The sequence below is a fragment of the Caldalkalibacillus uzonensis genome (assembly GCF_030814135.1).
GTDB classification, from domain to species: domain Bacteria; phylum Bacillota; class Bacilli; order Caldalkalibacillales; family Caldalkalibacillaceae; genus Caldalkalibacillus; species Caldalkalibacillus uzonensis.
The window spans coordinates 1-109,642 of sequence record NZ_JAUSUQ010000013.1 but is presented as its reverse complement, the minus strand read 5'-3'; the positions used below and the strand labels follow the sequence as shown (position 1 = coordinate 109,642).

Genomic DNA, 109,642 nt, shown 5'->3' with positions numbered 1-109,642 from the left:
CCGAACACGGAAGTTAAGCCCTCCAGCGCCGATGGTACTTGGGGCGAGAGCCCCCGGGAGAGTAGGACGTTGCCAGGCTGGACAAACCTCGTGAGTGAATCTCACGAGGTTTTTTCATTGGAAAATAGGACAATGATCTATTATCCATGATGCATTAAAAACTTTTATAATTGAATCAATAAACTGACTATTATAGAATAGAGATGTACTGATATATAACAGAGATTGGGAGAGGAGTGCTCATATGGGGAAAGCAACTGAAATTCAAATGACGGATCCAAATACCAATCTTAAGGATTATGATCAAGTATACGCCAATTGGGGTTGGGATGAAGTCGAGCGGGTGTTTACCTGGGCGAAAACAGGTCATGTCAACATTGTCTACGAGGCAGTGGATCGCCATGTGGAAGAAGGGTTTGGAGATCTAATTGCGCTTTTATATACGAATGGTGAAGACAGGGAGGAACAATATACGTTTGCAGACTTGAGCAGGCTGTCATCACAATTTGCCAACGGGTTAAAGAAGCTAGGGATTCGAAAAAGTGACCGTGTTTTTATATTCATGCCGCGCTGTCCGGAAGTGTATGTAGCTTTGCTGGGAATTGTTCGTATTGGAGCGATTGCCGGGCCGTTATTTGAGGCATTTATGGAAGCAGCAGTAAAAGACCGGTTGGAAGACAGCGGGGCTGTTGCCATTGTCACCACGCCAGAACTGGTTCAGCGCATTCCCGCTGCAGAACTCCCTGATTTAAAGCATATTATTTTGGTTGGTGCACAAAAAACAACCGCTCCTAATCAGGTGTTATATCAGGAACTCATGCAGGTTAGTGATGCATACACCATTGAGTGGGTTGACAGAGAAAGTGGCATGCTCCTGCATTATACATCGGGCTCTACAGGAAAACCCAAAGGAGTCTTGCATGTTCATGATGCCATGCGGCATCAGTATGTCTCTGGCAAGTTTGCCTATGATTTAAGGGAAGGGGATATATACTGGTGTACAGCTGACCCGGGATGGGTCACAGGGACAGCGGCAGGGATATGGGCGCCTTGGCTTAACCGTGTGACGGTGGTACTGAGAGGCGGACGGTTTAAGCCGGAAGATTGGTATGCCACCTTGGAAAAATTTAAAGTCACCGTGTGGTTCAGTGCACCAACAGCGTTTCGTATGTTGATGGGAGCAGGGGACGAACTGCCCAAGCGTTATGATTTGTCCCACTTACGCCACATTCTCTCTGCTGGTGAACCTTTAAATCCGGAGGTAATCCGCTGGGGAGTAGACACGCTGGGCCTAAGGATTCATGACAACTGGTGGATGACAGAAACAGGCTCCACCATTTGCAGCAATTATCCTTCCATGCCCATTCGTCCAGGCTCCATGGGCAAACCTTTGCCAGGGATACAGCTGGAAATCGTTGATGACGAAGGAAATGTGCTGCCGCCCAACACAATGGGCAACTTAGCTATCAAACCTCCCTGGCCAGCCATGATGCGGGCCATATGGAACAACAAAGAGAAGTACGCTCAATACTTTAAAAACGGGTGGTATATCTCAGGTGATACAGCTTATAAAGATGAAGAAGGATACTTCTGGTTTAACGGCCGTGCCGATGATGTCATTAATACGTCCGGAGAGAGAGTGGGGCCGTTTGAGGTGGAGAGCAAGCTGGTCGAGCACCCGGCGGTGGCCGAGGCAGGTGTGATCGGCATTCCTGATCAAGTCCGTGGAGAGATTATTAAAGCGTTTATTACTTTAAGAGCCGGATATGAGCCCAGTCAAGATTTGAAGGAGGACATCTACCTGTTTGTTAAACAAAAACTGGCCGCCCATGCTGCACCACGGGAAATTGAATTTAAAGACAAACTCCCCAAAACCCGTTCTGGGAAAATTATGCGCCGTGTCCTGAAGGCGTGGGAGCTTGGCTTGCCGACGGGAGACTTATCAACCATGGAAGATTAGGGCAGGTGAGTGTGTAACGATTGAGTGTCTACTATATCAAACAAGGCAACAAGATTAAACCACAAGGCTTGCCTAAATGCCAAATGAAAATGAGGCGGACAATCCGCCTCTTGACGTTAAATTAAAAATCGATAAAATACATGTTGGACAAGAACAGCTTTCTCAGGCTGTTTTTATTTTGGCCTTTGTGGCGGACAGGTTATGCCTGCTTGTCTGGACCAAAGTAATGCATTAAACAATCAGGGAGATGTTTTTGCCAAAAACCCCAAATATGCTGTCCCTCTTTCTCTAAATAGGTGATGTCAGCCCCTTTTTCTTCTAGGACAGCTTTTGCCCTGCGGTTCCAGTCTAAGAAGTCAAAAGTGCCCATATGTGTCTCCACTTCTGTTTCCTGAGTCCCGATCAGCATCCACATGTTAAGCCATTCCAAATGGGGTTCTGTGGCCAATTGCTCCAAAGAAGGGTTTAGAAAAGCGCCGGAAAGGCTAATAACATAATGGAACCAGTCTGGGTGGTCAAGAGCAATATGTAAAGAAACTGTTGCACCGAGTGAATCTCCCAGCAGGACGCGGCTGATGCCATTCTGTCTTAATTCATAACGAGATTCAATAAACGGGCATAACTCCTCTACAAAAAAGCGTTTGTAGGCATCGTGGCGGGAACCAATAGGAGAATATTCGCTTGTACGCTTCTTTTTATCCACATCAACCCCAACGATAATGATGGGTTCCATTCCTTTTTCAAGTATGAGATAATTAGCAATGGTGGCGATGCGTCCATACATGAAGGCGTCTTGTCCATCTTGAGTGTACACAATGGGGTAGGAGACCAATTCATTGTAGCCGGGCGGAAGGTAAATGCGTACTGGGCGTTCCTCATTAAGGAATCTGCTATTGATAGATTCTTTGATGACAGTTCGTTTAAGGTAGTTTTTATCACTCATGAGGGATACTCCTTTGTTGATTTATGTATTATTATTTTATACAATTTGAATACATCATTTCCATGGTTTAGCCAAAAATATAGAAAGGCGTATTATGTTTAAGGGGTGAAAGTATGAGTAAACAATTGAAAGCTATTCGAGCCGAAAAAGTAGAGACCATTAAAGTGCTCGATGCAGACGGGAAGGTTGTTTCTTCCGACCTGGAACCCAAAATGAGTGATGATGAACTGCGAGAATTGATGAAACGCATGGTGTTTACGCGTGTCTTAGACCAGCGTGCCATCAGTCTCAATCGTCAGGGACGCTTGGGGTTCTATGCACCTGTAGCCGGTCAGGAAGCCACCATGATCGGGTCTCAATTTGCTTTGAACAAGGAAGACTTTATTTTGCCCAGCTACCGTGACATTCCCCAAATTGTGTGGCATGGTTTGCCACTGTATCAAGCATTTCTTTATTCAAGAGGACATCAACATGGTGGGCAGATTCCGGAAGATGTGAATGTTCTAATGCCTCAAATTATTATTGGAGCCCAAATTATCCAAACAGCCGGTGTGGCCCTTGGCTTTAAGAAAAAAGGAGAAAAGCGCGTAGCCGTTACATACATCGGAGACGGGGGAACGTCTCAAGGGGACTTCTATGAAGGGATAAACTTTGCCGGGGCTTACCAGGTGCCTGCCGTTTTTGTGATTCAAAACAACCAGTACGCTATTTCCGTTCCGGTCGAATTACAAACCAATGCCGAGACTTTAGCCCAAAAAGCCGTGGCAGCAGGTATTCCGGGCTATCAGGTTGACGGTATGGACGTTTTAGCTGTGTACACGGTGATGAAAGAAGTGGTGGACAAGGCACGTAACGGAGAAGGTCCTGCCTTGATTGAAAGCTTGACGTATCGCTATGGTCCTCATACCATGGCTGGTGACGATCCAACCCGTTACCGCACCAATGAGGAATTGGACGAATGGGAGAAAAACGATCCGCTAATCCGTTTCCGTAAATATCTGGAATCTAAAGGGCTCTGGTCTGAAGAAGACGAAAACAAAGTGATCGAAGAAGCTAAGGAAGAAATTAACAAAGCTATTAAACAAGCGGATGAAACAGAGAAAATGACTATTCCGCAGCTGATTGACTCCATGTTTGAAACACTGCCTGCTCACTTAGAAGAACAAAAAGCAGAGTACGAGAAAGCGGGGGAATAAAGCATGGCACAAATGACAATGATACAAGCCATTACTGATGCTTTGCGCGTGGAATTGGAACGTGATGAAACCGTTCTTGTCTTTGGCGAGGACGTTGGTAAAAACGGAGGCGTATTCCGTGCGACAGACGGACTGCAAAAACAGTTCGGTGAAGAACGTGTCTTCGATACACCGCTGGCTGAATCCGGTATCGGGGGATTAGCGATCGGACTTGGCCTCACTGGTTTTCGTCCTGTTATGGAAATTCAGTTTTTCGGTTTCGTGTTTGAAGTGATGGACAGCATTGCCTCCCAAATGGCACGGATGAGATACCGTTCCGGCGGACGTTATCACTCCCCAGTTACGATCCGTTCTCCGTTCGGTGGCGGAGTGAAAACACCTGAATTGCATGCTGACAGCTTGGAAGGGTTAATGCTGCAAACACCTGGTCTGAAAGTGGTCATTCCCTCCAACCCTTACGATGCCAAAGGCTTGCTTATTTCGGCCATCCGGGACAACGACCCCGTGGTGTTTTTGGAGCACATGAAATTATATCGTTCTTTCCGCGGTGAAGTGCCGGAAGGTGAATACACCATTCCGCTCGGAAAAGCAAACATTGTCAAAGAAGGTGATGATGTCACCATTATCACCTATGGTGCCATGGTGCATACCTCACTTAAAGCTGCTGAACAGATCGAAAAAGAACGGGGGGCCAAGGTTGAGGTGATTGACCTGCGCACCATCAGCCCGATCGACATTGACACCATTGTTAAATCTATCGAAAAGACAAACCGGGCCATTGTTGTACAAGAAGCGCAAAAACAATCCGGTGTTGCTGCTGAAGTCATCGCTCAAATTAATGAAAAAGCGATTCTGCACCTTGAAGCCCCGGTTCTGCGCGTCACAGCACCGGATACCGTCTATCCGTTCGGGATGATCGAAGACAAGTGGCTGCCTGATCCACAGCGCGTCGTCAAAGCCATTAATCAGGTCTTAGATTTCTAATCAAAGGAGGAACGACTTGTGGCCGTATTTGAATTTAAACTCCCCGAGCTGGGGGAAGGAATTCACGAGGGTGAAATTGTCAAGTGGCACGTCCAGCCGGGTGACACAGTAGAAGAAGACCAGATCATTTTAGAAGTGCAAAATGACAAAGCAGTAGTTGAAGTACCTTCTCCTGTCAATGGAACGGTCAGGGAGATTGTGGTGGAAGAAGGAACTGTAGCTGTGGTTGGTGACACACTGATCACCTTTGCTGTAGAAGGAGATGTGCCGGAGCAGGCCGAAGAAGCTGATCACGAAACGGAAGAAAAGGCGGAAGCCAAGCAAGGCAAAGAGGACAAGCAGGAACAAGAGAAAGAGGACAAAGAGGAAACCCGTGCTGCCAAGCCTGCCGCTTCCCGCGAAGAGCGCATGAAAGTGCTGGCCATGCCTTCCGTGCGTAAATATGCCCGGGAAAAAGGGGTTGATATCACCCACGTGGAAGGCAGCGGGCCAAACGGTCGCATCACCCGCGAAGATATTGATGCCTATTTGGCTGGTGCTCAACAGCCTGCAGCAGAACAGCAAGTGGCGGAGGAGGAGAAACCAAAAGCAGTAACCCCTGCTGCCAAACCAGCCGTTAGAGGCGAACGTTATGAAGAACGGGTACCTCTGCGCGGTGTGCGCAAAGTGATTGCCCAAGCAATGGTCAAATCTGTCTATACAGCACCCCATGTTACGGTGATGGATGAGGTTAACGTCAGCAAACTGGTCGAATTAAGACAAAAAGCAAAGCCGCTGGCCGAGAAAAAGGGCGTCAAGCTGACCTACCTGCCGTTTGTTGTCAAAGCTGCTGTGGCCGCCTTGCGCGAGTTTCCGCAGTTGAATGCTTCCATTGATGATGAACAAGAAGAGATCATCTACAAACATTACTACAACATTGGTATTGCCACCGATACGGATAACGGCCTGCTGGTGCCTGTAGTAGAGGATGCAGACCGTAAGAGCATGTGGCAGATTGCTGATGAAATTCGTGACCTGGCTACCCGCGGCCGGGAGGGCAAACTCTCCCGTGAGGAGCTGAGCGGCAGCACCTTTACCATTACCAACATTGGTTCTGCTGGTGGTATGTTCTTCACACCGGTCATCAACTATCCTGAAGTGGCTATTTTAGGTACAGGCCGCATTGCCGAAAAACCTGTCGTTGTTGACGGTGAAATTAAAGTTGCGCCCATGATGGCCTTGTCCTTAAGCTTTGACCACCGCCTGGTTGATGGTGTGGCTGCACAGCAATTTGTCAATTACGTCAAAGAACTGCTGGAAGATCCGCAGTTGTTGATCCTAGAGGTATAATTGGAGGGATTAAAACATGGTCGTTGGTGAATTTGGAAAAGAAGTAGATGTGCTTGTTATCGGTGCTGGCCCGGGTGGCTATGTGGCTGCCATCCGGGCAGCCCAACTGGGCAAAAAGGTCACCATTGTGGAAAAAGGTATGCTGGGAGGCGTCTGCCTCAATGTGGGATGTATTCCTTCCAAAGCCTTGATTTCTGCAGCCCATAAGTATGAACTGATGAGCGATGACCAAGGCATGGGCATTACTGCTGACAACGTGAAAGTGGACTTTGAAAAAGTCCAGGAGTGGAAACAAGGCGTTGTCAATAAATTGACAGGCGGGGTTGAAGCGCTGCTTAAAGGGAACAACGTTGAAATTATTGAAGGAGAAGCGATTTTTGTCAGTGAGGACGAGGTGCGGGTCAACCGCGGTTATGAATCAGAGCGGCTGAAATTTAACCATTGCATCATTGCCACGGGTTCTCGTCCTGTCGAGTTGAAGCCCTTCCCGTTTGGTGGCAGGATTATTTCCTCCACTGAAGCGCTGAATCTGAAAGAGATCCCCAAAAGCATGGTGGTGATCGGCGGCGGATATATTGGTATTGAGCTGGGGCAAACATTCGCTAAGTTTGGGACGGACGTGACCATCCTTGAAGGAGAAAATCAGATTTTACCGGCCTTCGAAAAACAAGTGGCCCAGCTGGTTCAGAAAAACCTGAAACGCCTCAACGTCAACGTGGTTAAAAATGCCATGGCCCAGTCTGCTGAACAAGATGAGACCAGTGTGACCGTCACCTACAAAGTAAAGGACAAGGAAGAAACCATCACAGCCGACTACCTGCTGGTCACTGTGGGGCGCAAGCCAAATACAGATGAACTTGGTTTGGATATGGCCGGGGTTAAAATGAATGACAGAGGCTTAATTGAAGTGGATGAGCAGTGCCGGACCAGCAATGAACGCATTTTTGCCATTGGCGATGTGGTAGATGGCCCTGCATTGGCTCATAAAGCCTCTTATGAAGGCAAGGTAGCGGCTGAAGTTATTGCCGGAGAGCCAAGCGTTGTAGATTACAAGGTCATTCCGGCTGTGGTGTTCTCCGATCCTGAAATCGCTACCGTAGGATTAACAGAAGCGGAAGCAAAAGAAGAGGGTTATGAGGTGTCGGTAGGCAAATTCCCGTTTGCCGCCAATGGCCGTGCCCTTTCCGTCAACGCAACAGATGGTTTTGTCAAAGTGGTGGCTAATAAAGAAAACGGCGTTATTTTGGGTGCCCAGGTTGTTGGCATGGAAGCCTCTAATCTCATTGCTGAGTTTGGACTGGCCATCGAGATGGGAGCAACACTGGAGGATGTTGCCCTGACCATTCATGCTCACCCCACACTGGGCGAGATGAGCATGGAAGCGGCAGAAGTCGCCCTTGGGCAACCAATCCATATGGTCAAATAACAGGTAACTAAATTAATCCAATGTCATGTCACCCTCATAATCGGGTTGGAATGTGATAAAACTAACAGCAACTTAGAACACAAAATAGTTGAAATGAGGGTGACAGACATGGATAAAAAAATCAGAAGTGAACAATTGGATGAACAATATGAAGCGGAGCATTATAACAGCCGGGCCTTAATGGAAGCCTATAATAACATTGTGGGAGATGCTGATACTGAGTTCGCAGGGGAATTCGGGGTAGTGGATGAGGATACTTTGGAAGACTCTTCCCAAAGCGCCTTGTTATACACCCACAAGCAAGCCATGGATTCCTACCGGGAGGGAACAGTTGAGACCCGGCGTAAGTATAAGCAGAAGTAAATGATGGGTGCATTTTATCAGCATTAAATAAAGAGGGCTTCATGCCCCTTAAACAGTCAAAGTGCAAAAAGGCACTATCTTCAAGATAGTGCCTTTCCCTATGTTTAGGGATATATTAACGATATCGTTTAGCACCCAAATAACGTTGGGACCAGTAAGAAGTGGTCATATTGCTGATCGTCACCCCTGTTGATGTACCGCTGTGAATAAACTGGTTGTTCCCCAAATAAATTCCGGCGTGAGATGGCCCGCTGGTATAGGTTTCAAAGAAGACAACATCACCGGGCTGGGGATTGGAGACCGTTGTGCCTACGCTCCAAATGGAGGCCACAGTACGGGGTAAATTGACGCCTTGGGAACGGAAAATATACTGCAGGAAACCACTGCAATCAAAACCGGTGGATGGTGAAGAACCTCCCCAGCGGTAAGGGGCGCCCATATATTTTTTGGCTTCCTCTATTAAAGCTGAAACATTAAAAGAAGCTGATGAGCTGGAATTGTTAGCAGAGTTATTGGTATTGGACACAGGGGCCCCCGCTACACGTAAGACTTGTCCCACGCGTATAAGGTCGGAGGTCAAATTATTGAGGGCTTTTAACTCATTGACTGTCATATTGTGCTCCCGTGCAATTTTCCACAGAGAATCCCCTGGTTTTACTGTGTAAGTAGCACTAGATGTTGGATTAGACTCCACCGTGACATGGGGCTTGGAGGAAGTTGTATTGTTAGATGTTGTATTATTAGAAGAAGAACCGGGAATGGTTAATACTTGTCCGACGCGAATAAGATCAGAACTTAGGTTGTTAACAGATTTAAGTTGAGCAACTGTAGTACCGTAGTTTCTAGCAATATTCCAGAGGGTATCACCAGCCTTCACTGTATACGTGGCAGGTTGATATGTATTTGATGATGATCCTCCCGAAGCGGAGGTATGTTTTTGGGGAGCAGCAATATATAAGCGTTGGCCTACATAAATGGTACTGGACGATAGATTGTTCCAGGCCATGAGTTGTTCAATGGTCACCTGATATTGGCGGGAAATTTTCCACAAGGAATCTCCCCTCTGAACGGTATACGTCTTTTCACTTGCATCTGCGTCTTGGGCATAAGCAGTAAGCATAATGACGGCCGAAGCAGAGGCGGTTAAAACTTTTCTCCTCAACCCAATCACTCCTTATGCAGTTCTATTATTTCTATTAATTAAAGTGTACTCATTGTATTAACCATACAATTTTTCGACACTATCGTTTTTTTTTTGGCGTATTACTAGATTTTATTTTAATATAGAATGGTATTTTTTTCACCTATTAAAATTTAACTTGCTAACAACATATGCTCTTTTTTTGCAAGATATGGTTTAGCGCCCGGTTAAGATATCAATAACATCCATGTACGTGGCAGCGCGGGGAATTGTATAAGTGCCTGAGCGGATTTGTTTATCAACATCCAGTTCGCGAAAGAGCTGGATTACTTCCCGTTCGTTGCGGGCTAACCCTTTGGCAACGAGTTGAGAGGCAATGTCCGGACTGGTCATCCCAGGCTGGATGGTGAGTTCAACCGTTTCTTTATCAGGGTCAGTTTCACTCTCTTCAGGGTTGGATGTTTCTTCCTGCTGATCCCCTTTTTCTTCACTTTCTGCTAAGCGGGTGACAATACTATCCTGGACCTGCTTGTCAACCAGTGTCTCAAGCTCTTCCTCTGTCAGGAGCAGATAACCATGCTGTTCAGCCGCTTGCTGGATGACGTCAATATGGTTGACAAATTGTTCGTCGTCCCACCATTGCGACGTGGATAAAGAGGTCTCTAGAGCAGGGGAAGTCTGCTTAGCTGAGGTTTGATGAGTTAATTTTTGAGAAAGGAGCCAACTGGCTATCAGCAAGGCAAAGACAAGCGTGATACTCACTCCCCATATCAGCCGGTTCTTCTGATCTTTGCCAGTATACTGCAAAGTGTCGATCCCCCAGGTCAGGTTTGCAAGTTTAAGAGCTGCCTGATAGAGCTCACCCTTATGGGCAAATTTAACATGGAACAGCAAATACTGATCCATATCCTCTATCTCCACAATCGTGCTTTTGAGCAGGCGCTTTGTCATTTGCTGTTTCAGCGCCTCGTCACTGGCGGGTAATCCGGATAAGATTGATCGCCACTCTTTGCAGACATCACTTGTAAAGATATCCTGGGTGAGGGGAGGGTATTGGAATGTGTTTAATACTTTTTTAAATTCTTTTCCCAATGCTTCTATCCAGACTTGATTCATTGTGCAAACCTCCGTAAACACGATCTCGGTCCTGTTCCAGACAATGATATTATCAGTTGGTGTTCCTTGTTTATAATAATTTTAATCTAAGGGTAGTATTTTTGGCTAAGAATAGTATAATATAAATACAGGCAAAACAATAGCCTGTTTGGACAAGCTGGGACTTGTCCATACATAAAATAGGTACAAAGGAGGATGTCTAATGCCAAAAGGTGCCACTGAGACCAAAACTTTAAAAGTTGGCGACAAAGCACCTGACTTCACGCTGAAGTCCCATACGGACGAGACCGTATCCTTGTCCGACTTCCAAGGTAAGAAAAATGTATTTATTGCTTTCTACCCCTTAGATTGGACCCCTGTCTGAGGTGCTCAAATGCCTTCATACGAGGATGATCTTCCTCGTTTTGAAGAGTATGATACCCAAGTTTTGGGTATAAGTGTTGACAGTGTCTTCTCTCATAAAGCATGGGCCAAATCTATTGGAGGCATCACCTATCCTTTGCTGGCTGATTTCTATCCACATGGCGAAGTTTCCAAGAAATATGGTGTCTTCCGTGACAATCCCGATCAACCTGCTTATGGAGCCAGTGAACGTGCCTTGTTGATCATCGATAAAGAAGGGGTTATCCGCTTTATCGATGTTCACCCCATTGATCAGCAACCTGACAACGAAGAGTTATTTGAGGTATTGCGTAAGCTTGAATCCCAATAAACTAGCGCCTAAACGGGAAAGTGGCATATACTGAGAGGTATATGCCACTTTTTATTATTGGTCTTTACCTACCAGAATCAGAATAATTTGACGGATAAAAGTCATTGTGATGATTTAAAGTCAAAGGTGAGGGGTTGTAGTACTCCCGGTATGGATCTTGCTGTTCATGGGTGAATCTCATATCACTGGAGTAGTGAGGAATTGGGGAATAAAATACATTATCTTCATGCTGGTAAAGGTATTGGGCAGAACTTGGATCATGATGTGGCGGGTAAGCAAGGTGATCCGTTCTGTATTCAGGTTGAATGTAAACGGGCTGGGCAGGAGGCCATGGCGGATGGTATGATTGATGGAAGTGCTGCTGATGATACAAAGGCGGCTGTCCTCCTGGTTGAGTTAATCCAGAGCGCGCTCTTGTGTATAAAAATCCCATTAAGCAAACCTCCATAAAAAGTGATTATGAAAATCTATACTTTATGAGCACTGAAATTATGTTTTCTGTTTCTAGGCTAACCTCTCTTTAATGAATTTTTCTGCTGGTAGGACATGTCGTAATGTTTCTTGATACCTAGTGAGAAGCTGGTGTTGGACTCTTCTTTTTCTTTTTGTTTTTTCCTGCGGCGTCGTTTTCTTTTTCCTTTTACTTTTGTTTTTGTTTTTTTAAGTTTTCTCTTGGATTTGGTTTTCTTGGGTACAGCCGTTTCTTCTTCGTCAGTTAATTCGGTCAAGGTATCATCATCGCTGAAAGAATCTGCACTGCCGCTAAGCCCCTGCACCAGCTGCAGCAATGGTCCGGCCTGTTTGAGAATAGAACCAAATTGATTAAATACCCCAATCCATTTTTGGGCATTGCTGATTAGGCCAGGTAAGTCCAATGATCCTCCTCCGCCCATCAGACCCTGCAACAGCCCCTGCAGCCCCCCGGGTGCTGGGGGGCTTCCAGGTACAGACGGATTGCCTGGGAAAGAAAACCCAGGGGATTGAGCGGGCGGGGATGGAGGTGAAAATGGTGAAAAAGGTCCTCCACCTTGGGGAGGCATATGAGGCGTGCCAAAGGGACTGAAAGTAGGCTGGGACTGTGCCGGATTAGGACGTTGCAGCAGAAATCCAATCGGCTGCCCTGCCGGATGGCGTGGGATTGACCGCAGCCGGCGGCCCCTCAGATGTGGCTGGGTCATATCGTTCCCTCCCTTCACGAGAGCTCTTCTACATACTTGTATGTTGGGTTACTGACAAGTGTGAGGGGGGCGCTCAAAGATAGGCAAAAGTGGAAAAACTACAAATGAAGATGAGTTTGGGCTATAATAGGAAATAATGAGCAATTGGGCGAAAAAATGAATGCTAGATGGAGTTGAGACTGTGAAAAAAGAACATGTTAAAATTTTTGCTCTAGGTGGATTGGACGAAATAGGGAAAAATATGTATGTCATCGAGTATAAGGATGAAATCGTGGTGATTGACTCCGGTCTTAAGTTTCCGGAGGATGATATGCCCGGCATTGACTACATTATCCCTGACGTCTCATACCTAGTAGCCAATAAAGACAAGGTAAAGGGTATATTTTTAACTCACGGCCACGAGGATCATATCGGCAGCTTGCCTTATGTATTAAAACAGATCAATGTCCCTTTGTATGGTGAGCGGCTGACGTTGGGACTGGTACGGGCCAAGCTGGAAGAAGCAGGACTGTTGCGCCAAACTAAGTTGATCCCTTTCAGCAATCGTGACCAGGTCAAATTTAAGCACCTGACTGTTTATTGCTTTAGAACCAATCACAGCATCCCAGATTCAATCGGAATCGTAGTGGATACTCCCGAAGGCCCCATCGTTCATACCGGTGACTTTAAATTTGATTTTACACCGGTGGGGCCCAAATCCGATTATGCTAAAATCGCCCGGCTGGGCAAAAAAGGGGTACTGGCTCTCCTTTCAGACAGCACCAATAGTGAAAGGGAGGGCTATACCGGTTCGGAACAAAAAGTGGGTCATGCCCTGTTTGATATTTTCCAGCAGGCGCAGGGCCGCATCCTGTTTGCCACGTTTGCTTCCAATGTATACCGTTTGCAGCAAGTGGTGGAAGCAGCTGTCCGCTATAACCGTAAAATTGCCGTTTTTGGCCGCAGTATGGAAAAAGTGTTTCAAATTGGCCAAGAGCTGGGTTACATCCGCGTACCCAAAGGCACCTTTATTGAACCTGATCAGGTGCAGCGCATCCCCCAGCACCAGGTTGTGATTATTTGCACGGGCAGCCAGGGTGAATCAATGGCCGCTTTGTCACGCATCGCCCGGGGGCAGCATCGTCAAATTCAATTGATTCCCGGAGATACGGTGGTCTTTTCTTCATCTCCCATTCCGGGCAACACCCTGAGCGTGAACCGGATTATTGACCAGTTGTTCAAGATGGGGGCTGAGGTCATTTACGGCAACGAGTTTGACATCCACGCTTCCGGTCATGGCAGCCAGGAAGATATGAAGCTGATGCTGCAGTTGTTAAAACCTAAATACTTCATTCCCATCCACGGCGAGTACCGCATGCTGGCCAAGCATACAGAGTTGGCGGTACAGGTGGGGGTGAAAGAGCAACATTGCTTTGTCATGGAAAATGGTGATGTCTTGCATGTGAACCGGGACGAAGCGTTTATCGGTGAAAAAATTCCGGCTGAAACCATTTTGGTTGACGGACATGGTATTGGTGATGTGGGTAACATCGTGCTCAGAGACCGGATGAAGTTGTCTGATGATGGTCTGATTATTATTGTCATGACCATTGATATGCAACAGTTTAAACTGCTGGCCGGCCCTGATGTGATTTCAAGGGGATTTATTTTCGTACGGGAATCAGCTGATTTAATTGGAGAAACGGAAGCACGGGTCAAAAAATTAGTGGAACAACTGCTCAATCAGAAAGTCAAAAGCTGGGCCAATATTAAGTCTCAAGTGATTGATGACATTGCGCCATTTATCTATAAGAAAATTCAGCGCCGGCCCATGATTATCCCCATTATCATGGAAGTGGATCCCTCTAAAGTGGAAAAAGCAGCCGCTTCCTCTATCAGTAACTATAAAAAAATAAAAGATCTTTAAGGGGTATTGGAGCCGGGGAAAGGCATATAAAGAAATACGGAACTGTTTGCATCCTGGGAGGGGATTGTAATGCTGGAGGGCTGGCAACAGATGATCTTCCAACCGCTGGGTGGTTTTATGATTGTCCTGTTGGGCACCTTGCTGCTGTTTGCCGAGGTATTGGTCAGGGGCCGGATGATTTTTGGCCTCTTGGGATTGGCCGCAATCAGTTTGTACTTCATGGCCCATATGCAAGAAGGTCAAATGTTATGGATGGGTATTTTGTATTTAGCCGGGATTATGCTAGTGATGATTGATGGAAAATTTATCGGAGATGGCACATTGGCTGCCATCGGGTTAATACTCATGCTCGTCGCCCTAGCATGGCCTTCGCCGTCCATTTTGTATGGAGTGGGCGTTGCTGTCGCTTTTGTGATTGGGGCCAGTTGCTCTTTACTGTTTCTTAAATTTTTCCCTCGCCGCCAAGTGTGGTCTAAATTAACGTTAAAAGATTCCCTTTCCAGTGAAAGAGGTTATAACTCTTTAAATGAAGGGTATAAACAGTTATTAGGTAAGGAAGGCGTGGCCCAGACCGATTTCAGGCCGACGGGGACGATTAAAATTGAGGGCCGACTGTACAGTGCCACAACAGAAGGGATGTGGGTCAAAAGAGGAACCCGTTTGAGAGTGACCAAAGTAAGCGGGACCCATATCCTGGTTCAAGAAATTGAAGGAGATGAGCAAGCAAAGTAAAATAAAAATTAAAAGATAATGCTTATAAAATAGTTTGCATTTTAAATGTAACAAAACTGAGTTATAATAATAAGCGAGGAAAATGTTGTTCGATTTGGAGATGATAAAGTGGGGAAGGTACGACCTTCCTTGCTTTATCTATAGATCAATATTACATATTAAGGAGGAGATCACATGCCTAAGCATGAATTGCCCGCATTACCCTATCCTACAAATGCACTGGAGCCTCATATTGATGCTCAAACCATGGAAATTCATCATGGGCGGCACCACAACACTTATGTCACTAAGCTGAATGAAGCCCTTGAAGGTCATGCTGAATTGCAGGAGAAAAGCGTGGAAGAGTTAATTAAAAACCTGGATGCTGTTCCGGAAAGCATCCTTACAGCTGTGCGTAACAACGGTGGTGGACATGCCAACCATACGCTGTTCTGGCAAATTATGAGCCCCAATGGCGGCGGAGAGCCCAGTGGAGAACTGGCCGAAGCCATCAACAAGAAGTTTGGCAGCTTCGAAAAGTTTAAAGAAGAATTTACCCAAGCTGCCCTTAACCGTTTTGGAAGCGGCTGGGCTTGGCTGGTTGTCAACAATGGTGAGTTGGAAGTGACCAGCACACCGAACCAAGACAATCCGCTGATGGAAGGTAAAACACCAATTTTAGGTGTAGACGTATGGGAGCATGCTTATTACCTCAAATATCAAAACAAGCGTCCGGACTATGTCAATGCCTTCTTCAATGTCATTAACTGGGAAGAAGTGGCTAAACGCTACCAAGCCGCCAAATAATGGGGGCTTGCAGCTGCTTCAGTTTCAGACAGCCTGAGGGAACCCCCTCAGGTTATTTTTTACAGCTTAAGAATTGACTCATTTTGCTTAAAGTAACAAGGCTGTGCTAGAGTTTAGCGGGGAGGGATATAAGTGCAAGCGATTGTCCACTACGGTGCACCGGGGTGGGACGGTTTACAGGTGATGGAGATGGAGGAACAACGGCCCCAAGCAGGACAGGTTAAAGTCCGGCTAAAAGCAGCTGGGTTAAACGGTTTGCCTGATCATGGCACCTTTGCATCAACTGTGGTGGTTCCTGCCGAAAATGTAGAGCCCAAGCCCGCTTACCTGACTTGGGAAGAAGCCGGAGTGTTGCCATTGGCCGCCTTGACCGCTTACCGTGCACTGGTTACTCGTGCCCAGGTGGCTAAAGGACAACCCTATTAATACCCGGCATTGGCAGCGGTGTGACCACGTTTTTGCTGCAGATGGCCAAAGCACTGGGAGCGACGGTGTATGTCACCTCACGCAGCCAAGCTAAACGGGAGCAGGCCCTGGCCTTGGGAGCAGACCGGGCCATTCACAGTGAAGAGGACTGGAGCAAGCAGCTTAAAGGGGAAAAGGTGGATGTGATGATGCTTATCATGCTTTCAAACGCATGGATGAAGGGGAACAATTCGGCAAGATTGCCTTCAGCATTGAAGGATAACTGAGCGTCATGATCCTCTCCCAGAATAAAAGGGCAGTCCCTAAGGAAGACTAATGGCAGACTTTCTCTTAGAAGGGGACTTTTTATGCATCGCGTCGAGAAATGGCACCGGTTAAACAAGGTTCATAAGGGTCATTACATTCACCGCGTCTTATTTGGGGAAACAGATGTCAATACAGATTTGAAACTGTTGTTAATCATTGGAGGCCTATACGCATTAAGCGTGGCCCTTTCCAATACTTTTGTTAATGTCTATTTATGGAAACAACAAAGTGAGTACATGACTATTGCACTGTACAACCTGTTTATTGTGATTGCTCAGCCGATTATATTTATTCTGGCCGGCCGCTGGGCGAAGCAGGTGGATCGCGTTATCGTCTTGCGGCTTGGTGTTTTTTTTCTGTCTCTTTTTTTCTTGGTGGTGTTATTGTTGGGTGAAGTGACCAGCCAATATGTGATTTTGTTAGGCATCTTGCTAGGTATCGGTTTTGGTTTTTACTGGCTGGCTTTTAATGTGCTCACATTTGAAATTACGGAACCAGAGACAAGAGATATTTTTAATGGCTTTTTGGGGCTTTTAAATTCATTTGCAGGTATGATCGGTCCTTTTTTTGCGGGGTGGCTAATTACCAAAATGACAGAAACAAAGGGCTACACCGTCATATTTGCCATTTCTTTGGGCTTGTTTGTACTGGCGGTTGTGCTTAGTTTTTTTCTAAAGCGCCGTTCGGCAGAAGGGCGCTTCCACTTGTTTTCTGTGTTGCGATGGCGGGAGATTTCACTTAATTGGCGGAGCATTTTGCTCGCTAATGTGGCCCAGGGTTTAAGGGAAGGTTCCTTTCCTTTTTTAATTACCATCTGGATTTTTGTAGCCACTGGTACAGAAATGGCTTTGGGGACCTTTGGTTTAGTCACCTCTGGTGTCTCTCTCATTTTTTATTATGTGGCTGGTCGTCTGATTTCTGCCAAATACCGGAAGCAGGCCATCCTCCTCTCAGCCATTGTTTTGTCGCTTGCCGTGTGGATCATCGCTTTTGAGCTGACTTTTTCCCGGTTAATGACCTATGGTGTGATCATTTCCATTGCCTTTCCTTTGTTAATGGTTCCTTTTTTGTCCATGTCTTATGACGTGATTGGCAAGGCCAAAAAGGCGGCTGAATGGCGAATTGAATATATTGTCGGGCGCGAATTGTTTTTAAACGGCGGACGCATTCTCAGTATTGTGCTGTTTATGGTCGCCGTTTGGATTTTCGATCCCGAAAAGGCGCTGCCGTATTACATTATTGCCCTTGGCAATGCCCAGTTATTAATGTACTTTTTTATCCGTCCCGTGGGGGAATAACTTGTTTGGGAGACATAGGGACCTTCACTTTCTTGGCAAAATCCCGGTTTATCGGTAAAATGAAGGTGAAGGAGAGAGGAGAGGAAAGGCCATGAAACAACAGTTTGCCGTCATTGGTTTGGGACGTTTTGGCGGAAGTATCTGTAAAACGTTGAGCGATTTGGGCCACGAAGTGTTGGCTATTGATAAAAATGAAAACAAAGTCAATGAATTTGCCGACATTGTTACTCAGGCGGTGCAAATGGACTCTACTGATGAACAAGCCTTACGGGATATTGGTATTCGCAATATGGATCACGTGATTGTGGCCATTGGAGACGATATCCAAGCCAGCATTCTCACCACTTTAATTTTAAAAGATTTGAATGTGCCCTATATTACCGTTAAGGCGCAAAATGACTATCACGAGAGAGTACTCGAAAAAATAGGTGCGACCAAAATTGTCCACCCGGAGCGAGATATGGGTGTGCGCATCGCTCACCATCTGCTCTCCAAAAATGTGATGGATTTCATTGAGCTGTCACCAGATTACAGTTTGGTGGAAATTAAAGCGGGAGACAAAATGGTGGGCAAATCACTTTTGGAATTGAACATTCGTGCTAAGTATGGTTGTAATATTATGGCCATCAAATCAAAAGACCGTTTAAATATCTCACCCAAAGCAGAGGATGTCATTCACAAGGATGATATTCTTGTAGTCATTGGTGCAAACAAAGATATTTCACGCTTTGAAGAAAATGAGGGAGCTTAAATGGGGAAGAAGAAGAAAAAAGAAAGGCAGCTTTTTGTGCGGCTGAATGTGCTGTTTTTGGTCACTTTTGTCCTTTTTTCTGCCTTGATCTTTCGCCTGGGGTTGATCCAAATTGTTCAGGGGGAAGAGTATGTCCAACAGACTGAACACAACACCCAGCGCACGATTGAGGGCACAGCGCCACGGGGATTTTTCCTGGACCGTCATTACAGGGAAATCGTCACCAATGAGCACATGTATACCTTGACATTTACCCGCCAGCGGGAGTTGGAAAATCAAAAAGAGGAGATTGCCACTAAACTGTCCAACCTGATCGAGATGGACGCTGAGGAGATTCTGGCCAAGATGGAGGAGGGCGTCTTTTTAACACCACAAAGGATCAAAAGTAACTTAACGCCTGAGGAAATGGCCAGGGTGGCTGAACATTTGGACCAACTGCCAGGGGTGGAGATTATTGTTGATTCCGAACGGAACTATGTTTACGAGGGTTTGTTGGACAAAATTTTGGGGAGTGACGGTTCAATTACACCTGAAAACAGGGACTATTATTTGTCACGAGGATATCGGTTAAATGAAAAAGTGGGCCGGTCCGGTTTAGAATTGCAATATGAGGAACAGCTGAGGGGTGTTCCCTCTGAAAGTATTATCACTGTGGACCGCACACAACGGATTATTGACCATCCTATTGAGATTCCTGGCCGTAGAGGTAATGACCTGGTTCTGACGATCGATGTGGAGTTCCAGCAAGCGATTGAGGAGGTAATTGCCAAGGAAATTGAAACCAATCCTGACATACCGAATGACAAACCTCATGAGCAGCCTTTATTTGTGGCACTCAATCCTAAAACAGGTGAAGTACTGGGCATGTCCAACAATATCTATACATATAAAGTAGGGGCCTATTATCCTGGTTCAACGGTGAAGATGGCCACCGTGTTGGCTGGTCTGCATGAGGGGATTGTCGGGCCTGGAACCTACATTAATGACCGGCCCATCACGATCAGCGGGCAGACCTTCCGTTCATGGCGGACCCTGGGTTCTGTTGATGCCGTTAAAGCATTACAATTATCCTCCAACATTTACATGATCAACATTGGCATGAATATGGCCGGCAGCTACTCGACAGGTGCGGTAAGCCGGGCCCAGGATCAGCTGCGCGACTACTATGCCCAGTTTGGCTTGGGGGTTCCCACTGGTATTGACCTGCCTGATGAATTTGCTGGAAGGATCTATAACAGTTCCAATTATCATTATCCGGGCTTCCTGGCCCAATTAACTTTTGGGCAGTTAGATGAATACACGCCGCTGCAGTTGGCCCAGTATGTGGCCACCATTGCCAACGGGGGCTACCGCATGCAGCCTTATCTGGTCAAAGAAATACGGCGCGGCTCACCGGAAGATGACGGGATTGGAGAAGTGATTTGGCGCAAGGAGCCGCAAGTTCTGAATCGGATTGAGATGAGCGATGAGCATTTGCGCATTGTGCAAAGGGGCATGGAGGCGGTGACTGGGCCGGGTGGAACGGCTTCAAGCACGTTTGGCAACTTTCCTGTGAAGGTGGCAGCCAAAACAGGAACGGCACAGGTTCGCAAAGGGAACACGCCATGGAACCACACTTTGCTGGTGGGTTATGCACCGGCTGATGACCCTCAAATCGCCTTTGCCACACTGGTGCCTTATTCCCAAAGGGCGCAGTCCCAAACCCAATCAGCTGCCCAGCGGATCACCAAAGAGATATTGAGTGTCTACTTTGATTTGCAGGAAAATGAGAACGATGGAGAAGATGATACAGATTAGGGAGGATCGATTCTGATCGTTTTCAGAAATTAATATTGGAATGATAAGTTTCTGAGAAGAGCGTTGTGCTCTTCTCTTTTTTTGTGCAATCTTTACATTAAATTTACATTCTATTAAAACTGGCTTAAAAGATCAGGTGTAATATGAAAGTGTCATTGAGTGACAGATTAAAAAAGAGGAGGAACCAACACACATGAGACAAGTGGGGAAATGGATAGGGGTTTTCATCATGTTAGCTGCTCTGTTAGCTGTGGTTGCTGCTTGCGGTTCCACTGAAACCAACACGGAAGTAGAAAGCAACACAGAGCAAAATTCAAGCAGTGAAGCAGGGCAAGATACTGCTGCAGAAGCGTTGTCAGGCAATGTGGAGATTGACGGTTCATCCACCGTGTTTCCCGTTCAGGAAGCCATTGCTGAAGAATACCGTACGGTACAGCCAGACGTTAACGTGACTGTAGGTGTATCTGGTACTGGTGGGGGCTTTAAACGGTTTACCGTCGGTGAAACTGACCTGAGCAATGCTTCTCGCCCAATTAAGGATGAGGAAGCAGCCATTGCCGAAGAAAATGGCATTGAATATGTGGAGCTTCCCATTGCCTATGACGGGATGGCTGTTGTTGTCAGCGCCAAGAATGACTTTGTCAAAGAGTTGACGGTTGAGGAATTGCAAGAAATTTGGACGGGAGAAGTGACCAAGTGGAACGAAGTGCGTCCTGAATTTCCAGATGCGGAAATTAAGTTGTTTGGTCCGGGAACAGACTCAGGCACCTTTGATTACTGGAATGAAGTCATCATCGGTGACGATCATGAGATTACCAGCAACTTTGTGGCCTCTGAAGATGACAATGTGCTGGTCAAAGGCATTGCCGATGATGAATATGCCTTAGGATATTTTGGCTATGCTTATTACGCAGAGAACCAAGACAAATTAAACATTGTGGCCATTAAAGCGGACGAGAATGCTGAAGCGGTTGTTCCCACTGAGGAAACGATTAACGATGGAACGTATACACCGCTGTCCCGGCCGATCTTTGTCTATGTTAATGTGCAATCCTTTAAAGAAAAGCCGCAAGTACAAGACTATGTCTACTTTATGAATGAGGTGGCAGGAGAACTGGCACTTGAAGTGGGGTATATCAACCTGCCTGAAGAAACTTATGCTGAGAATAAAGAAAAACTGGATGCATTATTAAAGTAAGCTTTGAACTTCATACGCGCCAAAAGTGTGATGCTTGCATCACACTTTTGGCACGTTTACATGAGGAGGAAGTGTTGTGAGCGTCAGAAGTGAGTTAAAGGCAATGACCCGTTCGCCTGAAAAAAAGATATTGTCCCATTCAGTGCGGGAACAAATTAAGTTTAACAGAAGCAGGTCTTTTAAGATGAGCCGTGCGGCTGAATGGCTGATTCCAAAATTGTTTTTAGCCTGTGCCTTCCTTTCTATTCTTGTTACATTTGGCATTATCTATACCCTTTTAAAAGAAACGATCGGCTTTTTTGGCCAAGTCTCCATTGTTGAGTTTGTCACAGGCACTCAGTGGACGCCCTTGTTTCAGCCGCAGCAGTTTGGCGTGTTGCCCTTGGTTGCCGGCTCGGTCTTAGTGGCCGCTATCGCCAGTATGGTGGCTATTCCAATCGGTTTGGCCAGCGCTGTATTCTTAAGTGAATATGCTCCGGACAGAGTCAGACGGGTGGTCAAACCTATACTGGAAGTGTTAGCCGGGGTGCCCACCATTGTGTATGGTTTTTTTGCCCTTTCTTTTGTCACCCCGCTGTTAAGAGTGTTTATTCCTGATTTGGGCTTGTTTAACGCCTTAAGTGCCGGCATTGTGGTCGGGATCATGATTATTCCCATGATCGCTTCCTTAAGTGAAGATGCCATGACAGCAGTGCCCCGCTCTATTCGGGAGGGCGCCTATGCCCTGGGGGCCACGCGTCTGGAAGTGGCCTTAAAAGTGGTCGTTCCCGCCGCTTTTTCAGGCATTGTCGCCTCCTTTGTGCTGGCCATTTCCCGGGCGATAGGTGAAACCATGATTGTCACCATCGCGGCCGGGGCCATGCCCAATTTTACCTTTAATCCTGTGGAACCTGTTCAAACGTTGACCGCTTATATCGTACAGGTGAGTCTGGGCGATACACCGTTTGGCAGCATTGAGTACTATACCATCTATGCTGTCGGCATGACCTTGTTTGTGCTGACTTTCGTTATGAACATGATTGCCGGATGGGTGTCCAGACGATTTAAGGAGGATTATTGATGAGTCTTTCCAGAGAACAGATGAAACGGACCCTGAGTGGAAGAAAACGGTTTGACCGTCTTTCTTATCTTGTCTTTCTGTCCTGCACATCAGTGGGGATTGTGGTGTTATGCGCCTTGCTGATCGACGTGCTGGTGAACGGCATAGGCTGGCTGAACTGGGATTTCCTCAATAACTATCCTTCTCGCCGGCCGGCTCAAGCAGGCATTAAATCCGCCTTTTTCGGAACCATCTGGATGATTGCCTTGACCGCGCCCATTGCCTTTGTTCTCGGCGTGGGAACAGCCATCTATCTTGAAGAATATGCCAAAAAGAATTGGTTTACCCGGTTCATCCAGGTGAATATATCTAACTTGGCTGGTGTGCCGTCCATTGTCTTTGGGATTTTAGGGTTAACATTGTTTGTCAGAGAAATGGGACTGGGCAGAAGTCTCCTGGCCGGTGCTTTTACGATGGCTTTGCTTATTCTACCTATTATCGTTGTTGCCTCCCAAGAGGCTTTAAAATCAATTCCGCAAGAGTTAAGACATGGCTCCTACGCCTTGGGAGGAACCAAATGGCAGACGATCCGGCGCATTGTGCTTCCCGCAGCACTGCCTGGAATTTTAACCGGCAATATTCTGGCCTTGTCCCGGGCCATCGGGGAAACAGCACCCTTGATTATGATCGGGGCCCTCACCTTTGTTGCTTTTACGCCTTCTGGTCCGCTGGATCAGTTTACGGTGATGCCCATTCAAATTTTTAACTGGATTTCCCGTCCGCAAGAGGATTTTCAATACGTGGCAGCTGCAGGCATTATCGTCCTGTTGGGCATGTTATTGACAATGAATGCGCTGGCGATTTACTTGCGCAACAAATTTCAGCATAAGTTTTAAAGCAAACGGGTAAGAAAGGAGCATTTAAGGATGCCTCAAACGGCAACACAAACAATTTTTGATATTCGCCATCTCAATTTATGGTATGGTGAGGATCAAGCTCTAAAAGATATCAACTTAGCCATTCCTGAAAATAAGGTGACTGCCATTATCGGACCTTCAGGTTGCGGAAAATCAACATTTATCAAATCATTGAACCGCATGGTGGAGTTAACCCCTCATGTAAAAGTAAAGGGAGAAATATGGTATCGGGGTCAGAACATTATTGATACGGGTTATGATGTGGTTCAGCTAAGAACAGATGTAGGCATGGTTTTTCAGAAACCAAATCCCTTTCCAAAATCGATTTATGACAACATAGCTTATGGCCCGCGCATCCATGGGATTAAGAGCAAAGCCCAACTGGATGAGATTGTGGAAAAAAGTTTACGTGGAGCAGCATTATGGGATGAAGTAAAAGATCGTCTACATGAAAATGCTTACGGTCTGTCTGGCGGGCAGCAACAACGCCTGTGCATTGCCCGTTGTCTGGCTATCGAGCCGGATGTGATTTTGATGGATGAACCAACCTCTGCTTTGGATCCCATTTCGACCCTGAAAATTGAGGAATTGGTTCAGGAGTTAAAAAAGGATTATACGATTGTGATTGTCACACACAATATGCAGCAGGCTGCCCGCATTTCAGATCGCACCGCATTTTTCCTAAATGGAGAAGTTGTAGAATATAATGAAACAAATACAATTTTCTCCAATCCATCTGACCAGCGGACCGAAGACTATATCACGGGAAGATTTGGTTAAAATTGTTGGCTGCCTGTCAATGACAGGTGCAAGGAGGCGTTGTGATGAAAACACGCAAGCAGTATGACCAAGAGTTGCATCGTTTGAAACAAAGCCTGTATCATATGGGGCAAAAGGTAAGTGAGGCCTTGAAAGGGGCCATTACCGCCTTGCAAAACCAGGATGAAGAATTAGCTGAACGGATTGTGGCCGGAGACCACCTGATTAACCAAATGGAGGAGGACATTGAAGAGGCTATTGTGCGTATCATAACCAGGGAGCAACCTGTTGCCAGCGACCTGCGTCAGTTGATTGCAGCCTTAAAAATCACCACCAGTGTAGAAAGAATTGGGGATTTTGCCGTTGATATTGCCAAAACGGCTAAACGGGTGAAGCAGACTGATCTGATTGATTCCATTTCCTCATTTCCTCTGATGATTGACACAGTGCATAAAATGATTCAAGCCGGACTGGAAGCTTATGTAGACAACGATGCTGAACTGGCGCATGAGATGGCCAAAATGGATGATCACGTGGACAAAATGTACAGCCAAATTGTTCAGTCCTTGATGCAAAGAATGATTGAAAATCCTGATGAGCTGGAGCACGTGTTGCAACTGGCTTATGTGGCACGATATTTTGAGCGAATGGCGGATCACTGTACCAATATAGGGGAAGCAGTTTTATATATTGTCAAGGGAAAACGCTTGGATCTGAATCAGTAAATCTGCTTGAAGATGAAACACAGCCTTTGTTTATGACCAATCATAAACAAAGGCTGTTCATTTTTGGGGTTGTATATTAGTATATAAGTATTTTATTATATGGTTGTGCAGTTATTTAGCGTTTCGATTTATCTAAAGAAAAAAGCAATGAAAAAACTGGGAGTGGAGGAGATAGCTTGGAGTTGTTAACCATCATCGCAGTGATTATCTTTCTTATTACACTTACGTTTGTCATTTGGCAACCCAAAGGTTTGTCCATCGGCTGGTCCGCCACAGGCGGCGCTCTTTTGGCGTTGTTGTTCGGTGTGGTGACGATTGGCGATGTGTGGACGGTGACGGGGATTGTCTGGAATGCGACGCTAGCTTTTGTGGCCATTATCATTATCTCCCTGATTTTGGACCGTATCGGCTTCTTTGAGTGGTCAGCCCTGCACATGTTGCGCATTGCCGGGGGCAGCGGACGGCGTATGTTTTTTTATGTGATTCTGCTTGGTGCCCTGGTGGCCGCTTTCTTTGCCAATGACGGAGCGGCCCTGATCCTGACCCCGATTATTCTGGCTCAGGTGAGAGCCTTAAACTTGACTGAGCGCATGATGCTGCCCTTCATTATGGCCTGCGGCTTTGTGGCAGATACGACATCGTTACCGCTGATTGTCAGCAACCTGGTCAATATCGTCTCGGCTGATTACTTTGGGATCGGTTTTGTAGAATATGCCTCCCGTATGATTGTGCCCAACTTTTTTGCTTTGGCTGCTAGTATGGTGGTTCTGTACCTCTTTTTCGGCAAGGATATTCCCAAGGACTACGACGTGAAGCAATTGGCAGAACCTAAATCTGCCATTAAGCATATGCCCCTGTTCAAGTGGTCCTGGGTGATTTTGGGTGTGCTGCTGGTGGGCTATATTGTAAGTGAGTTTGCCTATGTCCCTGTTGGGCTATTGCCCTTTGTGGAAGCGGGCACTATGATGCCGCTGTACGTGTCCATCGTGGCAGGAATGATCGCCATTGTTTTCCTGATTGCAGCTCATCTTACAGGTGTGCTGCAATCAAAGCAAGTGATTAAGGATGCCCCATGGGAAATTGTAGTCTTTTCCATTGGGATGTATGTCGTGGTTTATGGTTTGCAAAATGTAGGCTTGACACAGCTCTTGGGAACCTTAATAGAAGCAGCGGCCGAGAATGGGTTGTTTACAGGAACAATGGTGATGGGCTTTTTGGCAGCGGGTTTATCTTCCATTATGAACAACATGCCTACGGTGATGATAAACGCCCTGGCCATTGACTCCACCATGACCTCTGGTTTGGTGCGGGAAGCACTGATTTATGCCAATGTGATTGGAAGTGACCTGGGACCCAAAATTACCCCGATCGGTTCCCTGGCCACGCTGCTCTGGCTGTATGTGTTAAAATTAAAAGGTGTCCACATCACTTGGGGTTATTACTTCAGGGTGGGTATTGTTCTCACTATCCCTACCTTGTTCTTTACCTTGTTGGGTCTGTATATCTGGCTCTTGATCATCGGTTAAGGAGAGAAGATCGGTGTTAACATGGAGAGAGCAAGCGGAGATTCTTAAAGTGCTGGGTGATCCTACACGGCTGCAGATGGTCGCTTTGATGCGTGAGCATGAGATGTGTGTCTGTGAATTTGTAGCCCTGTTTGAGATGTCCCAGCCAGCTGTTTCGCAACATGTCCGCCGCTTGAAAAGTGTCAAGCTGGTCAAGGAGACACGGCGCGGACAATGGGTCTTCTATCAGTTGAATAAAGGGCATCAAGCCTATGCCTTTATTGAGCCGTTATTGGCTAAATTACCTGATCTCAATCACAAAATTGCAGAATTGGAACAAAAAGGGTTAAGGGTGTGTCTGCCGGAGGGGTGAACCCCCCTGTCAGCATGAGATATGATTGACGTTACCTCATATTTACTTTATGTGGAAAAACTTTAAAAAGGAGTTGGAGCACGTGTCTGATCAAAAGCCAATTATTTACTTTTTATGTACGGGAAACTCCTGCCGCAGCCAAATGGCAGAAGGGTGGGCCAAAAAATATCTCGGTGACCGCTTTGAGGTGTATTCGGCCGGGATTGAAGCCCACGGCGTCAATCCAAAAGCAGTTGAAGCGATGAAAGAGGTTGGGATTGATATTAGTGATCAAACCTCTGATGTGATTGATCCTGAACTTTTGAATAAAGCAGATTACATCATTACGCTATGTGGACATGCCAATGATGTCTGTCCCACAACGCCGCCAGGCAAAAACCGCTGGCACTGGGGCTTTGATGATCCGGCTAAAGCAGAAGGTACAGAAGAAGAAAAATGGGCGGTGTTCCGCCGTGTACGGGATGAAATTGGAGAGCGTATCAAACGTTTTGCCGAAACCGGTAAATAAGTAAATATGCAAATAGTCTTCTTTTCTTACTGCGTGTCGAGTTCAGGGCACGTCATTTTTTTAGCATAAAAAGTTGTTGACAGTGATTCTCACTCGCAATATAATTGGAGTTGTGATGAGAATGAATCTCATTATGAATACATAACAATAAGGGGGAAAAAGTATGAAACATCGCATTAAACCGTTTTTATTTGCACTAATGGCATTATCACTGATTTTTGCCTTAGCTGCTTGCGGTCAAACGGATGATGCTGAACCAGAGGCACCGCAGTCTGAAGAAGGTCAGCAAGAAGCTGCTGAAGAAAACAACGAGGAGGGGACAGCATTTTCAGGTGAGCTTGTTGTTTACTCTGCCCGTAACGAAAACTTTGTCCAGCCGCTCTTGGATAAATTTGCTGAAGAAACAGGCATTACGGTCAAGGCTTTGCATGGTGAAGAAGCATCGGTAAATAGAATTATTGAAGAGGCCAATAATGTACAAGCTGATGTGTTTATTTCTAATGATATTGGTGCTATGGAGCATCTTCGTTTGCAAGGCCTTTTGGAAGGCTGGAATCCTGAGGGAGCAGAAACCATTGATGAAAAGTTCCGTGCTGAAGATAACTCCTGGATTGGATTGTCTGCCCGTTCCCGCGGTTTTATTTATAACAAAGATTTAATCAGTGAGGAAGAGATGCCCAAAACAATCGAAGAGCTGGCCGATCCCAAATGGGAAGGGCAGTTTATGATCACTCGCGGTGGCAATGGATCTATGGTCGCTCATGTGTCTGCTCTGCGTAATGAGTGGGGCGATGAAAAAACAAAAGAATGGTTGTCTAAAGTGAAAGATAATGCTGGCGCCATTACCGAAGGGCACGGAGATATCCGCAAGGCAGTTGGTGCTGGAGAATTTAAGTTCGGTTTGGTTAACAATTACTATTACCATCAACAATTAAATGAACCAGCAGATAACAACGTCGGCTTTATTTATCCCGACCAAGGTGAAGGAGAAATGGGCGTATTTGTTAACGCTGCAGGGGTTGCCTTAATTAAAGGCGGTCCTAATCCGGACAATGCTAAAGCCTTTATTGAATGGTTACTTACTGATGAAGGTCAGAGAGAATTCTCCTATGAGTCTATGGAGGTGCCGCTTAATCCCAACATTGAAGCTCGTGAAGAAGCCGCCCGTATTTCCGACTACAAAGTGATGGATATGCCTTTGCGTGAACTTGGCAAAGTATGGGAGGATACCAAAGCCCTTATTGAAGAATCGGGACTGGACCTGGAGCTGCGTTAAGCAGGGCATAACAACTTGGCCTTGTAAGGAATTGTGCATAGACGATTGGTCTACAATCATTTACAATAAGAAGTGGAATATTAACTTGTCCACATTATGAAGTAGGAGCCTTGCTGATGAAACTAGACCGGCAACAGGGTTTTAGAGATAAACAGCTGAATAAACAAGAACACGAGGTTCGGGTACAATCGTCCCGAACCCTGTTCCATTTAGTCAGGTTTTATTGGCGCAGGGTGTGGAACGGCAATCCACCAGATTTTTATCTGCTTGGTTTGGGTCTGATCACAGCCTTTGTGATGGGGGTACCTATTTTTTATGTGATCTGGCGCTCCCTTTTTGCCGGTACGGACCGTTGGATGCGCCTCCTGGATTCCCGTATCCCGGAGCTGTTACAAAACACATTGCTTTTAACCGTTGCGGTCACAACGGCTACCTTGATCATAGGTGTGTCTTTAGCCTGGCTTGTTAACCGTTGCCAGTTGCCTGGCAGGCGGACGTGGCAGTGGCTGCTTGCCTTGCCCCTTGTCATTCCCCCTTATGTAGGAGCAATGACCTATGTGATCATTCTTGGTCCCAGAGGTTGGTTATACAGATGGTGGACGGAACAGCCCTGGCTGGCCCATATTGAATTTCCGCTCAATATATACAGCTTTTGGGGTGTTTTTTTCGCTCTGACCATGTTTACTTACCCTTATGTTTTCCTTATCGCCAGTGCAGCCCTGAGGAAAATGAACCGGAACTTTGAAGATATGGCCCGCTCCCAAGGGTTAACCACCCGCCAAATTTTCTGGAAAGTGAACTTGCCTTTTTTGCGTCCAGCCATCGGGGCTGGGGCAATTTTGGTATCGTTATATGTTTTATCTGACTTCGGGGCTATTGCCATGTTGCGTTACAACACCTTTACATCCGCTATTTATTATCAGATGGGCAGTTATGACCGTATTTCGGCCAGTGTGCTTAGTCTGGTCTTAATCGTCTTAACCTTGATTATTTTATGGGTTGAGTCCAAAACCAGATCAAAGCAGAAATATTATCAAACGAGCAACTCTTACCGGGAACCGGAGTTGCTCCCCTTGGGACGCTGGACAATTCCTGCTTTGCTGTATGTTGCACTCGTCTTTTTTCTTTCTGTGGCGTTGCCCTTGATCGTTCTCATTTATTGGTCCAACATTGGCATACGCATGGGTGCTTTGGATACCCGTTTCTGGGGTTATGTCTTTAACAGTGTCAAAGTGGCTGGCTTGGCGGCCTTGATCTCCATGCTGTTTGCCTTACCTGTTATCTACCTAAAGTCACGCTATCCCTCTGTCATAAGTAAAGTCATTGATAAGCTGGCTTATGCAGGGTATGCCCTTCCAGGGGTGATTGTCGCTTTGGGGATCGTCTTCATTTTTAACCAATATATCACCTGGCTGTACAATACTTTCTTCCTGGTGGTGATTGCCTATTTTATCCGCTTTCTGCCCCAGGCTCTGCAGTCGGGTGAAGCTTCGCTAAGTCTTGTATCACCCCGGGTGGATGAAGCGGCCCGCAGCTTAGGACAAACACCATGGAAAGTGTTATTTACAGTGATCCTGCCGTTAGTGATGCCCGGTATTTTAGCGGGCGGGGCTCTAGTTTTCGTCAGTTCTATTAAAGAACTTCCAGCCACCTTGCTCTTGCGTCCGCCTGGGTTTGATACATTGGCTGTGCGGGTGTGGGTAGAAGCAAGAGAAGCGATTTACCATTTGGCTGCACCAGCGGCATTGCTGATTATTCTTGTTTCAATCCTGCCGCTTAAATGGCTCCTTAAAAAATATTAATGTGCTCAGGCACCATCCAAAGTACAATTTAAAAGGCAGCCATTCTTGTTCTGGGAATATTGATGATGGGACCGGGACAAGGATGGTTTATTTATTTTACATACAATGTTTCACTTTCCTCCATACTAATTAAAAAAGGAGGAAGGAGAGTGAAATATGGCCCCGGCTCAGCAGGTTCCTGTTTCAGAAACATTTGAAGATAATATTACCTACTTGCAACAGGAGCTTCGCATTGAAAAAAGCTTCGATGTGATCCATCATAAACTTGAATATGCAGGCTTAAAGTTTGGCCTTTTTTTTGTGGACGGTTTTGCTAAGGATGATGTCATGGTTAATATCATGCGCCATATAAATGCCTTTGCACCACGGGATTTGCGTACTAATCCCATTGAAGCCTTGACACGCAGCCTAATCCCTTATATTGAAATTGAAACCACGGAAGATTTGGAAGAAGTGATTACCCAGGTCTTGTCGGGGCAGGCTGCTTTGATCGTTGAAGGTGCAAAAGAAGTCATTTTAATTGATATTAGGGAGTATCCCAGTCGTTCGCCGGAAGAGCCTGATATTGAACGGGTGGTTCGGGGGCCGCGGGACGGCTTTGTGGAAACCTTAGTGTTTAATACAGCGCTCATCCGGCGCCGGATACGTGACCGCTCGTTGGTGATGAGGTATAAGCAGGTAGGCAAACGGTCCAAAACTGATGTGGTACTGGCTTATATGGACAGTATTGCCGATCCTGACCTGGTCAAGCTGATTGATCAAAAATTGGATGAAATTGATATTGACGGATTAAGTATGGCTGAAAAAACAATTGAAGAGTTTATCTTCGGCCGCAACATGAATCCTTATCCTCTGGTCCGCTTTACGGAACGGGCGGATACCTCGGCCGTTCATTTGTTGGAAGGGCATGTTTTGATTATTGTGGATGGTTCACCTAGTGTTTTAATTTGTCCAAGTACATTTTGGCATCATCTTCAGCATGCTGAAGAATACCGTCAAAAGCCTGTGGTCGGTGCTTTTTTGCGCTGGATCCGTTTTAGTGCCATGTTTGCCTCCTTGTTTGTGCTGCCCCTGTGGTACATTCTGGCTGCCAATCCCCGCTTGCTGCCGGAGCGTTGGGAGTTTATCGGGGTTGATGATGTTGGTCCGATTTCCTTATTCTGGCAGTTCTTCTTAGCTGAAATTGGGACAGAAATATTACGGATGGCTGCCATTCACACCCCTAGTGCGTTAGCCACTGCTTTGGGGTTAGTGGCTGCCATTTTAATTGGAGAAGTGGCCGTCAAAGTAGGATTATTTACCAATGAGGTGATTTTATACTTGGCCATTGCTGTGATGGGCACTTATGCCACGCCCAGTTATGAATTAAGTTTGGCCAATCGAATCTTTCGCATTATCTTTTTAATGGCTGGAGCTATTTTTGGCTTGTATGGCTTTATTTTAGCTGTCGGTTTCTGGGTCATCTTGCTGGCCTCCACCAAAACTTTAAATGTTCCTTATTTATGGCCGCTGATTCCTTTTAATTTGCAGGGAATGTATGAAGTGTTAGTACGTACCCCTGTACCGTTAAAAAAGACAAGACCCCCCATTTTAGACGTTCAGGACAAAGACAAAAGACCTTAGCTACTTTGGGTAAGGGTTTGATTTGACCTTTATGCTTTTGTATGTTTAGACAAAATTTAGACATCCACTCAGGGGTTGATAAACACTAGGGAAGATGTTATATTAAGTAGTGCATCGGTCGAAGTTTGTTTATGCGGAGAAGTACCCAAGTGGCTGAAGGGGCTCCCCTGCTAAGGGAGTAGGTGCCGTCAGGCACGCGAGGGTTCAAATCCCTCCTTCTCCGCCACTTATTGTATACTTGTTTGCTATCTTGACATTTCGATTAATTCGTTGTATACTATTTAAATGCGAACAACATTATTTGACGCGGGGTGGAGCAGTCTGGTAGCTCGTCGGGCTCATAACCCGAAGGTCGCAGGTTCAAATCCTGCCCCCGCAACCACTAAATGAGCGCATCTGCGTCTACAATGAACAATTAAATATTTACATTTGTACCTAAAGAGAGGCACGCACTGTGTTGCTCTTTTTTAGCGTCTAAACGGAGAAGCTAAACTATGGAGGGGTAGCGAAGTGGCCAAACGCGGCAGACTGTAAATCTGCTCCCTCTGGGTTCGGCGGTTCGAATCCGTCCCCCTCCACCATCTTCAAAGCTGATAATGTGGCGGCTGTGGCGAAGTGGTTAACGCACCGGATTGTGGCTCCGGCATTCGTGGGTTCGAATCCCATCAGTCGCCCCATATTTTTCAATACTGGGCTGTAGCCAAGTGGTAAGGCAACGGGTTTTGGCCCCGTGATGCGCTGGTTCGAATCCAGCCAGCCCAGCCATTATGATCAAGGCGGCATAGCCAAGTGGTAAGGCAGAGGTCTGCAAAACCTTTATCCCCGGTTCGAATCCGGGTGCCGCCTCCATACATATGTGATGTTGTCGGACCGTATGTTAAACGTTGAACGGTGGGTTGTTATCATCATTTGACGTTTAATATGCGGTTTTTTTATATTAAACGGAATTAATTACCGGCGTTATGCCCGTATAAAATTGTTGCTCACGACACAAAGTAAAAATCCCATCACTATCTTACTATCTTAAAAGGAGGAATATCACATGGCTCAAAACAGAAGCAATAACAACAACCAGCTTCTCGTACCTGGTGTGCAGCAAGCCCTTGATCAAATGAAATACGAAATTGCTCAGGAGTTTGGCGTACAATTGGGTGCTGAGACCACTTCTCGTGCCAACGGTTCTGTCGGTGGTGAAATTACCAAACGCCTCGTTCGTATGGCTCAGCAACAGATGAGCGGTCAATACCAATAACGATTCATTTTTACCGCTAAACTTTATAAATATGGATAAAGAGCCTCAGTTGAAAACTGGGGCTCTTTAAATGATTAGGCACCAATCAACTTGGCATACAATTGTTTGGCCTGCTCTGGGTTATTGACGCCCTCCAGCAATAGACGCCCATCACGAAAAACGACAATACGGTACCCGTCATAATAAAGCTGTACATAATAAGCTGTTTGTTTAGCCTCCCCCAACTGTTTCCAGCGCTTCATCCACACATCAAAGGAGAGGTGGACAGGTTGTTGCGGTGTGATTTGGATGCTGTTGCGACCACATAGCTGGACGATAAGCGACTCTTGTATGTTTTCGTCAAGAAAGTGATACTTCCCTTTTTGGCAACACGGACAGGACGGATGAAACACACGGGGCAATTCATCTACATCATGGTGCCACAGATCAATATGTTTCAATGATGACAGACAAGCTTCTTCATTTCCGGTTAACAGGTGGTAAGCTAAAAGGACTTGATACGAACCAACGATATGTACAAGGGGACCCAATACCCCAATGGTATCACAGGTTTGACCATGCAGTTCATCAGGTTCATGAAACATGCAGCGCAAACAGGGAGTGCGCCCTGGGAGGAAGCAGGCGACCACTCCTCTGGAGGCCACAGCGCCTCCATATATCCAAGGAATGTTTAACTTCACACTGACATCGTTGATCAAAAAGCGGGTGCGCATATTATCGGTGCCGTCCAAGATCAGATCACAGCCTTTAACCAGCTCTTCAATGGTAGCAGGATTGGCATCCTGCACATGGGCAGAGATCCGGACGGAGGAATTGATGGCTTGCAGCCTTTTTTGAGCGGCAATCGCTTTGGGTAAGCGGCTGTGGGCATCGGCTTCAGTATACAACACTTGCCGCCCGAGATTAGTCAATTCCACAATGTCGCGGTCAATAAGGCGCAGCTCACCAATGCCCAGTCTGAGCAGATGCTGGGCTGTTACCGACCCCAGGGCACCGACCCCGATAATAGCTGCTTTTTTGTTCTTTAACGACGCTTGTTCCTTTAGGCGACTCTTGACTGTGTACACCTGAATCCACTCCGCAAGGTCTAATGACCGACTTAGTGACGTAAGCTGTAATATGAGCATATCATATCACCGAATGTCTTCCAATATCGAAGAAAAAATTTTGGCAATTGACAGGATTTAAGCGTTTGCATGTCGAATATCAATGATGAACAGGGGCTTGTGGCTCTGTTCAGCACACTTTAAAAAGGAGGTTGATTAAAAGTGACATTAGGAGGTTACCGCCATAAGGAAGCGTGGGTCGATTTGACTGCAGGTACTGTGGAGTACCGGAAGCCTAAGGAAGAAGATCTGCTGAAGTACGTGGGAGCCCGGGGGCTGGGGGTAAAATATCTTTTTGACCACCAGATTTACAAAGTAGACCCGCTCTCACCGGATAACATGTTATGTGTGATGACAGGGCCTTTGACCGGAACCAGAATCAATATGAGCGGACGTTTATGTGTTGTGACCCGCTCACCCTTGACAGGGACAGTGACAGACTCACATATGGGGGGATGGACGGCGGCCAGGTTAAAATGGGCTGGGTTTGATAACCTCATTTTCACAGGAAAGAGTGACAAGCCTGTTTATCTGTATGTGGAAAATGGCCAAGCGGAATTGAGAGATGCTTCCCATTTGTGGGGACAGGGCACACGGGCGACAGTCCAATATATGCGTGATCAATATGGCAAAGATGTCTCGGTGATGGCCATCGGTCAGGCTGGAGAAAACCAGGTGCTGTTTGCCAATTTTATTAATGAAGATGACCGGTCTGCCGGACGGGGAGGCACAGGAGCAGTCGCCGGCTCCAAAAACCTCAAAGCGATCGTCATCAAAGCAGCTCAAAAAGGTAATATGCCCGAACCAGCACGGCCTGATGAATATTCCCAAGCGGTCAAAGCAGGGCTGGCAGCCATTATGGAGGGCGCCTTAACAGCCCCCAAAAAGGGCGGATTGTCCGTTTATGGAACGAACGTATTAATGAATATTATTAATGAAGTAGGGGCACTTCCTGCTAAGAACTCAAAGGAAACCTATTTTGAAACAGCCGATGAGATCAGCGGGGAGACGGTTCGCAATGAGCTCTTAGTCAGTGATCCCACCTGTCATGCCTGTCCTGTGGCCTGTAAGATCGAAGTGGAAGTCAAAGAAGGGCCATATAAAACAAGAGTGGAAAGCTTTGAATACGAATCTGCTTGGGCTTTGGGACCTAATTGCGGCACGTCAAACAAAGAAGCGGTAGCTTATCTGATCGACCTCTGTAATGAATATGGCCTGGATACCATTGAACTGGGCAATACGTTGTCCACAGCCATGGAGGCTTATGAGAAAGGATTGCATCAGGAGCCTATCCTCTGGGGGGATGTGGACACCATGATTGCCTTGACTGAAAAGCTTGCCCGCCGGGAAGGTTTTGGGGATGTGTTGGCTAACGGTACAGCACGGGCAGCGAAGCACTTCGGGGATCCCGATATTGCCATGGTTGTCAAAAACCAGGCTATTCCAGCATATGATCCCCGGGGTATCCAAGGTATTGGTCTGGGTTATGCCACCAGCAACCGCGGAGCCTGTCATTTGCGCGGATACACGGTAGCCAGTGAAATTGCCGGCATTCCCGAACCGACGGACCGCTTAAAGCCGGAGGGGAAAGGTGAACTGCTGAAAATCTTCCAGGATCTCCATGCTTTCTCTGACTCACTTGATTTATGCAAGTTCTCCGCTTTCTCTGAGAATGCGGACTTATATGCCCAACAATATACGGCTGTGGTCGGTATTGATTTGAATGGCGAGGATATCATGAGAATTGGGGAACGGGTTTACAATCTGGAGCGTTATTTTAACAATTTGGCCGGGTTTGGTTATGAAGACGATTTCTTGCCGAAACGCTTTTTGCAGGAACCAGCCGGAGGAGGCTCCAAAGGAGCTGTCAGCCATTTGGATGTGATGCTGAATGAATACTATCAGGTGCGCGGCTGGGAAAAAGGTGTGGTCACCAAGGAAAAACTGCAAGAGCTGGGCATTAATGAAGCGGTTGGTGCTTAGGCCGCATAAAAGCCCTCTGCCGGGTACTGGCAGAGGGCTTTCACCACCCCCTGAGCGTGGAAAACGGTTGGCAGGAGGAAGCACCGTCCAAGAGATCGGATCATCCGCCAGCACGAAATGTTTTCAAGCGGAATGCTTCAACAATCTCTTCCAATTTGTGCTGATTTGAGGATAAAAACCGGACGTGGACTTTGGGCACCTGAGATTGCAGAAAAATGAAGAACTCTTCTCGAGACACATGACATTCCCAGTTTGGATGCTGGAAAACGGTTGTGGAAGCAAGAGACTCCGTACAGATTTGACCGCCCAGCTCGGACAGATAACGCAGGATATCCCGCCGGTTAACACCTCTTATCTCCAGTTGCTCTGTATGCATCGCCTGTTCATGGTGCATAGGTTTACCCTCCGGCAACAGGAGGAAACAGGGCAATTTCATCGTTGGCAGCTACTTTTGTCTCAAGCCCGTTGAGATGGATAATATTTTGGCCGTTGACAAAGACATGGACCAAAGGCTTAAGTGTTTTGTGTTCCGTGAACAACTCCTCTTGCATGGCCGGAAACTGGGCAATCAGGGCATCTAGAACAGACTCAACCGTTTGCGGCGGGGAAAGGTTTATGGTTACACTTTTTCCTCCGCAAATGTCCCGAAAGTTGGCAAATACTTTAATCTTCATTTGTTTTCACCTCACTGTGCAGGGGCATCATCATCCTTTGTTATTATTATTGATGAAGAAAAGGGAGAAGACAAGAAGGAATTGTCTGTCTCATTATCGAAGTTAGAACCAGGGGGGATCACGATGCAATTTTACAATGTGAAATCGGTAGAAGAAACCTTGGCCATTATCAAGCAACACGTCGCTCCGATCAATGCAACAGTAACCCTGCCCCTTCCGGAGGCTAGGGGTCATGTTTTGGCGGAAGATATTATTGCTCCAGAAGATGTCCCTGGTTTTGACCGTTCCACTGTGGATGGCTATGCAGTAAAAGCACAGGACACATACGGCTCTAGTGAATCAACCCCCCAATTTTTGGAGGTCGTCGGGGAGATTGAGATGGGAGAAGAGGTCACGCAACGCCTGCAAGGCGGGCAAGCGATGGCTATTCCTACGGGAGGAATGCTTCCGCCTGGAAGTGACAGTGTCATTATGGTGGAATACTGTGAAAATATGGATGGTCTGTTAAATACATACCGGCAAGTTGCGCCCATGGAAAATGTGATTCAAAAGGGTGAAGATATCCGCCAAGGGGATAAACTGCTGGCTAAAGGTACCCGTTTGCGGGCTCAAGAACTGGGTGCCCTCGCTTCACTGGGGATCACGGAAGTGACTGTCTACCGTCCGATACGGGTTGGGTATTTATCCTCGGGAGATGAAATTGTCCCTTTCCAAACAAAGAGATTGCAAGTGGGACAAGTGAGGGATATCAACCAGCTGACCATTGCTGCCCTAGTAGAAGAGTGGGGCGGGGAGGTTATTTTAGGAGGCATTGTACCTGATGAGTATGAGACATTTAAATGGACAGCACAACGCTTATTTGAACAGGTGGATTTTCTGGTCCTTTCCGGTGGCAGTTCTGTGGGAGCAAAAGATTACACCACTGAAGTGATCCAATCCCTGGGTGACCCCGGTGTGTTGGTGCACGGTGTATCCATTAAACCGGGAAAACCTACGATTTTCAGTATGGCTGGCAACAAGCCTGTGCTGGGATTACCGGGACATCCGGCCTCGGCGATGTTGATTTTTCTTTTATTCGGGCAGACAGCTATGGGCCGATTACAAGGTGAAACAGAGCACAACATCCCCCGTCGGATTGAAGCCCGCATCACCCAAAATATTGCCTCCAGCCCAGGGCGTTCCGATTACATTCGTGTTCGTCTGGTTGAGCGGGAAGGGGAATGGTGGGCTGAGCCTGTGTTGGGTAAATCAGGCCTGATTTCCACCCTGGTTGCCAGTGACGGTGTAGTTGAAATTGCTTCAGTTAAAGAAGGTGTACGGCAAGGGGAATGGGTTCCGGTTTTGTTATTGCGCTAACGGACCGGTTAACAACAAAGCAAGGAGGGGAAAACGGTGAGCAGCAACAAAATGGAACGGACTATATATTTAGAAGATGTGCCCAGAAAAGAGGCACTCAGGCAGCTACTTCATCATTTTAGGACCCCGCGGGAAGTGGAATGGGTACCGACCATCAAGGCATTAGGCAGAGTGACAGCTGAGCCCATCTATGCCCACTTGTCCATGCCCCATTATCATGCTTCAGCCATGGATGGCATTGCGGTCAGGGCTGAAGAGACATTCGGTGCCCATGAACAACGCCCCAAGCAGTTGGTTCAGGGAGAATCATTTGAGTATGTGGACACTGGTGATCCAATTCCAGCAGGTTATAATGCCGTGATTATGATTGAACACGTCCGGGAGCTGGCTGAGGGCAGGGTCGAAATTATCGAACCAGCCACGCCCTGGCAACATATCCGTCCTGTTGGGGAAGATGTGGTCAGCGGGGAGATGCTGCTGCCGCAGGGTCACGTGATCCGTCCTGTTGATCAAGGGGCATTGTTGGCTGGCGGCATCCTTTCTGTACCTGTGGTCAAAAAACCTGTGGTTTCCATTATTCCCACGGGAAGTGAACTGGTTCAGCCAACCGTTGATGTGACACCAGGCCAAATCATTGAGTTTAATGGCACCGTTTTCGCCGGCTATATCGAACAATGGGGAGGTTCACCCCGCTATTATGGGATTGTCAAAGATGATCCGGAACAGATCAAGGCTGCTATTTTGGAATGTGCAGAAACATCCGATATTGTTGTACTTAATGCCGGATCTTCAGCAGGTTCTGAAGATTATACCGTGCATCTCATCTCTGAGCTGGGTGAGGTATTCACGCATGGTGTGGCCACCCGACCTGGCAAGCCTGTGGTGCTAGGCAAAGTAGGAGATACCCCTGTGATCGGTTTGCCTGGCTATCCAGTTTCTGCTTACCTGACGTTGGAATGGTTTGTCCAACCGCTCATTTGTCAGTACTTAGGTTTGACTGTCCCCAGTAGGGCAAAACTGGACGTTACCTTGGGCAGACGTCTTGTGTCCACTATGGGTTCAGAAGACTTTGTCCGTATGAACATCGGCTACGTGAATGGCAAATATATTGCCAACCCCCTGACAAGGGCTGCGGGGGTGACCATGTCTCTGGTCCGAGCGGACGGTTTGCTGATAATTCCTTCTGAAAGCCTGGGCTATGAACAGGGAGAAAAAGTGACCTTGGAACTTTACAAGCCTGTGGAAACCATCCGCAAATCGATTTTGTTTAGTGGCAGTCATGATTTGTCTATTGATTTGTTATCTTCGTTAATTAAGGAACGTGATCAGGACAGGCAAATTATCTCCTCTCATACTGGCAGCATGGCCGGGTTGATGGCCATTAAGAAAGGGGAAGCCCATGTGGCAGGTATTCATCTCCTGGATGAACAGAGCGGTATGTACAACGTCCCATTTGTCAGACGTTATCTAAAAGATCAGGATGTGGTACTGGTTCGCTTTTTGCAGCGTGAGCAAGGGTGGATCGTACCCAAAGGCAATCCCCATCATATCCACTCTGTCCGTGATATTGTTGAACAAAACCTGCTTTACGTGAACCGGCAAAGGGGAGCGGGAACCAGAATTCTGTTTGATGCACTCCTGGCAGAGCATGATTTGTCTTCTGATGATGTGCGTGGCTACGGGCGTGAAATGTTCTCCCATCTTAATGTAGCAGCTGCGGTCAAGGAAGGAACGGCTGATGTGGGATTGGGTATCTACTCAGCTGCCAAAGCATTGGACTTGGATTTTGTTCCAGTAGCTGATGAATCTTACGACTTGCTGATGTCCCGTGAGTTTTACGAAAGTGAAGGAGGACAACTGTTATTGGACGTCATGGTTTCTGAGGCGTTTAAGATCCAAATCGAGCAATTGGGCGGTTATAAAGTTAAAGATATTGGTCAATTAATTCCCCTTTTATAGCCAACCCTTTCGAAAACAGATCATGTTTGGTATGCTTAAATAATAAGATTATCAAGGTGGGAGAGTGTTAACAATGACGGGGAAAGGCCCTGAACATGTGTTGGACCGGCTAAAACGGCCATTAAGAGACTTACGTATTTCAGTGACTGACAAATGTAATTTCCGGTGCAGATATTGTATGCCAGAGGAAATTTTTGGTCCAGATTATCCGTTTCTCCCACAGGAAAAGCTGTTGACGTTTGAAGAAATGACCCGCCTGGTGCGTATTTTTGCCTCTTTAGGTGTCAAAAAGATTCGTATTACTGGTGGAGAACCATTGCTGAGAAGGGAGCTCCCCACCTTAATCGGCATGATCAGAAAGTTAGAGGGCATTGAAGATATTGCCCTAACCACCAACGGTTCCTTGTTGCCCAAATTTGCCACTCAACTTAAAGCAGCAGGATTAAACAGAGTGACCGTCAGCTTGGACAGCTTGGACGATGAACGTTTCGGGAAAATCAACGGCCGCGGATTTAAGGTGCGTGATGTGTTGAAAGGGATAGAAGCAGCTGAGGAGGCTGGCTTGGGCATTAAAATTAATATGGTCGTGCAGAGAGGGGTCAATGATCAGGATATTCTGCCCATGGCTCGCTACTTTCGAGAAAAAGGCCATATTTTGCGTTTTATTGAATTTATGGATGTGGGCAACTCCAACGGTTGGCGGCTGGAGCATGTAGTCCCCAGCCGGGAGATCGTCAAGATGATTAATACCGAGATGCCTATCGAACCCGTTGATCCCAATTACTATGGAGAGGTGGCCTCACGGTACCGTTATAAAGGAACAGATACAGAAATCGGCTTTATTTCTTCAGTGACCGAAGCCTTTTGTTCCACCTGTACACGGGCCCGGCTGTCAGCAGAAGGCGCCTTGTATACCTGCCTGTTTGCCACAGCAGGCACCGACTTGCGCACCCCATTACGCCAGGGTGAAACTGATGAACAGCTGAAGAAGCGTATTGTTGATGTGTGGCACAAGCGGAAGGACCGCTACTCGGAAGAGCGCCTTCAGAACACGAATGCCTTGAAGCGTAAAAAGGTGGAAATGTATCACATCGGCGGTTAAGATAAACATATATTTTAAAACAAACTTATGACAGCACAGAGGAGTGGAGAGATGCCAAAACATAAATTTTTCACTTTTTGTTATGGCGTCATCTTAGTTCTGGCCAGTATTTGGCTGGCCAGTCAGGTTTCATTTATTTTTACCCCCATTAAGGTTGCTTTTCAGACCTTGCTGATGCCGTTTTTGCTGGCCGGTGTTTTATTTTATGTGCTGAAACCGATAATCGATTTTATGGTTGAACACCGCATTAACCGTGTGCTGGCCATTCTGCTGATGTATATCGCCTTAGCTGGGGCGCTGGTGGGGTTAAGTGTGGCTGTGGGGCCTGTTATCCAGCACCAAATGAACCGCCTGATTGAAACTGCCCCCCGCATCGCCGAGCTTTTGTGGCGGCAATGGCTCTACTTTCAGGCCAACCAGGCCAGTTTTCCTGATTTTGTGAATGACTGGATTGAGCAGGCCACAGTTTATATTCAGCAGCTGATGAGTGCGATTGGGCAAAACTTGACTAATATTATCGGTGGGATCACCAGTTTTATTCTTACATTGGTCATCGTTCCGTTTATCTTGTTTTATATGCTTAAAGACGGACACCGTTTTCCCGAGGGGATTATAAGGCTTCTGCCGGAAAGTAAACGGGGTGAGGCCCAAACGATTCTTTCTGGTATGAACAAAGCTTTAAGCACCTATGTCTTGGGACAGGTGATTGTCAGTTCATGCGTCGGCATCATGGTTTATATCGGCTATTTGGTCATTGGCCTCGAATACTCCTTGATTTTGGCCTTGGTGGCCATGTTCACCAATGTGATTCCCTTTGTTGGTCCGTTCATTGGCACGTTTCCGGCTATGATTGTCGGTTTGATCGAATCACCATTGATGATGCTGAAGGTGATTATCGTGGTGGTCATTGCCCAGCAAATTGAATCTAACTTTATCTCCCCGCAGGTGATGGGACGCGTCCTGGACGTTCATCCGCTGACGATCATCTTGTTATTGTTGGTGGCAGGCAGTCTGGCCGGGATCATTGGTTTGATTTTGGCCGTCCCCATTTACGCTGTATCCAAAGTGATCGTGAAACATATGTACCGCTTGTATCAGTTGCGCCTGTCCAACAAATAGGAAAAAGAGAGTGGACGCACCACTCTCTTTTTTGTTCAAGCCGTTGTGCCTTTTTTTCTGGGGTTGGTGCGGCGATAATGCCCACTCTGAAGCGGATCTGGACTTGCGTTGTTAAACCGGAACCAAAGCTTTAACTTAATTGCAGTATATGGACTTCAGCTTGAGTTTGTGACTGCTGGGGTGGGAAAGTCTGATTGGGGAAAAAAGGAGGTAAACCTTTTGTCTGATCACCACGAAGACACCAGTAAAGTAAGCAATCTATCCAAACGGGAGATTCGCCAGCGTATCACGGTGTTAAAAGACCAGTTGACCGATCAGGAATGGAAAATAAGATCAGCCCGGATCAGAGAACGATTAATCAATCATGCAGTATGGCAACAAGCCCAGCATGTGGCCGTTTATCATTCGGTGAACAAAGAAGTGGACACCGTGCCTCTGATAGAGGAAGGCTGGCGGCAGGGCAAGGCCATCTATCTTCCCAAGTGTAATCCCCGCACACGGAAGTTAACTTTCTATAGGGTGGATTCGTTTCATGATCTGGAAGTGGTTTATTACGGCATTCCCGAACCGGATCCAAAGCGATGTGCAGCTCTGGACTTTGCGCACTTACAGTGTCTGATTGTACCTGGGCTTGCTTTTGACAAGCAGGGGTACCGGATCGGCTATGGGGGCGGCTATTATGACCGCTTGCTGGGAGTTTTGCCTGCGGATATTAGCAGGGTCAGCCTCGCTTTTCAGTTTCAAGTGCTTCCTTTTCCCTTGCCCAGAGAAACTTTTGACCAGCCTGTGCACATGATTGTGACAGAAGAAGAACAGATTGTTTGTCAAGGGGAAGGGGATCATGTACCATAAACATAGTGGAAACTGTGGAGGAGAAGTATTCATGAAAAGTGTACGCAAACCGATCACGATTGATGAGGCCATTGAACGTGTTGTGGCCAGCTCTACACTGGGTGATACAGAAACGATATTATTGGAAAAGGCTGATTTCCGTTATTTGGCCGAGGATATCATCGCAGATCATCCTGTACCTATGTTTGACCGTTCCATGTATGACGGATTTGCAGTCAGGGCTAGCGATACGGCACAAGCTCATCCAGATGCCCCGCAAACCTTAAGGGTAACTGAAACGATTGCTGCTGGAGAGCAGGCCAAGGGCCGGCTCCAGCCCGGTACGGCTATGCGGATCATGACGGGGGCTGCCATTCCCCCTGGGGCTGATGCGGTGTTGATGTTGGAGGATGTGCGGGAAGACAAGGATGATCAAGGCCCATACATCGAAGTGACCACGCCAGTTGCACCTGGCACCCATATTTCTCACAGGGGAGAAGATATGGCAGAAGGGACTGTTTTGGCCCGGTCCGGACGGCGTATTGGGCCGGGAGAGAAAGCGGTATTGGCCACTTTCGGTTATCACCGTGTGAAGGTTTACCAGCAGCCGGTGGTTGCGGTACTGGCTACAGGTTCAGAACTTTTACCTGTCGATGCACCACTTGTCCCGGGTAAGATTCGCAATAGTAACTCATATATGGTGGAAAGCCAGCTGAGACGTTTGGGGGCAGTGCCCAAAACGCTGGGCATTTTAGCAGATCATTTTGAAGCATGCTACCATGCTGTGACCAAAGCGCTGGAGGAAGTGGATTTTGTCATTACCACCGGAGGGGCCGCGGTGGGAGACTACGATTTTGTTCAATCTTTGATTGAACGCCTGAACGCCGATCTGCTGTTTAATAAGGTTGCTATGCGGCCCGGAAGCGTGACCACGGTGGCCAAAAAAGGGGAGAAATGGATTTTTGGTCTGTCAGGTAATCCAGCTGCTTGTTTTGTCGGTGTTGAACTGTTTGTCCGCCCAGTCCTAAAGCGGGTTTTAGGGGCACAAGCGTTGCATTTGCCCCGCATCTCGGCCACCTTGGATGTTGATATCACGACAACAAACTCATTTACCCGTTTGATGCGGGCCCGAACAGAATTCCACAACGGAAAAGCAGTGGTTCAACCTGTAGGTCTGGACAAATCTGGGATTATTTCCGGATTGCTTGAGGCAAACAGCATGCTTGTCATTCCAGGAGGGAAGAGATTGAACCGTGGGGAGCAGGTGCAGGTCATGTGGTTGGAAGAGGAGGGGATGCACAATGAGTCAGCTCGTCTATGACCATTTTAAAGTAGTGCGGGCGCCCATTTCTGTTGAAAAAGTAGTCTCAAAAGTGATCCATCCCCATGCCGGGGCCATTAATACGTTTATTGGTACGGTCAGGGAGATCACCAAGGGACGTAAAACATTGTACCTGGAATATGAAGCCTATGTGTCCATGGCGGAAAAGCAGCTGTACAAAATTGGACAGGAAATTATACAGCGTTGGCCGGAGGCCCGCGTGGCCATCACCCATCGGATCGGCCGTCTGGAAATCTCGGATATCGCTGTGGTCATTGCGGTCTCCACCCCGCACAGAGCCGATTCATACGAGGCCTCCCGCTATGCCATCGAGCGCATTAAGGAGATTGTCCCCATCTGGAAGAAAGAGTTTTGGGAAGATGGGGAAGCCTGGATTGGAGACCAGCTGGAAAGAGTGGCCTATCCTAGCGGGAAACCGGAGGGATTGGACGATGATTAATGTTCTATTATTTGCCGGCATCAGGGAAAAAGCGGGCCGGGAGACGATTACTTGTGAACAAACAAGGATTACCGTAGGAGAATTAAAACAATGGCTGGCTGACACCTACCCCGAGCTGGCTGCTGACATACAGCTGGCCATGATTGCGGTTAATGAGGAGTTTGCGGATGATTCGGCTGTTGTGAACGATGGTGACCAGGTCGCCGTCATTCCCCCCGTCAGCGGAGGCTAATGGCAAACACGGAGGCGTTGAACATGAAGGAAGAGCTGAAGCAATCCAGATATTCACGGCAAGTTTTGTTTGCTCCCATTGGAGAAGAAGGTCAAAGGCGCTTGGGAGAAAGCCGGGTGCTCATTGTGGGCATGGGTGCCTTGGGCACCGTTTTAGCCAACCATATGGTCCGGGCCGGAGTTGGGCATGTGCGCTTTATTGACCGGGATTTTGTGGAGCCAAGCAACCTGCAGCGCCAAATGTTGTTTGATGAGCAGGATGCACAGGAAAGTCTGCCCAAGGCGGTCGCTGCCGAGCGGAAACTGAAACATATTAATTCAGAGATTCACATTGAAGGGATTGTAGGAGATTTAACGGCGGCCAATATTGACGAGGTGGCCGGCCAGGTGGATCTAATTCTAGATGGCACAGACAATTTCCAAACCCGCTTTTTAATCAATGATTACGCCTTTAAACACGGCATTCCTTATGTGTACGGTGGTGTGGTGGCGGCACGGGGCATGCAAGCCACGTTTATTCCCGGCCAAACCCCTTGCTTGAGATGTCTGATCAATGAAGGAGAAGGCACTGGTGAGACATGCGACACCAGCGGTGTGCTTGCGCCGGTCGTCGATATCATTGCTTCCTATCAAGCGACAGAAGCTCTTAAAATCCTGGTGGGTAAAAAAGAAGCCTTGCGCACCACTTTGCTCAGCTTTGATCTGTGGCATGGCTTTAGCCATGAAATCAAATTGAACCAGCCCAAAACGGCTTGCCAGACCTGTCAGAAGAAAGAATATCCAGCCCTAGAGATTAAAGGGGAACGTCAAATGACATCCCTCTGCGGCCGGGATACGGTACAAATCACGCCTGCCACCAAGCGTGAGTGGGACTTAACCGAGTGGAAAAAGCGTTTGGAGCGAGTGGGCACAGTGCAATTAACCCCGTTCCTGTTACGGGCAGAAGTAGATGGATTGCGCCTGGTGTTATTCACTGATGGGCGTGTACTCGTGCAAGGCACGGAGGATGTAAACCGAGCCAAAGCCGTTTATGCCAGATATATTGGCATGTAACCATAGATTTGGCGTAACTGGATATGCATTATTTCTCTCGGGCACATATTTTTGACCCGAGAGTTTTTTTGTTTAGACTGAGCGTTAAAATTTGACAACATTCATAAATCTGTTCTATTTTTAACTAATATTCTATGATACAATAATAAATAAAAGTTAGTGCCAATCCATATTATTTTAGGATAAAGAAGGTGGAACGGTGATCCAACTTTACACATTTTCCAGTTGCACATCCTGCCGTAAAGCACGTGACATGTTAAATGAGCATCAAATTCCGTTTGCAGAAAAAAATATGAGTACGGACCCCCTGACCAAGGAAGAGTTGTTACACATCTTGACATATACAACCAATGGCACAACAGAAATTACATCGAAGCGAAGTCAGGATGTGAAGAACCTCCCCTTTGAACTGGATGACTTGTCTCTCAATGAATGGATTAATTTGGCCGTTCAACACCCCGGGATTTTACGACGGCCTTTATTGATCACAGATGAGCAATTGATTGTGGGCTATAATAAAGAAGAGTATACCGGATTTATCAAAAAGTTCAAACTGAAACAGGCCAAAGAGAATCTTAAGCCCGTGGTCTGTTCCTAGAGGCTCGCCGAACGGCGAGTTTTATTCATATAGACCAAAAATATTTTGGGTTTAGCTGGGGAGACTATATAAAAAATCAGGAAGAGGGAGGGTCCCATTTGCATGACAAACAGACCGATCAATCAAAGCTAAAACTGTTGATCATGGTGATATTGGGGTTGACCGTTTTTCTAGTTCCGGGTTTGCGGCGCTTCATGTTAACTCGTCTGCTTCGCAATAAGGTGATGATGTCCTTTGCTTTGAACACACTGCTCTCCGTGCCGTTTATCAGAGACAGATTGCTGCCATCCGCCTTGGCCTCTAAAAGTCATCCTAAACTTCACTAACCCTTTACCATGCTCACAGCACGTTTCTCTGCAAGTAAGAGGAGGGCCCTGCTTTCCATGTGGCATGTGAGAGCAGGTTCCTTTTGTTTTGCTTTTTTATTGCTGCTATAATAACCATAGTGTGGATAAAGGGGAATGGGGCATGTGGCAAAAAATTTATTTTGACCTGGACAACACATTGTTTAGCTACGAATATGCTTTTCAGCATGCCATCAGAGATACTTATCTGGAACTGGTTGATCACTGGAAAGAAGCCCATCTCTCAGTCCCTGATGTGCCTTTGGACGACTGGTTTGAAGTGTTCAAATATTTCAGTGACGTCTACTGGGAAGATTATCAGAACAAACATATAAGTCAGAGGGATTACCGGCGCAAGCGCTATATGGAAACCATGCGTCACTTTCACCTTCCGTGCACCCCGGAGGAAGCTGATCAGTTTCACGCTAGTGCTTACGATCGTGTCCTTGGTTATGTCCAGCCTTTTCCGGGGCTATATCCATTGTTACAATTATTAGCAGATCATCGCTTTGAACTGGGGATTATTACCAATGGGCATGCCCATATCCAGCGCAAAAAGTGTCTTAAGTTAGGTTTGGAGCGTTATATTCCTGATCAACACATATACATATCAGAGGAAATTGGGTTAGCCAAACCAGACCCCGCTTTTTTCAAACTTGTACGAGGAACCTGCTGTCCTGCTGAAGCCGCCCTGTTTATTGGCGATACCTGGGAGCATGATGTTATTGGTGCCCTGGAAGCGGGGTGGCAAGCGGTGTATCTTAACACACAAAACAGACCACGGACCACATCTCATCAGCCCCTGGCTGAGTTTCAGCATTTATATCAGTTTTACCAGTTCATTCAGGAGCTCCTGCGCTAGTCTGGCTGGCGCCAAACAATGATAAGTGGGAAAGAAGGGAACATGGCGTGAATATAGACCTTCGAGATCGTTGGCTCTATGGACTGACATTAGTCCTCATGTGTAATCACAATTTTCAAAAACTGGAGAACCCTTTTCCTGGGAAACAGTACCGTTTTACCGATTTTTTTAATCAACCTTTGCCTGAATACTGGCTGGTGCGTAATAAGGCACGGGACTACCAATTGCTTCGTATTCAGGCTGTCGATACCAGCGGTCCGTCCGACTTGAGCCGCGACTTGCGCCAGCTGGCTGACCACATTCCTTTGTTTCGCAAGCGGCTGCGGGCACGCTCATTACAGGTGACCGCCTTGTATGTATTTCCCCATGGCCAAAAGCTGCTCTTGCCAGAGCATATTCAGGACATGAACAGTGTGGATGATAAACGCAGCCGGCTGTCGGTCCAATTTATCCATGTTCAGGAAGAGGGCTGGCCTTATCCTGAGCTAAGGGCAGAAGGTCTTGACTTAACAGAGGTAAATATTGAAACAGAAGCCCTTTTACCCAAGATCAATCGCCTGGCTCAGTTTCACACCGCACTTGAGTTACAAGACATGATCAAGGCGGAAGAGAAAAGGCAGGAAGAGGCGTTCAACCGGGTTTTCCGATACGGTAAGCCTTACTTGACCATGTTGTTTTTAATCGTTAATATCGGCATGTTTATGTTTTTGGAATGGGTTGGCTCCAGCACGGATCCCCAAACATTAATCACTTATGGGGCAAAATGGAATCCCTTGATTATTGAGGGGGAGTATTGGCGTCTGGTGACACCCATGTTTTTACATATTGGCATCTGGCATCTGATGTTTAACAGCCTGGCACTGTACTTTTTGGGAGGGGCCGTCGAGCGTATCTTTGGCACGCCCCGCTTCTTGTGGATTTATTTGTTTGCCGGTATTTCCGGAACGGCAGCCAGCTTTGCCTTTACCCCAAACTTGGCTGCCGGCGCTTCGGGTGCCATTTTTGGCTGTTTCGGCGCGCTTTTGTACTTCGGGCTCAAACGGCGCGACTTATTTTTCCGTACGATCGGGATGGATATTATTTTTATTTTAATCTTTAACCTGGCCATCGGGTTTGTCATCCCCATGATTGATAACTACGGTCACATTGGGGGCTTGGTGGGCGGTTTCTTGGCGGCAGCCATGGTGAATCTTCCCGGGGAGAGACATTGGCGGGAACGGGCTGTCACTGCTCTTGCCTCAGGTCTGGCCTTGTTTGTCCTGCTTAACGTTGGCTTCAACCAGCCTTTGGATTCGCCTATGTATCATTTGGTTCAAGCGGAAGTGCTCCTTAATGAAGAAAAGGTAGAGGACGCTTTATTCCACATTGAGCGTGCCATGGAGATGGGTCTGAACCGCCCTGAAGTGTATGTTCAACTGGGGGCAATTTATAATTATCAAGAGCAGTATGAGAAAGCAGAGGAAACATTGCTGCTGGCCAAGGACAAGGGGGCTGATCAGGCCGAACTATATTTTCACCTCTCTTATGCCCAGCTGATGCTGGAAAAATATGATGAAGGACGAGTCAATTTACAGGAAGCCATCTCCCGTGATCCAGATATGATGGAAGCTTACTATAACTTGGCATTGGTATATAAAGAACAGAATGAGTACGCCTTCGCCGTTGAGGTGATTGAGCGGGCCTATCAACGGGGGATCAGGGATGAAAAGCTGGAGGAGTTGTATGAGCAAATTTTGCGGGAACAGGACGGCTCATCTTATGTCAGCAGCATGAGTGCGTAATTGTGACATTAAGGGCTGCGTTATTTTGTGTTCATCACCGCCGCGGGTCCGAAATAACAGGTGGAAATGGGAGTGATCACGGGCAATGGCCACGAGCGGCATATGGCTTCCCCTTGTATCGATAGGGTACCGTTTGTCTTGAACATGACCCAGTACATAATGCATGTAGAGGTGCTTCCATATCTGGCCAAGCACCTCTTTTGTCTGGTGGGCCGAGAAAGTGGGCAAATGGTCATTGGTGTAGACAGCCAGCTCATCAAGGGTGTAGATCAAATAATCATGCTCATTTAATTTGAATTTTTCAAGCAACTGTTTTTGTTCATATTTTTTCTGTTGCTTAATCGCATGATCCAAAATCCTTTGCCACTGCTTTTGAGTATTAGTTGTTGGTTCCCGGAACAACGATGGTGTGGAGAGGGCCGAGCTTAAAAGATAGACCTGATCATAACTTATGGCGTTCTGGCTAACCTCTTCCCCGTTCTGATTGTGCTCTGCGTAATGGTAGGTGATTACTTCGTATTTGACGGATTGACTTCCGCCTAGCTCATGGGTTGTTTCCAACGTATCTTTTTTTTGCACGTTGTTGACGAAAAAGTCAGTAAGCGTGCCATTGATAAACAGGAGGGTCAGGTCTTGGAGCCGGTCAACATGCATGTTGGTCTTGGCCTGAACCATTAACCGCAGAGTGTAATGTTCCTTTTTCACTTTTTGCATGGAGAATGTGTTCTGGTGTTCGACAAACCGGATCTCTTGACTGATTGGATGAGCCGGAAATTCCTGTTTTGTTTTGGCTTGGGTGGTGAACATGTTAACAGGAGAGTAGGAGAGAAAAAGCCCCTGACTCGGTACAAGGATGACGAGGAGGAAGACGAAGAACGCCGCTTTTGTTTTCATGGGACGACTCCTTCCTGCAGATGCAATAACTCCTTTTTCCTTAGCTTGTACAGAATCAGGGATTATCATAACAAGGGGTTAAGCATTGGAAACAGAGACGGAACGGGAGACGACCACGGTAGTGTTGGTACCTAGAAAAATCATGAAAATGCCGAGCAAATTAGCCACAGGCAGCGCCAAATGCATATCAAAACGGACAAGTGTCCCTCCGCTGGCCAAAACCAGAGCTCCTGCACCAATCAGCCATCCTGTTTTGCTCTTATGGCGAATGGCGCTGTACAAGGCTCCACCGATTAAAGCCAGGCTGCCAGGGATGGTTCAAAGGTGAGAATAGCCGCACCTCAGCGGGTAAGGCGGCTCCCCCAATTTCCGCTTGCGTGGCAAGCAGCTGATGATCAACTGGAGAGGAGAGAATGGACCAGACAAACCAGATGAAACACAGTCCAATGTATACGCTAAACAGGAGCGCCGATTTATTTAGCTTCAGAAACAGCATTTGCCCCAGGCCCATCAAAGCCACCAGTACAGCGCCGACCACATACCATCCTTTGTACAGCCAGGGGGTCCAACCTGTTAAATGGGCCGTCCAGCTAGCAAATGCGCTAAAGGAGAAAAAGGAAAAAGCTAAAATCCAGGGTATGTAGTGCCAAGAAAAGTGCCTGCTTGCTTTATTGACCAGCATAATGGTAAGCACTAAAGCAATAAATGTTGTTAAAAACCATAAATAGACCACAGGCCGATATCCTCCTTCTGCCCATTTTATGCTTATTTTATCATGCTCCGCTGTCCGTTGCCTTCCTATATTGTTACATGATTGTGACGCTTGGGACATACAATGACAATGGGAGGGAACGCCATGGAGCTGATCAAATGGACCATGCTATGTTTGTTGACGGCACTGACCGGCGCAATAGCCGGGTTTGGGTTTGCCACTCGCCGTGTGGTTGTTGTCTGGTATCATCTAGTGGCTATTATTATATCCGTTTTTTTAATCACCCTTTCTTTTTCTTTTATCGGGCAATGGTTACGAGATTTTCTTTCCATCCGTTTTTTTGAAGTTGTGATTGGTTTGGCCCTCATGGTGATTGGCATCATGATTAGCTTACAACCACCTCTGTACCCAGGTGGGAAAGATTTGCTCCTCTTTACAGTGGCTGTTCAATTAGATGCGGGGTTACTTGGTCTGTCTTACGGCCTCTCTCAGGGCAGCGGGGCTGTGTTGGCCGTCATCTTCTCTCTGTTGCTATTGGGAAGTATGGTTGGGGGAATGATGTTGGGCCAACAACGGTGGTCCAATTGGCGTCTGCAACTTTTTTCTCCTTATCTGGCCAGTGTGGCGCTCATACTGCTCGGATTGATTAGAATGCTGTAATTAGCATGCTATAATTAAGGGGAGACGAACAGACGGAGTGATCGGAATGGAACACCTGAAACAAACATGGCTGTACCACACACTCGTTAAGATCTATGGAAAGCAAAACGTGGTTGTCAGCGGTGAAGAACAGCGCGCCGAATTTGCTTATTTTCCTGTCACAGATGGGGAACACACGTTAGGCTTGATTGGCCTCCCTCAATCAGTACTGGACGAAAAGAGTCAACAATTAATAGAGGCGCTGGTGACGAGACAGCCCGCTTTGTCTATTTGTGAAGAGGCCGATGAAGCTTTGTACTGGCAATCATTTATGACACATGACCCACGTTGCTGGGATGAGCAATGGGACAAATTAAACTATCCGCCAAATACCCTTTTTGGACATGTTTATTTTAAAACCGGACAGAACACTGAGGAGCTTTACCCCCTGTTCAAACAGATTGTGGAAGGCATCCTGGAACAGAAAAGCATCCTGGTTCCCTATGATCAAGAGACGTTTGTGTGGGTGATTCCCGGCTATGATCAATACAAGCCGGCGTTGCCCGAGTTGGTGGGAGGCATCCTGGATACCATACGTGCCGAATGTATGCTGGACTGTGTTTGTTACCTCGGCGAAATGTATAAGATGCCCACCTCACTGAAAGATCATGTGGAGCAAGAGCTGTGTTATTTGAATCTTGCTCTTCATTACCAAGTTAAGGAAAAAATCCTTCATTATCATCTGCTGATTCCTTATTTGTTACTGGAGTCCCTTCCCCAGCAGGAAAGGGAGCAAATGGTGGACAAGCTGATCGGGCCTGTCCGGGATGATCAGGAACTGATCCGTACCATCCGCATGTTTCTCGAACAAAACCTCAATGTGTCGGAGACGGCCAAAAGGATGTACATTCATCGTAACAGCATGCAATACCGTCTGGATAAGTTTATTGAAAAAACGGGCATCGATATCCGGCACTTTGAACAAGCGGCTTGCCTCTATTTTGCCTTGCTGGCTTTATCCCGGTTGGACTAGCCTGTTTGGGCAGTTTTTACAAACAATGAGGAAAAAATTCTGGCACTCTGCCACATAGTTTTCCCAGCCCTGATCATCTACAATAGGAGTTAAGATGAGTCAAGGGAGGAAATGAAATGGCAGGTATTCGTCTGCATCATATTTACAAACGTTACAGTGATGAAGTGACAGCAGTGAAAGACTTTCACTTGGAAATTGAGGACAGAGAGTTTATTGTCCTTGTCGGGCCTTCCGGTTGCGGCAAATCAACCACCTTGCGCATGATTGCCGGTTTGGAGGAAATTTCTGAAGGAGAGCTCTATATTGGAGACCGGCTGGTTAACGATGTTCCCCCCAAAGACCGGGATATTGCCATGGTCTTTCAAAATTATGCCTTGTACCCGCATATGAATGTGTATGATAACATGGCTTTTGGTTTAAAACTGCGCAAGTTTAAGAAGGACGAAATTAAAAAACGGGTACATGAAGCGGCTAAAATTTTGGGCATTGAACATTTGCTGGAGCGCAAACCCAAGGAACTGTCCGGCGGGCAGCGGCAGCGTGTGGCCTTGGGACGGGCCATTGTCCGGGAACCGCAGGTGTTCCTCATGGATGAACCGTTGTCCAACCTGGATGCCAAACTGCGTGTACAAATGCGTGCTGAATTGACCAAACTGCATCAACGCCTGAAAACGACCATTGTTTATGTTACCCACGACCAGACCGAAGCGATGACCATGGCCACACGGATTGTGGTCATGAAGGACGGCGTGATCCAGCAGGTGGGTGCTCCTAAAGAGGTGTATGATTACCCCAACAATGTGTTCGTTGGCGGCTTCATTGGTTCCCCGGCCATGAACTTTATTAACGGCCGTCTAGAAAATGGCAAGTTTATCGTTGGAGAACAAGAACTGGTCGTGCCTGAGGGCAAGATGAAAAAGCTGCAAAATTACATTGGCAAAGAAGTGATCCTGGGGATTCGTCCCGAAGATATTCACGATGAGCCGCTGTTTATCGAGTCCTCACCAGGATCTGCGATCGATGCCCATATTGAAGTGGCCGAATTGATGGGCGCCGAAACTTACCTGTACAGCAAGCTGGCCGGGAATGACTTCATTGCCCGTGTTGACTCCAGAACAGATGTGAAAAACGGTCAAAACCTGAAACTGGCCTTTGATATGAACAAAGTGCACTTCTTCGATGTAAAAACAGAGGAGCGTATTAAATAAGCGCCGTTATGTACCAAAATCATGCTTAAATCTTACTCAAAGGATGAAGAAGATTGACAGCACACACACACTACTATTTCGGTCTCGATCTTGGAGGAACGTCTATTAAAGGGGCTGTAGTCTCAGAACAGGGAGACATTGTCTATAAAACCACTCAACCAACAGCTGTTGGGAACGGAGATGCTGTTGTTCAACAAATGGAGGATATGCTCAACGAGGCCCTAAGGAGCTTGCAGACGGACCGCTCACGGATCAAAGGGGTGGGCATCGGAGCCCCAGCGTTTATGGATTTGACATCAGGCTTTGTGTATGAAGCGGTCAACCTTGGTTGGAAAAACTATCCCTTAAAGGAACGCCTGGAAAGCTTACTTAATATGCCAGTGGTGGTCGATAACGATGCCAATACCGCTGCATTAGGAGAGATGTGGCAGGGAGCCGGTCAAGGAGAAACAGAGCTGCTGTGCATTACCTTGGGCACCGGACTGGGAGCAGGGGTGATTGTCCACGGCGATATTTACCATGGAGCCCGGGGGAGTGCTGGAGAAATGGGACATGTGACAGTTGTTCCCCAGGGTGGTCACCCTTGTAACTGCGGCAAGACAGGCTGTTTGGAAACCATTGCTTCGGCTACTGGCATTGTCCGGTTGGCCACCGAAGCGTTACAAAGTGCTGGGCCATCTGTAGCGGAAACCAGTGTCTTAGGGCCTGTCTGTCGCTCCGCAGGCCGACTTACCGCCCGCCATGTGGCAGAGGCGGCCCAAAAGGGAGACCAACTGGCCCAAGGCGTGTTGAATAAAGTGGGTTATTACCTTGGTCTTGCTCTGGCTAATTATGCGGTGAGTTTCAATCCGGCCAAAATCGTCATTGGGGGTGGGGTTTCCCAAGCAGGAGATGTTCTGTTTTCCCCCATCCGGGAAACGTACAAAACATTTGCCTTGACACACCTTACAGGAGAGATTGAGATTGTACCGGCAACATTGGGGAACGACGCCGGTGTGATTGGTGCCGCTTGGCTGGTTCACGCAAGACTTTAAAAAGATCAAAGGAGTCCACGGCTCTTATACCGCGGACTCTTTTTAATTGGAAGATGGGCGTCTTTAAAAAATTGGGCTGGCTGAACGGGACAGTCGCACAGGCGGGTGCGGGAGTGAATATATTGCAAGAGGACGTCACAATTCTCTGGTTAAATCGCTGGAAAGGAGGGTCAAGAGTGAACAACCATTCCCCTCATCCTAAATACCTGCAGCAATATTATCCTGAAGAATATCCTTCATTCCCGCAGATGCATATCCCCCTGAACCATCAGCCAGGTATCCATCAGCAATCCAGTTGGAACAGCATGCACATGAGTTGGAATGCCGCACATGCTCCTGCTCAAGGCCTCTTTAATCAGATTTTACATTATCTATTGCAAGCCATCCATGATGAAGCCCAGGCCATTGACTTTTACTCCCGACTGAAGCGCATGGCTCCTGATCAGCTCCACCAGGATTTTATCCATCATGCCCTGGAAGATGAACAGCACCATTTGCAAGACTTCATCCAATTGTATGTTGACTTAACGGGACAACAACCTCACTACCGCATTCAGCCAGTTGCCTTTCAAACGTATCAAGAAGGAGTATTCAAGGCCTATCTGGCCGAATTGGAAGCCTATGAATTTTACCGGGACATGATGCTCATGTCTCATGATATACAGATTCGGGATACGTTTTTCAGAGCGATGACAGACGAGATTGAGCATGCCTCCCGATTCAGCTTCCTCTACTTCACCAGTGCTTGGTTTAAAAGGGAGGACCAACTTCAAGTTCCGTTTCAGGAGCCGTCCCAAGGTTCATCCCCAAAACCGATGCCAAATCAAAGTGAACAAGACAATACGTAAAAAAAAAGCCCCTTATGAGGGGGCCTTTTTGCTTAGGTGCCAAACCCGAGGAAACAACCGCATCCCACGATAATTAACAGGATAAACAACACCACAATCAAAGCAAATCCGCCACCAATCGGGGTAACAGGGGGATAACCAGCTACCGGACCGTAACCAACAGGACGACCACAGCAGGACATGCGCTCTCCTCCTTCCGTCGTTCTCCTTTGTTTCGACCCTTTTGCCAGGTCACATTATATCTTATTCCCGGGTTGTGAAAAGGCTTGGGCGCTTGTCACTTTACTTAAGAAAACCACATTTGTCCCGCCCACTGGGCCAGCATATACAACAGGGGAACAGTGATCAGTGCCAAGAGCGTACTGAGAGTGACCCCAGCCGCAGCAAAGGTTGCGTCTTTTCCATATTGCTGGGCGTATAAACAGATGGTGGGAGCCGCTGGCATGGCTGTGATCATAAAAGCGATGGTCACCAGTATAAAGGGAACCGGCAGAAAACTAAAGGGAAGCAACAGGAGAGGAAGGAGTACTAACTTAAGGGCACAAGCGATCCACAGGGAACGGTTCAAACTAAGCCGCCCCATATCTCGCTTATTCATATTGGCCATGAAGCTGCCAATCATGATCATAGACAGCGGAATGGTCATCAGACCAACGCTTTCTAACACAGATGAAAGTGTAGAGGGCCAGTGAAAGGGGGTTAAATAAAACATAAAGCCCAAGGCAGTTGCCAGCACGCCAGGATTAAGTAGGAGCTGAGACCAGTTAAGCATTGTGCTATGCCTGGCCACAATAAAGATACCGTAAGTCCAAATGAAAAACAGGTAGGGTATGTTGAAAATGGCTGCATAAACAATGCCTTGCTCACCGAACAGCAAAAAACAGACGCTGTACCCCAAAAACCCCTGATTGCCAAAAGTCACAAGGCCCTGCCACACACCCTCACGGGAGGAAGACAGCGGAAGGCAGGTGGACAACTGACGGCTGACAAGGCAAGCTGTTATGAGGGCAAAAGCTGAAAGCAGACACAGCCAACCGGCGTGGGCCAACAGATGTCTGGAAAAGGGGATGTCCATCGAGTACAAAATCAGCGCAGGTAAAGTAATATACAGCAACAGACGGGTAAGAACGTTGTCAGCACTTACGTCCCATATCCCTTTCTTTTTTGCTAAGAAGCCGATCAGGGCCATGATGTATAAAACGATTAGCTCTTCAAACAAATGATGAAACGGACTCACAGTTTTCCCTCCTTCCCCATCATATGGCAAGAGGGGGCATAAAGACACTTTATCTCTATTGGTTAAGGAGAATTTGTGAGGAAATGAAAGGAAATAAGGCGGATTATATGAATTTGGTATCTAATTGGAGCACACCACAACTGAGACTGACAAAGAAAGATATATAAGAAAATGGGCTGTTTGTGACTGGAGAGGTGTTCCTGTTATGATTAATGATGATTCTTAAAATTGCCAAAAAAATAAAGCAGAGGGGGAAAACATACATAATGAAACCTTGCTTAAAAATAGGCATGTTGATATTGGTTCTTGCTGTTATAACGGCATGTGGCGCTAATCCGGAAGATATTGAGGCACCAGATGTTGATCTCAATGAGTCTTCAGGTGGAGAAGGGTCTGAACTAAGTACATTGGAGCGAGCACAGCAAGAAGGGGTTATTCGAGTCGGTTTTGCCAACGAACGCCCTTATGCTTATGCGACTGAAGCAGGAGAACTGACCGGATTAAACGTGGAAATTGCCCGCCGTGTGTTTCAAGAACTGGGCATTGAGGAGATAGATGGCAGCCTATCCCAATTTGGTTCCTTAATCCCAGGGCTGCAGGCTGGACGGTTTGATGTGATTACAGCGGGCATGTATATCACCCCTGAGCGGTGCCAGGAAGTGTTGTTTGCCGAACCTGAATACAGCATCGGGGAAGCACTGGCTGTTCAAGCTGGAAATCCGCATAACTTGACCAGCTACGAAGATATCATAGCCAACCCGGATGTCACTGTGGGTATTATGACTGGTGCGATTGAACATCAATACCTAACGGCTATGGGTATTGACGAAAGCCAGATACAAAATGTTGAAGACAACCCTTCGGCAGTTGAGGCCCTTAAAGCCGGCCGTGTCGATGCGGTCACCATGACAGGCCCGTCTTTGCGTGAAGTGATGGACACATTCGGTGACCATTCCATTGAGATTGTGGAAGATTTCACACAGCCGGTGATTGACGGTGAAAGTGTCAGAGGGTATGGATCTGCTGCTTTCCGTAAAGGAGACGAGGACTTTGTGGAAGCATACAATGAGGTGCTGGCCCAATTAAAAGAATCCGGTGAGTTATTAGAGATCTATGAACAGTTTGGTTTTACTGAAGATGAACTCCCCGGAGATATGACAACAGTTGAACTTTGTGGGAAGTAAGGAAAAGGGTAAGGGCATCCTGGCTGGGGATGCCCTGTTTTAACCATAAACTAGAACAGGATGTGATTGCCATTCTTTCAACAGATGCATGGATATTGTTACTACAAGGTGTAAGTGTGACGGTTCAACTGTTAGTATATTCTGCTATTTTCGCCTTTATTATTGCTTTTGTCGCTGGTTTTGGACGTCTGTCCAAATATGGAATCGTCAGGGGCATAACTATCACTTATGTGGAATTTTTCCGCGGGACATCCCTGCTGGTTCAATTATTCTGGTTCTTTTATGTTTTACCGTTTTTTGGTCTGGAGCTGCCGGCTTTAATGGTCGGAGTAATGGCCTTGGCTATGAATTATGGAGCCTATGCTTCTGAAATTGTGCGCAGTTCTGTTTTGGCCATTCCCAAGGAACAAACGGAAGCTGCCATTGCGCTGAATATGACCTATTGGCAACGCATGCGCCGGGTTATTTTGCCGCAAGCGATTAAAATTATGCTGCCGGGATTCGGCAACATCTCCATTGAGCTGTTAAAGGGGACCGCATTGGTTGTTTTAATTGGGGTTAACGATGTTACCTATATGGTTAAACAGATTTTGATCCCCAGTGGGGCAGGAACCCAGTATGAAATGTATTTATTGCTTCTCGTGATCTATTTTATCCTGGCTTTGCCGCTGATCTTAACTGCCCGTTGGCTGGAGCGGCGTGCCTCTCTTGGAGGGTATAGCCGATGACATCATCAGTGATTTGGAATTGGGAGTATGCAGTGGCTGTCTTCCCTATTATTTTCCAAGCGATGTGGGTGACACTGTCGGCCACCGTTTTGGGATTTATGCTGGCCTTAATTCTGGGACTGGCTTGGGCCTTGGCGCGCCGGTCAACATTTAAACCTTTGGCTTGGACTGTTGCCGGAATTGTTGAGTTCATTCGCAGCACCCCGCTTTTGGTTCAGTTGTTTTTCCTGTATATGGCCTTTCCCCAAATCCCGTATATCGGTGTCACCCTTGATGCGTTTACGGCGGGTGTTATCGGCTTGGGTGTGCACTACAGTACGTATTTGTCTGAAATATACCGCAGCGGGATTGAATCAATTCCAAAAGGGCAATGGGAAGCCAGTACGGCCCTTAATTTCTCCAAGGTTCAAACTTGGACCAAGGTCATCCTGCCCCAGGCTATTCCGCCAGTATTGCCCATGTTTGGCAACTACTTAATCGTTATGTTTAAAGAGACACCTTTATTAGCGGCGATTACCGTAGTAGAAATGTTACAGGTATCCCTTATTATCGGTTCACAATCTTTCCGCTATATTGAACCGATCACCATTGTAGGTTTGCTATTCCTTCTGTTGAGCTATCCCTCTGCCCTTTTGGTCAGACGGCTGGAGCAGAAGATGAAAAACCGCTATGCCAGTGGGAATAAAAAAGTAACAAGAGAGGAAGTGACATTATGAGTTCTGCAACTACAGCGGAGAATCACCAGCTTATGGAAGTTTCTGCGGTGGGAACTCCGGAACCGATCGTCCGCTACAAGAATGTAAGTAAATCTTTTGGTGACTTGGAAGTGCTTAAACAGATTGATATGGATATAGCTCCGGGGGAAAAAGTGGCTTTGATCGGGCCCAGCGGTTCTGGCAAAACGACCGTGGCCCGTATGTTAATGACCTTGGAGAAACCCACTTCCGGGGTGATTGAAGTCAATGGCGAACCGTTGTGGCATAAGGAAGTGAACGGCAAGCTGGTTCCTGCCGATCAAAAACATTTGAGACGGGTCCGTGCCAACATTGGCATGGTTTTTCAGCAGTATAATCTGTTCCCCCATATGACCATTCTGCGTAACTGTACCGAAGCGCCTATCCATGTTCAGGGTGTTCCAAAGGACCAAGCGATTAAACGGGCAACAGAAATGTTGGAAAGGGTAGGGCTGGGAGATAAACTTGATGCTTATCCCAGCCAGCTGTCTGGCGGGCAGCAGCAAAGGGTGGCCATTGCCAGAGCAGTGGTAATGAGACCCAAAGTGATGTTGTTTGATGAAGTAACTTCGGCTCTGGATCCGGAATTAGTGGGGGAAGTATTGGCGGTGATTAAAGATTTAGCCAGAGAAGGTAACATGGCCATGATGCTGATTACCCATGAGATGGATTTTGCTTATGATGTAGCTGACCGTGTAGTGTTTATGGATCAAGGCTACATTGTTGAGCAAGGGCCACCTAAACAAGTGCTGGAAAATCCGCAGACAGAGCGTCTCCAATCCTTTATCCATCGCTTTCGTAATGGATCCTGATCTGTTATACTAGAGAAAATAGGCTGTGTGACAGAGAAAGGATGTTATAATGTGACAGGGAAGCCCAGGGAAGCGTTGGAAGAAGCTTCACGTGAAAATATTGAATATATCATTGAGTGGATTAAAAAAAAGGTCAATGTCGTCAATACTGCTGCGATCAATCCTAAAAGTTTTGACACTGACCAGTATGAAGACTTATTAGACCTTTATGAACTAATGCGCAAAAAAAATCATTTTACCATGAGTGAGCTTGATTCAATCCTGACTGAACTAGGGAAAATGAGAAAAAGATAATCATCAGGAGGATGCAGGGTGACCAAAGCATTGATCATCAGTGATACCCATGGGTTAACTGAAGAAGTAGCGCGGGTCGCTTCACTTTTTTCCTTTGACCAGGCGTTTCACTGCGGGGATTTTTGTGTGGATGAGAATTTGTTTCCTTTTAATAAAATGATCCTGGTCAAAGGGAACAATGATTTTCATGCCGATGTTCCTTTTGATCAAGTGTTGGACTGGCAGGGAATTCGTTTTTTGATCACTCACGGGCATACATATCAGGTGCATTATTCTCTGCTTCAACTGAAATACCGGGCTCAAGAGGCAGAAGCCCAGATTGTGTTGTTTGGACATACGCATAAACCGGTGTGCTTTGAAGAAGACGGGATTATATATGTTAATCCCGGCAGTTTTAAAGTGCCACGGGGGTTCTCCAAACCCACTTTTATCCTGCTGGATATAGACGGAGATCGTGGGGTGAAGCGGCTGGCGTTCACCTACTACGATCATCATTACCAACAGGTGCCCGAATTAAGCCGCACATTTCATCTGCCCACTAAAAGCTAAAGCATAGATTAATACTGATAAGCCGGTGAATATTTATTGATGTGCTTTTTCAGTTTGCGTTTCTTCCTGAATGCGGAACCAGATATTAAGATCATTAATAATGCTGGCCAGTTCAGCAATCTCGTCGTTCAGGCGGCAGGAACATTCAAAATCCGCTTCCTCGTTTAACGCTTCTTGTTTTCGCTCGATCAAGCGTTCCAGTTCTTTAATCCGGCCAGGTATATCGGAGCGGTAATGTTCCCATTGCTTTAGTATTTGTGCTTGTTCGGCAAGTGAATAGTCGTCCCAGTCCCGTTCAAGGATAGGGATGTGGATGCCTAGACGCTCGTTCAGTTTAAATTGGAAAGCCATTTTTCTTCACTCCTATGTATTTTATTGTAGTATACATGCTCTCTATTTGTTAAGGCTATAGAAATGAAATCCATTCTTATATAAGTTAAGGATTTGTCACAAATGAAAGCCTATTTTAATTAAAAATGAGCTAAAATAGATATTAATCCAGAATAGTTGACAGGTCCAGATGGGTAAAAGGAGGGCAGGGAGAATGGAGTGTTTTAACCAACCATTGGAATGTGAGCGCTTACAACCCAATGATACTCAGGTTTTACAAGAAAGAAGAAGATCTGGAATTGACCACCAAGCAAGCCGGAAATGGCTCCAATCTGTGATTAACAGAACGGTTCAGCAATATATCACCCGTCCGCAAAATCGGCATACTGGCCTGATGTGCCTGTATATTTTCGGTTCTGAATATACAAAAGAGAGACTTGGATTTGGTTCCGGGCAAAGCATTCTTGCGGACAAATTGCCTATGCTTACTAGACGGCTTCTGGAAAGCCTTTGTTATGTCCTTTGGTCTCAACATCATCAAAAAATATTGGTCATCCAGGGAATTGTTGGTCATGAAACATTGACCCCAGCCGGAAAAAAGCAGTACCATTTTTATGTGGCTGATGATACACTCGTCAGTCTAGAAGAATTATATCAGCGTGTTTATCAACACAGGGAAACGGGTAATCAAGAAGAGAGTGAAGTGGTTGTTCACTTTTTACTGGAGGACCGTAAAGTCTTATTAAAACACCGCCCAACTTCTAAACAACCGGATCAGACCAAGAGAGCAAAGAGATGAGGTGAGTATCATGACAAATATTCCGAACCAGGCTAAGCAGGTTGTGCAGTTGCTACAGGGGCACCGTTCCATTCGCAAGTTTACCACTGATCAGATCCCAAGTGAGACCATTGAGCGCATTATCCACTGTGCACAAATGGCCTCCACATCCAGTCATGTCCAAGCATACTCTATCATTGGCGTAACCGACCAGGATTTGAAGCGCAAGCTGGCAGAGTATGCTGGCAATCAAACTTATGTGGAAACATGTGCTCATTTTCTGGTGTTTTGTGCTGATCTGTACCGGTTAAATTATGTGACCAAGTCTAAGGGTGTGGATGTGACGGAAACGCTAGAAACAACAGAGAAATTTATTGTGGCCACAGTGGATGCGGCACTGGCAGCTCAAAATGCAGCGGTTGCGGCCGAGGCGCATGGGCTGGGTGTTGTGTACATTGGAGGCATCCGCAACAATCCAGATAAAGTTGCTCAGTTATTACAGTTGCCGGAAAAAGTGTATCCTGTTTTTGGCATGTGTTTAGGATATCCAGCACAAGATCCGGAGCAAAAGCCCCGGCTTCCCCAATCTTGCGTCTATTTTGAGAATGGCTATCCGGATATCCATACAGTCGCTGAAGACTTGAAACAGTATGATCAAGAGGTAAAACAATACTATATTCAAAGGACAAAAGGCAAACGCCAAGATACTTGGTCGGATATGATGGTCAAAACGCTCTCTACCCCCTCCCGCACCCATATGAAATCATTTTTGGAAAAGCGGGGCTTTCCCCTGAAGTAAGAAAAGTGACAAATCTGTGAACTTCAGTTTGATCAGGATTTCGCCTGTTCATAAACAGGGTATAATGAAGTAGGAAAATCAGTAGGAAATTTTATACGGGATAGGAGGATGAGAATGGCTCGACGGATTTTCTTCTTCATCTTGACCAACATTATGATTTTGCTTACGATCGGTATTGTTCTATCTCTTATTACGACCTTAACAGGCTTTGAATGGTATCTAACTGGCGATGGCATTAATCTTCTGTCTTTGCTTATTTTTAGTGCTATTGTTGGTTTTACAGGTGCGTTTATGTCATTGGCCATGTCCCGCTGGATGGCCAAGAAAATGATGGGCGTGCACGTGTTGGATCCAGACGGGCCTCTTTCTCCCCGGGAGCGTATGATCGTAGAGAAAGTGCACCGCCTGTCCAGAGCAGCAGGCTTAACTCACATGCCGGAAGTAGGTATCTATCAATCTCCTGAGGTGAATGCTTTTGCCACAGGTCCGACCAAAAAACGGTCACTTGTTGCCGTTTCTACGGGACTCTTAGACACGATGGATGACGATGCAGTAGAAGGAGTACTGGCCCATGAAGTGGCTCACATCGCCAATGGCGATATGGTCACTATGACACTCTTGCAAGGGGTCATCAACACCTTTGTGGTCTTCCTGGCACGGGTTATTGCCTTTGCTGCATCTCGCTTTGTCAGAGAAGACTTGCAACCCGTTGTCCATTTTATTGCCATCATTGTTTTCCAGCTTTTATTCTCCATCTTAGGCAGCATCGTGGTGATGGCTTACTCCCGTTACCGTGAATTCCATGCTGACCGTGGTGGGGCTGATCTGGCAGGAAAGGACAAAATGATTCATGCTCTCTCTTCATTAAAGGCGTATGTGAACCGGGTGGATGACAGCCAGCAAGCGTTGCAAACCCTTAAAATTAACAATAAGCAAAGCTTGTCCAAGCTGTTTGCTTCCCACCCTGACTTAGATGAGCGTATCCGCCGTTTAGAAGCCAGATAAAATTAAAGGGCTTGCTCCACACAATGATGGAGCAAGCCCTTTAACATTTACTTCGTGTCCTCACGATTCCAGCGGTCAAAAGAAAAAGGAACCGGCTGTTTAACGCCTGTGGTTTCAGCCACGTAGGAGGCCTCTATCACCGCACTGGCATCAATAGCTAAGACCAGCTCTTTCAGTTTGGGATACAAAAAGCGGTTGGTGATGCAGTATACAATTTTCCGTTGATCACCAGTGTATCCCCCCTCACCGTACAAGTAGGTGACTCCAATTTCAAATTCGTCCATAATGGCTTGGGCCACTTCATCCGGTTTCTCGGAGATAATCATCACTGACTTGCCCTGATTCAGGCCATCCAGCACAAAGTCAATCATTTTGGAGACAATGTAGAACACAGCAATTGAGAACATCGCCTTTTCAATGGTAAATACAAAGGCAGCCGCCGATAAAATGATAGCATTAATGCCTAACAAGAAGGTGCTGATGGGGATATGGTAACGCTTGTTCAGCCAGATGGCGATCATCTCAGTGCCGTCAATGGCACCGCCCGCTTTAACCACCAAACCGATGCCAACGCCAAGCAGCAGGCCGCCATACAGCACAATGAGGACTTCAGAGGAGGTAATGGCGGGAAGCGGAGCCATCCAGTATAAGCCAATACCGGTAATCAGGTTGGCGTACAGGGTCCGGTAGACAAAGCGTTGACCCATATATCTGGCAGCCACGATCAGTGTCGGAATATTAAGCATGATAAATGTGAGCCAGATGGGGATATCACCAATGTGATTCACCATGATGGCAATGGCTGTAATCCCCCCATCCACCAGCTCATTGGGTGCCAAAATCAATTCCAGTCCTGCGGCGACAATAACAGAACCAACAGTTAAAACCAGGTAGTCTACCAAGCGTTTCATCATTCAACTCCAGTTACTATATATTTTCACTTCTTTAATTTCTATGTATATTATAGCATGCACAGAAACCAGAAGTGCCAAGTGTTTTTCAGTCATTACTCAAATAGAGTCTGCCAGGTTTATGCCGCGCCGGTGGCGGAAGTCAACCCTTTGGTAATAGGTGTGGGCAACCAAAAGATTAGGACCGTTGCACTGGGCTTGGGGACAGCAGCATTTGATCGGCTGGAAGGCTGGATGCTCTTGCCAGCGTGCAAAACAGGAAGCAAAGGAGTCCTCTTCCACATGACCAAGTGGACCGACATCCCCAAAGTCTGTCACGGTCACTTCCCCGGTAAAAATATTACAGTTTAAGCGGTTGTGTCCATCGGGGTCATTGCGTACCGTTGTATTGGGTGTGCTGTAAATGCGTTTAATCAAGGCCAGATCCGCTTCGTTTCGACTGCAAGCATAGAAGGGCAGGGTGCCAAACAAGATCCACAGGTCCGGATCACGTTCATCCAACAGCCTGTGATAGGTCTCTCTTAATTCATCCAAGTTAAGCACCTTCATGTCCCGGGCAAAGTCGCTGGGGTACAAAGGATGTACTTCGTGGCGCTGGCAGCCCATCTCTTTGATCAGATGATGAATTTGTCCGATTTTATCCCGAGTAAAGGGGGTTAACAACGATTCTGCTGAGACAAACACTCCTTTCTTTGCCAGTGTTTTGGTGTTATCCACTAACCGCTGAAAGGTTTTTTCCGCTTGGGCCAAAGAAACCTGGTGTGTGTGATGGACATAGGCAATCTGGTAAAAGTCTTTCGCATGGCGGTAGTTGTAAGAAATATGCAGTACATCTAAATAAGGTAAGATAGCCTCATAGCGTTCCAAGTCCAGGGTTAAGTTGGAGTTGATCTGGGTTTGCGCTCCCCTTTCCTTGGCGTACCGAAGCAAGGGTACAATGTAGTCAACAATCATTTCTTTATTATACATAGGTTCCCCGCCAGTAATGCTGAGGGTATCCAGTGTTTCCACTTCATCCAGGCGTTTGAGCAATACATCCACAGGAATGCGTGCCTCAGCCTCTTTCATTGTTAACACATCGCCCACGGCACAATGTTCACAACGGAGGTTGCACAGATTGGTCACGGTAAATTCCACACTGGTCAGGCTGTTGGTCCCTTGTTCCAACCGGCGAAACAACGACTCCCACGGGTCAATCTCACGCTTGCGAGGGAGCAAGGCGTGTGCGTTGACAGGGCTCGTCACCCTTTTTATGTCTTGTTTTAACATGCCGATTCCTCCTTATCCTTCTTAATTTAACGATAGAAGGTCTGTTTCGTCAATGACTGATTGACATCAGTCCTCATAAAGGTTATGGTTATACTAAAGGAAAAAAGGGAATATGAGTATCAAATTCGGCTAGGGGTGCCCATTTGGGCTGAGAGAGACCCTTATGACCTGATCTGGATCATGCCAGCGTAGGGAAGTCGAATCTGGTGTTAGACTGAGCCTGATTCCACTTTCTTGCGCAGAAAGTGGTTTTTCTATTTTTAGGAGGTATATACCATGAAAGACTTTTCACTCTATGTCATTACAGGAGAACAATTTTACCCGGAGCGGAACTATCTTGAGGTCATTGAAGAGGCAATTAATGGTGGAGCTGACATCGTACAGCTGCGGGAAAAAAAGAAAACCAAAAGAGAACTGCTGGATATGGCCAAGCATCTCAAAGACTTATGTGTACGGTACGATGTACCCTTCATTGTCAACGATCATGTAGACATTGCCTTGGCCGTTGATGCAGATGGCGTTCATTTGGGCCAAGATGATTTGCCATTGGAAGAAGCGCGAAAAATCCTGGGCCCAGATAAAATCATCGGGATCTCCACTCACAAGTTGGAGGAAGCCAAGCGGGCGGAGGAAGGAGGGGCTGATTATATAGGTGTTGGCCCTGTCTTCCCAACCATTACCAAAGAGGATGTCGTTGACCCGGTTGGCCTGGAGTATGTGCGGGAAGTCGTGGCGCATATCCGTATTCCTTTTGTGGCCATTGGGGGCATCAAGCTGCATAATGTGGATCAGGTACTGGAAGCAGGGGCGGAGCGCATTTGCATTGTTAGTGCCATTGTCGGAGCGGAGGATGTGCAAGGGGCAGCCCGTGCCTTTGCCAGCAAGATTAAACAGGTCAGGAAGTAAGCAATGAGGCTAATAGTGCAAGTATACATGTCCATGCACGAGTTAAAAGGAAGTGAGAACGGTGAAAACGCTCATTGTGAACGGTAAAGAAACAAATGTGGCATGTGAGTCCCTCGAGGAATTGATAGAACACTATCAATTAAACAAAAGCCATGTGGTAGCCGAAGTAGATGGTCACATTGTGCATCGCTCCGAGTGGGGCCAATACAAATTGAAGCCTGGAGCCAAAGTTGAGCTGGTTCATTTTGTAGGAGGAGGTTAGACCATGCCAGACAAAGTATCGATCGAGCCCATGTTGAAAAATGATCCGCTGGTCATTGCCGGAAAAACTTTGCGTTCCCGTTTTTTCCTTGGCACCGGCCGCTTTCCCAATCCGTACATCCAGAATGAAGCGATTAAGGCGTCGGGGGCAGAGGTGTTGACCTTTGCCATTCGCCGGGTAAATTTAGAGTATCCTGATGAAGATGCCATTCTGCAACATTTGGAAGGGATGTCATTTACCTATCTGCCTAATACCAGCGGCGCCAAAACAGCCGATGAAGCAATCAGAATTGCCCGTCTGGCCCGGGCCTCGGGACTATCAGATTGGATCAAAGTGGAGATCAGTGTCAACGAAAAAACACTCCTGCCCGATCCGGTACAGACGCTCAAAGCAACAGAACAGCTGGTGAAGGAAGGATTTGTTGTTTTACCGTACACTTCAGATGATCCGGTGCTGTGCAAGCGGCTGGAAGAAGCAGGTGCAGCTGCAGTGATGCCGGGAGGGGCGCCGATTGGGACAGGATTAGGTATTTTAAATCCTTATAACTTGGGTCTCATCATTGAAGAGGCCAATGTGCCCATCATTGTCGATGCCGGTCTAGGTTCTGCTGCAGACGTGGCCCAAGCCATGGAATTGGGCGCTGCTGCGGTACTGATGAATACCCCTGTTGCCAAAGCCAAAGATCCGGTTAAGATGGCCCGGGCTATGAAATTAGCGATTGAAGCGGGGCGTTTATCTTACCTGGCCGGAAGAATTCCCAAAAAGAAATATGCCACAGCCAGCAGTCCGCAAACCTTTATGCTGAAGTAGGGGCCTTGATCAGCACACAAAGAGAGTGGGGAAGCAAATGGAAACAATGACAACAGCCACAAAAACTGGATCACGATTATCATCTCCTCTGGCTAACGTTTCATCCCACTCCCCGCTGATGATTGTGGGCGGGGGTGTGATCGGACTTAGTATTGCCTTTGAATGTGCCAAGCGGGGGATTAAGGTGACAGTAGTGGAAAAAGGAATATGCGGGGGACAAGCGACAGGGGCGGCAGCAGGGATGCTGGCCCCCTATTCAGAAATCGGGGAGGACCCGGATGATTTTTTCACTCTTTGTCAGCAGAGCTTAAAGCTGTACCCTGACTGGCAGCAAGAAGTGCGAACCGTCTCCGGCCAGGATTTTGAATACAGTGAATCGGGCAGTTTGCATCTGGCTTTCCATGAAGCAGATGAATTGGCCTTGGAAAGCCGCCTGGAGTGGCAAAAGGATTGGCATGTCCAGGCCGAAATCGTACGCGGCGAAGCGCTCTTCCGCCTGGAACCCCATTTAACCAAAGCAGCAGTGGCCGCTGTGTACTATCCTGATGAACACCATCTCTATGCGCCGGATTATGTTAAAGCCCTTCAAACGGCGTGCCAAAAGCTTGGTGTTAATCTTGTCCAGGAAGCTGGTGAGGTACGGTTTAAAGCCATTGAACAGGATGGAGTGCTGTTGGTAACGGAGCAAAAGGGCATGTTCAGTACCGATCAATGTGTGCTGTCCAGTGGTGCTTGGACCTCTTTTTTTGAAGGGGATGTGCATGTGCGGCTGCCTGTGGTTCCAATCCGCGGGCAAATCTGTGCTTACCAGCAAGGTCAAGAAAAAATCAAGCACATTATTTTCTCCAGTCAGGGATATGTGTTAGCCAAAGGCAACGGTACGATTGTGTGCGGCGCATCGGAAGATATTGCCGGCTTTGACACGTCTACCACAGAAAAAGGAATAGACCGTCTTGTAAAATGGAGCCGTCATCTCTTTCCTTTTTTAAAGGAGAAGGACCCCTTTCACCGCTGGGCAGGTTTGCGACCGGCCACCCAGGATGGGTATCCGCTCTTGGGCCGTCTCCGTCACATGCCTAGTGTGATTGTGGCCAGCGGCCATTACCGCAACGGTATATTGTTAAGTCCCGTAACAGCCAAGGTCATTGCCGATGTGGTGGAAGGACGCCAGCCAAACGTCAAGATAGATATGTTTGATCCACACCGTTTCCAGTAGATATCTCTGAACAGAACAGGTTTACTTTTAATCTGACAAGAAAGGATGAGCGAGGATGGTTTATCGTGCCCTGACCATTGCCGGATCAGATAGCGGCGGGGGAGCCGGCATCCAGGCCGATTTGAAAACTTTTCAAGAACTAGGTGCTTACGGCATGAGTGTTATAACAGCCCTGACAGCCCAGAACACCCAAGGTGTGCATGGCGTCTATCCCCAGACAGTTGAGGCGGTGGAGGCCCAGTTGGAAGCGGTTCTTAGTGACATCGGAGTTGATGCGGTCAAAACCGGGATGCTGTTTAGTGCCGAGATTATTGAAGCGGTAGCAGGCAAATTACAGGACTATCAAGTGAATAACATTGTTGTGGATCCGGTGATGGTGGCCAAGGGAGGCCAGTCATTGCTTCAAGAGGAGGCAATCGAGGCTTTGCGCACAGCTCTTATCCCACTGGCCACTGTCATTACGCCTAATATCCCTGAGGCAGAAGTGCTGATTGGAGAAAAAGGGATCCGGTCGTTGCCAGACATGGAGGAGGCGGCCCGGAAGATCCATGAGCTGGGTGTGCAGTATGTTATTTTAAAGGGCGGCCATCTGCAAAATGAAGAGGCAACGGATGTCCTCTATGACGGTGAGTCCTTTACCTATTTGCCGGCCAAGCGGGTAGCCACCAAGCATACCCACGGAACGGGTTGCACCTTTGCCGCTGCCATAGCCGCCGAATTGGCCAAGGGACAATCGGTGCCGGAAGCTGCTAAGGTGGCCAAAGCATTTATTACATGTGCCATTGAGCATGCTTTGGAGGTCGGTCAAGGCATTGGGCCGACCCATCACGGTGCTTACCGTCAATTACAAGCTCGTGAATCATAGTCCTGTTTGGGAGGGACAGTTCATGACAACGCTGATGGATGTACTGGAAGAAAATTACGGGAACCAGTTGAGGTTTGAACAAGGGCGGGTCGCCTGGGATAAGACCTTGTTGTTAACGCTCAGAAAATTGGGCTATGACCTTAAGTTGGAAGATTACGCCACCCGTGTCATACTGTACAAAGGTGATCATAGATTAGGGGAAGTAGATTATAAGCTGATCACCATTGAGGATGATGAGGAGATGAATGATGCTTACGTGGTCATGTTGCTGGATTTGTCACCTTTTAAGATTTAAGTAAGAGAGCAGCCCTTGGGCTGCTCTCTACTGCGTTTCTGTTCTGATGCCAAAATCCAGGTTTGGTGCAATTTCTTACCTGGTGTAGTGGATCGGTGATCCCGGGCCAAGATCAATGCCCAACAGCAGCCAGATGACCAGCATGACCACCCATACAATGCTGAAGGCAATAGAGTAGGGCAGCATGGTGGCAATCAATGTACCAATGCCGACTTTCTTGTCGTATTTTTGGGCAAAAGCGATCACAATGGCAAAGTAGGGCATCAAGGGCGTAATAATGTTAGTGGTTGAGTCGGCAATTCTGTAGGCAGCCTGGGTCAGTTCTGGTGAATAACCAAGGTGCATCATCATGGGAACAAAGACAGGTGCCATAATGGCCCACTTGGCTGAGGCGCTGCCAATAAACAGATTGATAAAGCCAGCCACAACCATAAAAGTCAGGATGAGCGGAATCCCGGTGAAACCGGTCGATTCAATAAATTCGGCTCCTCTTATGGCCAGGATAATGCCCATGTTCGTTTCATTAAAGTAAGCTACAAACTGGCCAGCGGCAAATGCCAAGACAATATAGGCGCCCATGGTGGCCATGGTGTCAGACATTTGATCGGCCACATCTTTGTCTGTTGTAATATTTTTAGTGATAATGCCATAAACCAATCCAGGAACCAGGAACATAATCAAAATAACCGGTACCAGGGACATAAAGAAGGGTGAATTAACAATTTCCCCTTCCGGACCTCTCAATGGCCCCCATTCAGGAACAATGAGCAAGGCCAAGACAGCGCAGGTTACAATAAAGGCAATGCCTGCTCCGATTAAGCCTTTTTTCTCCTCGGGCTTAAGCTTATTCACTTCTTCTGCCTGAATCCCGCCATCGTAACTCCCCAAACGGGGCTCAACAATCTTGTCTGTGACATACGTTCCGACCAGGGTAAGGACAAAGACTGACACGATCATAAAATAATAATTCATGGCCAGATTGATCGTTTCAGCGTAAGCTTGATCATAAGTGGCCGCTGCTTGCTGGGTTAACGATCCCAACAGGGGGTCCAATGAGGTGAGTAACAAATTGGCACTATACCCGGCCGACACCCCGGCAAAGGCGGCGGCCAAACCAGCAAGCGGATGCCGTCCCAGGGCAGCAAACAGTACAGCGCCAAGGGGAGTAAGAACTACATATCCTGCATCAGCGGCCATACTGGACATAATACCGGCAAAGACCAATGTGGCTGTCAAGAGCTGTCTGGGAACAGAGGTAACCAATCCACGCAACATGGTGCTGATCAGGCCTGAACGTTCAGCAATGCCAATTCCTAGCATGGTGACCAGCACAGTGCCTAAGGGAGCAAATCCAGTAAAATTGTCCACCGCACTGGTAAACATGTACTGAATGCCATCGGCGCTCAGCAGATTTTTCACAGTCAGGATTTCCCCTTCATTGCGTGGATCTTCCACCATGATACCCATGGCCGAAAACAGGGCTGAAATAATCACAACGAGAAAGGCAAAGATGAAAAACAGGGTGATGGGATGGGGGAGCTTATTCCCCATCTGTTCAATGGCATCGAGTGACCGCTGCACCACGCTTCGACGTTGTTGTATCATTTAATCCCCTCTCCTCCTTGATGTTAGTAGATGCAAGCGGGAACAAAACTTATTGTATCATAATGTTGCTCTGTTTAAAAATTCAGCTACAATAGAGGAGAAGGGAGTGTGCGGAATGAAGACAAAGGGAACTTGGCAAGGAGTTTTACAATTTGAAGAAGGGCAGCCGGTTAAAATCCGGGTGGGCACTTTTAATATTAATTCCATTTTGCATTTTCTGAACGGGAAAAGAATAACCATCACCATTGAAATGATAACGGACGAACATGACCAGTTAGATTCAGGGCAGCTGATTACATCGGGAAAGCTGATGTATGATGAAAAGAAAAAGTTGTTTCTGTTAGAAAAATATCCTCTACTTGAAGTTTTGGATAGCTTCATGAACCAAAAAGTGAAACTTCATATTGAACTGGATCAATCAGTCTTATCGGCACGGATGACCTAAGAGGCGATGCTGACCGCCCCTATCTTTTAACAAATTGTCCACGGATAACGATAACCGTTTTCACTATGGTCATTGACGTAAAAGAGGGCTCTGTAATATACTGATGTTAAACAATGAAAATCATTATCAATTATTTAGAATGATTCTAAATAAGGAATCAGATGGGCCTTATGATGGAGTGATGGGTATGGCTTTTATTGAAATCAAACAATTGACCAAACATTTTAGAGATGCTTTGAAACCAGCCGTTGACCGCTTTGATTTGGAGACCGAGCAAGGGGAAATCATTACGCTTTTAGGACCCAGTGGTTGCGGAAAAACAACCACTTTACGTATGATTGCCGGATTTGAGCAGCCCTCTTCCGGACGAATTGCGATTGGAGGGCAAGTGGTTCATGACGATCATTTTTCCCTGCCACCAGAGAAACGCGGAATCGGCATGGTATTTCAGGATTATGCTCTCTTTCCCCACCTGACTATAGAGAAAAACGTTATGTTCGGTCTCGGAAAATGGAAAACAAAAGAGAAGAAAGAAAGAACTAAGGAAGTTTTGGAATTGGTCGGCCTTAGTCAATTCGCCGATCGCTATCCCCATCAACTCTCCGGAGGGCAACAGCAGCGTGTGGCATTGGCCAGGGCTTTGGCTCCCCGGCCGAATGTGATCTTGATGGATGAGCCATTTAGCAATCTGGATGCCGGCTTGCGGGAAAAAATGCGCTATGAAGTCACTAACATATTACGCAAGACCAACACGACAGCGATTATTGTCACCCATGACCAAAAAGATGCATTTGCTGTTTCTGACCGTGTTGTGGTTATGAATGAAGGTGTTGTTCAGCAGGTCGCTGCTCCCCGTGAAATGTACCGCTGTCCGAAGAATTGTTTTGTGGCTCAATTTCTGGGGAAAACCAACATCATTACCGGCACACTGGCCGATGATTTAAAGCATGTTTATACCCATATTGGTAGGGTCTGTTTACCCGAAAAAACGAAAGCGTTGTTGGATCAAGTCATCCTGTCGATCCGTCCTGAAGGTTGCCGTTTGGTGGATGAAGGGCGCTACTGTGGTGAAGTGGAGAACGTGATCTATAGCGGAGAATATCAGGAGCTACAGGTCAAGGTTAGAACAGGCGAAGGTGGTTACGAATCAATGATTCTGTATGCACCGATTGAACAGGAAATTGAAAGTGGCCAGATGGTGTCCTTCGACATTGCTCCTGAGCTGGTAGCCCTGGTTGAGCAATAATGTCACGCTTAACTGCCAGTTTGATCGTTTTTATCGGGGCGGCGGGCTACGGGGTACTGGCCACATTTGTAAAAATTGGGTATGAAAAAGGATTTCACGTTGGTGAAATTACTGGAAGTCAGATGTTTGCCGGTGCTGTTATCCTGTGGATTATCGCTTTATTTAAAGTTCGTTCCTGGCGAGGGCTGTCCTGGAAAAATATGATGCTTTTAATGGGAGTGGGCACCTTTACAGGCTTAACAGGCGTATTTTACTATACTTCAATGCAGACATTGCCCGCCTCTATTGCCATTATTCTATTATTCCAATTTACATGGATCGGCGTTCTATATGAATGGCTGTTTGACCGCAGGAAACCAACAAAGGAAACCTATTACAGCCTGGTGCTGGTGTTGCTTGGCACCATGTTGGCCGCCAATGTGATCAGCGGTGATTTATCCGTTTTCACCTGGTTTGGTTTGTCAATGGGCTTGTGTTCGGCCTTCACTTATGCTGCTTTTATTTACGTCAGTGGTAAAGTAGCCACCAATATCAGTCCCTGGCTGCGCAGCCCGCTGATGATTACCGGCTCTAGTCTGGCTATCTTTCTTATCTTTCCTCCCACTTTTTTTACATCAGGCGTGCTGTGGGAAGGATTATGGTATATTGCACTGATCATGGCCTTTTTTGGAGCCATTTTGCCCACCATTTGCTTTACAATCGGTGTGCCATACATTGGCAGCGGATTGGCTGCCATCATCGGTTCGGTGGAGTTGCCTGTTGCGGTTTTCATGGCCTGGATCGTCTTATCTGAGGCAGTATCTCCAGTGCAATGGGTGGGGGTCGTCATGATTCTTGCGGCCATTGTCTTGGGTGAGTTAAAAAACTTGCAGGCTATTCAAAGAAAGAAAAAACGCCTCTCAAGTATTTGACAAATAAATTGGGGAATGCTAAGATGGAATCAAATATTGAGGATACCGGTTCATTCCTCGATATTTGTCCAATTCCATATGTTCGGTGAAAGATGGATTGTAAATTTGTAAGTCGTACCTGTCAGGGAGGACTTCCAAGTTTAAGGTCCCTCTTGAAGGTACGGTTTTTTTATCTGAACACATCCATCCTTCCGGACAGCACTATTTTAAGGCAGTAGCCGGAAATTAGGAGGTATTTTTAGCATGCAACAAGGTGTAGTAAAATGGTTTAACTCTGAAAAGGGGTACGGTTTCATCGAGGTTGAAGGTGGCAATGACGTATTTGTACACTACAGCGCCATTCAAGAGGAAGGGTTTAAAACCTTGGAAGGCGGCCAGCGTGTAGAATTTGAAATCGTTCAGGGTGACCGTGGACCGCAAGCTGCTAATGTGGTCAAACTTTAATAAAAATAATATATAAGACGTGCTTTATTCACTAGAAAGTAACGTTTTGTCCATAGATTCGGTAAGCATGTTAGTTGAGTAAAGCAACACAAGCCTTTGGTTCAAAAGACCAAAGGCTTTTTTCTATGGGGCATATTCGGAGAGCTGATCAGGGGAATCAGGCACGTAGCGTTCATCTAAAGCCACCTGCATCTCTTGTTTGCAGTTGGGACAGTGTAACAAATGGATACACTGGTGTTGGACAAGATCAGGGTAGCCATTGCTTAATTTCATGTCATTTATTTCGCGGTAAGGACTATATGGCTCATCATAGTCGGACAGTTTCCCCAGGTCATCCACCGGATTGGCGCACTGGGGACAGGTATAGGTTAATGATTCCAATCCGTTGCAAACGGGGCAGATCCACATCTCTCGCTGGCCTCCTTCCCCGGATGAGTTGCCCCAGCTGGGCCGGCTGTTTGCCTGTGTTTAGTGTGGCCTAAAGGAGGGGGTCTATTCAACACAGGCTCGGAAATTGGTATAATGGGCATACAGGAAGGAAGCTAACTATTGGAGTGAGTGATGATGGGAAAATATACACTGGTGAAGCACTTTTGGATGGCCTGTGCCCACGCAGTCAAAGGGGCTGGCAAATGTGAGAGGATTCATGGTCATAACTATAAAGTCACCTTTTGTGTAGAGGGCAGGGAGTTAGATGAAAATGGCATGCTGATTGACTTTAGAGAAGTAAAACATGCCTTGGAGAAAAAATATGATCATCACCTGCTGAATGACTTTCCAGAATTTAATCCGGGCCAGGGAGGAGCCAATCCGTCTACGGAGAAGGTGGCTGAAGTGTTTTACCAGCACATCAAGACCTTGTGCCGGCAGAAGAAAAATCAACCGCGTCTCAAATGGGTTGAAGTGCAGGAAACACATGAGGCTTATGCCCGCTACGAAGAATAAAGGCTTATCTCGCCGTGTAAGGTGAGATAAGCCTTTTCACATCTGTATCAACCAATTACCCTTAAGAGTTGCAGGGGTTGGTTTAATCAATAAAACCCAGCCATTTGAGTGTCTCCATGATACTGAACCAGCCGAAAACGAGTACGGAAACGAGGGAAAGGGGCACACCGACAGGATTTTTATCCTTGACCGTATGTATCAACCCAAACAGACATAGAATCGTGATAAGTGAAGTGATGACAATAAACAGCATAGTTTTTCATGTCCTCCTTTTATCCAAACTATACGTGTACGTTACAATACTTAACTTCACTTTTCTATTTTATCATAAGCGTGACGTTTGTCGAGTGTCGGGCATATGAGTATACAAAACAGTAATTGTGCGGGAGGAAAGCCAGGGTGAGTTCCGCCATCGTCCCCTTAGATAACCGCCATTACCATGCGGTATACACGCTTTTATCTCATCAGGAGCCTTGGTCCATTATCGCCTTTGATGCCCTGCTCCAATATGGGTTGAACCATCCTGATCACCGGTGGTTTAGAGAGGTGCACAACGGCCGCACCAAAGGCATTATTTACCTTCACGACCAACTGCTCCAGGTTTGTTACCCTTCATTACCGCAGCGCTCAGGGTTAGGCATGTTTCTCAGGCGTTATGTTCCCCATTTTATCATACATGGTCAGCAACAACAGCTGGCTTGGCTGAAAAAGCAACTGGCTCACTATGACACCAGGTGTCTGGACAAAAGCCTGTTTGTGGTTCAAAGTGAGCTGACACCCGCTTTAATTAACCAACCTCTCCCTGTGCCTGAGGACATTCGACTGCGTCTGGCTGTCACTGCCGATTATGTCAGCCTGATGTCTCTCTACTCAGGTTCAGAAGTAGAGCAGCAGGTGGATGGCCAACTTCTGTGGCAGGCCATTATGCAGGGCAGAGTGATTGTCGCTGAACAAAAGCAGCTGGTGGGGACAGTGATGTGTCTGAAAGAAAGTCCCCGCTATGTTTTGCTAGGAGGATTGTATGTGACCCCGCGAGCCCGCTCACAGGGCATTGCCAGCCTCTTGGGTCAGCGATTGGTCCAAATGGTGCTCAGGAAAGGGAAACAGGTCTGCTTTTATTATCATGATTCCACATTAAGCCCGTTTTATCAACGGGCCGCTTTTCAACCCCTTGGTGATTGGCACAGTTATTCTTTTACCTCAAAGCAGACTATGTTTTTTAATGGAGGCTCCTGATGGCGTCCCGGCCCAAAGTACAGATGGAGGGGGCCGTCCTCTGTCAATGGTTTCCCGCCTAAAGCAAAGGCAAGGTAGCACTGTTTAGCTTCAGCCAGTGGCAAGTTGACCGTCCGGTTGTCTTGCAAATGGCAAACCACTTCTTTTGCCCCAGGCAAAGGTTCAGCGTGATTCAAAAAAGGTTCAAAGGGAACGGCATAGGAGCCGTGCGTTTCACGTTCGGGAACCTGCTTTGCTTCCCCGGTTTGGATATAAGTATTCAGGTCAATTTTCCGTTCATCAAAAATCCATACGCTGGGATCCAGATTGATGGTAAATTGGGTGGCTCCTTTAATGGGAATGACGGCTGACATGATGGTTGCCTCCTTTATGATCGTTTGCTCCCTTCTCATTATAATGGCAACTGAGCCACGAATCCATATTTAGAGTCTGCTTTTAACAGGGAGTATACTTGTTGGCGGGAAGGTGATGCTATGCATGATAGAAGAAACAGCTTGACAAGTGAGGGACAAGCATGCAACGGTGTAAATGGATGGAAACCACTTCAGTATCTGAGCTAGAGCATGAGCTTAAAGAGCTGGTTGAGAAGCACCGCCCGGATGGCCAAACAGGTGAAGTAGCTAACTACATTCCTGCCTTAAGCAAGGCCAATCCTAAACACATGGCCGCCAGTCTGTGTTTGTTGACTGGAGAGCAGGTGCAGGCAGGGGATGTGGACGAAAGATTCACCCTGCAAAGTATGTCTAAAGTGATTACCCTGGCCATGGCCCTGATGGAGTGTGGTGAAGCGTGTGTGTTTGAGAAAGTGGGCATGGAGCCGACCGGTGATCCGTTTAATTCGATCATGAAATTGGAAATCATGCGGCCTAACAAGCCCCTCAACCCAATGATCAATGCCGGGGCGATTGCGGTCACTTCCCTTCTGCCTGGAACAGTGGAAGAAAAGGTGGAACGTATTTTAAGCTTTGTACGGCGTTTGGCCGGTAATACCGCAATCGGCTTTAATGAAGCTGTTTACCGCTCGGAACAAGAAACAGCCGACCTTAACAGGGCGCTGGCTTACTTCATGAAGCAGTATGATGTGCTTGAAGGTGATGTGGAAGAGGTGCTTGATATTTATTTCAAACAGTGTGCCATTGAAGTGAATTGCCAGGATGTGGCCCGCATTGGAGCGGTTTTTGCCAATAGGGGACGCGACCCAGAAACAGGAGAAGCGATCATGCCGGAACAAATTGCTAAGATATGTAAAACATTTATGGTTACCTGCGGCATGTACAATGCATCGGGAGAATTTGCCATACGGGTGGGGATTCCCGCCAAAAGCGGCGTTTCAGGGGGCATTATGGGAGCGGTTCCCCATTGCATGGGAATTGGCATATACAGTCCGGCTTTGGATGATAAAGGCAACAGTGTGGCCGGTGTCCGTCTGTTGGAATCTTTGTCAGCCACCTGGGGGCTTTCTATATTTTGACCCTCCTTCCTTGAAATTTTTATGGTTAAAGCGTATTATTAAGGTTAGGAGTAGGACATGGGAACGGAGGGAATGACATTGTCGACAGATATGGCTACACAAAGCAAGGAAAAGGCCCTGGCTTTACTTAAACAAGATGCCGAAAAAATATTAAAGCTGATCTCGGTTCAGATGGATCACTTAACCATGCCCCAGTGTCCCCTGTATGAAGAAGTGTTGGATACCCAAATGTTCGGGCTGTCCCGTGAAATTGATTTTGCGATCCGCCTAGGGCTTATTTCCGAAGAAGCCGGAAAACAGATCCTCTCCGAACTTGAGCAGCGCCTCGCCCAGTTACATGAAGCGTATGAACAGCAAAATGGCCAGGGTTCATGATAGATGGGACCTTTTTCGTCTTTGGATTTGCTGTACAGCCAAAAGTATATAAATTTACAGGGCTACCTGTGTCGGGTAGCTTTTTTTTCAGTTTATAATATGAAAGAGGAGTGCTTTTGACTTCAGCGGAAAGGATGGATAATGAGATGAGCGGCACGAAACAGATTATTGAGCAGACAGAACGGTACGGTGCAAACAACTATTTGCCTCTACCTATTGTCATCTCTAAAGCAGCAGGTGTATGGGTGCAGGATCCAGAGGGTAATCGATACATGGATATGTTGAGTGCCTATTCTGCTTTAAACCAGGGTCACCGTCATCCCAAAATTATTCGGGCACTCAAAGAGCAGGCGGATCGGGTCACCTTGACTTCCCGGGCCTTTCACAATGACCGTTTGGGTGAATTTTACGAGAAAATTGTTGCTGTAACAGGAAAAAATATGGTATTGCCCATGAATACTGGAGCTGAAGCGGTGGAAACGGCGATTAAAGCGGTCCGTCGCTGGGCTTACCAAGTGAAGCAGGTTCCGGAGAACCAGGCAGAAATTATTGTTTGTGAGGGAAATTTCCACGGGCGGACCATCACAGTGACGTCCTTTTCATCCGAAGCGGAGTATCGCCGCGGATTTGGGCCTTTTACACCGGGATTTAAAATCATCCCTTACGGAGATGTTGAAGCGCTAAAGCAAGCGATTACACCTTATACAGCTGCTTTCCTGGTGGAGCCTATTCAAGGTGAAGCGGGCATTATTATTCCGCCGGACGGGTATTTGCGGGAGGTGCGCCGCATCTGTGATGAGCATGGGGTCTTGTTTGTGGCCGACGAAATTCAAACCGGTTTCGGGCGGACTGGGAAAATGTTTGCTTGCGACTGGGAAGAGGTCAAACCGGACATCTATATTATGGGCAAAGCCTTGGGGGGAGGCGTGTTCCCGATTTCAGCCGTTGCTGCAAATCAGGATGTACTGGGAGTATTTGAGCCAGGTTCACACGGCTCCACATTTGGGGGGAACCCCCTTGGCTGCGCCTGCGCCATTGCCGCTTTGGAAGTCATTGCAGAAGAGAAGTTGGTCGAGCGTTCGTTGAGACTGGGACAGTACTTGATGTCCAAATTGCACGAGCTGAAGAACCCCAAGATCAAAGAGATCCGCGGCAAGGGATTATTCATTGGCATTGAACTGACCGAGCCAGCCCGTCCCTATTGTGAGGCCTTAAAGGAAAAAGGTCTGCTGTGTAAGGAAACACATGAACATACCATTCGCCTTGCGCCACCGCTCATTATCACAAAGGAAGAAGTGGATTGGGCATTTGAACGGCTTAAAGACGTGTTGCAACCCTGATTACCTTTGGCAAAAAAGAGAGGCAGGCCTTGTGGCTACCTCTCTTTGTCCTTATCAGGGGCGGTTTGCGGGGGATTTTGGTTGGCTTCTTCACTTAATTCCCGTGCTTCTTCAATTAATCCGTTTTGCATGGTCACTTCTCCGCCGCCTAAACCTTCGCTAATCATCCGGTCAATATCAACGAAGTAGCGGTCACGTCCTTCATGATCCACATCTCTATTGCGTCTGGACATCTTGTACACCTCCTGCGTCACTACCTAGTATGCTATAACCTGTTAGGATACATGTACCCTTTTTATTCCTGCCGGTAAACGTAAAGAACCATGCCTTGATTCAAGACATGGTTTGCTCTGAGCGGTTCTCCTTTGCCGCAGCCGGTTGTTCGGGCTGCTGAAGGGACCGGTAGATGGAGAGGGCCTGCTCAATATCTTCCTGGTTAAATGCTTTGAGGAATTTTTTGGTGTCGTTATAGTACAGGCGACGGGCATCAACAAATCCATGATGCTTCATTAACACCAACAGTGCCACCAGATGGTAAAAGGGGACGCCTGTCTGTCCAGCATCATAGATGTTGTTTTCTTGTACATATGTATCAAAATAACGCACATAAGTGACCGTTAATGTTCGTTTTTCACCAAGATGATCGTAGACGACTTCCGATTCATTAAATTGATCTTCCATTGTGGTTGGCAACGCTTTCTCACATTCAAAACCTGAACAGTGATAGATCTTCATCCCTCATCCTCCTTGGTTAGCCCTTTTCTCTATCATTATAGCAAATAGTGCAGCAATAGGGAAACGAAGGCATGGAGTTCGTTTAGAATAGCGCTGACCGTTAGGTCTTTCCAGAGAACATTTGGGACTTTCATTATCACGTTTCAGACCACAAACATTAAAAATTGGGAAAAAAATCGATAAAATGATAAGTAGCCAAAGGAAGCGTTTACATTTTACAATAAGACCAATGTTGGGATTTGAAAAAACATTCGTTATAGTCTATCCTAAATATAGCAGGATGTTCATTAATATTCTTTATTCTTAAAAGAATGGCAAGGGGAGGAGTGTTGGCAATGAAAACAGAAACGATTGAAGTACAGGGAACAGGGTTTAACCTTCAGGATTATGAGGAAGCCAGACGCACTTTTTCCTGGTCTGACGTAGAAAAGGTGTTTTCCTGGTATGAAACAGGCAAAGTGAATATGGCTTATGAAGCGATTGACCGGCATGCTGAAGGGGAACGTAAAGATAAGGTGGCCCTTTATTACAGTGATGCCCAGCGGGATGAACAATACACGTTCCAGGAGATGAAAGCGAAATCAAATCAGGCGGCCAACATTTTGCACAAACTGGGCATCAAGAAAGGCGACCGGGTGTTTATTTTCATGCCCCGCTCACCGGAGTTGTATTTCAGCTTGCTAGGGGCTATTAAGCTGGGAGCCATTGTAGGTCCTTTATTTGAAGCATTCATGGAAGGTGCGGTCAGAGACCGTCTGGAAAACTCTGAAGCCGTTGCTGTAGTGACCACACCAGAACTGCTGCCCCGCGTACCCAGCAAAGATTTGCCTGCACTAAAGCATATTCTGTTGGTTGGGGACAATCTTGACCTGGAACAATTAAACAAAGAGCATCCGACTGTACAACTTCATGACTACCATAAGGAGATGGCAGATGCATCCACAGCATTTGACATCGTTTGGGTGGATAAAGAAGATCCGCTTATTTTACATTACACATCGGGTTCCACTGGAAAGCCCAAGGGTGTTCTGCATGTTCACTATGCCATGTTGCAACATTACCAGACTGGAAAATGGGTGCTTGATTTAAAAGAAGACGATGTGTACTGGTGTACAGCAGATCCCGGCTGGGTCACCGGAACATCATACGGTATCTTTGCTCCTTGGCTCAACGGAGCCACCAATGTCATCCGCGGCGGCCGATTTAGTCCGGAAGATTGGTACTACACCATTGAAAAATATAAAGTGACGGTATGGTACAGTGCACCAACCGCTTTCCGCATGCTGATGGGTGCCGGAGAAGCAGTGGCAGAACGTTATGATCTATCCTCCCTGCGTCATATTTTAAGTGTGGGTGAGCCGCTTAATCCGGAGGTGATCCGTTGGGGATTGCAGGTATACAAGTTGCGCATCCATGACACCTGGTGGATGACGGAAACAGGTGGCATGCTGATTTGTAACTATCCCTGCATGGAGATGAGACCCGGGTCAATGGGTAAACCATTCCCCGGTATTGAAGCTGATATTATTGATGATGAAGGTAATCCGCTGCCCCCCTACCAGATGGGCAATCTGGCCATCAAAGTGGGCTGGCCATCCATGATGAGAAAGATTTGGAAGAATGAAGAGAAATATAATGAGTACTTCCGTCTTAAAGGGTGGTACATCTCTGGAGATTCTGCATACAAGGATGAAGATGGTTATTTCTGGTTCCAGGGACGTGTGGATGATGTGATTATGACGGCTGGTGAACGGGTAGGTCCGTTTGAGGTGGAAAGCAAGCTTGTTGAACACCCTGCCGTAGCAGAAGCCGGGGTGATTGGCAAACCGGATCCTGTTCGCGGTGAAATTATTAAGGCCTTTATCTCACTCAGAGCCGGATATGAGCCTTCTGAGGAGCTGAAAGAAGAGATTCGCCAGTTCGTCAAAACCGGCTTGGCTGCCCATGCGGCTCCCCGTGAAATCGAATTTAAAGATAAGTTGCCTAAAACGCGGAGCGGCAAGATTATGCGCCGGGTGCTAAAAGCTTGGGAGCTGGGCTTGCCAACTGGCGACCTGTCCACAATGGAAGATTAAGAAGACTAAAAAATAACTAGAGGGGTGCCGGCTTGGCACCCTTTTTTTCCTCTTACATGGTGTTTCGCTGCTGTTTTTTTACTCTTTCTGCCACTCCCGTTCCCTGATCACATCACTGCGGTCACGCAGCTTATGTTTATGAATAAGAAAAGCATTGTCCGGATCACTTCTCGTTCCCCAGGTGAGATTGTTCTCCTGGCACACCTGCCGGCAGTGTTGCAGCAGCTGGGGATCTGTAATAGGCAAGTTAAAGCTTGTATAAGGTTTCAGATCTTGTATATCATTTAACTGCTCAGTTAATTGCTTTATAAGTGCGGACGGATCTAAGCCCAATTTTTGCACAGCACCTTGTTCCCTGTCCAAAATTTGCCGGGCACTGGCCAGCATTTTGGCTGCGCCATTGAAATTGCCCCGGCGGTGATGATATAGAGCGACGGCCACCTGAATCAGCCCGACCCACACTGGTTCGCGGTCAGGTTGGCTTTTCCAATATTCTTCCAAAACCTCATGACATTCAAAATAGTCCCGGCTGGCATGGAAATGGATAAGATAATCCACATACGCTTTTGGATACATCAAAAATCCCCCGCTGTCTCTTTTCCGTACACCTATTATACCATACTCTATCGTGTACAACGCACCAACCCCAATACCGGACACAGCCCAGCGAATACATAGAATAAGATTGTCTTGTCCCATCCTGGTCTGTTTATGATAAAATAAGCCTAACACAGGAAAAAAGAGCAGGGTAGCTTTACATGAGAGGTTGTAAATAAGGGAGCGTTGTGAACAACATGAGCGAAACCCGGATAGACCTTGAACAACAGCCTGAGCTGGATCAGCCAGATTTCACCATCCTGATTGTGACCCTGATCTTGTTAGGCTTCGGTTTGGTGATGATCTACAGCGCTAGCCACCATATGGCTTTCATGATGGATCATGGGGACAGTGCCTATTTTCTAAAAAGACAATTAGTTTGGGCTTTTTTGGGCTTGTTTATGTTATACATAACCATGAACATTCCTTATTCTTTGTACAAGAAACTGGTACCGATTATGTTGCTTGTCTTACTCATTATGATGGTGCTGGTGCTGGTGCCCGGATTTGGCCTGAAGGAGAAGGGGGCCCAACGCTGGCTTAATTTAAGAGTGATAACCCTGCAGCCGTCCGAATTTGTCAAGCTGGGTTTAATCATTTACCTGGCCTCTATTTATTCCAAAAAACAGGGGTATATTTCCCACTTCAAGCGGGGGGTTCTGCCTCCTCTCGTCATTGTGGGTCTGTTTTTTTGTTTGACCCTCTTGCAACGGGACTTGGGCACGGCTTCTATCTTGATGCTGTTTACCTTTGTCATTTTGTTTTGCGCCGGGGCCAGGATCATGCATATGCTTGGCCTTGGCATCATGGCTTTTTCAATGATTTCAGTTTTTGCCGTGACCCAGGACTATCGCTGGAAACGGCTGACTGCCTTTTTAGACCCTTGGGCAGATCCTACGGGGACAGGCTATCATACGATTCAGTCCCTGTATGCCATTGGCAATGGCGGGTTAACAGGTATGGGCTTTAATAACAGTATTCAAAAGCAATTTTATCTTCCGGAGGCCCATACCGATTTCATCTTTGCCGTCATTGCGGAAGAATTTGGACTGCTGGGCGTCATTGGGGTGCTTGCCGCCTATCTGATCCTAGTATTAAGAGGCATTCTTATCTCTTTACATGCTCCCGATGCGTTCGGCATGTTGCTGGGTCTTGGTATCTCAGCAATGATTGGTATTCAGTCTCTAGTTAACATTGGGGTTGTCTCAGGCTCCTTGCCTGTGACCGGATTAACCCTGCCCTTGTTAAGCTATGGTGGTTCATCCCTGTTGCTCACCCTGATTTCAATAGGGATTTTACTTAATATATCGCGCCATGCATCACAGAGCACAAGAAAGGAGAATGACCATGCACAAAACGCTACTTAACGAGAGGCCTTTTAACAAGATACTGGTGGCCAACCGCGGGGAAATTGCCATCCGTATATTCAGGGCCTGCACGGAGCTGGATATCCGTACCGTGGCTATTTACTCGGAGGAAGACCGGACAAGTTTGCACCGCTTTAAAGCGGATGAGGCCTACCTAGTGGGCAAGGGCAAAGGGCCCATTGAAGCTTATTTAGATATCGAAGGAATCATTGAGATTGCCAAGCGCCATGATGTGGATGCCATTCACCCTGGTTACGGGTTCTTGTCTGAAAATGCCACCTTTGCCCGGCGCTGCGAAGAAGAGGGCATTGTATTTATTGGTCCTAAGCCGCAGCATATTCAAATGTTTGGGGATAAGGTCCAGGCCAGAAAACAAGCCATTGAAGCCGGATTGCCGGTGATCCCTGGTACAGAAGAGCCGGTCTCTGCTTTGCAAGAGGTTTTGCTGTTTGCCAAAGAACACGGTTATCCCTTTATTATTAAAGCCGCATCTGGCGGAGGCGGCCGCGGCATGCGCATTGTCAACAGTCGGGAAGAAGCTGAAGAGGCTTTCGGGCGGGCACGCTCCGAAGCACGAGCATCGTTTGGCAATGCGGATGTTTATTTAGAAAAATACATTCAGCAACCCAAACACATTGAAGTTCAAATCTTAGGTGACCAGCACGGTCATGTTGTTCATCTTTTTGAGCGGGACTGTTCCGTTCAACGCCGCTACCAAAAGCTGGTGGAAGTGGCCCCCAGCGTGGCCTTGGATCAACAGCTGCGGCAGGAAATTTGTGATGCTGCTGTACGCCTGATGAAAAAGGTGAACTATGTTAACGCGGGAACAGTGGAATTCCTGGTAGGCCAAGATGGTCAATTTTACTTTATAGAGGTGAATCCGCGGGTTCAAGTTGAGCATACCATTACAGAATTGATTACCGGTGTGGACATTGTCCAATCCCAAATTTTAATTGCGGCCGGTCATTCCTTGCATGAGGAACCGCTTAACATTCCAGAGCAAGAGCAGATTACCTACCGGGGCTATGCCATCCAATGCCGCGTCACAACGGAGGATCCGGCCAATAACTTTATGCCTGATACCGGAAAATTGTTAGCTTACCGGACAGCTGGCGGTTTTGGCACACGCCTCGATGCAGGCAACGGCTTTCCAGGTGCCGTGATCTCGCCCCATTATGACTCATTATTGGTCAAAATTTCAACCTGGGCTGTCACTTACGAACAAGCTGCCAGCAAGATGTTACGAAACTTGAAAGAATTCCGCATCCGCGGGGTGAAAACCAATATTCCTTTCCTGGAAAATGTGGTCCAGCATGACGCGTTTCTGCGGGGGGAGTATGACACCTCTTTTGTTGATAGCACACCTGAGCTGTTTGTCTTTCCGGAACGGCGGGACAGGGGGACGAAATTGCTGCAATTTATCGGGGAAACCATTGTCAACGGCTTTCCTGGTTTTGAAAAAGTGGAGAAGAAGCCGAACTTTCCTAACCCCCGGATTCCAGTCACGTCTTACAAAGAACCTTATCCACAAGGGACGAAGCAGATTCTGGATCAACAGGGGCCTGAGGGACTGGTGCAGTGGATTAAAGATCAACAGCGGCTGCTCTTGACCGATACCACGTTCAGGGATGCCCACCAGTCTTTGTATGCCACCCGTTTCCGTACCTATGACATGCTCCGGGTAGCTGAAGCCACCGGCAAACTGGCCCCTAATCTGTTCTCCCTGGAGATGTGGGGCGGAGCCACATTTGACGTCAGCATGCGCTTTCTGAAAGAGGATCCCTGGGAGAGACTGAGACAGCTGCGAGAAAAAGTGCCCAATGTGTTGTTCCAGATGCTGTTGCGCGGTGCCAATGCAGTGGGCTACACCAATTATCCCGATAACGTGATTAAGGAATTTGTCAAAGCGTCGGCTGAGAACGGTATTGATGTGTTCCGCATTTTTGACAGCCTGAACTGGCTGGAGGGCATGACCCTGGCCATTGAAGCAGTCAGGGAAAACGGAAAAATAGCCGAAGCCAGCATTTGTTACACAGGGGATATCCATGATCCCTCCCGGAGTAAATATGACCTGCACTATTATGTCAACCTGGCTAAGGAGCTGGAAAAAGCGGGTGCCCATATTCTGGGCATTAAAGACATGGCCGGTCTGTTGAAACCGTATGCTGCCTATGATTTGATTTCCGCCTTGAAAGAGGCTGTTGGCATCCCCATCCACCTGCATACCCATGATACCAGCGGCAATGGAGTAGCCATGTATCTTAAAGCGGTGGAAGCAGGGGTGGATATTGTTGATGTGGCCATCAGTTCCATGTCCGGCCTGACGTCCCAGCCCAGTATGAACGCTGTGGTCGCGGCTTTAAGTGGCCAAGAGCGGGACACGGCTCTGGACCTGGCCAACTTGGAGAAGTTGAGCCGCTACTGGGAAGATGTGCGCCGTTACTATCAGGGATTTGACACTGGTCTTTTGTCCACCAGCACGGAAGTATACCAGCATGAAATGCCCGGCGGCCAATATACCAACCTGCAGCAGCAGGCCAAAGCTGTCGGATTGGCCGACCGCTGGGAAGAAGTGAAAGAGATGTACAGCAGGGTCAACATGCTTTTTGGAGATATTGTCAAGGTGACCCCTTCATCCAAAGTGGTGGGTGACATGGCCCTGTTTATGGTGCAGAACAACCTAACCGAGGAGGACGTGCTCGAACGGGGAGAATCGATTGACTTTCCCGACTCGGTTGTTCACTTCTTTAAAGGATATTTAGGCCAGCCGTATCAAGGCTTTCCCAAGCGTTTGCAGCAAGTGATCCTAAAGGGGAAAGAGCCTATTACCTGCCGTCCCGGTGAACTGCTTGATCCCATTGATTTTAATCAGCTGGGCCGGGAACTGGAGGAAAAATTTGAGCGCTCTTTCAGCAGGGAAGAGATTCTCTCTTATGTCCTGTACCCGCAGGTCTTTGAGGAGTTTGAGCGGCATCGCCAGCAGTATGGGGATGTCTCTGTCCTGGATACGCCCACCTTCTTCTATGGGATGCGCCTGGGAGAAGAGGTGGCTGTGGAGATCGAACAGGGCAAAACCTTGATTGTATCTCTGGTCTCTGTGGGTGAGGTGCAAGCAGACGGCACCCGGACCATTTATTTTGAATTAAACGGTCAGCCCCGTGAAATCCGGGTGATCGATCAGTCGGCAGAAAAACAAGTAGTGACCAAAGAAAAGGCTGACCCCGCCAATCCCAATCATATTGCCGCCACCATGCCAGGTACCGTGGTCAAAGTCTTGGTGAAAGAGGGAGAAGCAGTGAAAAAAGGCGAGCATATCATGGTCACTGAAGCGATGAAAATGGAGACCACCATTCAAGCGCCCAGGGATGGCAAAATCGGGCGGATTGTCATCCGTGAAGGGGAAAGCATTTCAGCTGGCGATTTGCTGATTGTCATGGATTAGTCACTGGGTAAAAACTTGTATAAAGTTAAATGTAGGAAAAAAGTCTCATTTTTTGGAGACCCCCCCTCAAACAAAGCGTGACTCCGAATGTTATAAGCGGAACCACATTAAACAAAAAATTGAGTAGGGGGTATCTGACAATGAAAAAATCCTTACTGCTTACTTTGGTTCTGGCTTTAGCACTGGGAGCCGCTTTAGTCGGCTGTACTGCTCAAGACACAGATGAGCCTGCCGAGCAACCCGGTGTTGAAGACACCAACGGCAACGTAGAAGATACAACAGATGAAGCAGAAGACACTGATGCTGAAGCCGAAACCGAAGAAGATGCAGAAGAAACTGATGCTGAATTAGAAGAAGAGGAAGACAGCGAAGAAAGCAACTCTTAATTGGCTGCATCTCTAACCACGAATAACGAAGCATACCACAGACGGCTGCCATGAGATGGCAGCCGTCTCACGTTATTGACAGGAGAGGGTGATGCCTTAGGTGGAAGGACGGTTGGGACCGGATAATTTTTTGTCTGACAGGTTCACATTGGCAGATGGTTGTTCTTTTTTTTGTTTTTGTTCCAGTGAATCAGTCGGGTCTGGTTTGTGATTTTGTTTTTCCACCTATTTCACCCCTTTATCTGTGTTGATGTCTCCTCGTTTAGGTTACCCAATTACTTACTCTTTACTCCATGCATCTATCCACAACGCCAATGCCGCTCTAATATTGAGAACATGCACAGGAGCAAGAAAGACGGAAAAGAAATTATATTCGGCGTGCTATTTTTATCTTTTCTCTATCCTTGAAGAAGCGTATAATATTGATGGCTGTCTTTTCAACTGATGCGGGAGGGAGAAAAACTGACAGTGAACAATCAGCCTTGTATCGTATTGAATGGTGTAGCGAAGAAGTATCGCTCAGGGCGGTATGTTTTGCGTCAGATTGATCTCGAGGTCCCCCAGGGTTGTGTTTGCGGTATTGTGGGTACTGCAGGTGCTGGCAAAACCACACTGGTGCGGCTCTTGGCCGGCCTCATTCGCCCTACTAAAGGGAAGGTTTGTATCTTTGACCAAAACATCACACCAGACAACCCTGCTTACCGGCAGTTGGCCAGCTTTATCTTAAACGACAGCACCTTTTATTCCCGGCTCAAAGTGAAGGAATTATTGCAGTGGATGCACCGTTTGTATCGCCATTGGGACGAAAAACGATGCTATTCCTTAATCCAGGGGCTGGATATCTCCCTGGGCAAGAAAATCAAGCAGCTTCCCCATGAACAAAAAGTCTGGCTGTCTGTGATCATCGCCTTGTCCGCCCGCTCCAAACTGATTGTTTTGGATGGACCAACGAAAAGGTTCAGCCCTGCAGAGAAAATGGACATGTTAAAGCTGTTGTCCCAAGATGTGATTAATCACGGAACGACTGTGGTCTTTACAACCCATTCTGAGCAGGAGCTGCAAGAGATTGCTGATTATGGGTTTCGTCTGGAGGGAGGGCAGCTCTTGCCCTGTGAGCTGAAGAGAGGGTTTAGAAATGAAGCATGGGTCTAGATTGTTGTTACGCAAGGAATGGCTTAACCATAAATTTTCTGTATTGAGTTTGTTCTTATTTTTTCTTTTATCTCCAGTTTTTTATCCATTAGTGACTCATTTATCCCAAGTTCATGATCCTCACCGGTGGCAGGCATGGCTCACTTGGCCGTTTTGGCAGGAACAGTTCCATATATTGACTGACGGGGGGCTGGCTGTCCTCATCCCCTTTCACTTAGTGGCCATTTTTATCTTTGGACAGAGGCTGGTCACTAAGGAAAAAAAGGAGCGCACACTGGATTTCCTGTTGACCTTGCCCATATCCAGGCGGCAAGTGGTGAGCAGCAAATGGTGGTTTGGTGTTTTGAGCTTAACGGGAATTTATCTGTCTTTCTTGGTGCTGCTCGTAATATTGGGTGCGGGGCAGATGATGGGTGCAGCAATATGGCTTTCGGCACCGGGGTTGTATACTTTGTATCTCTTTACTTATAGCACTGCCTTTTTGATCGCTGTGCTGACGCACCGGCGGTGGGCCAGACTGCTGATCAGTTTTAAACTGTTAACCTTGCCTGTGTTGGTGGTGATAGGCTTGTCTTGGTGGGGCTATTCGGCGGCAGACTTACGGGACTATCGTGCTGAATGGAAATGGATGGAAGCTCCCGTTTTGTTAGTGTGTAGTTTTATTTTATACTGGCTGGCTAAGAGTGGATTTAAATATGTGTCGTTCCCGGCCAGTCGGAAATAGCCAGATCATAGTATGCAGGGTGGAGGAATTGTTCTCCCAGAGAAAAAAACCAGCTTGCCTCCAGTGCTGTCATCAAGCAGCTGCTAGAGAAGAGCTGGCTTTTGTTTTGGGTCATATTTTGAAATTGAAACGGATAATTCCTGCTTCCTTGGCAGAGAGAAAGGCGATAATCAGTAATGGCCCGGCAATCAGGCCAATCACGCCCAAAAAGTAAAACCCTAAGTATATACCGATCAACGTGGGCAAGGGAGGCAATCCGATTTGATCTCCCATCACTTTGGGTTCTACTGTGCGGCGGATCGTTAACAGAACCATGGCCAAAATTAATAATTGTATGCCTGTATGAGTATCTCCTGTAATTAGATTAAACAGGCCCCACGGTGCCAGAATGACAATCGAGCCGATAATAGGGATAAAGTCGATAATCCAAATGATCACTGCCATCAACAAAGCATTGCGGGGCGAGATTAACAGCAAACCGACATATGAAACAATAAAGATAATAATGCTCACCAAAAACTGAGCTTTAAAAAAGCCCGTAAACACGCGGGACAAGCGTTGAAACATATACCGGACTTTTTCGGCATTTTCCTCTTTGAACATGGTGTAAAATGCCTCAATGTACCTGGGGAGCTCCTTGCTGATCAGAAACAGGGCAATCAAGTAGATCAAAATAACAACAATCAGATTGGGAATCGCTTGCACCCACCCTGCTGCGGCAGAAATGGCTTGGGCTGAGATCTGATTGGCCTTGCTGATAATCACAAAACTTTGTCTCTCAATTTCTTCAACCAGCGGTTGGGGGAGGGTAGCAATCGTTTCGTTAAATTGCTCAATGGCATTCTCCACAAAGAAAGTAACCTCAATAATGTAATAGGGCAAACGGTCGATAAACTTCATGGCCTCGTTGACCAGCTTGGTAATCCCCAGATAAAACATTAAACCAATAAAGCAGACAAACAAAATAAACACGAGGGTGACTGCTGCAAGCCGGTGCTTTAAGTACAGCGTCCTTTGGGCCAGTTTCACCAGCGGCTCCAGCAATAACGCTGTGACAAAAGCCAGAATCAAGGGCATAAACACAGATAAGTATCGATATAAAATAAACCCACTGATCAAGAGCACACATGCAATGATGATACGTTTGGGTGTAATGATCTCTTTCAATGCTGCTCTCCTTTCTGCGGACACAAGTCCATTCCTCCTCATTATAGTACTTAATGCCGGACAGTTCTAGTCCTTCTCGGGCAATATTTCGTTCCTTAACAAGGATTTTGGGCAGGTTTGGCGAATAAGATAGAGGGTAAAAATAAAAAGGAGGGAACATGATGGATTTAGGTTATAATGGCAAAGCAGTGTTGGTGACAGCCGCCAGTAAAGGGTTGGGTAAAGCAAGTGCCCTGGCTTTAGCCAAGGAAGGGGCACGAGTCATTATCTCCAGCCGTAGTGAGCAGGCCTTGGCTGATGCGGCCCGTGACATTGAACAACAAACAGGGCAGAAGGTGATCACGATTCCGGCTGATGTGTCACAGCCCGAAGATGTGGAGCGTCTTTTTCAAGAGGTAAGGAAAGCAACCACTGAATTGTTTGGCTTGGTGTGTAATGCTGGAGGACCTCCGGCCGGCTCGTTTTTATCCTTTGCTGACGATGACTGGCAGCGTGCCTTTGAAACCAACCTGTTAAGTGTAGTACGCTTGGTCCGTGCCAGTGTGCCCTTGATGGAAACGAGTGGTGGGCGGATCATTACGATTGCCTCCTCTTCTGTTAAAGTTCCTATCCCTGGGCTGATTTTGTCCAACACCATGCGGGCTGGGGTACAGGGATTGATGAAAACCTTATCCATCGAATTGGCCGAAAAAGGTATCCTGGTTAACACGGTCTGCCCGGGACGCATTGCCACCGACCGTCTCCAGGCCTTGGATCAAGCCAAAGCTGAACGGGAAGGTAAAACACTGGAACAAGTACAGCAAGAATCCTTACAGGACATCCCCTTAAAGCGGTATGGTGAACCCCATGAATTCGGACAGCTGGTTGCCTACTTGCTCTCACCGGCCAACACCTATTTAACCGGTTCCACATACATGGTAGACGGCGGAATGGTTAAAGCCCTGTAGATGATAAAAAATGACTCGCTGGCCTGTTAAAAAAGTTTTATTGGTCATAAACTGATGATAGAGTATCTAAAGGGGTGAAGCAGATGGAAGAAACAAAAGACAAAGGTGTTGTGCGTATTGCGGATGATGTTGTGGCAGTCATAGCCAGTATAGCTACACTGGATACAGAAGGGATCACGAGCATGTCTGGCGGCATTGTGGAAGGCTTTGCCAGACGGGTGAGTGGTAAACAGGTCCACAAAGGCGTGCAAGTAAACATCAACAATAACGAAGCGGCCATCCATTTGAGAGTGATCGTCCAGTACGGCCAAAAAATTGATGATGTGTGCCGCAATGTACAGCGTAACGTGAAAGAAGCGGTAGAAAATATGACCGGTTTGTACGTTAACGAAGTGAATGTCCGTGTGGAAGGCGTCGATTTCGCCAAGCCGTCTGAACAGCAAGAGAACCAGGAAAGCTGACGCACATGCTCAAACAATAAGGAGCCTGTCTAACTTTCAAAAACTTGGATTAAAATATTAACCTGGTTCATGACAAAAAATGACCTTCCTTGTCAGGAGGTCATTTTTGATTAGACGCATGTTAATGAGCAGTATGTTCTTCTTCTTTCTCTTCCTTGACTTTAAGCAGCTTGTTTAATTCGGCCAGCTTTTCCTTGGCCCGGTTTAAGGCATGTTTGGGGAAATCATGATCATAGGCGACACCATGGGGAAAGGTATGGACCCCGATGTAAGGTTCACCGATCTTTACAATAGCATGGCCGCTGTCCTCAATAATCCCTTCCACCACTTCAGCGGGAACACGGATATAGTATGTTTTTCCATCTTTGCTATCCACATATTTATAATCATAGGTGGCTCGTTTATAATCCCAGGCCCAGCGTACAAAACCGACATGTTCCATAGCTACGTCCAGGTCCCGGATGGCAATTTCCTTGCCTTCCAATCCTGTATCCATAATGATCATAACGATTCCTCCTTTATCCCGTCTCATCTTTATTTATCATAGTATGAATGGCTTGAAGATGCAAATGCTTAATTTTTTCATGTATGATTTTTTTCACTTTGGACAGGTTAATATTGAACCGATTTTAGCAGGAAAAAAAGGAGGTTATAACATGGCCCAACAAACGGTAAGTGATATCATGACCCGTCAGGTCAACTGTTGTATTCCTGAAGACAATATCTATGAAGCAGCTGTTAAAATGAAAACATGGGATGTAGGGGTTATTCCAGTTGTTTCCAATGACCAGCTGCTGGGGGTCATAACGGACCGGGATATTGTTATTCGTGGAGTAGCCGAACGGAAACCCAATTCCACCCAAGTGACAGAAATCATGACCGCCGATGTGATTTGTTGTAGTCCTGACACCACAGTAGATGAAGCAGCTGAACTGATGTCCCGACACCAAATTCGCCGCTTGCCTGTTGTGGAGGGCAATAAGTTGGTAGGGATTGTGGCGTTGGGTGATTTGGCTGTCCGTGATAATTATGATGATGAAGCAGAAGTTGCCCTGAGTGAGATCTCCGAAAGACGGGGCGAAACCGATACCCACTCTCCCACATACGAATCTTAAATTTGTCCCCTTATCTCCTGCCCTTAGCACAATGCACACTTGAGTCTGCCTGGCAGACTCATTTTTTGCTTGAAAAAAGAACATATGTTCGTATATAATGTTTGTAACGTAAAAAAAGGGTAAAAATAATAACAGAAGCGGAGTTTGACGGTATGATCACTAATTCTAAAGAATATCAATTATTTACGGAGTTGTTAAAGCAATATACCGTTTTGCAAATTCTGTTAAAAGTAATTCCGTTGGAAGTGAAGGAACTGCACCACTCCAGATTAAAATTATCTCGTTTGTACTGCCGGATATTAGAGAGGATTCATCAGCAGGTGGAAAAAGATATACATCAACTGCGCCGTCAAATCACTCAGTTGGGCGGATGCATTATTTCCGAACAGCAGGAAAGGACGTTCCGGCTGGTCACCACTAAATTTCGGGGATACTTGTATCAGCATCGCTATACCAATGATGTGCTGCGGGGGGAGTGTGAAAAGCTGCTGTTTTGTTACCTGACTGGAGAGAGAGGAGGAGAGAGATGAAGCTGTGGCGGGGTATTGTGCTGGGCCTGATTGTTGGCAGTTTGATTCATCTGTGGCTGGTAGGATGGGAGACGTGGTCTGACAGCTGGCAGATAAAGTGGAATAAGGTTCGTGAACTCCCGGCAGTAATGGTGGACCATTACCTTTCAGTGCCCCAACGCATACCGGCAGAAGAACGGGAAGAAACACTTCCCGTTGAATCTGTGCAGAATAAGGAAACAACGGAGAAACATACCGCGGAGGCAGGTTTTTATTCAATCTCTGATCCCGGACTGTATGTGGCCTTGGGGATGACAGCGGCTGAAGTCAGGGAAAAATGGGGTAACCCAGAGCGCATTGATCCCAGTGCTTATGGTTATGAGTGGTGGATTTATAATCATGATTGGGAAGCATATGTGCAGATAGGAATAAAAGATAACCAGGTGAATACCGTTTATACCAATGCCCCCGGCTGGCAATGGAAAGACTGGCGTGTGGGGCAGGAGAGAGAAGAGTGGGCAGGAGCTTGGTCAGAACAGGAAGAATATACGTTTACGTATCAATGGGGCTATTATTCGTTTGTGCTCTCGGAAGATGACATACGGGAGAGGCCTCTTTATCTGGAAGACGATTTCGCTGTACAGCTGTATATAGATCTTCATGGAGGGGAAAGCATTGCTGGTATACGCTTGATGGATTTGGAGACCCTCCTGTTGCACCGGCCCTATACCCTGAAATATGTTGGTTCACTGCCTGAACCTTCTCCCTTAAATGAACAGGAACGGCAGGCCGTCGACCAAGCCAATGAGCGGCAAATTTTTGATATGGTTAACGTCACCCGCACCATGATCAAATTGACTCCTTTTGATTGGCATGATGGCGTGGCGGATGTCGCACGGAGACACAGCCAGGACATGCTGGAAAATAACTATTTCGACCACTACTCTCCCCATTATGGGGACCTGGGAGAACGTCTTCAGCGTGGAGGCGTCACCTTTGCCAAAGCAGGAGAAAACATTGCCTGGAACTATGTGGATGCCGCTGATGTTCATCATGGCTGGCTAAATAGTCCCGGTCACCGGCAAAATATTGTTGAACCGGCCTTTACGCATTTGGGAGTGGGTGTGGTGGATAAATACTATACGCAAAATTTTGTCAAACAATAACCCTCGGAATAAATCGTCCGAGGTTTTTATCGATTGGAAGTCAGTTTTGCTTGAGAAGCTTTTTAATGCGGCGGGGGCAGTTGGTAAACAGTCCATCCACCTCATATTGTTGGCACAGCGCTAGTTGGGATTTCCGTTCAACGACATAGGGGAAAATGTAATACCCTTCTTGCTGAAGGGGGCGCAGATTTTCTCCCACTAACGAGACATGGGGATGAACGGAATATAGGTCGAGCTGGCGCCATTCATCAGTGGTAAAAAAGGGCAGCAGTGTTCCCCAACATAACAGTCCGCGCCGAATGTGAGGTGCCATGTAGAGGCAAGTTTCCAGACTATCGACTCTGAAAGAGGACAAAATGACCTTGTTGTCCATCTGGTAACGCTGGACCAAGTCAATCACGCTTTGTTCCAATCCCGGGTAATCAATTAAGTGATTTTTGAGTTCAATATGAAGGGTAACCGGCTGATCTTGTAGCAGGTGCAGCACCTCTTCAAGCAGAGGAACATGGGTTCCTTTGAAGCGAGGATGAAACCACTCCCCAGCATCCAATCGGCGAATCTCGGCATACGGCGTATCATAAACAAATCCGCTCCCATTAGTGGTGCGGCCTAACCATTCATCGTGGAAGACAATAACCTGACTGTCTTTTGTCATTTGCACGTCAATTTCAATGGCTTCAATCTGATCTCTTACGGCTTGTTTGATCGCAGGTAATGTATTTTCCGGTGCAAGCTGGGATGAGCCTCTGTGCGCGATAATGATCATGGATGCGGATTCCTCTCTATGATGTGTTTACACCCATGAGTAGTTTATGGAACATATCTGCATGGTGTTCCATAAGATGATACTAGTTAACAAGCATATACCAGTAAGGAGTGCGCATCATGGCTAACCAAAAGAAGTGGGTCAACCCGGCCCGGCAGCATGTGTCAAACAGAAGCGGAAACCGGGACGCACGCCTTATGCACCACACGAGAGTAAAAGAGCAGCAGGGGCAGCGTAACCGAACGAAGAAAAGAAAAGCAGGCTCTCCCATTAACCACACTGGTGTGATCTCCCCGGATATCATTTTATTTAATCATCTTACCCGCTTAGCCCGGCAGATAGATTTAAACAAATTTGCACATAAACTGGCTGAGGTCAATCAAGTGGTAGAGCAGGTCAATGTGCTGCTCAGGCAATTGCATGGTGGAACCGGTACTCACGCCCCTGTGACCCATCCCTATCCCCGTCCTCATCCAGGGACTGACCGGTCCCAATATTATTCCTATCCTCGTGCTCCCATTCAGAGCGGGGTGACACGACCTGATTATCATGGGGGCTGGACAACGGGAAGGCCGACTATTCGATAAGGAGTCGTTGCCAACATGAGTAGCCGGATAGCCGATTTATATCGTAAACTAAAGCATCGTATTGTCTCCATCGAAGGCATGAAAGCCGGTCCTGAAAGAGAGGACTTACTCTTATCTCCCTACTTTTTTTTCCCTGAACGGGAGGAACGCAAAGTTAGTTACGGAAGCGGCATGATTATTCATCCCAAAGGATATATTTTAACCTGCTATCACGTGGTGGCCGGGATAAGGGCAGCAAAAGTCAAATGGGGAAAACGCCCGGAACTTTATCAGGCCAAGCTGGTTTGGGCCCAGCAAGACAAGGATGTGGCTGTGCTCAAAATCAACCCCTCCAAAAAGTTGCCTACGGTCACCTTTTGTAAAGATGCCCATGTTGGCGAACGTGTTTTTGCCATTGGCAATCCCTTTGGCTTTGAACATACATTAACGATGGGCATATTAAGTGGGAAGGAGCGGACAGTATCTACGGCCAATAACGAATATGAAGGCATGTTACAAACCGATGCCACCTTAAATCCTGGGAACAGCGGCGGGCCCTTGTTCAATACCAAAGGCCAGGTGATCGGAATGAACGCCATCATTATTCAATCTCACCAAAGTATGGGCTTTGCTATCCCTACCAGAACGTTCCTGCCGCTGATCCAGAAATACCTTCCCAAGACAATATCCTCAGATTCTGGATAATTAAGATCTCAGATTAAATCTTAGATTAGGAAGGTGTTAGAAAAAAACCCCGGCATATCATGACCGGGGTCTTTTGGTACTAACGGGGTTTAAGACCTGACCCATTCTACTTTAACCGGAAGATCTGTTTTGGGCAGGCGGTAGACGGCAGTGGGGTAAGTAATCACCTGGATTACGAAGTCATCCGGAGCCGGCCTGATCTCTTTAGCTTTGATCAGTATATAGGCTTTCCCGTTTTTCTCCCTCTCTTCGGCATCGACCACTTTAATGCTGTATCCGCCTGTAGGCCGCTCTCCTGTGGCCAGCAGGATGTAGGTATGTGTGTCGTCCGAAACGGTAAGTACGCCTCCTGTTTTGCGGATCTCTTCAAGTTTTTCTTCAATCCAGTGTGGAAAATCAGCGGCTGAAAGGTTCATATCCCTCTCTCCTTTCGTTTAAACTATATAAAAGAAAACGTTATGTTGCAATCGATAGAAAGGTGAAAACAATGAACTATCTTGCTGACCGGCCACTTGTGATACAACCTGACCGTACCATCTATGTGGAAGTTAACCATCCCCAATTTGAAGAAGTGCGTCAAAAGCTGCATCTGTTTAGTGAATTAATCAAGAGCCCAGATTATATACATACCTATCGCATCACATCTTTATCCTTGTGGCATGCTGCTGCCCAGGGCCAACGGGCAGAAGCTATTATTGCTTTTTTGCAAGATTATGCTAAGTTCCCCTTAACCACTGATCTAAAACAATCTATCCGGGAAGATATGGCCAAGTATGGACGGCTGATTCTTGTCTCCCATGCTGGTCATTTATATTTAATGGCTGACAAAGTTGAAGAATTGTTGGCGGTCGTTGATTATCCGTCATTATCATCCTGTTTCCTTGGTGAGCCCAGACCAGTGGTATGGAGCAATGAACGGAAGTGGGGAGTGGTTGCCAGACCTGACAAGAGGGGAGAGCTTAAACAACAGTGCATCCGCCTTGGCCACCCTGTCAAAGACGAAGCAGGTTATGATGACGGAGAACCTCTGCCCTGCTCCTTCGTTTCCTGTTTGCCTGACGGTACGCCGTTTCGATTACGGGATTACCAGCGCGAGGCGGTGAACGCTTTTTTTGGTGCTGATTCAGCTTATGGCGGTCAAGGCGTATTGGTGCTTCCTTGCGGAGCTGGAAAGACGGTGATCGGCATTGCGGCTCTGGTCAGGCAGCAATGTGCCACCCTTATAATGACGAACAATGCAACCTCTGTCAGGCAATGGAAAAGGGAAATATTAGAAAAAACCACACTGACGGAAAATGAAGTGGGAGAGTATACGTCGCAGGTTAAAGAGCTAAAACCGGTGACGGTAACCACTTATCACATGCTCACCTACCGTCCAGCCCAAACCGAGTCCTTTGGTCATTTGCATCTCTTCAGGTACAGGCGGTGGGGCTTAATTATCTATGATGAAGTGCACCTGTTGCCAGCCCCTGTATTCCGGGTCACGGCAGAGCTTCAATCTACCCGCCGTCTGGGACTGACAGCTACGTTAGTGCGAGAAGATGGACGGGAAGAAGATGTGTTCAGTCTGATTGGACCCAAACGCTATGATTTGCCCTGGAAATATCTTGAACAAGAGGGGCATATTGCCCAGGCCACTTGTACCGAAATAAGGGTCGGTCTGGATCCATTTTTAAAAGAGGCCTATCACTTGGCCCCAGAGCGGCACAAAATGCGCATCGCCCAGGAGAATCCGAACAAAGTGGCCGTTGTTCAAGAAGTGTTGGACAAGCACCGGGATGACCAGGTGCTGATTATCGGCCAATATGTCCGCCAGCTGGAAGAATTGGGCACCTTGCTTAATGTACCAGTGATTACAGGAAAGATGAAGCAGGAAGAAAGGGACCGCCTTTATGAACGCTTCCGGCAGGGAGAGATTCGTGTTCTGGCCGTATCCAAAGTGGCTAACTTTGCCATTGATCTCCCCGATGCCACCGTGGCCATTCAAGTGTCCGGCACTTATGGATCAAGGCAGGAGGAAGCTCAAAGGCTGGGCCGTATTTTGCGCCCCAAACCAGGAGAGAACAAAGCTTATTTTTACCATATTGTCACCAAAGATACCAAGGACCAGGATTATGCGCTGAAGCGCCAGCTATTTTTGGTGGAACAGGGTTATCACTATGAAGTGGTTGACTGTGAGCGGAAAGGGGTACGGATATGAAACAGGCTTGGGATTTGATCGCTACGCTTTCCGGTTCGATGATTAAAAACATCCTGGGCGAATGGAAAGGATTAACACCACCGGTAGAAACAGCAAACATAGTGCAAGAGCTGGCGGGTTCCACTAACATAAAAGAGGAGCAGCACGGAGCTGAAGAGGAGTGTTTGCGCAGACAGCTGGCTGCTCTCTTGTCTGACGGTCAAGCCATCCACATGTTGTATCGCTCCCTTTCCCATTATGAGCAGGAGGTGGTGCATCACTTTCTGTTTCACATCGGGGACGACTTTTTAACATATCGTCAAGTGGAAGAGGAACAGGATGTGTTAAAACCCAACTTATTTCGTCTGGGTTTAACGGGGTTGATAAGAAAAGGGGTTATCTATACCTTGCGCCGCCAATGGGGAGAGGTGGCCTACTACATGCCGGTGGATATCAGATACAGCCTGTATGAAACATATCTTAAAGTTAATCAAACTAGAGCTTGGGAAGTTTGCCAGGAATCGGTGACCAACCTCTACTCCGCTCATCCTTCGGTTTTGGTAGACCTGTTCTGGCTCATGTATGAGTGGCGCCAAGTGAAAAACACCTCTCTTCCCTTAACCAAACGTAGAAGTATTCATAAGCGGATCTTGCGTACCTGGCAGGACAGACTGCCCGACCGTGAGAAGAATCTGGAGGAATGTCCGTTGACTGTCAGCAACAGGGAAACATATTCCAAAGATATTGCTCTGTTGCTCGATTTCATGACCAGAGAGAAGCTCATTCGCTGGTATGAACAGGGGGCGGTGCTGGATCTGGAGCAGGCCGAACAGTGGATGAGCTATTCCCGTCAAAAGATGAGTGAGCAGTTTTTACAGTATTGGTTTAGCCATTACGTTCCCTCATCTCCCTGGTTGCAGCGTTATATGGTTGATATGGCCCGGTTGCTCAATCAACAAAAAGATGGCCAGTCCGAATGGGTGTACCTGCTTTCTCCGGTTGAAGTGTGGGAAAGACACTACGCCTTGCCGCCCGCAGGAGAGATCGTCACCCGTCTGGAGCAGGAAGTGATCTTACCGCTGGCAGGATTAGGGTTGGTTGACTACGCCGAAACACCTCAAGGTGAAAAGGTATGGCGTTACCACCTCCATGATGAAAATCTGTGTCCATGGTGGATACAACCCCCCATGGAGGTACTTGTGCCCCAGGTGGTTCCTTTCCGTGATCTGTGGCGGCTGACTGAGATTTTGGCCCTAGATTCCTGGCAGGAGATGCTGGTTTTAAGTTTGGATCAGGCTTATGTACAGCGTATGGCTAGCGTACAGCGATCATTAACAGAGTGGCTGGGCTGGTTTGAACAGAACAGCAGCACACCGGTGCCTGAGACGTTTAAAGCGTCACTTAAATTGTGGCAGAAACAGCATAATCAAGTGAGCCTGCAGGAAATGACCGTACTGGAAATTCATGAGCAGGAACTGGCCCGGGCCATTTTGCAGATGCCTGAGTTACAATCATTTACCCTTAGGGCTGTTACGCCGCATCTGTTGCTGGCCAAGGGAGGCAGCCTGCCTGAGATTGCCCAGATCCTGCACAAAAAGGGGATTCAGCTCAGCACCGATAAGGGGCATGACGGGCGAGAAACGCTCAAACCCCTTGAGCCTCAACTGATTAACTTTCCCAGGGATAAACAGCAGCAGCTGAAAGTGGAAAATGTTTTTCCTGATTATACTGATGCCATTCCGGCCTGGAACCAGCTGCCAGATACCTGGAAAAAACATTTCACCTCTTATCATGCCTCAACCAAACGGGACATGGTGCAGCAGGCTGTCACCCATCAATTAAAGTTAAAAATAGAGGATAACCAGGGCAGAGTGGTGACGATTGAAGCTGTTGATTGCCGTACGGAGCAGGGAGAATGGGTGGTCTATGACCAGGAAGGAAAATATTATAAACTCAACCAGCTAAACCGCCTCCAACTGTTGTTTCCCGTTTAAATCAAAACGTGTTACAATAGTATGACGGAGGTGTTGATCCTCATGATAGCCTCACTTGACTTGGCGGAAATCCTTGAGGAGACTGACCGTCTGACTCAACTGATTCTCCGCTCCGAAGAAGTGAAGCATTACCGCATCTGCAAGCAACGCTTGCAACAAGATGAGGAAGCGCAAAAATTAATTAAGCGTTTTGTTCAGAAGAAGGAACAATATGAAGAGGTGGAGCGTTTTGGGCGCTTTCATCCAGATTATGACCGCATCAAAAAGGAAATGCGCCAATTAAAGCGTGAGCTGGACTTAAATGAAAGTGTGGCCAACTTTAAGAAGGCGGAACGAAAACTTGAAGCGATTTTGATTGAAATCAGTGAGAAAATTGCTTATGCGGTTTCCGATACAATTAAGGTCCCCACCGGCAATCCTTTCTTCGACCAGCTGGGATGCGGCGGCGGGGGATGCAGTGGTGGTTGCGGCAGCTGCGGCAACCATTAAAACTAAAAGACAGCTACTCCATTCTGGGGTGGTTGTTTGTTTTCACCGGGGTCCAAGCAGCCCTTCTGGTTTGAAAGGCTGTCTACTTTTTTCCGAAGGGTTTTTTTAATCGCAGAGGGCATGAGCCTTAAAGTTCTATTCTTTTAGAAGCCGGATATCCACACGACACAGCAGGCTGTCACCGTGCCCAGCACGGCGCCGGCGAGGCAATCCGTTGGATAATGAAGTCCCAAATACATGCGAGAGAAGGCAATGGCCACAGCGAGGGGAACAACCAGAAAAGCAAGTACAATGGAATGCAGGGCAAAGACACTGGCGATGGAAAAGCTGGCGGTGAAGTGGCCGGAAGGAAAGGAGTAATCCTTGAGCGGATGAGGACAAAGGCGGGTGCCAGGCAATATCAGATAGGGGCGTTGCCGGGGAACAATTTTCTTGATCACTTGGACGGCAACATGACTGATAATTAGTGCGATAAGGGCTTGAACCGCCCACAGGCGGATAGGGTCAGAGCATAATATCATGGTAAGTCCCAGCCCGGTCAGGGTTGCAGTAGCACCCCCCAAGTGGGTTATACGAGGAAGTAAAATATCCAAGAGTTGACAATGAAGCCGCTGATTAACAAAGCCAAACCATTTCACATCCTGATCAGCCAACCACATCTTCATGCGGTCCATCGGCGTTCCTCCTTCCAGTTTTCTAACTACATTTTATCTAAACTTTGTTAAGCCAGTTTTAAGCTCATGTTAAAACTAAAGCCTCATTTTTTAACCTCATCTTAACGGTTAATTAACACTGTTATGATACAGTTGGATTAAAACAGAGTTATGTTATGTTGAAGGGGGAAGTTGTATGAGAGTGGCCATTTTTTCCGACACTTATGCGCCTGAAATCAATGGTGTGGCCAGAACCTTGGGACAGTTAACCGCTTATTTGGAACCTCCTTAATTCACGTGGCAACTCCTTTCAATGTCGGATTATTTGGTGTGCAATATGCCCGCAAACATGGGATCCCTCTGGTTGCCTCCTATCACACCCATTTTGATGAGTATCTGCGTTATTATAACCTGTCCTTTATGGAAAAGTGGATTTGGCATTACATGCGCTGGTTTCACCGGCCAGCCAAAAAAGTATATGTTCCCTCGCAAAGCACAAAAGAAAAGTTACTTCACCACAGAGTCCACAACAATCTGGAAATATGGCCGCGGGGTGTCGACCATTATTTCTTTTCTCCCGCTCATTATAGCCCTGACATCCGTCACCAATATGGCCAAGGCAAACGTATTCTGGCTTTATATGTTGGACGGCTTGCTCCGGAAAAAGATGTGCCGACCGCCATTCACAGTTTTCTTAGCCTTCCGAAACCGGTTATAAAGCAAACTCAACTGATCATCGTGGGAGATGGGCCGCTTTATTCCGATTTATGTCAGGTTAATTCCCCACACATCACCCTGGCCGGCTTCAAACAAGGAAGGGAATTGGCTCAACTATATGCGTCGAGCGATCTGTTTTTATTCCCTTCTCCGACCGAAACCTTTGGCAATGTCGTTTTGGAGGCGATGGCATCAGGATTACCGGTTATCGGGGCCAATGGGGGAGGGGTGAAGCACTTAGTTCAAGAAGGGCAGAACGGTTACCTATGTCCGCCCCGTGATGTCCGTGCTTTCAGACATGCGCTGCTTAAGTTGGTAACCGAACATGGGCTTCGCCTTCAACTGGGACGCAATTCTCGGCTGTTAGCACTCCAACATTCCTGGACTGAAGTCTTTCAGCGTTTGGTAGAAAGTTCCCAAGAGGTAAGTGAGAGAAACCATCAGGCATCAGCATAAAGGTGATCGCTGTAACAAAAGGTAACCCAATTAGGACCAGAGGTGTTTTGTTTTTCCTGACACCATCCTTTATAATAGGAAGTAATAGATCGATAATAGAATCAATCTGATAAAAAGGATGGAGACCCTTTGTTTACAATACAGAAACGTTTACGGACAGCGACATTTATTGTCATCATGCTTGCTCTGGCCGGGTGTGCACAGTCTCCTGGCTCAGAACAGCAGGCGGTTGAGCAAATTGAGCGTAAATTGCAGGAAGAACAGGTAGAACATCAGAGGGGCGAAGCATTGACGTTAGATGCAGAACTCCGTGACGGAGAGTGGTGGATTTCAGCCCGCCAGCTGGCAGAGATCACCCAAGGCTCCATTGAAGTGGATGATCTGAACGGAACGGTGGAGCTTGATATCCTTGGCGTTCCCTTTTTCCTAATCAAAGAAGTTACTGTGGTGGAGCGGAATGGGTTGTATCTGCCTTATGAACTTGAACCATTGTTTACCGATGAGGATGTGCTTTTGCCTGCGGCGTTTCTGACACAAGCTTTGGAGGCAGAATATGAGCTCCTGGAAACGGATGAGAAGGTGCAGTTATGGCTGGATGATGAAGCAATAGCTACCTTCAGTCAGCACGGTCAAACCACTTCTGATCTCAAGGCCTTATCAGCAGATGATCTGATCAACTACCTGTCCTTTTTGTCCAATCCCATTCCTGGGGCCCAGATCAGTACCAGGGAATCCCATCTTCCAGGTGCTCCCCGGCCTTACCGGAACGGTTATCATGAAGGGATCGACTGGTATGCAGGAGTGACAGGTATTGACATTGGTTTGGACACGCCGGTCTTATCAGTGGCCGATGGCATTGTCGTGCGGGCTGACAATGACTATGTGGAAATGGACTTGGAGGAGCGGGAAAGCTATTTGTCCTGGGCGGCTCAGTTGAGCGACACCCCCACCTATATATTGGACAAGCTAAGAGGCCGTTCCGTCTGGGTGCAATATGATCATGGGGTAATGATCCGCTATGTCCATTTGTCCGCTGTTGAGGAGGGTATTGAAGTAGGCAAGGAAGTAAAGCGGGGTGATGTGCTGGGCTACGTGGGTAACTCCGGCACCAGCTTTGCTGTAAAAGGGGATGAGTATGGCGGCCTTCATCTCCATGCAGATTTACTCATTTATGGAGAGTTGTTTTGGAAGCACTTAGATCATTTAGATGAGGTGCGTTATGTTTTGGAGCATATTTTTCAAGACGAGCCCAAACAGCTGCCGGATGCTGGAGATTAAAAATAAACAGCCTTCTGTTGTCCGGAGGGCTGTTCATTGTTTTTTTACAAGGAATGAGTTGTACAGGAAAACGTATTATGCTTAGTGATCTTCAGATGAAGCTCTTTTTGGCTTGCACCAGTCCAGCAGTGCTTCTCCATCTGGCGCATCTACATCTCTGACAGAGAAAAATGCCCCATCGAAGCCGGATAGAACACGCACACCGATCGAAGCGAGCTTTCTTCGCCGCTGGAAAAAAGAGCGGTTTACGTGGGCTGACTGAACACACCGCTGGGGGATCAACATCGTGACCTTGGATAAAAACCGGGAGCGAAGCACCAAGAGAGGTCCCGATGTAATCCACCCGGCATCTTTATATTGCCAGTAAGCAAGCATAGAGGCTAACCCCAGGATAAGCAAAGCAAGAAAGCCGTAAGGCAGCCAAATGACAGCCGGGATCACCACCAAAAAAACAGGCAGACACAAGCGCAACTGATAGCGGAACAACGCCCGGCTCGGCACGGGTCGGATGCCAAGCTGGCCAGGCCTATGGGTGTCCAGCTCCCAGTCATGGGGTGCAACCGCTTGTAAAAAAGACTCAAGATCACGGCGGCGGAGTAAGGGATACAGCATCCGTGATCCCCCATACTCTTTACCGTATCCGGCACATTCAATATACACTGTTGTCAGGCCAAACAACTGGCGCAAGGGATTTTCGGTTATCCGGATGGCCTGAATTCTCCTGAGTGGGATTGTAAACTCCCTTCTTTCTAACAAACCATAGGAGACATACACATCCGTATCCCTGCGCACCAATGTGAAATTGGCATACTTCACAGCGGTATAGATAATGGCTGCCAGCCAGGAGACCAAAGCGATCAGCGGAACCAGATACAAGATAAGTGTGAGGTTGGATTGTACAAAGTCAGTCAACAGATCAAACAAGTTGAGGGACGGAAATAATTTATCTATTGGCGAGATGACAGCAAGTAAAATGGAAAACAGGACGCCGAAGCTGCCTGAAGTAGACGCAGCAATAAGCAAATCCTTGACAGGCAGATGATAGTGAACACCGCTTTCCGGTCTGGAGAAATCTGCTGTACTTGTATGTTGATGGCCCGTATCTGTTTCCGGTTGGCCAGCAGATAATAACGCTTGCAGTTTTTTGGCCTCTGACAACTCTACAGCAGCCAAGGTTGCTTCTGCATGCTCGCTGCTGGTTGCTGTATCAATCTCCACTTTCGTCAGTCCCAACAAGCGGTGAATAATGCCAGCAGTCAAATTAATGGATTGAATGCGTTCTGTTGGAATATAACGCCGTTTGCGAATCAGTATGCCATATTCAATCCGTAACTCTCCGTCTTTAACGTAATAGATGAACCGCCACCAATAAAGAACGGATCCGGCAATGATCAGCATGATGGCAACCCCGGTCAAGGTGATCACTAACAAAAGGAACTTGTGACTCACCCCGGTGCTGACCAAGCTGATAAACACAAAAATGAGCATGAAAAACAATTCTTTGACCAGACGCAATGTTTGGAAAATGATCGTGACAGGGTGGAGGCGGCAGGGGTCAGACATCTTCTTTCGCCTCCCGGGCCAGGACAGATATTCTGTCCCGCAATGCATCGGCCACTGAGTCTTGCAAAGCGGGGATTTCATGCCAGCCCCCGGCGGTGTTGATGGTGACACTGGACAGGCCGAAAAAGCGCAAAAGGGGACCTTGTTTGGTGTCCACATGCTGCACTCTGATCATGGGAATCAGCGTCCGCTTGACCACCAGCACGCCATGCTTCAAATCGATTTCATACTCGTTCACTTCATACCTCCAGCGTTTCCAGCGCACCGCGGGAACTATTCCAATATGTACAATGCTCATCACAGCGGCTGTTAAGAGCAATATCCACAATAACCAAGGTGCTAAGAGCCAGGAAAACTGTGGTGGGAGACTGAGATAGGCATAAAGCACATAATAGATAAGGACTGCTATCCAATACAGGGCGGCAATCAGGCTGCCGCTGATGCGCCATACGGTCAAGGCTTTCTTATCTATCCGTTGGGTTGGTTCCGGTCTCATCGTTCATCCTCCAAGACAGCTTACCTTCACATTATAGAGGCTAACGCCCTTGTTTATCAACTCTTGTGGCAGTTCGGTCTGAGTCAAGTATTTGTGGGCAAGATTTTTCACCCTTAAATTTGTAAGCGGATTCATAAACTGAGGGTTTCTCATTAGCGTAACATAGTCGATTTTTAAAAACCTCTTAAACCGTTTAAAGCGAAGTATACTGGCAAATGGCTCTTTCCCCTGAGATAGGGGATATTATTCCGTGTAGCCTCTCCAATCACACTTGTTATCTTTTCCAGATAATATTTCGGTGAGTGCTGGTCTTCTTTAGTTTCGGCCCATTTCTCTATACGGCCAAACAGGGTTTTCAAAGTCAGGTTGTCCAGATATGCCACCAGTCCAGTGATCATGGCACTCACACCTTTTTCAACCCAACTCCGGCCGTTTTTGAGCCGTTTGGCAAATACGCTCA

119 protein-coding genes, 6 tRNA genes, 1 rRNA gene, 1 pseudogene and 1 riboswitch are annotated in these 109,642 nt (G+C 47.1%); of the genes and pseudogenes, 96 read left to right on the top strand and 31 right to left on the bottom strand.

The genetic code is table 11. The features are described 5' to 3' along the window. Both rrf and acsA (J2S00_RS15855) read left to right on the top strand, forming a co-directional pair. Positions 1-78, top strand: a 5S ribosomal RNA gene (gene rrf, locus J2S00_RS15860); the annotation flags it as partial. Positions 79-244: 166 nt separating this feature from the next. Further along, positions 245-1,960: an acetate--CoA ligase gene (gene acsA / locus J2S00_RS15855; protein WP_307341997.1), complete on the top strand. Its 1,716-nt coding sequence runs from the start codon at positions 245-247 to the stop codon at positions 1,958-1,960. A 199-nt stretch (positions 1,961-2,159) separates the two neighbouring features. On the opposite strand, the gene J2S00_RS15850 is transcribed toward acsA (J2S00_RS15855), so the two are convergent. Further along, positions 2,160-2,903 carry an alpha/beta hydrolase gene (locus tag J2S00_RS15850; protein WP_307341994.1) on the bottom strand — a complete coding sequence of 248 codons (744 nt, stop codon included), beginning with the start codon at positions 2,901-2,903 and terminating at the stop codon, positions 2,160-2,162. Between the two features lie 113 nt (positions 2,904-3,016). Between J2S00_RS15850 and pdhA the strand changes: the two genes are divergently transcribed. The 5 genes from pdhA to J2S00_RS15825 all read left to right on the top strand — a co-directional run bounded on the left by pdhA (position 3,017) and on the right by J2S00_RS15825 (position 8,201). After that, positions 3,017-4,099, top strand: coding sequence for a pyruvate dehydrogenase (acetyl-transferring) E1 component subunit alpha (pdhA, locus tag J2S00_RS15845; RefSeq protein ID WP_307341991.1), 1,083 nt, complete (start codon positions 3,017-3,019; stop codon positions 4,097-4,099). 3 nt (positions 4,100-4,102) lie between these two features. Beyond that, the gene (locus J2S00_RS15840; protein ID WP_307341988.1) at positions 4,103-5,083 is read left to right on the top strand and encodes an alpha-ketoacid dehydrogenase subunit beta; all 981 of its coding nucleotides are present in this window, start codon (positions 4,103-4,105) and stop codon (positions 5,081-5,083) included. 18 nt (positions 5,084-5,101) lie between these two features. Further along, positions 5,102-6,412 (top strand): dihydrolipoamide acetyltransferase family protein, encoded by a 1,311-nt coding sequence (locus J2S00_RS15835; RefSeq protein ID WP_307341984.1) that lies wholly within the window; start codon positions 5,102-5,104, stop codon positions 6,410-6,412. Positions 6,413-6,428: 16 nt separating this feature from the next. Continuing rightward, a complete protein-coding gene (gene lpdA, locus J2S00_RS15830) occupies positions 6,429-7,838 on the top strand; it encodes a dihydrolipoyl dehydrogenase (RefSeq protein WP_307341981.1) in 1,410 nt (469 codons plus the stop codon). A 108-nt stretch (positions 7,839-7,946) separates the two neighbouring features. After that, positions 7,947-8,201: a hypothetical protein gene (locus tag J2S00_RS15825; protein ID WP_307341978.1), complete on the top strand. Its 255-nt coding sequence runs from the start codon at positions 7,947-7,949 to the stop codon at positions 8,199-8,201. Between the two features lie 115 nt (positions 8,202-8,316). Here J2S00_RS15825 and J2S00_RS15820 read toward each other — a convergent pair whose 3' ends face one another. Continuing rightward, positions 8,317-9,372, bottom strand: coding sequence for a C40 family peptidase (locus J2S00_RS15820; RefSeq protein ID WP_307341975.1), 1,056 nt, complete (start codon positions 9,370-9,372; stop codon positions 8,317-8,319). Positions 9,373-9,558: 186 nt separating this feature from the next. Next, positions 9,559-10,458, bottom strand: a complete 900-nt coding sequence (locus J2S00_RS15815) for a hypothetical protein (protein WP_307341972.1) — start codon at positions 10,456-10,458, stop codon at positions 9,559-9,561. A gap of 202 nt (positions 10,459-10,660) precedes the next feature. Between J2S00_RS15815 and J2S00_RS15810 the strand changes: the two genes are divergently transcribed. Then, positions 10,661-11,170, top strand: coding sequence for a peroxiredoxin (locus tag J2S00_RS15810; RefSeq protein WP_307341966.1), 510 nt, complete (start codon positions 10,661-10,663; stop codon positions 11,168-11,170). A gap of 201 nt (positions 11,171-11,371) precedes the next feature. Then, positions 11,372-11,620, top strand: a complete 249-nt coding sequence (locus J2S00_RS15805) for a hypothetical protein (protein ID WP_307341963.1) — start codon at positions 11,372-11,374, stop codon at positions 11,618-11,620. Between the two features lie 59 nt (positions 11,621-11,679). On the opposite strand, the gene vrrA is transcribed toward J2S00_RS15805, so the two are convergent. Continuing rightward, complete coding sequence (vrrA, locus tag J2S00_RS15800; RefSeq protein ID WP_307341960.1) at positions 11,680-12,348, bottom strand: VrrA/YqfQ family protein; 669 nt, start codon at positions 12,346-12,348, stop codon at positions 11,680-11,682. A gap of 160 nt (positions 12,349-12,508) precedes the next feature. Between vrrA and rnjA the strand changes: the two genes are divergently transcribed. The 26 genes from rnjA (at position 12,509) to J2S00_RS15670 (ending at position 33,327) form a co-directional block, all read left to right on the top strand. Then, positions 12,509-14,254 (top strand): ribonuclease J1, encoded by a 1,746-nt coding sequence (rnjA, locus tag J2S00_RS15795; RefSeq protein WP_307341958.1) that lies wholly within the window; start codon positions 12,509-12,511, stop codon positions 14,252-14,254. Positions 14,255-14,323: 69 nt separating this feature from the next. Further along, positions 14,324-14,986, top strand: a complete 663-nt coding sequence (locus tag J2S00_RS15790; RefSeq protein WP_307341954.1) for an NfeD family protein — start codon at positions 14,324-14,326, stop codon at positions 14,984-14,986. A gap of 174 nt (positions 14,987-15,160) precedes the next feature. Continuing rightward, complete coding sequence (locus J2S00_RS15785) at positions 15,161-15,772, top strand: superoxide dismutase (RefSeq protein ID WP_307341951.1); 612 nt, start codon at positions 15,161-15,163, stop codon at positions 15,770-15,772. Between the two features lie 132 nt (positions 15,773-15,904). Continuing rightward, complete coding sequence (locus J2S00_RS15780) at positions 15,905-16,198, top strand: MDR/zinc-dependent alcohol dehydrogenase-like family protein (protein ID WP_307341948.1); 294 nt, start codon at positions 15,905-15,907, stop codon at positions 16,196-16,198. 20 nt (positions 16,199-16,218) lie between these two features. Next, positions 16,219-16,464: a zinc-binding dehydrogenase gene (locus J2S00_RS15775; RefSeq protein WP_307341945.1), complete on the top strand. Its 246-nt coding sequence runs from the start codon at positions 16,219-16,221 to the stop codon at positions 16,462-16,464. An 81-nt stretch (positions 16,465-16,545) separates the two neighbouring features. Next, on the top strand, positions 16,546-17,802 hold the full coding sequence (locus tag J2S00_RS15770) for an MFS transporter (RefSeq protein WP_307341943.1): 1,257 nt from the start codon (positions 16,546-16,548) through the stop codon (positions 17,800-17,802). Positions 17,803-17,893: 91 nt separating this feature from the next. Then, a complete protein-coding gene (locus J2S00_RS15765; protein WP_307341940.1) occupies positions 17,894-18,553 on the top strand; it encodes a potassium channel family protein in 660 nt (219 codons plus the stop codon). Then, the gene (locus tag J2S00_RS15760; RefSeq protein WP_307341938.1) at positions 18,554-20,350 is read left to right on the top strand and encodes a peptidoglycan D,D-transpeptidase FtsI family protein; all 1,797 of its coding nucleotides are present in this window, start codon (positions 18,554-18,556) and stop codon (positions 20,348-20,350) included. It abuts the gene before it with no gap. 193 nt (positions 20,351-20,543) lie between these two features. Continuing rightward, complete coding sequence (locus J2S00_RS15755) at positions 20,544-21,548, top strand: PstS family phosphate ABC transporter substrate-binding protein (protein ID WP_307341935.1); 1,005 nt, start codon at positions 20,544-20,546, stop codon at positions 21,546-21,548. Positions 21,549-21,732: 184 nt separating this feature from the next. Continuing rightward, on the top strand, positions 21,733-22,608 hold the full coding sequence (pstC, locus tag J2S00_RS15750; RefSeq protein WP_307342019.1) for a phosphate ABC transporter permease subunit PstC: 876 nt from the start codon (positions 21,733-21,735) through the stop codon (positions 22,606-22,608). Then, on the top strand, positions 22,608-23,483 hold the full coding sequence (pstA, locus tag J2S00_RS15745; RefSeq protein ID WP_307341932.1) for a phosphate ABC transporter permease PstA: 876 nt from the start codon (positions 22,608-22,610) through the stop codon (positions 23,481-23,483). The genes pstC and pstA overlap by 1 nt, the downstream gene beginning before the upstream one ends. 30 nt (positions 23,484-23,513) lie before the next feature. Then, on the top strand, positions 23,514-24,284 hold the full coding sequence (pstB, locus tag J2S00_RS15740; protein WP_307341929.1) for a phosphate ABC transporter ATP-binding protein PstB: 771 nt from the start codon (positions 23,514-23,516) through the stop codon (positions 24,282-24,284). Between the two features lie 44 nt (positions 24,285-24,328). Continuing rightward, complete coding sequence (gene phoU / locus J2S00_RS15735; RefSeq protein ID WP_007504987.1) at positions 24,329-24,988, top strand: phosphate signaling complex protein PhoU; 660 nt, start codon at positions 24,329-24,331, stop codon at positions 24,986-24,988. Between the two features lie 176 nt (positions 24,989-25,164). Continuing rightward, the gene (locus J2S00_RS15730; protein ID WP_307341926.1) at positions 25,165-26,514 is read left to right on the top strand and encodes an arsenic transporter; all 1,350 of its coding nucleotides are present in this window, start codon (positions 25,165-25,167) and stop codon (positions 26,512-26,514) included. 13 nt (positions 26,515-26,527) lie between these two features. Continuing rightward, positions 26,528-26,866, top strand: coding sequence for an ArsR/SmtB family transcription factor (locus J2S00_RS15725; RefSeq protein WP_007504985.1), 339 nt, complete (start codon positions 26,528-26,530; stop codon positions 26,864-26,866). 82 nt (positions 26,867-26,948) lie between these two features. Beyond that, positions 26,949-27,374 (top strand): arsenate reductase (thioredoxin), encoded by a 426-nt coding sequence (gene arsC, locus J2S00_RS15720; RefSeq protein ID WP_370875888.1) that lies wholly within the window; start codon positions 26,949-26,951, stop codon positions 27,372-27,374. A gap of 163 nt (positions 27,375-27,537) precedes the next feature. Beyond that, positions 27,538-28,650 (top strand): extracellular solute-binding protein, encoded by a 1,113-nt coding sequence (locus tag J2S00_RS15715; RefSeq protein ID WP_307341917.1) that lies wholly within the window; start codon positions 27,538-27,540, stop codon positions 28,648-28,650. A gap of 116 nt (positions 28,651-28,766) precedes the next feature. Next, on the top strand, positions 28,767-30,452 hold the full coding sequence (locus J2S00_RS15710; protein ID WP_307341914.1) for an ABC transporter permease: 1,686 nt from the start codon (positions 28,767-28,769) through the stop codon (positions 30,450-30,452). A gap of 156 nt (positions 30,453-30,608) precedes the next feature. After that, positions 30,609-32,075 (top strand): spore germination protein, encoded by a 1,467-nt coding sequence (locus tag J2S00_RS15705; RefSeq protein WP_307341911.1) that lies wholly within the window; start codon positions 30,609-30,611, stop codon positions 32,073-32,075. Positions 32,076-32,210: 135 nt separating this feature from the next. Further along, a tRNA-Ser gene (locus tag J2S00_RS15700) sits at positions 32,211-32,301 on the top strand. Positions 32,302-32,380: 79 nt separating this feature from the next. Continuing rightward, positions 32,381-32,457, top strand: a tRNA-Met gene (locus tag J2S00_RS15695). Between the two features lie 114 nt (positions 32,458-32,571). Then, a tRNA-Tyr gene (locus J2S00_RS15690) sits at positions 32,572-32,656 on the top strand. Positions 32,657-32,676: 20 nt separating this feature from the next. After that, positions 32,677-32,752 (top strand) — tRNA-His (locus tag J2S00_RS15685). Positions 32,753-32,765: 13 nt separating this feature from the next. Next, a tRNA-Gln gene (locus tag J2S00_RS15680) sits at positions 32,766-32,840 on the top strand. Positions 32,841-32,850: 10 nt separating this feature from the next. Then, a tRNA-Cys gene (locus tag J2S00_RS15675) sits at positions 32,851-32,924 on the top strand. A gap of 193 nt (positions 32,925-33,117) precedes the next feature. Next, positions 33,118-33,327 carry an alpha/beta-type small acid-soluble spore protein gene (locus J2S00_RS15670; protein ID WP_307341908.1) on the top strand — a complete coding sequence of 70 codons (210 nt, stop codon included), beginning with the start codon at positions 33,118-33,120 and terminating at the stop codon, positions 33,325-33,327. A 74-nt stretch (positions 33,328-33,401) separates the two neighbouring features. Here the strand turns inward: J2S00_RS15670 and J2S00_RS15665 are convergent, their stop codons facing one another. Then, positions 33,402-34,394 carry a ThiF family adenylyltransferase gene (locus tag J2S00_RS15665; RefSeq protein ID WP_307341905.1) on the bottom strand — a complete coding sequence of 331 codons (993 nt, stop codon included), beginning with the start codon at positions 34,392-34,394 and terminating at the stop codon, positions 33,402-33,404. Between the two features lie 201 nt (positions 34,395-34,595). Between J2S00_RS15665 and J2S00_RS15660 the strand changes: the two genes are divergently transcribed. Then, positions 34,596-36,416 carry an aldehyde ferredoxin oxidoreductase family protein gene (locus tag J2S00_RS15660; protein WP_307341902.1) on the top strand — a complete coding sequence of 607 codons (1,821 nt, stop codon included), beginning with the start codon at positions 34,596-34,598 and terminating at the stop codon, positions 36,414-36,416. A 100-nt stretch (positions 36,417-36,516) separates the two neighbouring features. Here the strand turns inward: J2S00_RS15660 and J2S00_RS15655 are convergent, their stop codons facing one another. Together J2S00_RS15655 and J2S00_RS15650 are read right to left on the bottom strand one after the other, a co-directional pair. Continuing rightward, positions 36,517-36,810, bottom strand: coding sequence for a MoaD-like domain-containing protein (locus J2S00_RS15655; RefSeq protein ID WP_307341900.1), 294 nt, complete (start codon positions 36,808-36,810; stop codon positions 36,517-36,519). A 4-nt stretch (positions 36,811-36,814) separates the two neighbouring features. Beyond that, a complete protein-coding gene (locus J2S00_RS15650) occupies positions 36,815-37,090 on the bottom strand; it encodes a ubiquitin-like small modifier protein 1 (RefSeq protein ID WP_307341897.1) in 276 nt (91 codons plus the stop codon). Positions 37,091-37,213: 123 nt separating this feature from the next. On the opposite strand from J2S00_RS15650, the gene J2S00_RS15645 reads away from it, so the two are divergent. The 13 genes from J2S00_RS15645 (at position 37,214) to J2S00_RS15585 (ending at position 50,107) form a co-directional block, all read left to right on the top strand. Next, a complete protein-coding gene (locus J2S00_RS15645; protein ID WP_307341894.1) occupies positions 37,214-38,446 on the top strand; it encodes a molybdopterin molybdotransferase MoeA in 1,233 nt (410 codons plus the stop codon). Positions 38,447-38,497: 51 nt separating this feature from the next. Then, complete coding sequence (locus tag J2S00_RS15640; RefSeq protein ID WP_307342016.1) at positions 38,498-40,405, top strand: molybdopterin biosynthesis protein; 1,908 nt, start codon at positions 38,498-38,500, stop codon at positions 40,403-40,405. A gap of 73 nt (positions 40,406-40,478) precedes the next feature. After that, positions 40,479-41,507: a GTP 3',8-cyclase MoaA gene (gene moaA, locus J2S00_RS15635; protein WP_307341891.1), complete on the top strand. Its 1,029-nt coding sequence runs from the start codon at positions 40,479-40,481 to the stop codon at positions 41,505-41,507. A 51-nt stretch (positions 41,508-41,558) separates the two neighbouring features. Next, positions 41,559-42,626 (top strand): AI-2E family transporter, encoded by a 1,068-nt coding sequence (locus tag J2S00_RS15630; protein ID WP_307341888.1) that lies wholly within the window; start codon positions 41,559-41,561, stop codon positions 42,624-42,626. A gap of 219 nt (positions 42,627-42,845) precedes the next feature. After that, entirely contained in the window at positions 42,846-43,478 is a 633-nt protein-coding gene (locus tag J2S00_RS15625) for a 5-formyltetrahydrofolate cyclo-ligase (RefSeq protein ID WP_307341883.1), read from the top strand. Between the two features lie 31 nt (positions 43,479-43,509). Further along, positions 43,510-44,778, top strand: a complete 1,269-nt coding sequence (locus J2S00_RS15620; RefSeq protein ID WP_307341880.1) for a molybdopterin molybdotransferase MoeA — start codon at positions 43,510-43,512, stop codon at positions 44,776-44,778. Continuing rightward, complete coding sequence (locus J2S00_RS15615) at positions 44,759-45,238, top strand: molybdenum cofactor biosynthesis protein MoaE (protein ID WP_307341878.1); 480 nt, start codon at positions 44,759-44,761, stop codon at positions 45,236-45,238. Before J2S00_RS15620 ends, J2S00_RS15615 begins: the two co-directional genes overlap by 20 nt. Next, on the top strand, positions 45,231-45,470 hold the full coding sequence (gene moaD / locus J2S00_RS15610; RefSeq protein ID WP_307341875.1) for a molybdopterin converting factor subunit 1: 240 nt from the start codon (positions 45,231-45,233) through the stop codon (positions 45,468-45,470). The genes J2S00_RS15615 and moaD overlap by 8 nt, the downstream gene beginning before the upstream one ends. Positions 45,471-45,493: 23 nt before the next feature. Then, positions 45,494-46,522 carry a ThiF family adenylyltransferase gene (locus J2S00_RS15605; protein WP_307341872.1) on the top strand — a complete coding sequence of 343 codons (1,029 nt, stop codon included), beginning with the start codon at positions 45,494-45,496 and terminating at the stop codon, positions 46,520-46,522. Between the two features lie 199 nt (positions 46,523-46,721). Then, positions 46,722-47,120: a Spx/MgsR family RNA polymerase-binding regulatory protein gene (locus tag J2S00_RS15600; RefSeq protein ID WP_307341869.1), complete on the top strand. Its 399-nt coding sequence runs from the start codon at positions 46,722-46,724 to the stop codon at positions 47,118-47,120. A gap of 98 nt (positions 47,121-47,218) precedes the next feature. Beyond that, complete coding sequence (locus tag J2S00_RS15595; RefSeq protein ID WP_307341866.1) at positions 47,219-47,446, top strand: hypothetical protein; 228 nt, start codon at positions 47,219-47,221, stop codon at positions 47,444-47,446. Positions 47,447-47,588: 142 nt separating this feature from the next. Further along, a complete protein-coding gene (locus J2S00_RS15590) occupies positions 47,589-48,326 on the top strand; it encodes an HAD family hydrolase (protein ID WP_307341863.1) in 738 nt (245 codons plus the stop codon). A gap of 98 nt (positions 48,327-48,424) precedes the next feature. Next, entirely contained in the window at positions 48,425-50,107 is a 1,683-nt protein-coding gene (locus J2S00_RS15585; protein WP_307341860.1) for a rhomboid family protein, read from the top strand. Here the strand turns inward: J2S00_RS15585 and J2S00_RS15580 are convergent. The 3 genes from J2S00_RS15580 to J2S00_RS15570 all read right to left on the bottom strand — a co-directional run bounded on the left by J2S00_RS15580 (position 50,078) and on the right by J2S00_RS15570 (position 51,734). Further along, the gene (locus J2S00_RS15580; RefSeq protein ID WP_307341857.1) at positions 50,078-51,001 is read right to left on the bottom strand and encodes a hypothetical protein; all 924 of its coding nucleotides are present in this window, start codon (positions 50,999-51,001) and stop codon (positions 50,078-50,080) included. The genes J2S00_RS15585 and J2S00_RS15580 overlap by 30 nt on opposite strands. 78 nt (positions 51,002-51,079) lie before the next feature. Continuing rightward, entirely contained in the window at positions 51,080-51,283 is a 204-nt protein-coding gene (locus tag J2S00_RS15575; protein WP_307341854.1) for a hypothetical protein, read from the bottom strand. After that, entirely contained in the window at positions 51,261-51,734 is a 474-nt protein-coding gene (locus J2S00_RS15570; protein ID WP_307341852.1) for a hypothetical protein, read from the bottom strand. The genes J2S00_RS15575 and J2S00_RS15570 overlap by 23 nt, the downstream gene beginning before the upstream one ends. Positions 51,735-51,857: 123 nt before the next feature. On the opposite strand from J2S00_RS15570, the gene J2S00_RS15565 reads away from it, so the two are divergent. The 5 genes from J2S00_RS15565 (at position 51,858) to J2S00_RS15545 (ending at position 56,475) form a co-directional block, all read left to right on the top strand. Continuing rightward, positions 51,858-52,373: a hypothetical protein gene (locus J2S00_RS15565; protein WP_307341849.1), complete on the top strand. Its 516-nt coding sequence runs from the start codon at positions 51,858-51,860 to the stop codon at positions 52,371-52,373. A gap of 46 nt (positions 52,374-52,419) precedes the next feature. Then, positions 52,420-53,385 carry a PucR family transcriptional regulator gene (locus tag J2S00_RS15560; protein ID WP_307341846.1) on the top strand — a complete coding sequence of 322 codons (966 nt, stop codon included), beginning with the start codon at positions 52,420-52,422 and terminating at the stop codon, positions 53,383-53,385. A 116-nt stretch (positions 53,386-53,501) separates the two neighbouring features. Further along, positions 53,502-54,593, top strand: a complete 1,092-nt coding sequence (locus J2S00_RS15555; protein WP_307341842.1) for an ABC transporter ATP-binding protein — start codon at positions 53,502-53,504, stop codon at positions 54,591-54,593. Between the two features lie 53 nt (positions 54,594-54,646). Beyond that, positions 54,647-55,627: an ROK family glucokinase gene (locus J2S00_RS15550; protein ID WP_307341838.1), complete on the top strand. Its 981-nt coding sequence runs from the start codon at positions 54,647-54,649 to the stop codon at positions 55,625-55,627. 176 nt (positions 55,628-55,803) lie between these two features. Further along, a complete protein-coding gene (locus J2S00_RS15545; protein WP_307341835.1) occupies positions 55,804-56,475 on the top strand; it encodes a ferritin family protein in 672 nt (223 codons plus the stop codon). Positions 56,476-56,507: 32 nt separating this feature from the next. Here J2S00_RS15545 and J2S00_RS15540 read toward each other — a convergent pair whose 3' ends face one another. Continuing rightward, positions 56,508-56,657 carry a YjcZ family sporulation protein gene (locus tag J2S00_RS15540; RefSeq protein WP_307341833.1) on the bottom strand — a complete coding sequence of 50 codons (150 nt, stop codon included), beginning with the start codon at positions 56,655-56,657 and terminating at the stop codon, positions 56,508-56,510. A gap of 104 nt (positions 56,658-56,761) precedes the next feature. Further along, positions 56,762-57,712 carry an AEC family transporter gene (locus J2S00_RS15535; RefSeq protein WP_307341830.1) on the bottom strand — a complete coding sequence of 317 codons (951 nt, stop codon included), beginning with the start codon at positions 57,710-57,712 and terminating at the stop codon, positions 56,762-56,764. 266 nt (positions 57,713-57,978) lie between these two features. On the opposite strand from J2S00_RS15535, the gene ehuB reads away from it, so the two are divergent. Genes ehuB through J2S00_RS15505 form a run of 6 tightly spaced genes read left to right on the top strand, consistent with a single transcriptional unit; the run spans position 57,979 to position 62,013 of the window. Further along, complete coding sequence (ehuB, locus tag J2S00_RS15530) at positions 57,979-58,896, top strand: ectoine/hydroxyectoine ABC transporter substrate-binding protein EhuB (protein WP_307341827.1); 918 nt, start codon at positions 57,979-57,981, stop codon at positions 58,894-58,896. 29 nt (positions 58,897-58,925) lie between these two features. Beyond that, positions 58,926-59,624, top strand: coding sequence for an ectoine/hydroxyectoine ABC transporter permease subunit EhuC (gene ehuC / locus J2S00_RS15525; protein ID WP_307341824.1), 699 nt, complete (start codon positions 58,926-58,928; stop codon positions 59,622-59,624). Next, positions 59,621-60,340 carry an ectoine/hydroxyectoine ABC transporter permease subunit EhuD gene (ehuD, locus tag J2S00_RS15520; protein WP_307341822.1) on the top strand — a complete coding sequence of 240 codons (720 nt, stop codon included), beginning with the start codon at positions 59,621-59,623 and terminating at the stop codon, positions 60,338-60,340. The genes ehuC and ehuD overlap by 4 nt, the downstream gene beginning before the upstream one ends. Positions 60,341-60,372: 32 nt before the next feature. Next, positions 60,373-61,170: an ectoine/hydroxyectoine ABC transporter ATP-binding protein EhuA gene (ehuA, locus tag J2S00_RS15515; protein WP_307342012.1), complete on the top strand. Its 798-nt coding sequence runs from the start codon at positions 60,373-60,375 to the stop codon at positions 61,168-61,170. Positions 61,171-61,221: 51 nt separating this feature from the next. Continuing rightward, entirely contained in the window at positions 61,222-61,464 is a 243-nt protein-coding gene (locus J2S00_RS15510; protein ID WP_307341819.1) for a DUF1128 domain-containing protein, read from the top strand. A gap of 18 nt (positions 61,465-61,482) precedes the next feature. Next, complete coding sequence (locus tag J2S00_RS15505; protein ID WP_307341817.1) at positions 61,483-62,013, top strand: metallophosphoesterase family protein; 531 nt, start codon at positions 61,483-61,485, stop codon at positions 62,011-62,013. Positions 62,014-62,046: 33 nt separating this feature from the next. Here the strand turns inward: J2S00_RS15505 and J2S00_RS15500 are convergent, their stop codons facing one another. After that, on the bottom strand, positions 62,047-62,364 hold the full coding sequence (locus J2S00_RS15500; protein WP_307341815.1) for a hypothetical protein: 318 nt from the start codon (positions 62,362-62,364) through the stop codon (positions 62,047-62,049). A gap of 193 nt (positions 62,365-62,557) precedes the next feature. On the opposite strand from J2S00_RS15500, the gene J2S00_RS15495 reads away from it, so the two are divergent. The 3 genes from J2S00_RS15495 (at position 62,558) to htpX (ending at position 64,925) form a co-directional block, all read left to right on the top strand. Continuing rightward, positions 62,558-63,142 (top strand): hypothetical protein, encoded by a 585-nt coding sequence (locus J2S00_RS15495; protein WP_307341812.1) that lies wholly within the window; start codon positions 62,558-62,560, stop codon positions 63,140-63,142. Between the two features lie 10 nt (positions 63,143-63,152). Beyond that, entirely contained in the window at positions 63,153-63,920 is a 768-nt protein-coding gene (gene nfsA, locus J2S00_RS15490) for an oxygen-insensitive NADPH nitroreductase (protein WP_307341809.1), read from the top strand. Positions 63,921-64,034: 114 nt separating this feature from the next. After that, the gene (gene htpX / locus J2S00_RS15485) at positions 64,035-64,925 is read left to right on the top strand and encodes a protease HtpX (protein WP_307341806.1); all 891 of its coding nucleotides are present in this window, start codon (positions 64,035-64,037) and stop codon (positions 64,923-64,925) included. Positions 64,926-64,972: 47 nt separating this feature from the next. Here the strand turns inward: htpX and J2S00_RS15480 are convergent, their stop codons facing one another. Further along, positions 64,973-65,836 carry a YitT family protein gene (locus J2S00_RS15480; RefSeq protein WP_307341804.1) on the bottom strand — a complete coding sequence of 288 codons (864 nt, stop codon included), beginning with the start codon at positions 65,834-65,836 and terminating at the stop codon, positions 64,973-64,975. A 99-nt stretch (positions 65,837-65,935) separates the two neighbouring features. Beyond that, the gene (gene yfkAB / locus J2S00_RS15475; protein WP_307341801.1) at positions 65,936-67,105 is read right to left on the bottom strand and encodes a radical SAM/CxCxxxxC motif protein YfkAB; all 1,170 of its coding nucleotides are present in this window, start codon (positions 67,103-67,105) and stop codon (positions 65,936-65,938) included. Positions 67,106-67,226: 121 nt separating this feature from the next. Beyond that, a riboswitch (TPP riboswitch) is annotated at positions 67,227-67,317 on the top strand. A gap of 64 nt (positions 67,318-67,381) precedes the next feature. Between yfkAB and thiE the strand changes: the two genes are divergently transcribed. From thiE to J2S00_RS15445, 6 genes are all read left to right on the top strand, one after another. Next, positions 67,382-68,011, top strand: coding sequence for a thiamine phosphate synthase (gene thiE, locus J2S00_RS15470; RefSeq protein WP_307341798.1), 630 nt, complete (start codon positions 67,382-67,384; stop codon positions 68,009-68,011). A 61-nt stretch (positions 68,012-68,072) separates the two neighbouring features. Further along, positions 68,073-68,273 (top strand): sulfur carrier protein ThiS, encoded by a 201-nt coding sequence (gene thiS / locus J2S00_RS15465; RefSeq protein ID WP_307341796.1) that lies wholly within the window; start codon positions 68,073-68,075, stop codon positions 68,271-68,273. 3 nt (positions 68,274-68,276) lie between these two features. Next, positions 68,277-69,083: a thiazole synthase gene (locus tag J2S00_RS15460; protein ID WP_370875887.1), complete on the top strand. Its 807-nt coding sequence runs from the start codon at positions 68,277-68,279 to the stop codon at positions 69,081-69,083. Positions 69,084-69,129: 46 nt separating this feature from the next. Further along, positions 69,130-70,299 (top strand): glycine oxidase ThiO, encoded by a 1,170-nt coding sequence (thiO, locus tag J2S00_RS15455; protein ID WP_307341794.1) that lies wholly within the window; start codon positions 69,130-69,132, stop codon positions 70,297-70,299. A 55-nt stretch (positions 70,300-70,354) separates the two neighbouring features. Next, positions 70,355-71,164, top strand: coding sequence for a bifunctional hydroxymethylpyrimidine kinase/phosphomethylpyrimidine kinase (thiD, locus tag J2S00_RS15450; protein WP_307341791.1), 810 nt, complete (start codon positions 70,355-70,357; stop codon positions 71,162-71,164). 22 nt (positions 71,165-71,186) lie between these two features. After that, positions 71,187-71,459, top strand: a complete 273-nt coding sequence (locus J2S00_RS15445; RefSeq protein WP_307341790.1) for a hypothetical protein — start codon at positions 71,187-71,189, stop codon at positions 71,457-71,459. A 75-nt stretch (positions 71,460-71,534) separates the two neighbouring features. On the opposite strand, the gene J2S00_RS15440 is transcribed toward J2S00_RS15445, so the two are convergent. Next, the gene (locus J2S00_RS15440) at positions 71,535-73,064 is read right to left on the bottom strand and encodes an AbgT family transporter (protein ID WP_307341787.1); all 1,530 of its coding nucleotides are present in this window, start codon (positions 73,062-73,064) and stop codon (positions 71,535-71,537) included. 115 nt (positions 73,065-73,179) lie between these two features. On the opposite strand from J2S00_RS15440, the gene J2S00_RS15435 reads away from it, so the two are divergent. The 4 genes from J2S00_RS15435 to J2S00_RS15420 all read left to right on the top strand — a co-directional run bounded on the left by J2S00_RS15435 (position 73,180) and on the right by J2S00_RS15420 (position 76,110). Next, the gene (locus J2S00_RS15435; protein WP_307341784.1) at positions 73,180-73,509 is read left to right on the top strand and encodes a hypothetical protein; all 330 of its coding nucleotides are present in this window, start codon (positions 73,180-73,182) and stop codon (positions 73,507-73,509) included. A 187-nt stretch (positions 73,510-73,696) separates the two neighbouring features. Then, a complete protein-coding gene (locus J2S00_RS15430) occupies positions 73,697-74,755 on the top strand; it encodes an ABC transporter ATP-binding protein (protein WP_307342006.1) in 1,059 nt (352 codons plus the stop codon). After that, positions 74,755-75,666, top strand: a complete 912-nt coding sequence (locus tag J2S00_RS15425; RefSeq protein ID WP_307341781.1) for an EamA family transporter — start codon at positions 74,755-74,757, stop codon at positions 75,664-75,666. The genes J2S00_RS15430 and J2S00_RS15425 overlap by 1 nt, the downstream gene beginning before the upstream one ends. Before the next feature lie 243 nt (positions 75,667-75,909). Then, positions 75,910-76,110, top strand: a complete 201-nt coding sequence (locus J2S00_RS15420) for a cold-shock protein (protein ID WP_307341778.1) — start codon at positions 75,910-75,912, stop codon at positions 76,108-76,110. A 123-nt stretch (positions 76,111-76,233) separates the two neighbouring features. Here J2S00_RS15420 and J2S00_RS15415 read toward each other — a convergent pair whose 3' ends face one another. Then, positions 76,234-76,518 carry a hypothetical protein gene (locus J2S00_RS15415; protein ID WP_307341774.1) on the bottom strand — a complete coding sequence of 95 codons (285 nt, stop codon included), beginning with the start codon at positions 76,516-76,518 and terminating at the stop codon, positions 76,234-76,236. Between the two features lie 156 nt (positions 76,519-76,674). Between J2S00_RS15415 and J2S00_RS15410 the strand changes: the two genes are divergently transcribed. Then, a complete protein-coding gene (locus J2S00_RS15410) occupies positions 76,675-77,055 on the top strand; it encodes a 6-pyruvoyl trahydropterin synthase family protein (RefSeq protein ID WP_307341772.1) in 381 nt (126 codons plus the stop codon). A gap of 82 nt (positions 77,056-77,137) precedes the next feature. On the opposite strand, the gene J2S00_RS15405 is transcribed toward J2S00_RS15410, so the two are convergent. Next, a complete protein-coding gene (locus tag J2S00_RS15405) occupies positions 77,138-77,308 on the bottom strand; it encodes a DUF2759 family protein (protein ID WP_307341769.1) in 171 nt (56 codons plus the stop codon). A gap of 146 nt (positions 77,309-77,454) precedes the next feature. Here J2S00_RS15405 and J2S00_RS15400 point away from each other — a divergent pair, with 146 nt between their 5' ends. After that, positions 77,455-78,291 carry a GNAT family N-acetyltransferase gene (locus tag J2S00_RS15400; protein WP_307341766.1) on the top strand — a complete coding sequence of 279 codons (837 nt, stop codon included), beginning with the start codon at positions 77,455-77,457 and terminating at the stop codon, positions 78,289-78,291. Here the strand turns inward: J2S00_RS15400 and J2S00_RS15395 are convergent. Next, positions 78,243-78,644: a molybdopterin-binding protein gene (locus J2S00_RS15395; RefSeq protein WP_307341764.1), complete on the bottom strand. Its 402-nt coding sequence runs from the start codon at positions 78,642-78,644 to the stop codon at positions 78,243-78,245. The genes J2S00_RS15400 and J2S00_RS15395 overlap by 49 nt on opposite strands. A 161-nt stretch (positions 78,645-78,805) precedes the next feature. Between J2S00_RS15395 and glsA the strand changes: the two genes are divergently transcribed. From glsA to J2S00_RS15380, 3 genes are all read left to right on the top strand, one after another. Then, the gene (glsA, locus tag J2S00_RS15390) at positions 78,806-79,762 is read left to right on the top strand and encodes a glutaminase A (protein WP_307341761.1); all 957 of its coding nucleotides are present in this window, start codon (positions 78,806-78,808) and stop codon (positions 79,760-79,762) included. 90 nt (positions 79,763-79,852) lie between these two features. Further along, complete coding sequence (locus J2S00_RS15385) at positions 79,853-80,137, top strand: Fpa/YlaN family protein (RefSeq protein WP_370875889.1); 285 nt, start codon at positions 79,853-79,855, stop codon at positions 80,135-80,137. 146 nt (positions 80,138-80,283) lie between these two features. Next, positions 80,284-81,477 carry an ornithine--oxo-acid transaminase gene (locus J2S00_RS15380; protein ID WP_307341758.1) on the top strand — a complete coding sequence of 398 codons (1,194 nt, stop codon included), beginning with the start codon at positions 80,284-80,286 and terminating at the stop codon, positions 81,475-81,477. A 35-nt stretch (positions 81,478-81,512) separates the two neighbouring features. Here J2S00_RS15380 and J2S00_RS15375 read toward each other — a convergent pair whose 3' ends face one another. Both J2S00_RS15375 and J2S00_RS15370 read right to left on the bottom strand, forming a co-directional pair. After that, on the bottom strand, positions 81,513-81,710 hold the full coding sequence (locus J2S00_RS15375) for a hypothetical protein (protein WP_307341755.1): 198 nt from the start codon (positions 81,708-81,710) through the stop codon (positions 81,513-81,515). 100 nt (positions 81,711-81,810) lie between these two features. Further along, the gene (locus J2S00_RS15370) at positions 81,811-82,212 is read right to left on the bottom strand and encodes a hypothetical protein (RefSeq protein ID WP_307341753.1); all 402 of its coding nucleotides are present in this window, start codon (positions 82,210-82,212) and stop codon (positions 81,811-81,813) included. Positions 82,213-82,547: 335 nt separating this feature from the next. Here J2S00_RS15370 and acsA (J2S00_RS15365) point away from each other — a divergent pair, with 335 nt between their 5' ends. Then, positions 82,548-84,287: an acetate--CoA ligase gene (gene acsA, locus J2S00_RS15365; RefSeq protein WP_307341750.1), complete on the top strand. Its 1,740-nt coding sequence runs from the start codon at positions 82,548-82,550 to the stop codon at positions 84,285-84,287. Between the two features lie 78 nt (positions 84,288-84,365). On the opposite strand, the gene J2S00_RS15360 is transcribed toward acsA (J2S00_RS15365), so the two are convergent. Continuing rightward, the gene (locus J2S00_RS15360) at positions 84,366-84,986 is read right to left on the bottom strand and encodes a DUF309 domain-containing protein (protein ID WP_370875886.1); all 621 of its coding nucleotides are present in this window, start codon (positions 84,984-84,986) and stop codon (positions 84,366-84,368) included. 95 nt (positions 84,987-85,081) lie between these two features. Between J2S00_RS15360 and ftsW the strand changes: the two genes are divergently transcribed. The 3 genes from ftsW to J2S00_RS15345 all read left to right on the top strand — a co-directional run bounded on the left by ftsW (position 85,082) and on the right by J2S00_RS15345 (position 90,079). Further along, entirely contained in the window at positions 85,082-86,251 is a 1,170-nt protein-coding gene (gene ftsW / locus J2S00_RS15355; protein WP_307341747.1) for a putative lipid II flippase FtsW, read from the top strand. After that, positions 86,232-89,693, top strand: a complete 3,462-nt coding sequence (pyc, locus tag J2S00_RS15350; RefSeq protein ID WP_307341744.1) for a pyruvate carboxylase — start codon at positions 86,232-86,234, stop codon at positions 89,691-89,693. The genes ftsW and pyc overlap by 20 nt, the downstream gene beginning before the upstream one ends. Positions 89,694-89,833: 140 nt before the next feature. Continuing rightward, positions 89,834-90,079, top strand: a complete 246-nt coding sequence (locus tag J2S00_RS15345; RefSeq protein ID WP_307341741.1) for a hypothetical protein — start codon at positions 89,834-89,836, stop codon at positions 90,077-90,079. A 96-nt stretch (positions 90,080-90,175) separates the two neighbouring features. On the opposite strand, the gene J2S00_RS15340 is transcribed toward J2S00_RS15345, so the two are convergent. After that, positions 90,176-90,304 (bottom strand): hypothetical protein, encoded by a 129-nt coding sequence (locus J2S00_RS15340; RefSeq protein WP_307341738.1) that lies wholly within the window; start codon positions 90,302-90,304, stop codon positions 90,176-90,178. Between the two features lie 219 nt (positions 90,305-90,523). On the opposite strand from J2S00_RS15340, the gene J2S00_RS15335 reads away from it, so the two are divergent. Then, on the top strand, positions 90,524-91,231 hold the full coding sequence (locus tag J2S00_RS15335; protein ID WP_307341735.1) for an ATP-binding cassette domain-containing protein: 708 nt from the start codon (positions 90,524-90,526) through the stop codon (positions 91,229-91,231). Continuing rightward, on the top strand, positions 91,215-91,955 hold the full coding sequence (locus J2S00_RS15330; RefSeq protein ID WP_307341732.1) for an ABC transporter permease: 741 nt from the start codon (positions 91,215-91,217) through the stop codon (positions 91,953-91,955). The genes J2S00_RS15335 and J2S00_RS15330 overlap by 17 nt, the downstream gene beginning before the upstream one ends. Positions 91,956-92,066: 111 nt before the next feature. Here J2S00_RS15330 and ytvI read toward each other — a convergent pair whose 3' ends face one another. Then, the gene (ytvI, locus tag J2S00_RS15325; protein ID WP_307341728.1) at positions 92,067-93,146 is read right to left on the bottom strand and encodes a sporulation integral membrane protein YtvI; all 1,080 of its coding nucleotides are present in this window, start codon (positions 93,144-93,146) and stop codon (positions 92,067-92,069) included. Between the two features lie 137 nt (positions 93,147-93,283). On the opposite strand from ytvI, the gene J2S00_RS15320 reads away from it, so the two are divergent. Further along, positions 93,284-94,069, top strand: a complete 786-nt coding sequence (locus J2S00_RS15320) for an SDR family oxidoreductase (RefSeq protein ID WP_307341725.1) — start codon at positions 93,284-93,286, stop codon at positions 94,067-94,069. Positions 94,070-94,152: 83 nt separating this feature from the next. Further along, complete coding sequence (locus tag J2S00_RS15315; RefSeq protein ID WP_307341723.1) at positions 94,153-94,530, top strand: Asp23/Gls24 family envelope stress response protein; 378 nt, start codon at positions 94,153-94,155, stop codon at positions 94,528-94,530. Between the two features lie 121 nt (positions 94,531-94,651). Here the strand turns inward: J2S00_RS15315 and J2S00_RS15310 are convergent, their stop codons facing one another. Next, positions 94,652-95,035: a YugN family protein gene (locus J2S00_RS15310; protein ID WP_307341720.1), complete on the bottom strand. Its 384-nt coding sequence runs from the start codon at positions 95,033-95,035 to the stop codon at positions 94,652-94,654. A 151-nt stretch (positions 95,036-95,186) separates the two neighbouring features. On the opposite strand from J2S00_RS15310, the gene J2S00_RS15305 reads away from it, so the two are divergent. From J2S00_RS15305 to J2S00_RS15295, 3 genes are all read left to right on the top strand, one after another. Continuing rightward, complete coding sequence (locus tag J2S00_RS15305; RefSeq protein ID WP_307341718.1) at positions 95,187-95,645, top strand: CBS domain-containing protein; 459 nt, start codon at positions 95,187-95,189, stop codon at positions 95,643-95,645. A gap of 152 nt (positions 95,646-95,797) precedes the next feature. Then, complete coding sequence (locus J2S00_RS15300; protein ID WP_307341714.1) at positions 95,798-96,175, top strand: YhjD family protein; 378 nt, start codon at positions 95,798-95,800, stop codon at positions 96,173-96,175. After that, a complete protein-coding gene (locus tag J2S00_RS15295; protein ID WP_307341711.1) occupies positions 96,172-97,320 on the top strand; it encodes a CAP domain-containing protein in 1,149 nt (382 codons plus the stop codon). Before J2S00_RS15300 ends, J2S00_RS15295 begins: the two co-directional genes overlap by 4 nt. Positions 97,321-97,360: 40 nt before the next feature. Here J2S00_RS15295 and J2S00_RS15290 read toward each other — a convergent pair whose 3' ends face one another. Further along, complete coding sequence (locus J2S00_RS15290; protein ID WP_307341709.1) at positions 97,361-98,086, bottom strand: glycerophosphodiester phosphodiesterase family protein; 726 nt, start codon at positions 98,084-98,086, stop codon at positions 97,361-97,363. Positions 98,087-98,205: 119 nt separating this feature from the next. Here J2S00_RS15290 and J2S00_RS15285 point away from each other — a divergent pair, with 119 nt between their 5' ends. Next, positions 98,206-98,673 carry a hypothetical protein gene (locus J2S00_RS15285; RefSeq protein WP_307341705.1) on the top strand — a complete coding sequence of 156 codons (468 nt, stop codon included), beginning with the start codon at positions 98,206-98,208 and terminating at the stop codon, positions 98,671-98,673. 15 nt (positions 98,674-98,688) lie between these two features. Next, positions 98,689-99,357, top strand: a complete 669-nt coding sequence (locus J2S00_RS15280) for a S1C family serine protease (protein WP_307341704.1) — start codon at positions 98,689-98,691, stop codon at positions 99,355-99,357. An 89-nt stretch (positions 99,358-99,446) separates the two neighbouring features. Here the strand turns inward: J2S00_RS15280 and J2S00_RS15275 are convergent, their stop codons facing one another. Continuing rightward, positions 99,447-99,773 carry a protease complex subunit PrcB family protein gene (locus J2S00_RS15275; protein WP_307341701.1) on the bottom strand — a complete coding sequence of 109 codons (327 nt, stop codon included), beginning with the start codon at positions 99,771-99,773 and terminating at the stop codon, positions 99,447-99,449. Between the two features lie 71 nt (positions 99,774-99,844). Between J2S00_RS15275 and J2S00_RS15270 the strand changes: the two genes are divergently transcribed. From J2S00_RS15270 to J2S00_RS15260, 3 genes are read left to right on the top strand one after another with little or no spacing between them, the layout of a single operon-like run. Next, positions 99,845-101,557: a DNA repair helicase XPB gene (locus J2S00_RS15270; RefSeq protein WP_307341698.1), complete on the top strand. Its 1,713-nt coding sequence runs from the start codon at positions 99,845-99,847 to the stop codon at positions 101,555-101,557. Further along, entirely contained in the window at positions 101,554-103,530 is a 1,977-nt protein-coding gene (locus J2S00_RS15265) for a hypothetical protein (protein WP_307341696.1), read from the top strand. The genes J2S00_RS15270 and J2S00_RS15265 overlap by 4 nt, the downstream gene beginning before the upstream one ends. A gap of 42 nt (positions 103,531-103,572) precedes the next feature. Next, on the top strand, positions 103,573-104,019 hold the full coding sequence (locus J2S00_RS15260) for a YlbF/YmcA family competence regulator (protein ID WP_307341693.1): 447 nt from the start codon (positions 103,573-103,575) through the stop codon (positions 104,017-104,019). Positions 104,020-104,162: 143 nt separating this feature from the next. Here J2S00_RS15260 and J2S00_RS15255 read toward each other — a convergent pair whose 3' ends face one another. Beyond that, positions 104,163-104,693, bottom strand: a complete 531-nt coding sequence (locus J2S00_RS15255; RefSeq protein ID WP_307341690.1) for a phosphatase PAP2 family protein — start codon at positions 104,691-104,693, stop codon at positions 104,163-104,165. Positions 104,694-104,969: 276 nt separating this feature from the next. Between J2S00_RS15255 and J2S00_RS15250 the strand changes: the two genes are divergently transcribed. Both J2S00_RS15250 and J2S00_RS15245 read left to right on the top strand, forming a co-directional pair. Then, positions 104,970-105,845: a glycosyltransferase family 4 protein gene (locus J2S00_RS15250; RefSeq protein ID WP_307341687.1), complete on the top strand. Its 876-nt coding sequence runs from the start codon at positions 104,970-104,972 to the stop codon at positions 105,843-105,845. A gap of 129 nt (positions 105,846-105,974) precedes the next feature. Continuing rightward, positions 105,975-107,123, top strand: a complete 1,149-nt coding sequence (locus J2S00_RS15245) for a M23 family metallopeptidase (RefSeq protein ID WP_307341683.1) — start codon at positions 105,975-105,977, stop codon at positions 107,121-107,123. 81 nt (positions 107,124-107,204) lie between these two features. On the opposite strand, the gene J2S00_RS15240 is transcribed toward J2S00_RS15245, so the two are convergent. From J2S00_RS15240 to J2S00_RS15230, 3 genes and pseudogenes are all read right to left on the bottom strand, one after another. Next, the gene (locus J2S00_RS15240) at positions 107,205-108,686 is read right to left on the bottom strand and encodes a PH domain-containing protein (protein ID WP_307341680.1); all 1,482 of its coding nucleotides are present in this window, start codon (positions 108,684-108,686) and stop codon (positions 107,205-107,207) included. Next, on the bottom strand, positions 108,679-109,182 hold the full coding sequence (locus J2S00_RS15235) for a PH domain-containing protein (RefSeq protein ID WP_307341677.1): 504 nt from the start codon (positions 109,180-109,182) through the stop codon (positions 108,679-108,681). Before J2S00_RS15235 ends, J2S00_RS15240 begins: the two co-directional genes overlap by 8 nt. A 173-nt stretch (positions 109,183-109,355) precedes the next feature. Further along, a pseudogene (locus J2S00_RS15230) lies at positions 109,356-109,642 on the bottom strand (ISLre2 family transposase); the annotation flags it as partial.

Excerpts from the sequence above, each read along its gene's own strand:
- J2S00_RS15285 (WP_307341705.1), top strand. The coding sequence starts at position 98,206 with ATGGCTAACCAAAAGAAGTGGGTCAACCCGGCCCGGCAGCATGTGTCA.
- pyc (WP_307341744.1), top strand. The coding sequence starts at position 86,232 with ATGCACAAAACGCTACTTAACGAGAGGCCTTTTAACAAGATACTGGTG.
- J2S00_RS15710 (WP_307341914.1), top strand. The coding sequence starts at position 28,767 with ATGAAACTAGACCGGCAACAGGGTTTTAGAGATAAACAGCTGAATAAA.
- pstC (WP_307342019.1), top strand. The coding sequence starts at position 21,733 with ATGAGCCGTGCGGCTGAATGGCTGATTCCAAAATTGTTTTTAGCCTGT.
- J2S00_RS15290 (WP_307341709.1), bottom strand. The coding sequence starts at position 98,086 with ATGATCATTATCGCGCACAGAGGCTCATCCCAGCTTGCACCGGAAAAT.
- J2S00_RS15395 (WP_307341764.1), bottom strand. The coding sequence starts at position 78,644 with ATGTCAGCCGTCATTCCCATTAAAGGAGCCACCCAATTTACCATCAAT.
- J2S00_RS15630 (WP_307341888.1), top strand. The coding sequence starts at position 41,559 with ATGCCAAAACATAAATTTTTCACTTTTTGTTATGGCGTCATCTTAGTT.
- J2S00_RS15645 (WP_307341894.1), top strand. The coding sequence starts at position 37,214 with ATGCAATTTTACAATGTGAAATCGGTAGAAGAAACCTTGGCCATTATC.
- J2S00_RS15335 (WP_307341735.1), top strand. The coding sequence starts at position 90,524 with ATGCGGGAGGGAGAAAAACTGACAGTGAACAATCAGCCTTGTATCGTA.
- ehuB (WP_307341827.1), top strand. The coding sequence starts at position 57,979 with ATGAAACCTTGCTTAAAAATAGGCATGTTGATATTGGTTCTTGCTGTT.
- J2S00_RS15330 (WP_307341732.1), top strand. The coding sequence starts at position 91,215 with ATGAAGCATGGGTCTAGATTGTTGTTACGCAAGGAATGGCTTAACCAT.
- J2S00_RS15300 (WP_307341714.1), top strand. The coding sequence starts at position 95,798 with ATGATCACTAATTCTAAAGAATATCAATTATTTACGGAGTTGTTAAAG.
- J2S00_RS15785 (WP_307341951.1), top strand. The coding sequence starts at position 15,161 with ATGCCTAAGCATGAATTGCCCGCATTACCCTATCCTACAAATGCACTG.
- J2S00_RS15650 (WP_307341897.1), bottom strand. The coding sequence starts at position 37,090 with ATGAAGATTAAAGTATTTGCCAACTTTCGGGACATTTGCGGAGGAAAA.
- nfsA (WP_307341809.1), top strand. The coding sequence starts at position 63,153 with ATGACAAATATTCCGAACCAGGCTAAGCAGGTTGTGCAGTTGCTACAG.
- thiO (WP_307341794.1), top strand. The coding sequence starts at position 69,130 with ATGACAACAGCCACAAAAACTGGATCACGATTATCATCTCCTCTGGCT.
- J2S00_RS15585 (WP_307341860.1), top strand. The coding sequence starts at position 48,425 with ATGTGTAATCACAATTTTCAAAAACTGGAGAACCCTTTTCCTGGGAAA.
- J2S00_RS15480 (WP_307341804.1), bottom strand. The coding sequence starts at position 65,836 with ATGAAACGCTTGGTAGACTACCTGGTTTTAACTGTTGGTTCTGTTATT.
- J2S00_RS15445 (WP_307341790.1), top strand. The coding sequence starts at position 71,187 with ATGACAACGCTGATGGATGTACTGGAAGAAAATTACGGGAACCAGTTG.
- J2S00_RS15760 (WP_307341938.1), top strand. The coding sequence starts at position 18,554 with ATGGGGAAGAAGAAGAAAAAAGAAAGGCAGCTTTTTGTGCGGCTGAAT.
- yfkAB (WP_307341801.1), bottom strand. The coding sequence starts at position 67,105 with ATGTTAAAACAAGACATAAAAAGGGTGACGAGCCCTGTCAACGCACAC.
- J2S00_RS15620 (WP_307341880.1), top strand. The coding sequence starts at position 43,510 with ATGAAAAGTGTACGCAAACCGATCACGATTGATGAGGCCATTGAACGT.
- J2S00_RS15370 (WP_307341753.1), bottom strand. The coding sequence starts at position 82,212 with ATGAAGATCTATCACTGTTCAGGTTTTGAATGTGAGAAAGCGTTGCCA.
- J2S00_RS15280 (WP_307341704.1), top strand. The coding sequence starts at position 98,689 with ATGAGTAGCCGGATAGCCGATTTATATCGTAAACTAAAGCATCGTATT.
- J2S00_RS15605 (WP_307341872.1), top strand. The coding sequence starts at position 45,494 with ATGAAGGAAGAGCTGAAGCAATCCAGATATTCACGGCAAGTTTTGTTT.
- lpdA (WP_307341981.1), top strand. The coding sequence starts at position 6,429 with ATGGTCGTTGGTGAATTTGGAAAAGAAGTAGATGTGCTTGTTATCGGT.
- J2S00_RS15500 (WP_307341815.1), bottom strand. The coding sequence starts at position 62,364 with ATGGCTTTCCAATTTAAACTGAACGAGCGTCTAGGCATCCACATCCCT.
- rnjA (WP_307341958.1), top strand. The coding sequence starts at position 12,509 with ATGCTAGATGGAGTTGAGACTGTGAAAAAAGAACATGTTAAAATTTTT.
- J2S00_RS15275 (WP_307341701.1), bottom strand. The coding sequence starts at position 99,773 with ATGAACCTTTCAGCCGCTGATTTTCCACACTGGATTGAAGAAAAACTT.
- glsA (WP_307341761.1), top strand. The coding sequence starts at position 78,806 with ATGCAACGGTGTAAATGGATGGAAACCACTTCAGTATCTGAGCTAGAG.
- J2S00_RS15705 (WP_307341911.1), top strand. The coding sequence starts at position 30,609 with ATGGCCCCGGCTCAGCAGGTTCCTGTTTCAGAAACATTTGAAGATAAT.
- vrrA (WP_307341960.1), bottom strand. The coding sequence starts at position 12,348 with ATGACCCAGCCACATCTGAGGGGCCGCCGGCTGCGGTCAATCCCACGC.
- J2S00_RS15790 (WP_307341954.1), top strand. The coding sequence starts at position 14,324 with ATGCTGGAGGGCTGGCAACAGATGATCTTCCAACCGCTGGGTGGTTTT.
- J2S00_RS15410 (WP_307341772.1), top strand. The coding sequence starts at position 76,675 with ATGGGAAAATATACACTGGTGAAGCACTTTTGGATGGCCTGTGCCCAC.
- pstB (WP_307341929.1), top strand. The coding sequence starts at position 23,514 with ATGCCTCAAACGGCAACACAAACAATTTTTGATATTCGCCATCTCAAT.
- J2S00_RS15405 (WP_307341769.1), bottom strand. The coding sequence starts at position 77,308 with ATGCTGTTTATTGTCATCACTTCACTTATCACGATTCTATGTCTGTTT.
- J2S00_RS15815 (WP_307341972.1), bottom strand. The coding sequence starts at position 10,458 with ATGAATCAAGTCTGGATAGAAGCATTGGGAAAAGAATTTAAAAAAGTA.
- J2S00_RS15305 (WP_307341718.1), top strand. The coding sequence starts at position 95,187 with ATGGCCCAACAAACGGTAAGTGATATCATGACCCGTCAGGTCAACTGT.
- phoU (WP_007504987.1), top strand. The coding sequence starts at position 24,329 with ATGAAAACACGCAAGCAGTATGACCAAGAGTTGCATCGTTTGAAACAA.
- J2S00_RS15425 (WP_307341781.1), top strand. The coding sequence starts at position 74,755 with ATGTCACGCTTAACTGCCAGTTTGATCGTTTTTATCGGGGCGGCGGGC.
- J2S00_RS15640 (WP_307342016.1), top strand. The coding sequence starts at position 38,498 with ATGGAACGGACTATATATTTAGAAGATGTGCCCAGAAAAGAGGCACTC.
- J2S00_RS15320 (WP_307341725.1), top strand. The coding sequence starts at position 93,284 with ATGGATTTAGGTTATAATGGCAAAGCAGTGTTGGTGACAGCCGCCAGT.
- J2S00_RS15375 (WP_307341755.1), bottom strand. The coding sequence starts at position 81,710 with ATGTCCAGACGCAATAGAGATGTGGATCATGAAGGACGTGACCGCTAC.
- J2S00_RS15715 (WP_307341917.1), top strand. The coding sequence starts at position 27,538 with ATGAAACATCGCATTAAACCGTTTTTATTTGCACTAATGGCATTATCA.
- ehuD (WP_307341822.1), top strand. The coding sequence starts at position 59,621 with ATGACATCATCAGTGATTTGGAATTGGGAGTATGCAGTGGCTGTCTTC.
- J2S00_RS15850 (WP_307341994.1), bottom strand. The coding sequence starts at position 2,903 with ATGAGTGATAAAAACTACCTTAAACGAACTGTCATCAAAGAATCTATC.
- J2S00_RS15265 (WP_307341696.1), top strand. The coding sequence starts at position 101,554 with ATGAAACAGGCTTGGGATTTGATCGCTACGCTTTCCGGTTCGATGATT.
- acsA (WP_307341750.1), top strand. The coding sequence starts at position 82,548 with ATGAAAACAGAAACGATTGAAGTACAGGGAACAGGGTTTAACCTTCAG.
- J2S00_RS15360 (WP_370875886.1), bottom strand. The coding sequence starts at position 84,986 with ATGGGACAAGACAATCTTATTCTATGTATTCGCTGGGCTGTGTCCGGT.
- J2S00_RS15590 (WP_307341863.1), top strand. The coding sequence starts at position 47,589 with ATGTGGCAAAAAATTTATTTTGACCTGGACAACACATTGTTTAGCTAC.
- acsA (WP_307341997.1), top strand. The coding sequence starts at position 245 with ATGGGGAAAGCAACTGAAATTCAAATGACGGATCCAAATACCAATCTT.
- thiD (WP_307341791.1), top strand. The coding sequence starts at position 70,355 with ATGGTTTATCGTGCCCTGACCATTGCCGGATCAGATAGCGGCGGGGGA.
- J2S00_RS15670 (WP_307341908.1), top strand. The coding sequence starts at position 33,118 with ATGGCTCAAAACAGAAGCAATAACAACAACCAGCTTCTCGTACCTGGT.
- J2S00_RS15420 (WP_307341778.1), top strand. The coding sequence starts at position 75,910 with ATGCAACAAGGTGTAGTAAAATGGTTTAACTCTGAAAAGGGGTACGGT.
- J2S00_RS15825 (WP_307341978.1), top strand. The coding sequence starts at position 7,947 with ATGGATAAAAAAATCAGAAGTGAACAATTGGATGAACAATATGAAGCG.
- J2S00_RS15565 (WP_307341849.1), top strand. The coding sequence starts at position 51,858 with ATGGAGCTGATCAAATGGACCATGCTATGTTTGTTGACGGCACTGACC.
- J2S00_RS15580 (WP_307341857.1), bottom strand. The coding sequence starts at position 51,001 with ATGAAAACAAAAGCGGCGTTCTTCGTCTTCCTCCTCGTCATCCTTGTA.
- J2S00_RS15255 (WP_307341690.1), bottom strand. The coding sequence starts at position 104,693 with ATGGACCGCATGAAGATGTGGTTGGCTGATCAGGATGTGAAATGGTTT.
- moaD (WP_307341875.1), top strand. The coding sequence starts at position 45,231 with ATGATTAATGTTCTATTATTTGCCGGCATCAGGGAAAAAGCGGGCCGG.
- J2S00_RS15840 (WP_307341988.1), top strand. The coding sequence starts at position 4,103 with ATGGCACAAATGACAATGATACAAGCCATTACTGATGCTTTGCGCGTG.
- J2S00_RS15240 (WP_307341680.1), bottom strand. The coding sequence starts at position 108,686 with ATGTCTGACCCCTGCCGCCTCCACCCTGTCACGATCATTTTCCAAACA.
- J2S00_RS15345 (WP_307341741.1), top strand. The coding sequence starts at position 89,834 with ATGAAAAAATCCTTACTGCTTACTTTGGTTCTGGCTTTAGCACTGGGA.
- htpX (WP_307341806.1), top strand. The coding sequence starts at position 64,035 with ATGGCTCGACGGATTTTCTTCTTCATCTTGACCAACATTATGATTTTG.
- pdhA (WP_307341991.1), top strand. The coding sequence starts at position 3,017 with ATGAGTAAACAATTGAAAGCTATTCGAGCCGAAAAAGTAGAGACCATT.
- J2S00_RS15380 (WP_307341758.1), top strand. The coding sequence starts at position 80,284 with ATGAGCGGCACGAAACAGATTATTGAGCAGACAGAACGGTACGGTGCA.
- J2S00_RS15415 (WP_307341774.1), bottom strand. The coding sequence starts at position 76,518 with ATGTGGATCTGCCCCGTTTGCAACGGATTGGAATCATTAACCTATACC.
- J2S00_RS15235 (WP_307341677.1), bottom strand. The coding sequence starts at position 109,182 with ATGAGACCGGAACCAACCCAACGGATAGATAAGAAAGCCTTGACCGTA.
- J2S00_RS15295 (WP_307341711.1), top strand. The coding sequence starts at position 96,172 with ATGAAGCTGTGGCGGGGTATTGTGCTGGGCCTGATTGTTGGCAGTTTG.
- J2S00_RS15655 (WP_307341900.1), bottom strand. The coding sequence starts at position 36,810 with ATGCACCATGAACAGGCGATGCATACAGAGCAACTGGAGATAAGAGGT.
- J2S00_RS15495 (WP_307341812.1), top strand. The coding sequence starts at position 62,558 with ATGGAGTGTTTTAACCAACCATTGGAATGTGAGCGCTTACAACCCAAT.
- J2S00_RS15770 (WP_307341943.1), top strand. The coding sequence starts at position 16,546 with ATGCATCGCGTCGAGAAATGGCACCGGTTAAACAAGGTTCATAAGGGT.
- ehuA (WP_307342012.1), top strand. The coding sequence starts at position 60,373 with ATGGAAGTTTCTGCGGTGGGAACTCCGGAACCGATCGTCCGCTACAAG.
- J2S00_RS15540 (WP_307341833.1), bottom strand. The coding sequence starts at position 56,657 with ATGTCCTGCTGTGGTCGTCCTGTTGGTTACGGTCCGGTAGCTGGTTAT.
- moaA (WP_307341891.1), top strand. The coding sequence starts at position 40,479 with ATGACGGGGAAAGGCCCTGAACATGTGTTGGACCGGCTAAAACGGCCA.
- J2S00_RS15765 (WP_307341940.1), top strand. The coding sequence starts at position 17,894 with ATGAAACAACAGTTTGCCGTCATTGGTTTGGGACGTTTTGGCGGAAGT.
- J2S00_RS15270 (WP_307341698.1), top strand. The coding sequence starts at position 99,845 with ATGAACTATCTTGCTGACCGGCCACTTGTGATACAACCTGACCGTACC.
- J2S00_RS15435 (WP_307341784.1), top strand. The coding sequence starts at position 73,180 with ATGAAGACAAAGGGAACTTGGCAAGGAGTTTTACAATTTGAAGAAGGG.
- J2S00_RS15755 (WP_307341935.1), top strand. The coding sequence starts at position 20,544 with ATGAGACAAGTGGGGAAATGGATAGGGGTTTTCATCATGTTAGCTGCT.
- J2S00_RS15560 (WP_307341846.1), top strand. The coding sequence starts at position 52,420 with ATGGAACACCTGAAACAAACATGGCTGTACCACACACTCGTTAAGATC.
- J2S00_RS15385 (WP_370875889.1), top strand. The coding sequence starts at position 79,853 with ATGGCTACACAAAGCAAGGAAAAGGCCCTGGCTTTACTTAAACAAGAT.
- J2S00_RS15460 (WP_370875887.1), top strand. The coding sequence starts at position 68,277 with ATGCCAGACAAAGTATCGATCGAGCCCATGTTGAAAAATGATCCGCTG.
- thiE (WP_307341798.1), top strand. The coding sequence starts at position 67,382 with ATGAAAGACTTTTCACTCTATGTCATTACAGGAGAACAATTTTACCCG.
- J2S00_RS15315 (WP_307341723.1), top strand. The coding sequence starts at position 94,153 with ATGGAAGAAACAAAAGACAAAGGTGTTGTGCGTATTGCGGATGATGTT.
- J2S00_RS15260 (WP_307341693.1), top strand. The coding sequence starts at position 103,573 with ATGATAGCCTCACTTGACTTGGCGGAAATCCTTGAGGAGACTGACCGT.
- J2S00_RS15440 (WP_307341787.1), bottom strand. The coding sequence starts at position 73,064 with ATGATACAACAACGTCGAAGCGTGGTGCAGCGGTCACTCGATGCCATT.
- ftsW (WP_307341747.1), top strand. The coding sequence starts at position 85,082 with ATGAGCGAAACCCGGATAGACCTTGAACAACAGCCTGAGCTGGATCAG.
- pstA (WP_307341932.1), top strand. The coding sequence starts at position 22,608 with ATGAGTCTTTCCAGAGAACAGATGAAACGGACCCTGAGTGGAAGAAAA.
- J2S00_RS15310 (WP_307341720.1), bottom strand. The coding sequence starts at position 95,035 with ATGATCATTATGGATACAGGATTGGAAGGCAAGGAAATTGCCATCCGG.
- J2S00_RS15555 (WP_307341842.1), top strand. The coding sequence starts at position 53,502 with ATGGCAGGTATTCGTCTGCATCATATTTACAAACGTTACAGTGATGAA.
- J2S00_RS15430 (WP_307342006.1), top strand. The coding sequence starts at position 73,697 with ATGGCTTTTATTGAAATCAAACAATTGACCAAACATTTTAGAGATGCT.
- J2S00_RS15615 (WP_307341878.1), top strand. The coding sequence starts at position 44,759 with ATGAGTCAGCTCGTCTATGACCATTTTAAAGTAGTGCGGGCGCCCATT.
- ehuC (WP_307341824.1), top strand. The coding sequence starts at position 58,926 with ATGCCCTGTTTTAACCATAAACTAGAACAGGATGTGATTGCCATTCTT.